General features: G+C 69.2%; 107 protein-coding genes and 15 pseudogenes (2 of these 122 only partly in view). 48 read left to right on the plus strand and 74 right to left on the minus strand.

Going from position 1 to position 112,211, the window contains the following annotated elements; genetic code table 11:
• A pseudogene (gene purL, locus QUE79_RS01745) lies at positions 1 to 1,286 on the plus strand (phosphoribosylformylglycinamidine synthase subunit PurL) (it extends 1,043 nt beyond the left edge of the window).
• A 123-nt stretch (positions 1,287 to 1,409) separates the two neighbouring features.
• On the opposite strand, the gene QUE79_RS01750 reads toward purL, so the two are convergent.
• Together QUE79_RS01750 and QUE79_RS01755 are read right to left on the minus strand one after the other, a co-directional pair.
• Positions 1,410 to 2,426: a lactonase family protein gene (locus QUE79_RS01750; protein WP_286345148.1), complete on the minus strand. Its 1,017-nt coding sequence runs from the start codon at positions 2,424 to 2,426 to the stop codon at positions 1,410 to 1,412.
• Positions 2,423 to 2,740 (minus strand): chorismate mutase, encoded by a 318-nt coding sequence (locus QUE79_RS01755; RefSeq protein WP_286345149.1) that lies wholly within the window; start codon positions 2,738 to 2,740, stop codon positions 2,423 to 2,425. Before QUE79_RS01755 ends, QUE79_RS01750 begins: the two co-directional genes overlap by 4 nt.
• Before the next feature lie 354 nt (positions 2,741 to 3,094).
• Here QUE79_RS01755 and QUE79_RS01760 point away from each other — a divergent pair, with 354 nt between their 5' ends.
• Positions 3,095 to 3,229 carry a hypothetical protein gene (locus tag QUE79_RS01760; RefSeq protein ID WP_286345150.1) on the plus strand — a complete coding sequence of 45 codons (135 nt, stop codon included), beginning with the start codon at positions 3,095 to 3,097 and terminating at the stop codon, positions 3,227 to 3,229.
• Between the two features lie 92 nt (positions 3,230 to 3,321).
• Positions 3,322 to 4,008: a hypothetical protein gene (locus QUE79_RS01765; RefSeq protein WP_286345151.1), complete on the plus strand. Its 687-nt coding sequence runs from the start codon at positions 3,322 to 3,324 to the stop codon at positions 4,006 to 4,008.
• A 224-nt stretch (positions 4,009 to 4,232) separates the two neighbouring features.
• Here the strand turns inward: QUE79_RS01765 and QUE79_RS01770 are convergent, their stop codons facing one another.
• Entirely contained in the window at positions 4,233 to 4,658 is a 426-nt protein-coding gene (locus QUE79_RS01770; protein WP_286345152.1) for an organic hydroperoxide resistance protein, read from the minus strand.
• A 65-nt stretch (positions 4,659 to 4,723) separates the two neighbouring features.
• Between QUE79_RS01770 and QUE79_RS01775 the strand changes: the two genes are divergently transcribed.
• Positions 4,724 to 5,332: a maleylpyruvate isomerase family mycothiol-dependent enzyme gene (locus QUE79_RS01775; RefSeq protein WP_286345153.1), complete on the plus strand. Its 609-nt coding sequence runs from the start codon at positions 4,724 to 4,726 to the stop codon at positions 5,330 to 5,332.
• A 395-nt stretch (positions 5,333 to 5,727) separates the two neighbouring features.
• Here the strand turns inward: QUE79_RS01775 and QUE79_RS01780 are convergent, their stop codons facing one another.
• On the minus strand, positions 5,728 to 7,014 hold the full coding sequence (locus tag QUE79_RS01780; protein ID WP_286345154.1) for an adenylosuccinate synthase: 1,287 nt from the start codon (positions 7,012 to 7,014) through the stop codon (positions 5,728 to 5,730).
• 197 nt (positions 7,015 to 7,211) lie between these two features.
• Between QUE79_RS01780 and QUE79_RS01785 the strand changes: the two genes are divergently transcribed.
• Positions 7,212 to 7,877, plus strand: coding sequence for a GntR family transcriptional regulator (locus tag QUE79_RS01785; RefSeq protein WP_286345155.1), 666 nt, complete (start codon positions 7,212 to 7,214; stop codon positions 7,875 to 7,877).
• A 75-nt stretch (positions 7,878 to 7,952) separates the two neighbouring features.
• Here QUE79_RS01785 and QUE79_RS01790 read toward each other — a convergent pair whose 3' ends face one another.
• From QUE79_RS01790 to QUE79_RS01820, 7 genes are all read right to left on the minus strand, one after another.
• The gene (locus QUE79_RS01790) at positions 7,953 to 9,146 is read right to left on the minus strand and encodes an ROK family protein (RefSeq protein WP_286345156.1); all 1,194 of its coding nucleotides are present in this window, start codon (positions 9,144 to 9,146) and stop codon (positions 7,953 to 7,955) included.
• Positions 9,147 to 9,270: 124 nt separating this feature from the next.
• Positions 9,271 to 10,338 (minus strand): Gfo/Idh/MocA family protein, encoded by a 1,068-nt coding sequence (locus QUE79_RS01795; RefSeq protein WP_286345157.1) that lies wholly within the window; start codon positions 10,336 to 10,338, stop codon positions 9,271 to 9,273.
• Positions 10,339 to 10,402: 64 nt separating this feature from the next.
• Positions 10,403 to 11,239, minus strand: a complete 837-nt coding sequence (locus QUE79_RS01800; RefSeq protein WP_286345158.1) for a ThuA domain-containing protein — start codon at positions 11,237 to 11,239, stop codon at positions 10,403 to 10,405.
• 30 nt (positions 11,240 to 11,269) lie between these two features.
• Entirely contained in the window at positions 11,270 to 12,145 is an 876-nt protein-coding gene (locus tag QUE79_RS01805) for a carbohydrate ABC transporter permease (RefSeq protein ID WP_434011025.1), read from the minus strand.
• Positions 12,138 to 12,986: a carbohydrate ABC transporter permease gene (locus QUE79_RS01810; protein ID WP_286345159.1), complete on the minus strand. Its 849-nt coding sequence runs from the start codon at positions 12,984 to 12,986 to the stop codon at positions 12,138 to 12,140. The genes QUE79_RS01805 and QUE79_RS01810 overlap by 8 nt, the downstream gene beginning before the upstream one ends.
• Positions 12,987 to 13,106: 120 nt before the next feature.
• A complete protein-coding gene (locus QUE79_RS01815; protein WP_286345160.1) occupies positions 13,107 to 13,343 on the minus strand; it encodes a hypothetical protein in 237 nt (78 codons plus the stop codon).
• 23 nt (positions 13,344 to 13,366) lie between these two features.
• Positions 13,367 to 14,347 (minus strand): ABC transporter substrate-binding protein, encoded by a 981-nt coding sequence (locus QUE79_RS01820; RefSeq protein WP_286345161.1) that lies wholly within the window; start codon positions 14,345 to 14,347, stop codon positions 13,367 to 13,369.
• 253 nt (positions 14,348 to 14,600) lie between these two features.
• On the opposite strand from QUE79_RS01820, the gene QUE79_RS01825 reads away from it, so the two are divergent.
• On the plus strand, positions 14,601 to 15,617 hold the full coding sequence (locus QUE79_RS01825; protein ID WP_286346817.1) for a LacI family DNA-binding transcriptional regulator: 1,017 nt from the start codon (positions 14,601 to 14,603) through the stop codon (positions 15,615 to 15,617).
• 102 nt (positions 15,618 to 15,719) lie between these two features.
• Here the strand turns inward: QUE79_RS01825 and QUE79_RS01830 are convergent, their stop codons facing one another.
• Together QUE79_RS01830 and QUE79_RS01835 are read right to left on the minus strand one after the other, a co-directional pair.
• Positions 15,720 to 16,724, minus strand: coding sequence for a sugar phosphate isomerase/epimerase family protein (locus QUE79_RS01830; protein ID WP_286346818.1), 1,005 nt, complete (start codon positions 16,722 to 16,724; stop codon positions 15,720 to 15,722).
• Between the two features lie 2 nt (positions 16,725 to 16,726).
• Positions 16,727 to 17,940: pseudogene (locus QUE79_RS01835) on the minus strand (Gfo/Idh/MocA family protein).
• 95 nt (positions 17,941 to 18,035) lie between these two features.
• On the opposite strand from QUE79_RS01835, the gene xylA reads away from it, so the two are divergent.
• Together xylA and QUE79_RS01845 are read left to right on the plus strand one after the other, a co-directional pair.
• Positions 18,036 to 19,229 carry a xylose isomerase gene (gene xylA, locus QUE79_RS01840; protein WP_286345162.1) on the plus strand — a complete coding sequence of 398 codons (1,194 nt, stop codon included), beginning with the start codon at positions 18,036 to 18,038 and terminating at the stop codon, positions 19,227 to 19,229.
• Positions 19,230 to 19,333: 104 nt separating this feature from the next.
• A pseudogene (locus QUE79_RS01845) lies at positions 19,334 to 20,843 on the plus strand (xylulokinase).
• 154 nt (positions 20,844 to 20,997) lie between these two features.
• On the opposite strand, the gene QUE79_RS01850 reads toward QUE79_RS01845, so the two are convergent.
• The 5 genes from QUE79_RS01850 to QUE79_RS25045 form a co-directional block, all read right to left on the minus strand.
• Positions 20,998 to 21,648: a copper resistance CopC family protein gene (locus QUE79_RS01850; RefSeq protein ID WP_286345163.1), complete on the minus strand. Its 651-nt coding sequence runs from the start codon at positions 21,646 to 21,648 to the stop codon at positions 20,998 to 21,000.
• 88 nt (positions 21,649 to 21,736) lie between these two features.
• Positions 21,737 to 22,444: a YcnI family copper-binding membrane protein gene (locus QUE79_RS01855; RefSeq protein ID WP_286345164.1), complete on the minus strand. Its 708-nt coding sequence runs from the start codon at positions 22,442 to 22,444 to the stop codon at positions 21,737 to 21,739.
• A 115-nt stretch (positions 22,445 to 22,559) separates the two neighbouring features.
• A complete protein-coding gene (locus QUE79_RS01860; protein WP_286345165.1) occupies positions 22,560 to 23,207 on the minus strand; it encodes a hypothetical protein in 648 nt (215 codons plus the stop codon).
• A gap of 7 nt (positions 23,208 to 23,214) precedes the next feature.
• Complete coding sequence (locus QUE79_RS01865; protein WP_286345166.1) at positions 23,215 to 25,290, minus strand: bifunctional copper resistance protein CopD/cytochrome c oxidase assembly protein; 2,076 nt, start codon at positions 25,288 to 25,290, stop codon at positions 23,215 to 23,217.
• Between the two features lie 121 nt (positions 25,291 to 25,411).
• A complete protein-coding gene (locus QUE79_RS25045) occupies positions 25,412 to 25,948 on the minus strand; it encodes a DUF2000 domain-containing protein (RefSeq protein ID WP_350271615.1) in 537 nt (178 codons plus the stop codon).
• Positions 25,949 to 25,982: 34 nt separating this feature from the next.
• Here QUE79_RS25045 and QUE79_RS01875 point away from each other — a divergent pair, with 34 nt between their 5' ends.
• Complete coding sequence (locus tag QUE79_RS01875) at positions 25,983 to 26,453, plus strand: Lrp/AsnC family transcriptional regulator (protein WP_286345168.1); 471 nt, start codon at positions 25,983 to 25,985, stop codon at positions 26,451 to 26,453.
• On the opposite strand, the gene QUE79_RS01880 is transcribed toward QUE79_RS01875, so the two are convergent.
• The 8 genes from QUE79_RS01880 to QUE79_RS01915 form a co-directional block, all read right to left on the minus strand.
• Complete coding sequence (locus QUE79_RS01880) at positions 26,425 to 27,255, minus strand: potassium channel family protein (RefSeq protein ID WP_286345169.1); 831 nt, start codon at positions 27,253 to 27,255, stop codon at positions 26,425 to 26,427. The genes QUE79_RS01875 and QUE79_RS01880 overlap by 29 nt on opposite strands.
• 16 nt (positions 27,256 to 27,271) lie before the next feature.
• The gene (locus QUE79_RS01885; RefSeq protein WP_286345170.1) at positions 27,272 to 27,439 is read right to left on the minus strand and encodes a hypothetical protein; all 168 of its coding nucleotides are present in this window, start codon (positions 27,437 to 27,439) and stop codon (positions 27,272 to 27,274) included.
• Positions 27,440 to 27,447: 8 nt separating this feature from the next.
• Complete coding sequence (locus tag QUE79_RS01890) at positions 27,448 to 27,735, minus strand: hypothetical protein (RefSeq protein ID WP_286345171.1); 288 nt, start codon at positions 27,733 to 27,735, stop codon at positions 27,448 to 27,450.
• 16 nt (positions 27,736 to 27,751) lie between these two features.
• On the minus strand, positions 27,752 to 27,952 hold the full coding sequence (locus QUE79_RS01895) for a helix-turn-helix domain-containing protein (protein WP_286345172.1): 201 nt from the start codon (positions 27,950 to 27,952) through the stop codon (positions 27,752 to 27,754).
• A gap of 101 nt (positions 27,953 to 28,053) precedes the next feature.
• Positions 28,054 to 29,634 carry a cation:proton antiporter gene (locus QUE79_RS01900; protein ID WP_286345173.1) on the minus strand — a complete coding sequence of 527 codons (1,581 nt, stop codon included), beginning with the start codon at positions 29,632 to 29,634 and terminating at the stop codon, positions 28,054 to 28,056.
• Between the two features lie 31 nt (positions 29,635 to 29,665).
• Entirely contained in the window at positions 29,666 to 30,046 is a 381-nt protein-coding gene (gene crcB, locus QUE79_RS01905) for a fluoride efflux transporter CrcB (RefSeq protein WP_286345174.1), read from the minus strand.
• Positions 30,043 to 30,501 carry a fluoride efflux transporter FluC gene (locus QUE79_RS01910; protein WP_286345175.1) on the minus strand — a complete coding sequence of 153 codons (459 nt, stop codon included), beginning with the start codon at positions 30,499 to 30,501 and terminating at the stop codon, positions 30,043 to 30,045. Before QUE79_RS01910 ends, crcB begins: the two co-directional genes overlap by 4 nt.
• Positions 30,498 to 31,004, minus strand: coding sequence for a universal stress protein (locus QUE79_RS01915; RefSeq protein WP_286345176.1), 507 nt, complete (start codon positions 31,002 to 31,004; stop codon positions 30,498 to 30,500). Before QUE79_RS01915 ends, QUE79_RS01910 begins: the two co-directional genes overlap by 4 nt.
• A 123-nt stretch (positions 31,005 to 31,127) precedes the next feature.
• Between QUE79_RS01915 and QUE79_RS01920 the strand changes: the two genes are divergently transcribed.
• Complete coding sequence (locus QUE79_RS01920; protein ID WP_286345177.1) at positions 31,128 to 31,868, plus strand: endonuclease/exonuclease/phosphatase family protein; 741 nt, start codon at positions 31,128 to 31,130, stop codon at positions 31,866 to 31,868.
• 65 nt (positions 31,869 to 31,933) lie between these two features.
• Positions 31,934 to 32,797 (plus strand): LLM class F420-dependent oxidoreductase, encoded by an 864-nt coding sequence (locus QUE79_RS01925; RefSeq protein ID WP_286345178.1) that lies wholly within the window; start codon positions 31,934 to 31,936, stop codon positions 32,795 to 32,797.
• A gap of 130 nt (positions 32,798 to 32,927) precedes the next feature.
• On the opposite strand, the gene QUE79_RS01930 is transcribed toward QUE79_RS01925, so the two are convergent.
• The 8 genes and pseudogenes from QUE79_RS01930 to QUE79_RS01965 all read right to left on the minus strand — a co-directional run bounded on the left by QUE79_RS01930 (position 32,928) and on the right by QUE79_RS01965 (position 41,518).
• A complete protein-coding gene (locus QUE79_RS01930) occupies positions 32,928 to 34,205 on the minus strand; it encodes an alpha/beta hydrolase family protein (RefSeq protein WP_286345179.1) in 1,278 nt (425 codons plus the stop codon).
• The gene (locus tag QUE79_RS01935) at positions 34,202 to 34,867 is read right to left on the minus strand and encodes a hypothetical protein (RefSeq protein WP_286345180.1); all 666 of its coding nucleotides are present in this window, start codon (positions 34,865 to 34,867) and stop codon (positions 34,202 to 34,204) included. The genes QUE79_RS01930 and QUE79_RS01935 overlap by 4 nt, the downstream gene beginning before the upstream one ends.
• 104 nt (positions 34,868 to 34,971) lie before the next feature.
• Entirely contained in the window at positions 34,972 to 35,343 is a 372-nt protein-coding gene (locus QUE79_RS01940) for a hypothetical protein (protein ID WP_286345181.1), read from the minus strand.
• 1,015 nt (positions 35,344 to 36,358) lie between these two features.
• Positions 36,359 to 36,649, minus strand: a complete 291-nt coding sequence (locus QUE79_RS01945) for a hypothetical protein (RefSeq protein WP_286345182.1) — start codon at positions 36,647 to 36,649, stop codon at positions 36,359 to 36,361.
• A 319-nt stretch (positions 36,650 to 36,968) separates the two neighbouring features.
• Positions 36,969 to 37,865, minus strand: a complete 897-nt coding sequence (locus QUE79_RS01950; protein ID WP_286344403.1) for a carbohydrate ABC transporter permease — start codon at positions 37,863 to 37,865, stop codon at positions 36,969 to 36,971.
• Positions 37,862 to 38,830 carry a carbohydrate ABC transporter permease gene (locus QUE79_RS01955; protein ID WP_286344404.1) on the minus strand — a complete coding sequence of 323 codons (969 nt, stop codon included), beginning with the start codon at positions 38,828 to 38,830 and terminating at the stop codon, positions 37,862 to 37,864. The genes QUE79_RS01950 and QUE79_RS01955 overlap by 4 nt, the downstream gene beginning before the upstream one ends.
• Before the next feature lie 3 nt (positions 38,831 to 38,833).
• Positions 38,834 to 40,159 (minus strand): ABC transporter substrate-binding protein, encoded by a 1,326-nt coding sequence (locus QUE79_RS01960; RefSeq protein ID WP_286345184.1) that lies wholly within the window; start codon positions 40,157 to 40,159, stop codon positions 38,834 to 38,836.
• A pseudogene (locus QUE79_RS01965) lies at positions 40,149 to 41,518 on the minus strand (cellulase-like family protein). The gene QUE79_RS01960 and the pseudogene QUE79_RS01965 overlap by 11 nt, the downstream one beginning before the upstream one ends.
• Between QUE79_RS01965 and QUE79_RS01970 the strand changes: the two are divergent.
• Complete coding sequence (locus QUE79_RS01970) at positions 41,436 to 42,692, plus strand: mandelate racemase/muconate lactonizing enzyme family protein (protein WP_286345186.1); 1,257 nt, start codon at positions 41,436 to 41,438, stop codon at positions 42,690 to 42,692. The pseudogene QUE79_RS01965 and the gene QUE79_RS01970 overlap by 83 nt on opposite strands.
• On the opposite strand, the gene QUE79_RS01975 is transcribed toward QUE79_RS01970, so the two are convergent.
• Entirely contained in the window at positions 42,648 to 43,424 is a 777-nt protein-coding gene (locus tag QUE79_RS01975) for a FadR/GntR family transcriptional regulator (protein ID WP_286345187.1), read from the minus strand. The genes QUE79_RS01970 and QUE79_RS01975 overlap by 45 nt on opposite strands.
• The gene (locus QUE79_RS01980) at positions 43,421 to 44,428 is read right to left on the minus strand and encodes a zinc-dependent alcohol dehydrogenase (RefSeq protein ID WP_286345188.1); all 1,008 of its coding nucleotides are present in this window, start codon (positions 44,426 to 44,428) and stop codon (positions 43,421 to 43,423) included. Before QUE79_RS01980 ends, QUE79_RS01975 begins: the two co-directional genes overlap by 4 nt.
• A 454-nt stretch (positions 44,429 to 44,882) precedes the next feature.
• On the opposite strand from QUE79_RS01980, the gene QUE79_RS01985 reads away from it, so the two are divergent.
• From QUE79_RS01985 to QUE79_RS01995, 3 genes are read left to right on the plus strand one after another with little or no spacing between them, the layout of a single operon-like run.
• Complete coding sequence (locus QUE79_RS01985) at positions 44,883 to 45,584, plus strand: TetR/AcrR family transcriptional regulator (RefSeq protein WP_286345189.1); 702 nt, start codon at positions 44,883 to 44,885, stop codon at positions 45,582 to 45,584.
• Positions 45,581 to 46,243, plus strand: a complete 663-nt coding sequence (locus tag QUE79_RS01990) for a hypothetical protein (RefSeq protein WP_286345190.1) — start codon at positions 45,581 to 45,583, stop codon at positions 46,241 to 46,243. The genes QUE79_RS01985 and QUE79_RS01990 overlap by 4 nt, the downstream gene beginning before the upstream one ends.
• Positions 46,240 to 48,243, plus strand: coding sequence for a YhgE/Pip family protein (locus tag QUE79_RS01995; protein ID WP_286345191.1), 2,004 nt, complete (start codon positions 46,240 to 46,242; stop codon positions 48,241 to 48,243). Before QUE79_RS01990 ends, QUE79_RS01995 begins: the two co-directional genes overlap by 4 nt.
• A 1-nt stretch (position 48,244) precedes the next feature.
• On the opposite strand, the gene QUE79_RS02000 is transcribed toward QUE79_RS01995, so the two are convergent.
• From QUE79_RS02000 to QUE79_RS02015, 4 genes are all read right to left on the minus strand, one after another.
• Complete coding sequence (locus QUE79_RS02000) at positions 48,245 to 49,165, minus strand: hypothetical protein (protein ID WP_286345192.1); 921 nt, start codon at positions 49,163 to 49,165, stop codon at positions 48,245 to 48,247.
• A gap of 218 nt (positions 49,166 to 49,383) precedes the next feature.
• The gene (locus QUE79_RS02005; protein WP_286345193.1) at positions 49,384 to 49,884 is read right to left on the minus strand and encodes a glycosyltransferase; all 501 of its coding nucleotides are present in this window, start codon (positions 49,882 to 49,884) and stop codon (positions 49,384 to 49,386) included.
• Positions 49,854 to 50,486: a glycosyltransferase gene (locus tag QUE79_RS02010; RefSeq protein WP_286345194.1), complete on the minus strand. Its 633-nt coding sequence runs from the start codon at positions 50,484 to 50,486 to the stop codon at positions 49,854 to 49,856. Before QUE79_RS02010 ends, QUE79_RS02005 begins: the two co-directional genes overlap by 31 nt.
• A gap of 2 nt (positions 50,487 to 50,488) precedes the next feature.
• A complete protein-coding gene (locus QUE79_RS02015; protein ID WP_286345195.1) occupies positions 50,489 to 50,896 on the minus strand; it encodes a DUF3151 domain-containing protein in 408 nt (135 codons plus the stop codon).
• Between the two features lie 184 nt (positions 50,897 to 51,080).
• Between QUE79_RS02015 and QUE79_RS02020 the strand changes: the two genes are divergently transcribed.
• From QUE79_RS02020 to QUE79_RS02075, 12 genes and pseudogenes are all read left to right on the plus strand, one after another.
• A complete protein-coding gene (locus tag QUE79_RS02020; protein ID WP_286345196.1) occupies positions 51,081 to 51,614 on the plus strand; it encodes a YveK family protein in 534 nt (177 codons plus the stop codon).
• Positions 51,517 to 52,512, plus strand: a complete 996-nt coding sequence (locus QUE79_RS02025; protein ID WP_286345197.1) for a CpsD/CapB family tyrosine-protein kinase — start codon at positions 51,517 to 51,519, stop codon at positions 52,510 to 52,512. Before QUE79_RS02020 ends, QUE79_RS02025 begins: the two co-directional genes overlap by 98 nt.
• The gene (locus tag QUE79_RS02030; protein ID WP_286345198.1) at positions 52,509 to 53,885 is read left to right on the plus strand and encodes a glycosyltransferase; all 1,377 of its coding nucleotides are present in this window, start codon (positions 52,509 to 52,511) and stop codon (positions 53,883 to 53,885) included. The genes QUE79_RS02025 and QUE79_RS02030 overlap by 4 nt, the downstream gene beginning before the upstream one ends.
• Positions 53,801 to 54,745 carry a hypothetical protein gene (locus QUE79_RS02035; protein ID WP_286345199.1) on the plus strand — a complete coding sequence of 315 codons (945 nt, stop codon included), beginning with the start codon at positions 53,801 to 53,803 and terminating at the stop codon, positions 54,743 to 54,745. Before QUE79_RS02030 ends, QUE79_RS02035 begins: the two co-directional genes overlap by 85 nt.
• A gap of 122 nt (positions 54,746 to 54,867) precedes the next feature.
• Positions 54,868 to 55,800 carry a hypothetical protein gene (locus tag QUE79_RS02040; RefSeq protein ID WP_286345200.1) on the plus strand — a complete coding sequence of 311 codons (933 nt, stop codon included), beginning with the start codon at positions 54,868 to 54,870 and terminating at the stop codon, positions 55,798 to 55,800.
• Entirely contained in the window at positions 55,797 to 56,165 is a 369-nt protein-coding gene (locus QUE79_RS02045) for a hypothetical protein (protein WP_286345201.1), read from the plus strand. The genes QUE79_RS02040 and QUE79_RS02045 overlap by 4 nt, the downstream gene beginning before the upstream one ends.
• Positions 56,166 to 56,232: 67 nt before the next feature.
• Positions 56,233 to 57,264: pseudogene (locus QUE79_RS02050) on the plus strand (acyltransferase family protein); the annotation flags it as partial.
• Between the two features lie 380 nt (positions 57,265 to 57,644).
• Positions 57,645 to 58,388, plus strand: a complete 744-nt coding sequence (locus QUE79_RS02055; RefSeq protein WP_286345202.1) for an SGNH hydrolase domain-containing protein — start codon at positions 57,645 to 57,647, stop codon at positions 58,386 to 58,388.
• A 90-nt stretch (positions 58,389 to 58,478) separates the two neighbouring features.
• Positions 58,479 to 58,736, plus strand: coding sequence for a hypothetical protein (locus QUE79_RS02060; protein ID WP_286345203.1), 258 nt, complete (start codon positions 58,479 to 58,481; stop codon positions 58,734 to 58,736).
• Positions 58,703 to 59,611, plus strand: coding sequence for a glycosyltransferase (locus tag QUE79_RS02065; RefSeq protein WP_286345204.1), 909 nt, complete (start codon positions 58,703 to 58,705; stop codon positions 59,609 to 59,611). The genes QUE79_RS02060 and QUE79_RS02065 overlap by 34 nt, the downstream gene beginning before the upstream one ends.
• Complete coding sequence (locus QUE79_RS02070; RefSeq protein ID WP_286345205.1) at positions 59,608 to 59,937, plus strand: arsenate reductase/protein-tyrosine-phosphatase family protein; 330 nt, start codon at positions 59,608 to 59,610, stop codon at positions 59,935 to 59,937. Before QUE79_RS02065 ends, QUE79_RS02070 begins: the two co-directional genes overlap by 4 nt.
• Positions 59,934 to 60,212, plus strand: coding sequence for a hypothetical protein (locus tag QUE79_RS02075; protein ID WP_286345206.1), 279 nt, complete (start codon positions 59,934 to 59,936; stop codon positions 60,210 to 60,212). Before QUE79_RS02070 ends, QUE79_RS02075 begins: the two co-directional genes overlap by 4 nt.
• Before the next feature lie 8 nt (positions 60,213 to 60,220).
• Here QUE79_RS02075 and QUE79_RS02080 read toward each other — a convergent pair.
• Positions 60,221 to 60,870 (minus strand): annotated as a pseudogene (locus tag QUE79_RS02080) (TrmH family RNA methyltransferase).
• A gap of 61 nt (positions 60,871 to 60,931) precedes the next feature.
• Here QUE79_RS02080 and QUE79_RS02085 point away from each other — a divergent pair.
• Entirely contained in the window at positions 60,932 to 61,750 is an 819-nt protein-coding gene (locus QUE79_RS02085) for an HAD-IIA family hydrolase (RefSeq protein WP_286345207.1), read from the plus strand.
• A 92-nt stretch (positions 61,751 to 61,842) separates the two neighbouring features.
• Here the strand turns inward: QUE79_RS02085 and QUE79_RS02090 are convergent, their stop codons facing one another.
• Positions 61,843 to 64,404, minus strand: a complete 2,562-nt coding sequence (locus QUE79_RS02090; RefSeq protein ID WP_286345208.1) for a septum formation family protein — start codon at positions 64,402 to 64,404, stop codon at positions 61,843 to 61,845.
• A gap of 258 nt (positions 64,405 to 64,662) precedes the next feature.
• Between QUE79_RS02090 and QUE79_RS02095 the strand changes: the two genes are divergently transcribed.
• Positions 64,663 to 65,163 carry a hypothetical protein gene (locus QUE79_RS02095; RefSeq protein WP_286345209.1) on the plus strand — a complete coding sequence of 167 codons (501 nt, stop codon included), beginning with the start codon at positions 64,663 to 64,665 and terminating at the stop codon, positions 65,161 to 65,163.
• A gap of 94 nt (positions 65,164 to 65,257) precedes the next feature.
• Here the strand turns inward: QUE79_RS02095 and pyrE are convergent, their stop codons facing one another.
• Positions 65,258 to 65,809, minus strand: a complete 552-nt coding sequence (gene pyrE, locus QUE79_RS02100; RefSeq protein WP_286345210.1) for an orotate phosphoribosyltransferase — start codon at positions 65,807 to 65,809, stop codon at positions 65,258 to 65,260.
• Positions 65,810 to 66,014: 205 nt separating this feature from the next.
• Between pyrE and QUE79_RS02105 the strand changes: the two genes are divergently transcribed.
• Together QUE79_RS02105 and QUE79_RS02110 are read left to right on the plus strand one after the other, a co-directional pair.
• Positions 66,015 to 66,854, plus strand: a complete 840-nt coding sequence (locus QUE79_RS02105; RefSeq protein WP_286345211.1) for an exodeoxyribonuclease III — start codon at positions 66,015 to 66,017, stop codon at positions 66,852 to 66,854.
• Between the two features lie 40 nt (positions 66,855 to 66,894).
• A complete protein-coding gene (locus QUE79_RS02110) occupies positions 66,895 to 67,788 on the plus strand; it encodes a carbonic anhydrase (RefSeq protein WP_286345212.1) in 894 nt (297 codons plus the stop codon).
• Between the two features lie 230 nt (positions 67,789 to 68,018).
• Here the strand turns inward: QUE79_RS02110 and QUE79_RS02115 are convergent, their stop codons facing one another.
• Positions 68,019 to 68,945: an AEC family transporter gene (locus QUE79_RS02115; protein WP_286345213.1), complete on the minus strand. Its 927-nt coding sequence runs from the start codon at positions 68,943 to 68,945 to the stop codon at positions 68,019 to 68,021.
• A gap of 54 nt (positions 68,946 to 68,999) precedes the next feature.
• Between QUE79_RS02115 and QUE79_RS02120 the strand changes: the two genes are divergently transcribed.
• The 4 genes and pseudogenes from QUE79_RS02120 to QUE79_RS02135 all read left to right on the plus strand — a co-directional run bounded on the left by QUE79_RS02120 (position 69,000) and on the right by QUE79_RS02135 (position 72,062).
• Positions 69,000 to 69,815 carry an alpha/beta fold hydrolase gene (locus QUE79_RS02120; protein WP_286345214.1) on the plus strand — a complete coding sequence of 272 codons (816 nt, stop codon included), beginning with the start codon at positions 69,000 to 69,002 and terminating at the stop codon, positions 69,813 to 69,815.
• A gap of 55 nt (positions 69,816 to 69,870) precedes the next feature.
• A pseudogene (locus QUE79_RS02125) lies at positions 69,871 to 70,925 on the plus strand (threonine aldolase family protein).
• Positions 70,922 to 71,356, plus strand: coding sequence for a hypothetical protein (locus QUE79_RS02130; RefSeq protein WP_286345215.1), 435 nt, complete (start codon positions 70,922 to 70,924; stop codon positions 71,354 to 71,356). The pseudogene QUE79_RS02125 and the gene QUE79_RS02130 overlap by 4 nt, the downstream one beginning before the upstream one ends.
• Before the next feature lie 112 nt (positions 71,357 to 71,468).
• Positions 71,469 to 72,062 (plus strand): nitroreductase family protein, encoded by a 594-nt coding sequence (locus QUE79_RS02135; RefSeq protein ID WP_286345216.1) that lies wholly within the window; start codon positions 71,469 to 71,471, stop codon positions 72,060 to 72,062.
• A 301-nt stretch (positions 72,063 to 72,363) separates the two neighbouring features.
• Here QUE79_RS02135 and QUE79_RS02140 read toward each other — a convergent pair whose 3' ends face one another.
• Both QUE79_RS02140 and QUE79_RS02145 read right to left on the minus strand, forming a co-directional pair.
• Entirely contained in the window at positions 72,364 to 72,972 is a 609-nt protein-coding gene (locus QUE79_RS02140) for a phosphoribosylanthranilate isomerase (protein ID WP_286345217.1), read from the minus strand.
• Between the two features lie 630 nt (positions 72,973 to 73,602).
• Positions 73,603 to 75,794 (minus strand): annotated as a pseudogene (locus QUE79_RS02145) (ATP-dependent Clp protease ATP-binding subunit).
• 194 nt (positions 75,795 to 75,988) lie between these two features.
• Between QUE79_RS02145 and QUE79_RS02150 the strand changes: the two are divergent.
• From QUE79_RS02150 to QUE79_RS02170, 5 genes are all read left to right on the plus strand, one after another.
• Entirely contained in the window at positions 75,989 to 77,077 is a 1,089-nt protein-coding gene (locus QUE79_RS02150) for an Ig-like domain-containing protein (protein WP_286345218.1), read from the plus strand.
• A 134-nt stretch (positions 77,078 to 77,211) separates the two neighbouring features.
• Positions 77,212 to 78,480 carry a hypothetical protein gene (locus QUE79_RS02155; RefSeq protein WP_286345219.1) on the plus strand — a complete coding sequence of 423 codons (1,269 nt, stop codon included), beginning with the start codon at positions 77,212 to 77,214 and terminating at the stop codon, positions 78,478 to 78,480.
• Between the two features lie 111 nt (positions 78,481 to 78,591).
• Positions 78,592 to 78,963, plus strand: a complete 372-nt coding sequence (locus QUE79_RS02160) for a hypothetical protein (protein ID WP_286345220.1) — start codon at positions 78,592 to 78,594, stop codon at positions 78,961 to 78,963.
• Positions 78,964 to 79,104: 141 nt separating this feature from the next.
• Positions 79,105 to 79,548, plus strand: a complete 444-nt coding sequence (locus QUE79_RS02165) for a pilus assembly protein CpaE (RefSeq protein WP_286345221.1) — start codon at positions 79,105 to 79,107, stop codon at positions 79,546 to 79,548.
• A 221-nt stretch (positions 79,549 to 79,769) separates the two neighbouring features.
• Entirely contained in the window at positions 79,770 to 79,934 is a 165-nt protein-coding gene (locus QUE79_RS02170) for a hypothetical protein (protein WP_286345222.1), read from the plus strand.
• 10 nt (positions 79,935 to 79,944) lie between these two features.
• Here the strand turns inward: QUE79_RS02170 and QUE79_RS02175 are convergent, their stop codons facing one another.
• From QUE79_RS02175 to dnaK, 9 genes and pseudogenes are all read right to left on the minus strand, one after another.
• Positions 79,945 to 81,075, minus strand: coding sequence for a class I SAM-dependent methyltransferase (locus tag QUE79_RS02175; protein WP_286345223.1), 1,131 nt, complete (start codon positions 81,073 to 81,075; stop codon positions 79,945 to 79,947).
• Between the two features lie 22 nt (positions 81,076 to 81,097).
• Positions 81,098 to 81,511: a hypothetical protein gene (locus QUE79_RS02180; RefSeq protein ID WP_286345224.1), complete on the minus strand. Its 414-nt coding sequence runs from the start codon at positions 81,509 to 81,511 to the stop codon at positions 81,098 to 81,100.
• 51 nt (positions 81,512 to 81,562) lie between these two features.
• A complete protein-coding gene (locus tag QUE79_RS02185; protein ID WP_286345225.1) occupies positions 81,563 to 82,342 on the minus strand; it encodes an SGNH hydrolase domain-containing protein in 780 nt (259 codons plus the stop codon).
• Positions 82,343 to 82,695: 353 nt separating this feature from the next.
• Positions 82,696 to 83,727, minus strand: a pseudogene (locus tag QUE79_RS02190) (acyltransferase family protein); the annotation flags it as partial.
• Positions 83,728 to 83,888: 161 nt separating this feature from the next.
• Complete coding sequence (locus QUE79_RS02195; RefSeq protein WP_286345226.1) at positions 83,889 to 84,638, minus strand: aminoglycoside 3'-phosphotransferase; 750 nt, start codon at positions 84,636 to 84,638, stop codon at positions 83,889 to 83,891.
• Positions 84,639 to 84,643: 5 nt separating this feature from the next.
• Positions 84,644 to 85,054 (minus strand): heat shock protein transcriptional repressor HspR, encoded by a 411-nt coding sequence (locus tag QUE79_RS02200; RefSeq protein ID WP_286345227.1) that lies wholly within the window; start codon positions 85,052 to 85,054, stop codon positions 84,644 to 84,646.
• Positions 85,055 to 85,101: 47 nt separating this feature from the next.
• Complete coding sequence (locus tag QUE79_RS02205; protein WP_286345228.1) at positions 85,102 to 86,100, minus strand: DnaJ C-terminal domain-containing protein; 999 nt, start codon at positions 86,098 to 86,100, stop codon at positions 85,102 to 85,104.
• A gap of 89 nt (positions 86,101 to 86,189) precedes the next feature.
• Positions 86,190 to 86,801 carry a nucleotide exchange factor GrpE gene (locus QUE79_RS02210; protein ID WP_286345229.1) on the minus strand — a complete coding sequence of 204 codons (612 nt, stop codon included), beginning with the start codon at positions 86,799 to 86,801 and terminating at the stop codon, positions 86,190 to 86,192.
• A gap of 3 nt (positions 86,802 to 86,804) precedes the next feature.
• Positions 86,805 to 88,664, minus strand: a complete 1,860-nt coding sequence (gene dnaK / locus QUE79_RS02215; RefSeq protein WP_286345230.1) for a molecular chaperone DnaK — start codon at positions 88,662 to 88,664, stop codon at positions 86,805 to 86,807.
• 457 nt (positions 88,665 to 89,121) lie between these two features.
• On the opposite strand from dnaK, the gene QUE79_RS02220 reads away from it, so the two are divergent.
• The 4 genes and pseudogenes from QUE79_RS02220 (at position 89,122) to QUE79_RS02240 (ending at position 93,428) form a co-directional block, all read left to right on the plus strand.
• Complete coding sequence (locus QUE79_RS02220; protein WP_286345231.1) at positions 89,122 to 89,787, plus strand: response regulator transcription factor; 666 nt, start codon at positions 89,122 to 89,124, stop codon at positions 89,785 to 89,787.
• On the plus strand, positions 89,784 to 90,983 hold the full coding sequence (locus QUE79_RS02225) for a sensor histidine kinase (RefSeq protein ID WP_286345232.1): 1,200 nt from the start codon (positions 89,784 to 89,786) through the stop codon (positions 90,981 to 90,983). The genes QUE79_RS02220 and QUE79_RS02225 overlap by 4 nt, the downstream gene beginning before the upstream one ends.
• A 74-nt stretch (positions 90,984 to 91,057) precedes the next feature.
• Positions 91,058 to 92,022 (plus strand): annotated as a pseudogene (locus tag QUE79_RS02235) (DUF8320 family protein).
• 23 nt (positions 92,023 to 92,045) lie between these two features.
• Positions 92,046 to 93,428 carry an MFS transporter gene (locus QUE79_RS02240; protein ID WP_286345235.1) on the plus strand — a complete coding sequence of 461 codons (1,383 nt, stop codon included), beginning with the start codon at positions 92,046 to 92,048 and terminating at the stop codon, positions 93,426 to 93,428.
• Positions 93,429 to 93,488: 60 nt separating this feature from the next.
• Here QUE79_RS02240 and QUE79_RS25050 read toward each other — a convergent pair whose 3' ends face one another.
• From QUE79_RS25050 to QUE79_RS02275, 10 genes and pseudogenes are all read right to left on the minus strand, one after another.
• Positions 93,489 to 94,154 (minus strand): DUF1648 domain-containing protein, encoded by a 666-nt coding sequence (locus tag QUE79_RS25050; RefSeq protein ID WP_350271733.1) that lies wholly within the window; start codon positions 94,152 to 94,154, stop codon positions 93,489 to 93,491.
• A 198-nt stretch (positions 94,155 to 94,352) separates the two neighbouring features.
• The gene (locus QUE79_RS02245; RefSeq protein ID WP_286345236.1) at positions 94,353 to 95,195 is read right to left on the minus strand and encodes a DsbA family protein; all 843 of its coding nucleotides are present in this window, start codon (positions 95,193 to 95,195) and stop codon (positions 94,353 to 94,355) included.
• Positions 95,196 to 95,281: 86 nt separating this feature from the next.
• Entirely contained in the window at positions 95,282 to 95,905 is a 624-nt protein-coding gene (locus QUE79_RS25055; RefSeq protein ID WP_350271616.1) for a family 1 glycosylhydrolase, read from the minus strand.
• A 187-nt stretch (positions 95,906 to 96,092) separates the two neighbouring features.
• A pseudogene (locus tag QUE79_RS25060) lies at positions 96,093 to 96,455 on the minus strand (family 1 glycosylhydrolase); the annotation flags it as partial.
• Between the two features lie 10 nt (positions 96,456 to 96,465).
• Complete coding sequence (locus QUE79_RS25065) at positions 96,466 to 96,648, minus strand: hypothetical protein (protein ID WP_350271617.1); 183 nt, start codon at positions 96,646 to 96,648, stop codon at positions 96,466 to 96,468.
• The gene (locus tag QUE79_RS02255; RefSeq protein ID WP_350271618.1) at positions 96,645 to 98,204 is read right to left on the minus strand and encodes an ABC transporter ATP-binding protein; all 1,560 of its coding nucleotides are present in this window, start codon (positions 98,202 to 98,204) and stop codon (positions 96,645 to 96,647) included. Before QUE79_RS02255 ends, QUE79_RS25065 begins: the two co-directional genes overlap by 4 nt.
• Complete coding sequence (locus QUE79_RS02260; protein ID WP_286345237.1) at positions 98,201 to 99,043, minus strand: ABC transporter permease; 843 nt, start codon at positions 99,041 to 99,043, stop codon at positions 98,201 to 98,203. The genes QUE79_RS02255 and QUE79_RS02260 overlap by 4 nt, the downstream gene beginning before the upstream one ends.
• A 100-nt stretch (positions 99,044 to 99,143) precedes the next feature.
• Positions 99,144 to 100,124, minus strand: a complete 981-nt coding sequence (locus tag QUE79_RS02265; protein WP_286345238.1) for an ABC transporter permease — start codon at positions 100,122 to 100,124, stop codon at positions 99,144 to 99,146.
• A complete protein-coding gene (locus tag QUE79_RS02270; RefSeq protein WP_286346819.1) occupies positions 100,121 to 101,239 on the minus strand; it encodes an ABC transporter substrate-binding protein in 1,119 nt (372 codons plus the stop codon). The genes QUE79_RS02265 and QUE79_RS02270 overlap by 4 nt, the downstream gene beginning before the upstream one ends.
• Positions 101,140 to 101,787, minus strand: a pseudogene (locus QUE79_RS02275) (ABC transporter substrate-binding protein); the annotation flags it as partial. The pseudogene QUE79_RS02275 and the gene QUE79_RS02270, both read right to left, overlap by 100 nt.
• Before the next feature lie 203 nt (positions 101,788 to 101,990).
• On the opposite strand from QUE79_RS02275, the gene QUE79_RS02280 reads away from it, so the two are divergent.
• Positions 101,991 to 103,283, plus strand: coding sequence for a GNAT family N-acetyltransferase (locus QUE79_RS02280; RefSeq protein ID WP_286345239.1), 1,293 nt, complete (start codon positions 101,991 to 101,993; stop codon positions 103,281 to 103,283).
• A gap of 297 nt (positions 103,284 to 103,580) precedes the next feature.
• Here the strand turns inward: QUE79_RS02280 and QUE79_RS02285 are convergent, their stop codons facing one another.
• Entirely contained in the window at positions 103,581 to 104,687 is a 1,107-nt protein-coding gene (locus tag QUE79_RS02285; protein ID WP_286345240.1) for a LacI family DNA-binding transcriptional regulator, read from the minus strand.
• Between the two features lie 95 nt (positions 104,688 to 104,782).
• On the opposite strand from QUE79_RS02285, the gene QUE79_RS02290 reads away from it, so the two are divergent.
• A complete protein-coding gene (locus QUE79_RS02290) occupies positions 104,783 to 105,580 on the plus strand; it encodes an isocitrate lyase/PEP mutase family protein (protein ID WP_286345241.1) in 798 nt (265 codons plus the stop codon).
• A gap of 94 nt (positions 105,581 to 105,674) precedes the next feature.
• Entirely contained in the window at positions 105,675 to 106,439 is a 765-nt protein-coding gene (locus QUE79_RS02295) for a VOC family protein (RefSeq protein ID WP_286345242.1), read from the plus strand.
• A 72-nt stretch (positions 106,440 to 106,511) separates the two neighbouring features.
• Here the strand turns inward: QUE79_RS02295 and QUE79_RS02300 are convergent, their stop codons facing one another.
• From QUE79_RS02300 to QUE79_RS26075, 6 genes and pseudogenes are all read right to left on the minus strand, one after another.
• The gene (locus tag QUE79_RS02300) at positions 106,512 to 107,792 is read right to left on the minus strand and encodes a YihY/virulence factor BrkB family protein (protein ID WP_286345243.1); all 1,281 of its coding nucleotides are present in this window, start codon (positions 107,790 to 107,792) and stop codon (positions 106,512 to 106,514) included.
• Positions 107,793 to 107,831: 39 nt separating this feature from the next.
• A complete protein-coding gene (locus QUE79_RS02305; protein ID WP_286345244.1) occupies positions 107,832 to 108,128 on the minus strand; it encodes a DUF3618 domain-containing protein in 297 nt (98 codons plus the stop codon).
• The gene (locus QUE79_RS02310; protein WP_286345245.1) at positions 108,103 to 108,561 is read right to left on the minus strand and encodes a phage holin family protein; all 459 of its coding nucleotides are present in this window, start codon (positions 108,559 to 108,561) and stop codon (positions 108,103 to 108,105) included. Before QUE79_RS02310 ends, QUE79_RS02305 begins: the two co-directional genes overlap by 26 nt.
• Positions 108,562 to 108,837: a hypothetical protein gene (locus QUE79_RS02315; RefSeq protein ID WP_286345246.1), complete on the minus strand. Its 276-nt coding sequence runs from the start codon at positions 108,835 to 108,837 to the stop codon at positions 108,562 to 108,564.
• Positions 108,838 to 108,949: 112 nt separating this feature from the next.
• Positions 108,950 to 109,941, minus strand: a pseudogene (locus tag QUE79_RS02320) (prenyltransferase).
• A 106-nt stretch (positions 109,942 to 110,047) separates the two neighbouring features.
• A pseudogene (locus QUE79_RS26075) lies at positions 110,048 to 110,137 on the minus strand (lycopene cyclase); the annotation flags it as partial.
• On the opposite strand from QUE79_RS26075, the gene QUE79_RS25075 reads away from it, so the two are divergent.
• Positions 110,112 to 110,300: a hypothetical protein gene (locus QUE79_RS25075; RefSeq protein WP_350271752.1), complete on the plus strand. Its 189-nt coding sequence runs from the start codon at positions 110,112 to 110,114 to the stop codon at positions 110,298 to 110,300. The pseudogene QUE79_RS26075 and the gene QUE79_RS25075 sit on opposite strands and share 26 nt — an antisense overlap.
• Before the next feature lies 1 nt (position 110,301).
• Here the strand turns inward: QUE79_RS25075 and QUE79_RS02330 are convergent, their stop codons facing one another.
• Together QUE79_RS02330 and crtI are read right to left on the minus strand one after the other, a co-directional pair.
• On the minus strand, positions 110,302 to 110,685 hold the full coding sequence (locus QUE79_RS02330; RefSeq protein WP_286345247.1) for a lycopene cyclase domain-containing protein: 384 nt from the start codon (positions 110,683 to 110,685) through the stop codon (positions 110,302 to 110,304).
• A gap of 9 nt (positions 110,686 to 110,694) precedes the next feature.
• Positions 110,695 to 112,211, minus strand: a pseudogene (crtI, locus tag QUE79_RS02335) (phytoene desaturase family protein); it runs 180 nt beyond the window's last position.

Genomic DNA, 112,211 nt, shown 5'->3' on the forward strand with positions numbered 1-112,211 from the left:
GTCGAAGCTCGACGCCTTCCTGGCCGTCGTCGACAAGTGGGACGTCGAGACCAGCGTGCTCGGCGAGGTCACCGACACCGGCCGCCTCGTCATCAACTGGCACGGCGAAGAGATCGTCAACGTCGAGCCGCGCACGGTCGCCGTCGACGGGCCCGTCTACGAGCGTCCGGTCGCCTACCCGACCTGGATCGACGAGCTCCAGGCCGACACGGCCCGCGGACTCCCCGGCCCGAGACCGGCGACGAGCTCCGGGCGCAGTTCCTCGCGCTGCTCGGCTCACCGAACCTCGCCGACAAGAGCTGGATCACCAACCAGTACGACACGTATGTCCTCGGCAACACGGCCCTGTCGTTCCCCGACGACGGCGGCATGATCCGGGTCGACGAAGAGTCCGGTCTCGGCTTCGCGATCGCGACCGACGCGAACGGACGCTACTGCCAGCTCGATCCTGCTCAGGGTGCCCGCCTGGCCCTCGCCGAGGCCTACCGGAACGTCGCCGTCACCGGCGCGACCCCGGTCGCCATCACCGACTGCCTCAACTTCGGCTCCCCGAGAACCCCGAGGTCATGTGGCAGTTCTCGCAGACCGTGTCGGCTCTGAGCGACGCGTGCCTCGAGATGGAGATCCCGGTCACCGGCGGCAACGTCTCGTTCTACAACCAGACCGGCACGCAGCCGATTCACCCCACGCCCGTCATCGGTGTTCTCGGTGTCATCGACGACGTCGCGCGCAGGATCCCCTCGGGCTGGCAAGACGAGGGAGACAACCTCTACCTGCTCGGCACGACCTCGCTCGAGCTCGACGGGTCGGCCTGGGCCGGTGTCGTCCACGACCACCTCGGTGGCCTCCCGCCCGCGGTCGACCTCCAGGCCGAGCGCGACCTCGCGGCGCTGATCTCCGCCGGCGGCCAGGAGTCGCTCATCGGGTCGGCGCACGACCTCAGCGACGGCGGCCTCGGCCAGGCCCTCGCCGAGGCGGTGCTGCGCTTCGGCGTCGGTGCGCGCGTCTGGCTCGACGAGATCGTCGAGCGCGACGGCGTCGACGCCGCGACCGCCCTCTTCAGCGAGTCGACCGGCCGCGTGATCGTGTCCGTCCCGCGCGAAGACGACGTCAAGTTCCGAGGCCTGTGCGAGGGTCGCGGCTACCCGGTCGCGCGCATCGGCGTCACCGACGCGCTGTCGCGTTCACTCGAAGTGCAGGGGCTGTTCACCGTCGGCCTCGACGAGCTGCGCGCCGCGCACCGCGGCACGCTGCCGGCCCGCTTCGGCGCGACGATCGGCGAGTAGCAGCCCGGCCCTCTCCCCGTCCCTCTTCTCGGGTCGTCGAGAGGGCCGAATTGTCCGCTTGCGTCGCCGCGAGCGGACAATTCGGCCCTCTCGACGAGTACACCGGCCCGGCGGCCGGCCCGGCTACGCGAACACGACGCAGGCGGGGCTGCCGAGCTCGATCTGCAGGACGGGCGCGCCGGGTACGCCCGCGGCGTCGAGCGGCAGCACCGACACGGTGTCGGAGAGCTGGTTCGCGACGTAGAGCAGCCGGTCGTCGAACGCGAAGTGGCGCGGCCAGCTTCCGCCGCAGGGCACCTCGGCGATGACGCCGAGTCGGCCGTCGGCGGCGGACGTCGGGCCGAGAACCGTGATCGTGTCGCGCCCGCGGACCCCGACGTAGACGAGCGTGTCGGAGACGACGACGTGCGACAGCAGCGCCCCTCCTCCGGCGACGGCGGTGTCGTAGGCGGCGACCGAGTAGTCGACGGCGAAGCCCGAGTCGCTGTGCGAGAGCACGTGCAAGCGCCCGTCGAGCTCGCCCGTGAGCAGCAGCTGCGATCCGTACCAGGCGAAGTGCCTCGGGCCGGAGCCGGCCGGCATCGCGTGGACCGCCACGAACGACGGCTCGAGCGTGACCGGGTCGACGCGCACCTCGTAGAAGCGGTCGGTGCCGAGGTCGCTGACCAGCAGCGTGCCCCAGGGGGTCGGCGTGATGTTGTGCGCGTGCGGCTCGCCCTGGCGATCGAGCACGGGGCCGCGGCCCACGGGAAGCGCGAGAACGCGGGCGACGCGGGCAGGATCGGAGGGCTCCGCCGCCAGGACGGCGAAGGTGCCGGCCGTGTAGTTGGCCACGACGAGCGCGCCCGACGCCGGGTCGTGAACGATGTGGCACGGCGCCGCTCCGCCGGATGCGGCCACCGACGACGCGACGAGTTCGCCCGCCGACACCGTGTACGACAGGACTCGGCCCTCGGTCGTCTCCGACACCGCGTGCAGCGCGCCTTCGGTCAGCACGAGAAAGGAGGGGTCGTCCGCCTCGACGACCTGGACCGCACGCCAGGCGGAGTCGGCGGACGCGCGGTCGAACACCGTGATGCCGGACCCCTTGCCTCCGCTCGTCGGCGTGTACCCGCTGACGTAGAGCCGCGTGGAGGTCACGGGACGATCTCGTCGCCCGAGGCGATGCGCTCGTGGTGGTGGATCACTTCGGCGACGATGAAGTTCAGGAACTTCTCCGCGAAGGCGGGATCGAGGTGCGACTCGGCGGCCAGGGCTCTGAGCCGCCGGATCTGAACCTTCTCGCGCTCCGGATCGCTGGGCGGCATCCCCGCGTCGGCCTTCAGGACTCCGACCGACTGGGTGAACTTGAAGCGCTCGGCGAGCAGGTGGACGAGGGCGGCGTCGATGTTGTCGATGCTCTCGCGGATGCTGTTGAGTCGCTCGACGGCGTGCGCGGGGGTCGTGTCAGCCATGCCCACGACTTTATCGGTTCGGGGCCTGGCGGTTTTCCGTGTGACGCCGGATTCGAACGGCCATGCCCAGAACAGGGGAATGGTAGCCCCCGAGCCGAAGCCCTAGGGTTCGGAGGGCACCCGCTCGCGACCGAAAGCCCTCATGGATCTCCCCCGCCCATCCCCGTCTCCGCCCCGGCGACGCCCCTGCCGCTGCGGTTCAATCGGCCGCAGGGCTGGCCGGAGCCGAGCGTCGACTGGCTGGCTGCGAACCAGGGCTGGGATCCGCCCGTCGGCTGGGCACCGGCACCCGGTGTCGCCCCGGCACCGGCCGGCTGGGTCTGGTGGGCGCGAGACGAGGTCGGCTGGAAGGCGATGACCGGCGGTGTCACGTCGCGCTTCCGCAACGGTGCCGTGGTCAGCGCGGTGGTCTTCGCCGTCGGAGGTCTCCTCACGGTCCTGCCGGCGACACTCCACCTCACCGTCAGCTTCTTCTTCTGGGGGCGCTGATCTTCGGCCCGATCAACCTGGCCCGCAACCTGGGAGCCCTCCGGCGCGCACGCGCGTCCTTTACGGCGTTCGTCCGCAATCGGTCCGCCCTGGTGCGGCAGACCCTCGACACGACGACGTACGGAGAGCACCTGGCACGTTCCGGGCCGGCCTCGCTGCCGTTCGATCGCTTCCTGGCCCAGCGCAGCGCGGAGTCCTGGTCGTTTACCGGCCGGTGGCCCGCCGATCAGAACCACCTCGGCGTCACCGAACAGTTCCGCATCCCGGAGAGCCCGACGGAGGCCAGAGGCCGGCGCATCGGCACTGCGATCTTCGCGGCGGTGGCCGGCATCGCCCTCGTCGCGATCGCCGTGAACGCGTTCGGCTCGTCGCAGGCCGGAAGCGGCGCAGGATCGGCGGCGTTCGGCAGCGCGAACAGCACCGGTGGCAGCACCTCCGTCGCCAGCGGGAGCGCCAGTCTGCCGGGGCCGGCCCCTTCCCCGGCCGCCCACACCGGGCCGCCGGTCAGCGCCCTGGTGCTGAACCCCGCCACGCCCTCCGCGGCGAGCTGCGTCGGCACGGGCGACTGCTTCGTCGTCCGCGTCGAAGCGGCACCGTCTTGTTCCTCGGTGACACTGATCGTGCAGTTCTACGCCTCGAGCAGCGCCACGGTGGCCGACCGCTACCAGACGCTCTCCCTGCCGATCACCGGCACGACCTTCACCGACGTCGCCGTCGCCGAGCCGAGCGCGTCCGACGCCTACGCGGACGTGGCCGACTCGTACTGCTCGGTCGGATGAGTCGGGCGCCGTTGCTCGGTCGGATGAGTCGGACGCCGCTGCTCGGTCGGATGAGTCGGGCGCGGCTGCTTGGGCGGCCGGGCGCGGTTACTCGGGCGGCCGGGCGCGCTGCTCGATCGGATGAGTCGGGCGCGAGGGCTCGGGCGGCCGGGTCGGGCGCGCGCTCGAGCACGACGAAGCCCGCCCCCGAAACGGGAGCGGGCTTCGACACGGAGCGCGAGTGGTCAGTCGACGATCGTGATGGTGACCTCGACGTTGCCGCGCGTGGCGTTCGAGTACGGGCACACCTTGTGCGCGGCGTCGGCTGCCTCCTGGCGACGCTCGGCCGGAACGTTGGGCAGGTAGACGTCGAGCTCGACGGCGAGGCCGAACCCTCCGTCGCCGTTCGGGCCGATGCCGACGCTCGCCGACACGGAGGCGTCTTTGGTGTCGACACCGAGGGCCTTTCCGGTGCCGTGGAGGGCGCTGAGGAAGCAGGCGGAATAGCCCGCGGCGAAGAGCTGCTCGGGGTTGGTGCCCTCTCCGGAGCCACCCATCTCCTTGGGCGGGCGGGTGTCGAGGTCGAGGCGACCGTCCTCGCTCACGATGTGGCCGTCGCGGCCCCCACCGGTGGCGTGGGCGATGGCGGTATAGGCGATCTCAAGAGTCATACCCGCAAGCACATACCCTTCGTCTGAACAGTTGCTGAGCCTTCGATCCATGGGACGATGTGTCCATGAGCAGCGTCGCACTCTTCAGCCAGGCCGCCGACTCCTTCGCCGATCTCGTGAGCCGGATCGATCCCGGTCGGTGGGATGATCCTGGTCTCGGATCGTGGACGGTTCGCGACCTGGTCGGCCACACGACGCGCGCCATCCTGACGGTGACGACCTACCTCGCCCACGACGAACCCGGCGACGTCACGGTGCCGACGGCCGAGCACTACTACACCGTCGCCCTGACCCAGTTCGGGGACGACGCCTCGGTGGCGGCCCGCGGCATCGAGGCCGGACGCTGGCTGGGTGACGAACCGGTGCCGAAGATCCGGCAGGCGCTCACCGAGGCCCGCACCGCCCTCGCCGCGCAGCTCTCGAACCGGGTGGTGTCGATCGGCGGGATGGGTATTCCCCTCGCGGAATATCTCCGCACGCGGGTGTTCGAGCTGACCGTCCACACGATCGACCTGGCGCGCGCGACGGGCCTGCCGCACGGCCTGCCCGCGGCAGTCATGTCGGAGGCCGCGAGCCTGAGCGCACGGACCGCCGTCGCCCGGGGCCACGGCGACGAACTGCTGCTCGCCCTCACCGGCCGCCAGCCGTTGCCAGAGGGCTTCAGCATCGTCTAGGCCGCTGCGCCTGCGCCGCGCCTCGCGCCTGCCCCGCTGCCTGCGCGCCTACCCAGGCTGCCGACTCCGCCGTGCTGGCAAGCCGCCGCCCGCCCCCGTCCGCCACCCCGCGCGTTGCGCTGACCGCCCTCCCGCCGACGCCCGCGCGCCGACCGCCAGCCCGCGCCAACGCCTCGCCCTCCAGAAATCGAAGGGGATTCTTCCGACCCGAGCTGCTTCATGCGGCAGAACGGGGCGTCAGCCGAAAATCCCCTTCGATTTCTGGCAGGGACAGGCAGGGCCGGGGCAGGCAGCAGGCTGCAGGCAGCAGCGGGGCAGGCAGCAGCGGGGCAGGCAGGGGCGGGCAGGCAGCAGGCTGCAGGCAGGGGCAGGGGCAGGACAGGCAGCGGGCAGGACTAGCCGAGCAGGTCGTGCCGCTCGACGATGGCGTCACGACCCGGGCCCACGCCGATCGCCGAGATGCGCGCGCCGCTCCTGGCCTCGACGGCGAGCACGTAGTTCTGCGCGTTGACCGGCAGATCGTCGAACGTGCGGGCGCCGGTGATGTCTTCGGTCCAGCCCGGGAACTCTTCGTAGATCGGCTTGGCGTGGTGGAAGTCGCTCTGCGAGACGGGCATCTCGTCGTGGCGGACGCCGTCGACGTCGTAGGCGACGCAGACCGGGATCGTCTCGAGCCCGGTCAGCACGTCGAGCTTGGTGAGCACGAAGTCGGTCACGCCGTTGATGCGGGCCGAGTAGCGGGCGATCGGGGCGTCGTACCAGCCGCAGCGACGCGGGCGACCGGTCGTGGTGCCGAACTCGAAGCCGTTGGAGCGGAGGAATTCACCCGACGCGTCGAACAACTCGGTCGGGAAGGGCCCCGCCCCCACGCGCGTCGTGTACGCCTTCACGATGCCGATGACGCGCTCGATCCTGCCCGGGCCGATTCCGGAGCCGGTGGCGGCGCCGCCCGCCGTCGAGGAGGACGAGGTCACGAACGGATAGGTGCCGTGGTCGACGTCGAGCATCGTCGCCTGGCCGGCCTCGAAGAGCACGGTCTTGCCGTCTTCGAGCGCGTTGTAGAGCTCGAGGGCGGTGTCGGTGACCATCGGGCGCAGGCGTTCGGCGTACGACAGCAGCGTGTCGACGACCTCGTCGGCGCTGATCGCGCGGCGGTTGTAGATCTTGACGAGCAGGTGGTTCTTCTGGTCGAGAGCCGCCTCGACCTTCTGGCGCAGGATGTTCTCGTCGAACAGGTCTTGGACCCGCAGCCCCACGCGGTTGATCTTGTCGGCGTACGCCGGGCCGATGCCCCGACCGGTCGTGCCGATGGAGCGGCTGCCGAGGAAGCGCTCGGTGACCTTGTCGAGGGTGCGGTGGTAGTGCGTGATGAGGTGGGCGTTGGCCGAGACCTTGAGCTTCGAGACGTCGACACCGCGGGCGATCAGGGCGTCGAGCTCGTCGAAGAGCACCTCGATGTCGATGACGACGCCGTTGCCGATGACGGGCGTGACGCCCTCGGTCAGGATGCCGGAGGGAAGCAGGTGCAGGGCGTACTTCTGGTTGCCGATCACGACCGTGTGACCGGCGTTGTTGCCGCCGTTGAACTTGACGACGTAGTCGATGCGGCTGCCGAGCAGGTCGGTCGCCTTGCCTTTACCTTCGTCGCCCCACTGGGCTCCGATGATGACGATTGCGGGCATGGGTCGTCTCCTTTGCAGAAGGGGAGTGGACCCTGGGGGCCGAAGGCCGATGGTCCACCCCATTGTATCGGAGGGGCAGGATCACCGCCCCGCTCGATCGTGAGAACAGAATTGACATTCTGCTGCGATACTTGACAGTCTGCATACCAGGTGCGAGCCTGGAGGGATCCGAACCCCTTCGATCGAGGAGCACCCCGATGCCCATCCCCTCCGAAACCGCTCCCGCCGCATCGCGGGTCCTCCTGCGAGACCGCATCCGAGACCAGATCCGCGAGGCCATCCTCGACGGCGTCCTGCAACCCGGCGAGCGCCTCCTCGACGACGATCTCGTCGCCTGGCTCGGCTGCTCCCGTACCCCGATCCGCGAGGCACTCGCCGACCTCGAGCACGCCGGGTTCATCGAGATCTCGCCCAACCGCTATACCCGCGTCGCAGCTCCCCGCGACGACGAGGCCTTCGAGGTCGTCCAGACACTCGGAGTGCTCTTCGGCGGCGCCGTGCTGCTCGCCACGCCGAGGCTCCCCGAGGCCGCCCGCGACCAGGCCGTCACGATGATCGACGTCTGCCTCGCCGACATCGGGCGCGGGGAGGCCCTCTCGCTCAATCGGCACTACCAAGAGCTCTTCGACCTGTTCGTCGAGCACTGCGGCAACGCCCACCTCACGCGGGTCTGTCGCGAGACGTCGTCCGGCCTCGCCTACAAGCTGCGGCTCCCCGACTCCGCTGCCGTCTTCGACTGGCCGGCCATGCTGCAGCCGCTCGCCGACCTCCGCGCGGCCGTCCTCCGCGGCGACGCCGTGGCGGCCGAGCTCGCCGGCGAGACCCTGCACCGCCTTCACGAGCTGGAGGTGGCTGCCGCCTGAAGCAGGGGCCCAGGCCCAAGTCCAAACCAACACCAACGCCCGGGCTCGGGCTCGAGCCCAGACCCAAGCCCAAGCTCAAGAACGAGCGAGAGCCGCAGGATCAGCGAGCAGCGCGGCGAACGCGAGCTCGGCCGCGCCGATCATCAGGCGGCCACTGCCCAGTTCGGCCCTGCGGAGGCGGACCGTCTCGCGGGGTCCGCGGAGGGCTCCCCGGGTGGCGAGGCTCTCGATCCTGGGCCCTGCCACTCCGAACAGGGCGCCGAGGAATCCGCCCAGCACGATCGTCTCGGGGTTGAACAGGTTGATGACGTTTCGCAGGGCAATCGCGAGGTAGCCCGCCTGACGCTCCACCTCGGCCAGCACCTCGGGGTCGGTCGACGCCGCGAGCAGGGCGTCGAGGTCGTCGTCATCGCCCCGGGCACGGCCGAGCGCGTGCAGCAGTTCGGCCTGGCCCACCTCGGTCTCGAGGCAGCCGACGGCGCCGCAGTGGCAGGTGACGCCGTTCGAGTTGACGAGCGTGTGCCCGAGCTCACCGGCGTACCCCTCGAAGCCTTGCAGCGGGCGCCCGTCGACGATCGCGCCGCCCCCGACGCCGGAGGCGCCACCATTCAGGAAGACGAGGGTGCCGACCCCGCGTCCGGCGCCGAAGAGACTCTCGGCCAAGGCGCCGAGCGAGGCGTCGTTGTCGGCCGTCGTGGGTAGACCGGTGGCTTCGCGGAGCAGCTCGACGAAGGGCTCGTCGACCCAGCCGAGGTGCGGCGCCAGGCGCACCAGCCCGTCGCCGCGGCGCACGAGGCCGGGCACGGCGACTCCGATGCCGACGGCGCGCTGCACCGAGGGGAGTTCGCGCAGCACGTCGCGGATCGAGCTCGCGGCGAGGTCTGCCGCCTCGCGAGCGGTGGGGACGCTGTCGGTCTCGCGGCGGATCCTGCGCTGCACGGTGCCGTCGAGGCCGACGACGCCGACGGTCACGGCGTCGATCTCCGGGTTGACGGCGAACGCCACGACGCCCGGCGCGGCCGCCACGACCGGGCTCGGTCGGCCGACCCGGTTGCTCGCCGCGGGCTCGCTCTCGCGGACCAGGCCGGCGTCGGTCAGCTCGCCGACGAGAGCGGCGATCGTCGAGCGGTTGAGCCCGGTGGCCAGCGTCAACTGGGAGCGGGAGACGCCCTGCGAGCGGTGGACCAGCCCGAGCACGGTCGAGAGGTTGTGCTGCCGCACGCGGTCGGGGTTGCTTCCGCGCGTGCTGCGCTGCTGGACATCCGTCACGGTGCCTCCCTCTGCAGCGAGACTATCGCGGCACCGCCGGTGGGCCGCGGTGTGGGCGGGTGCTCGCCGGTGTCGGCGGGTCCCCGCAGGCGCGCCGACGCCTCCGAGGACCGCCGAACCGGTCTCAGGCCGTGACCGCGGACCCTTGGAGCGCTCCGCGGACGCTCGACCACGACTCGAGCTGAGCCCGGACGTCGTCGCGGCGCTCGGACCGCACCGCGGACTCGTACGCGCGCTCGAGAACGTCGTCGATCGCGATCCTGGTGCCCGTGTCCTTCGACTCGATGGCCGCCTCGACCATCGCGAGACTCATGACGTTGCCGTGAACCTCGCCGTCGGGCGTCTCGCCCGTCCGCAGGGCCGCGACGAACGCCGCGAGAGAGCCGGCGATCTCCGCGCCGACCGAGGGCAGCGCCGCAAGAGCAGCAGGATCGGCGGCGGGCGTCTCGGAGGTCGGGGCGTCGTCACCGTTCCAGAGCGCCGAGCCGTTCGCCCCCGAGACCCGCCAGGCACCGTTCCAACTCGTCTCGGCCCCGGGCGCACACCACGACCCGCTGTACGCGTAGCGGATGCCGCCCTCGAACTCGAACACCGCGCTGGCCGCCGCGTCGCCCCGATACCACGACCAGGACGGGTTGTACGACTCGCAGTACACGGACACCGGGTCACGGTCGAGGAGGTACCGGACCGAGTCGAACGGGTGGATCGCCATGTCGAGCAGGAGGACGTTGTCCATCTCCTCCCGGAAACCTCCGAACCGCGGCGCCCGGAAGAACTCGGTCGTGACCGTGCCGACGTCGCCGAGGAGCCCGGCGTGCTGCTTGAACGCGACGAGGTGGTCGTTGTAGCGGCGCGACTGCGACACCATGAACAGCTCCCCCGTCACCTCCGCCGCGGCCGCGAGAGACAGCGCCTCGGCGACATTCTGCGCGGCCGGCTTCTCGCCGAGCACCGGCAGACCTTCGAAGAGCGCGTCGGTCGTGACCGGGTGGTGCGCGGCGGGGACGGTGATGTCCAGGATCGCGTCGGGCCGGACCTCGTCGATCAGCCGAGCCAGGTCGGTGTGGACCGCGATCGAGTCGTCGCCGTAGACGGCCGCCCCCGCCCGGGCCGCGTCGAGGTCGAGGTCGACGATGCCGACCAGCTCGACGTCGGCGTTCGCCCGGTCGTTCCGGAGCCACGCCTGGCCCATCCCCCTGCCCCCACTTGGATCACCCGCAGCCTCTCGCCGGGGGAACCCGCACGACGGAAGGCGCTCACGCGTCCACGCTCGCCGAAGCCGAAGCCGAAGCCGAAGCCGAAGCCGGAGCCGGAGCCGGAGCCTCGAGCGGGTGGTCGAACGGCCCCGCGTAGTGCTGGCCCTCGAAATACTCGTGGATGTCGTAGCGACGAAGCGTCGGCATCTCGCGCTCACGCTCCGGGCGCGCCCACTCGACGCCGTTCGCGAGCACCCGCCGGACGTCCTTGTGGTGATACACGGGGAAATCCTGATCGCCCGGCGAGAAGAAGAAGATCTTGCCGAGGCCCCGACGATAGGTCATGCCCGAGCGGAACACCTCACCGCCGGTGAAACCGGAGATGAAGATCAGCTCGTCGGGCGTCGGGACGTCGAAGTACTCGCCGTACATCTCCTGCTCGGGGATGACGATCGGGTTCGGGACGCCGCGCGTGATCGGATGCTGCGGGTCGACCGTCCAGACGAGCTCCTGGTCGTGCTCGCTCCGCCAGCGCAGAGTGCAGGTCGTCCCCATCAGCTTGCCGAAGATCTTCGACCAGTGACCCGAGTGCAGCACCAGTAGCCCCATACCGGAGAGGACATGACGGTGGACCCGGTCGACGACCACGTCGTCGACGTCACCATGGGCAGCGTGACCCCACCAGGTGAGGACGTCGGTGTTCGCGAGAACCTCTTCAGTGAGCCCGTGCTCGGGCTGATCCATCGTCGCGATCCTGATCTCGGCGTCCGGGAGGTTCTCCTGGATGCCCTCGGCGATCGCGCCGTGCATCCCCTTCGGATAGCGCTCGGCGACGTGCGCCTCGACCTTCTCGTGGACGTTCTCGCCCCAGACGGTGACGCGGAGTGGGTTAGCCATGGTGTGCCTTTCGGTGTCTTCTGGGAGTGACTACTTGACCGCTCCGCCGGTGGCGCCGGCGGCGATGAACTTCTGAGCGGCGAGAAGCAGGACGATCGCGGGGATCGACGCCATGACGGCCGCCGCCATCACGGTCGACCAGTCGGCGGTGAACGTGCCGATGTACTGGTAGATGCCGAGGGTGATCGGTTGGACGTTCTGCGTCGTGGTGAGGGTGAGAGCGAACAGGAAGTCGCTCCAGGTGAAGAGGAACGTGAACAGCCCGGCCGTGATCAGGGCATTGAAGCTGATCGGCAGCACGATCGAGCGGAACGCCCGGAAATTGCCCGCGCCGTCGACCTTCGCGGCTTCGATGATCGAGGTGGGGATGTTCAGCATGAACGCCCGCATGATCAGGATCGCGAACGGGATGCCGGCCGTCGAGTCCGCGAGGATCAGCCCGGGGATCGAGTTGAGCAGGTGGAGGTCGTTGTACGCCGCGTAGAGCGCGTTGGCGACGACGATGCCGGGGATCATCTGCGAGATCAGGATCCCGAAGAGGACGATCCCGACGCCCTTCACCTTGAACTGCGCCAGGGCGTAGGCGGCCGGCGTCGCGATGACCAGGCTGATGACCACGCTGCCGAGGGCGATCAAGAGGCTCGTGACGAGGTTGCCCGCCTGGTCGTGGAAGGCCTGCACGTAGCCGTTGAGCTGGGCGTGGATCGGGAACCAGGCCGCCTCGATCGCCGGGCCGGCCGGCTGCAGCGAGATGTTGATCATCCAGTAGACGGGGAACAGCATGATGCAGAGCAACAGGATCCCGATGGCCGTGGAGAGCCACTTGGTCCGGTGACGCTTCACGCGGGGCTTCGTGGCGACTTCGCGTTGCGTGGCGACGCGAAGGGGCAGGGCGTTGTCAGTCATCGACGGCCTTCCTGTTCAGTCGGAGGTAGACGATCGCGAAGAGCGCCGAGATCACGATGAGGATGTTGCTGAGGGCCGCGCCCTGTCCGAAGTCGAACTGTTTGAACGACAGCTCGTACGACTGGGTGGCGATGGTCTGCGTCGAGTTCGCCGGGCCTCCGTTGGTGAGGCCCAGGATGATGTCGAGCACCTTGATGGTGTAGACGACGCCGAGGACGAGGGTCACGCTCACGACGGGTCGCAGCAGCGGCCAGGTGACGTTCGTGAACGCCTTCCAGCCGGTCGCGCCGTCGAGGGACGCGGCCTCGTAGAGCTCCGGCGGGATGTCCTGGAGTCCGCCGTAGAGGATCGTCGTGTTGAACGGGATCCCGATCCAGACGTTGACGCCGATCACCGTGATGAGCGCCACGGAGGTGCTGGTGAGCCACGGCACCGACCCGAGGCCGAAGCCGTGCAGGAACTGGTTGAGCACCCCGGAGTCCTGATCGAGGATCCACTTCCAGACGGCGCTGGAGACGATGAGCGGCAGGAGCCACGGAAGCAGGAGCAGCGAGCGGAGCAGACCCGAGAGCGGGAAGTTGCGCCGGAAGAAGAGGGCGAAGGCCAGGCCGAGGACGAACTGGGCCACGATCGACCCGATCGTGAACAGGGCCGTGTTGAGCAGTGCGGTCCCGAAGATCTGGGAGGTGATGACGTGGACGTAGTTCTGGATGCCGACCCAGGGGGCGACACCCGTGTAGAAGGTCGTCGTCGTGTACGCCTGGAAGCTCATGATGATGTTCTTCACGACGGGGTAGCCGAAGAAGAGGATGAGGTACACGGCGGCCGGCACGAGGAACATCAACTGGAAGAAGCGCTCCCACTTGAGTCCGCCGCGCCGCGGCCGGGCCGCCGGGACGAGACGGCGGTCTCGTTCCCGGCGGCCCGCTGCGGCGAGATGCTCTGCGCAGTGGAGGTCATGCTAGTTGCTCGCCTGCGCGTTCTTCAGGGCGTCGGCCGGAGACGACTGCCCGGTCAGGGACGACTGCACGGCCGTGTAGATCTTCGTCGCCGCCTTGGGCCAGTCGGCTCCGAGCTCGCCCGTGCGGGCCCGGGCGTTCGCCACGAGGTCGACGAAGACCTTCTCCGACGGGACCTCGGTGGCGAACTGCTGAGCCGCCGCGGTCTTCGAGGGGATCGTGAAGCGCAGCTTGGCCATCGCGAGCTGGTTCTTCGTCGAGTTCAGGCAGTCGACGACCTTCGCGGCGACCTTCTGCTTCGCCGAGTCGCCCGTGTTGGGGACGGTCCAGACCTCGCCGCCGAGGGCGCCACGGCGGTGTCGCTCGCCGACTGGACGGGGATCTGCGCGACGCCGTACTTGACCTTCGTCTGCGCGTTGAGCGCTGGGATCTGCCACGGGCCGTTGATCATCATCGCCGTCTTGCCGGCCAGGAACTGGTCGTTCACGTCGGCCTGCGTCCAGTTGACGACGCTCTTCGACATGGACCCGTCTTTCACGAGGTCGGTCCAGAGCTGGAGGGCCTGCTCGGTGCCCTTCGTGTCGATGTTCTTCTCGTCGCCGCCGTTCGACCACATGAAGGGCAGGAACTGCCAGGTGCCCTCGTACGTGGCGTTCGCGTCGACCGCGAAGCCGTACTGGCTTCCGCTGGTCAGCTTGGCCGCGTCGGTCTTGAGCTCCGCCCACGTCGTGGGAGGAGTGATCCCGGCCTTGGCGAGCACGTCCTTGTTGTAGAACAGCGCGATCGTGTTGACGGTCGGGGCCAGCCCGTAGACCTTGCCCTTGTAGGTGCCGGCCGAGAGCACGCCCTTGGCGTAGCCGTCGGTCTTGATGCCGTAGTCGGAGAGCGGCGAGAGGGCGCCGGTGGCTGCGATCTGCTGCATGTCGGGGTTGTCGAGCATCAGCACGTCGGGCAGCGTCTTGGAGGAGGCCTGCTGGAGGACCTTCTGGATGAGGGATCCGCCGGGGACCTCGGTGCGGTTGATCTTCACGCCGGCCTGGGCGCCGCACTTGTCGAGGTAGTCGCCGATGACGGTCTTGTCGTTGCCCTGGTTGTAGTAGTCGAGGACGTTGATCGAGGTGACCTTGCCGCCGGCGGACGACGAGGAGCTGCCGGAGCAGCCCGAGAGGACGAGGGGAACGGTGGCCATCATGGCGACCGCACCGATGACGGTGCCGACCTTCTTGGATCGGCGCTGATTCAAAAATCTAGGCTTCATTGCTTAGCTCTTCTCTTGATGGGTGCGGGGTGCTGCACGCGACATCACTGGCTGCCGCGATCGGGTGAGCCCACTGTCGTGGTGCCCGAGCGGAGCCGGAGCGCTTCGCTGCGTTCCCGAGTTCCAGAACGCTAACAGTAAAGCGCTTATCCAGTAAAGCGGTTAACTGACTTTTTCTCGACGATTGCCGGATACGCTGTGGCTAATCGCGCGAAGGGAGGAGTCCGCTGTGGCGACGATGCAAGAAGTGGCCACCCGTGCGGGCGTCTCCATAGCGACCGTGTCCTTCGTCGTCAACGGCACGAAACGCGTCTCTCCGGCCACGCGCGAACGCGTCACCGCGGCGATGGCCGAGCTCGGCTTCCGCAACAACGTCGTCGCCCGCGCGCTCGCCAGCAAGCGCACCAGGATCATCGCGCTGCTGCACCCCGCCCTCGAGCACCGCCTCGGCAGCACCTCCATGAAGTTCTTCATGAGCGCGGCGAACCGCGCGTCCGAGCTCGGATACCACCTCGTCCTGTGGCCGGTCGTCACCGGACCCGACGAACTCCGCGATCTCCTCTCGGGCGGTCTCGTCGACGGCGTCGTCGTGATGGAGGTCAAGATGGAAGACAGCAGGATCGAGAGGCTCACCGATCTCCGAGTCCCGTTCATCTCGATCGGACGCACCGCCGACACGACCCACCTCCCCTTCGTCGACATCGACTTCGAGAAGACGATGGAGGACGGCCTCGACTACCTCACGGGGCTCGGGCATCGGAGGATCGGTCTCGTCATCGAAGACCTCGAGGGCACCTCGATGGCCGGCTACGCGCCGCACATCCGCAGCGAGCGGACGTTCCGCGAGTCCATGACGCGCCGCGGTCTTCTGCCCCACGTCGTCACGTGCGGGCCCGGTGCCGCGGGCGGGCGGCAGGCCGCCGCCGATCTCCTCGCCACGGAGCCCGACATCTCGGCGGTCATCGTCATGAAAGACGACTCCGCCTTCGGCCTCGTGCGCGGCCTCTCGACCGCGGGTCGCCGGGTTCCCGACGACGTCTCGGTTCTGTCGATCGCGTCGTCGGACGAGGCGGGGGCGCAGTCGGAGCCGGTGCTGAGCACCATGAACGCGCCCGGTCACGAACTCGGCAAGCTCGCCGTCGAGGCCCTGATCGAGCAGCTGGACGGCGCCGCCGCGCCCGACGCCGAGCTCCCCCACCTCCTGCTGCCGTGCCTCCTGCACGTCGCCGGTTCGACCGCGCCCGCGCCCGCCTGACCGGAGCGCGGGCGGGCTGCGGCAAGCGTCGGCGGGTAGGCGGAGACCCGCCCGGACCTCCCTCGGCCCGCCCCCACCGCGGCGCAGGGCGGGTGGCCGGGGTCAGCGGTCCTGGGCGAAGGCGGCGTCGAAGGCCGACGACGGCTGCGGGAACGAGAGGCCGCGGACGAACTCCAGAGCCTCGGGCGCCCCGACGAGGCGATCCATGCCGGCATCCTCCCACTCGACCGAGAGCGGGCCCGTGTAGCCGATCGCGTTCAGCATCCGGACGGCGTCCTCCCACGGCACGTCACCGCGACCGGTCGAGATGAAGTCCCAGCCTCGTCGCGGGTCGGCCCAGGGCAGGTGCGACGACAGGCGGCCGTTGCGACCGTTGAGTCGCTTCTTCGTGTCTTTGCAGTGGACGTTGAAAATGTGCTCCTGGAAGTCCCAGAGGAACCCGACAGCGTCGAGATCCTGCCAGACCATGTGGCTGGGATCCCAGTTGATGCCGAACGACTTCCGGTGCCCGATGGCCTCCAGGGTCTTCTTGGTGGTCCAGTAGTCGTAGGCGATCTCGCTCGGGTGCGGCTCGAGCGCGAACCGCACGCCGACCTCCTCGAAGACGTCGAGGATCGGGTTCCAGCGGTCTGCGAAGTCCTGGTAGCCGGCCTCGACGAGCTCGTCGCGCACGGGCGGGAACATCGCGACGTACTTCCAGATCGACGACCCGGTGAACCCGGTGACGGTCGCGGCGCCGAGCCGGGCCGCGGTGCGAGCGGTGTTCTTCAGCTCGGCGGCCGCGCGCTGGCGGACGCCCTCGGGGTCGCCGTCGCCCCAGACGCTGTCGGGCAGCATGTCTCGGTGGCGCTGGTCGATCGGGTCGTCGCAGACCGCCTGCCCCTTGAGGTGGTTCGAGATGGCGAACACCTGCAGGTTGTTCTCGGCCAGGATGGCCTTCCGATCGGCGATGTAGGCGTCGTCGGTGGCGCCGCGATCAGGATCCAGGTGGTCGCCCCAGCAGGCGATCTCCAGCCCGTCGTACCCCCAGTCGCCGGCGAGCTTGCACACCTCTTCGAACGGCAGGTCGGCCCACTGGCCGGTGAACAGGGTGATCGGTCGGGTGATGCTCATGCGTTTCCTCCTTCGGTCGCTGCGGCGGTCGTGATGGTCCAGGCGCTGCCGTCTCCGGCGCTGCGCTCGACGGCGTCGAGCACCCGCTGCACCTGGAGGCCGTCGGCGAACGACGGCGTCGGCTGCTCCCCGCGGCCAGCGCGCCCACGAGGTCGACGAGCTGGTGCGAGAACCCGTGCTCGTAGCCGATGGTGTGGCCGGTCGGCCACCAGTTGGCGTAGTACGGATGCTCCGGTTCGGTGACCAGGATCCGCTTGAAGCCGAGCAGGTCGGCCGGTGCCGTGCCGTCGTAGTACTCGAGCTCGTTCTCCCGTTCGAGATCGAAGGCGAGGGCGCCCTCGGAGCCTGAGATCTCGATCCTGAAGGCGTTCTTCCGGCCCGTCGCGAAGCGGGTGGCCTCGAACGATCCGATCGCCCCACCGGAGAGCTTGGCCGTGAACAGCGCGACGTCGTCGACGGTGACGCGGCCGCGCTCGCTCGACGCCACGCCGCCGAGGCCCGTCTGCGACGCGCTCTCGTCCAGCAGCGGGCGCTCGGTGACGAAGGTGTGCAGCAGGCCGGAGACGGAGTCGAGCGTCTGGCCGGTGATGAACTGGACGGCGTCGATGGCGTGGGCGCCGATGTCGCCGAGCGCCCCCGATCCTGCCTTCGCCTTGTCGAGGCGCCAGGTCATCGGGCCGTCTTCGTCGACCAGCCAGTCTTGGAGGTATTGGGCACGCACCTGCCGGATCTCGCCCAGGGCGCCGCGAGCCACGAGACGCTGCGCGAAGGTGATCGCCGGCACGCGGCGGTAGGTGAAGCCCACCATCGCGAAGACGCCCTTCTTCGCTGCGGCAGCGGCAGCGTCGGCCATGATCTCGGCCTCGGCGACGGTGTTGGCGAGCGGCTTCTCGCAGAGCACGTGCTTGCCGGCGGCGAGCGCCGCGACGGCGATCTCGACGTGGGTCGAGCCGGGCGACGAGATGTCGACGAGGTCGATCGCAGGATCATCCACCACGTCGTGCCAGTCGTTGGCCGTGGACTCCCAGCCCCACTTCTCGGCAGCCGTCGTGGTCGCTGCGGCGTTGCGCCCGACGAGGGTCGACATGACCGGCGTCAGCGGCAGGTCGAAGAATCGCGGAGCCACGCGGAACGCCTGCGAGTGGGCCGCCCCCATGAAGCCGTGTCCGACCAGGGCGACGCGCAGGAGAGGAGGGTGGGGATCGGACATAACGACTCCTTCGTCGGGATGCTGCCCTTGCGCTCTGGCAGGGGAGACAATATGTTTTTCGCAACAACAAATCACCATAGATGCTGAGGATGACCATGGCAACGACGCCCACACCCGCCGACAAGTTCTCGTTCGGACTCTGGACCATCGGCTACAACGGTAACGACCCCTTCGGTGGTCCGACCAGACCCCAGCTCGACGTCGTCGAGGGCGTGCACAAGCTCGCCGAACTCGGCGCTTACGGGCTGACCTTCCACGACGACGACCTCTTCGCGTTCGGATCGACCGACGCCGAGCGCCAGAACCAGATCGATCGCCTCAAGGGCGCGCTCGCCGACACCGGCGTCATCGTGCCGATGATCACCACGAACCTGTTCTCGGCGCCGGTCTTCAAAGACGGCGGCTTCACCTCGAACGACCGCGACGTGCGCCGCTTCGCCCTGCGCAAGGTACTCCGCAACCTCGACCTCGCCGCCGAGCTCGGCGCCAAGACCTTCGTCATGTGGGGTGGCCGCGAAGGCGCCGAGTACGACTCCGCCAAAGACATCCAGCAGGCGCTGCACCGCTACCGCGAGGCCGTCAACCTGCTCGGCGACTACGTCACCGACAAGGGCTACGACATCCGCTTCGCGATCGAGCCCAAGCCGAACGAACCGCGCGGCGACATCCTCCTGCCGACCCTCGGTCACGCTCTCGCGTTCATCAACTCGCTCGAGCGCCCCGAGCTCGTCGGCGTGAACCCCGAGGTCGGCCACGAGCAGATGGCCGGTCTGAACTTCGCCGCCGGCATCGCTCAGGCGCTGTACCACGGCAAGCTCTACCACATCGATCTCAACGGGCAGCGGGGCATCAAATACGACCAAGACCTCGTCTTCGGCCACGGCGACCTGCAGAACGCGTTCGCGCTCGTCGACCTCCTCGAGAACGGCGGCCCGCAGGGAGGACCGGCCTACGACGGCCCCCGCCACTTCGACTACAAGCCGTCGCGCACGGACGGAATCGACGGCGTCTGGTCGTCGGCCGCGGCCAACATGCGCATGTACCTGCTGCTCAAGGAGCGCGCAGCGGCCTTCCGCGCCGACCCGGAGGTGCAGGAGGCGCTCCAGGCGTCGAAGGTCGCCGAACTGTCGGTGCCCACACTGAACGAGGGCGAAAGCTACGACGACCTGCTGGCCGACCGCTCCGCGTACGAAGACTTCGACCCGGCGCCCTACTTCGGCGGCAAGTCGTTCGGCTTCGTGCACCTGCAGCAGCTGGCCGTCGAGCACCTGATCGGCGCTCGCTCCTAGCCTCCCCTCGCCGCCGAACCCTCGCTGCCGACGCCTGGCTCTGGTCCGCGGACCAGGTCGTGGCCGACAGCGAGGGTTCGGTCGTGCACGTCGAAAGGAACCCCGTGACGTTGGTCGCCGGCATCGATTCGTCCACCCAGAGCTGCAAGGTGGTCGTGCGCGACGCGTCCACCGGTCAGCTCGTCCGGTCGGGCTCCGCTCCTCACCCTCCGGAACGGCGGTCGACCCCAACGCCTGGTGGACGGCTCTGCTCGAGGCCGTCGACGCTGCCGGCGGGCTGGAGGGGGTCGCGGCCATCTCCGTCGCGGGACAGCAGCACGGCATGGTGACGGTCTCGTCGTCCGGCGAGATCGTCCGCGACGCGCTCCTCTGGAACGACACCCGGAGCGCGGCTGCCGCCACGGCCCTCCTCGAGGAGTTCGGCGCCGACGAGATCGCTCGACGCACCGGCTCTCTCCCGGTGGCGTCGTTCACCGCCACGAAGGTGCGCTGGTTGCGCGACGCCGAGCCGTCGAATGCGGCTCGCGTCGCCGCCGTCGCGCTGCCGCACGACTGGCTGACCTGGCGCTTGCTGGGCTTCGGCCCCGCCGACGAGTCGCCGCTCGGCGCCGACCTCGACGCTCTCGTCACCGACCGGTCCGACGCCAGCGGCACCTCGTACTGGACGCCTTCGACCGGCGAGTACGACCTCGGCCTGTTCGAGGCGGCGTTCGGGCGCCCGGGGCGGGAAGCCCGTGCGGGCGGAGAAACCCGGGGCGCAGGATCGCGGAGCCCGGCAGACGAGGCCGAGAACGTCGTGATCCTGCCCCGGGTCCTCGGCCCGGCCGAGCCCGCGGGCCGCACGGTCGCCCAGGCGGGCATCCCTTCGGGTCTCGTCGTCGGGCCCGGCATGGGCGACAACGCCGGCGCGGCGCTCGGTCTCGACGCCCGCGAGGGCGACGTGGTCATCTCGATCGGCACGAGCGGCACGGCGTTCGCCGTGACCGAGTCGGCGACCACCGACCCGTCCGGCGTGGTCGCCGGATTCGCCGACGCCACGGGCGCCTTCCTGCCGCTCATCGCGACGTTGAACGCCGCGCGGATCCTCTCCAGCGTCGAAACACTGCTCGGTGTCGACCACGACGAGTTCGCCCGGTTGGCTCTGGCGGCCGACCCGGGGGCCGCCGGCCTCGCTCTCGTGCCCTACTTCGAGGGCGAGCGCACGCCGAACCTGCCCGAGGCCACGGCCACTCTCAGCGGGCTGACCCTCGGGTCGACGACTCGTGAGAACCTCGCCCGCGCCGGAGTCGAGGGGCTCATCTGCTCCTCGCCGAGGGCATGGACGCCGTCCGGTCGCTCGGCGTGACCGCCGTGCGCGTGCTGCTGACGGGTGGTGCGGCGCTCAATCCGGCCGTGCAGACCGTCGCGGGTCAGGTGTTCGACGTCCCGGTGGCCGTGCCGACGCCGGGCGAATACGTCGCCGACGGTGCGGCACGCCAAGCGGCCTGGGTGCTCTCGGGCGAACGCCCGGAGTGGCCGGTCTCGATCGAGGCGACGCTGACGCCCGACCCGCGACCCGCGGTGCGGGCGCGCTATCGCGCGGCGCAGGGACTCGGTTCGCTCGCCCGGCCGTAGGCGGGGATGCCGCGCCCGCGACACGGGCTCGCTCACGGCGCGGCCGGGCTCGCTCACGGCGCGGCCGGTGGCGGCCCGTGGTGCGACCGCAGCCCGGAACGGCCGCCGGACCCCCTTCGGGAGTGCCGGCGGCCGAACCGGGGTGCGGAGCCGCCTACGCCTCGGGAGGCGCCGGCCGGTTGCGCACCAGCACGATCACCACGGCGACGAGAGCCACCACGATGATCCCGCCGCCGACGCCGATGGCGATGCCGAGCCCGCCAGACGAGAACGACGCCGAGTCCGACGAGCCGGGGCCCGCTGCCGACGTGGAACCGCCGCTGCCGGAGTTCTGGTCGCCGCAGGTGGGACGTGAATCACGGCCTGCCGCGGCCTGCGCGGACGCCGGCCGGTCGTAACGGAACCCGATCGAACTCGACACGGTGTGCCCGTCGGCCGAGACGATCTGCCAGGTCACCGTGTACCTGCCCGAATCGCCGAGCTTCACCGGAACGGTCACGTCGGTGTCGCGGATGACCGGACACCCCGACTCGAAGTGCTTGCCGCCGGGGCCGGTGACCTCGACGACGTTCGACGACCCGTCGCCCGACAGGTCGAGGACGCGGTCGTCGAACGTGAGCACGACCTTCGGCAGCGCCGTGGTCTGCGTCGAGTCGGCCTTCGGCGTCGACGCGACGAGGTAGTCGTGCGCGCTGGCTCCGGTCGCCGGGGCGAGAGCGAGCACGGCGGCGGCGAGCACCAGCGAGGTACCCGCGATCGCACCCGACAGGGCGCGGCCCAGGCGACGACGGGTCGACACCGCCATGCGCTACTCCCCGCGCTCTCGGCCGGCGCCGCCGTGCGAGTGCCTCGACGCGTCGAGCCACCGCGCGCGTACGCCGCGAACGCGACGATCAGGGCGATGACACCGAGGCCGAGACCGCCGATCCCCAGCCCCAGCGCCACCGACGACGAGGTCGATGCCGTGGTCCCGGAGCCGTCGGCCGCGGGGGCCGGTGCGGCGGAAGCCGACGACGCGACGATGCCCTGATCGGCGTCGGCCGGGGTGCGTCGTTGATGTAGAGCGTGGGCGCAGGATGCTCCGGCTCATCACCGGAGGCGGGCGTCGCCTCGTTCCACTTCACGACGCTGCCGTCGCTGTAGGTCTGCGTCGCCGGCAGCTCCACCTTGCCGGTGTCGGGCACGGCGCCCGCCGACACGGTGAAGAACTGGAAGGCTCCCGGGGCGATGCCCTGACCGGCGTCAGCGGTCCAGATCACCTTCGTGACCGCCTTCGAGATGGTTCCGTCGGCGGTCGCGACCGGCTTGGGCAGGGTGCCCTGGACCACGTCGACCTTCCAGCCCGCGAGAGGCTGGTACGACACCGAGGTGAACGGCTGCGCGGTCGGGAAGTCGACCTCCAGCTTGACGGTCGACGCGGTGGCCGACTCGGTCGGAACCTTGAACTGCAGCGTGGCGTAGTCGCCGGCGGGCGCCTGCTCCGGCACAACGTGCACGTGGGCGGACGCCGCGAGCGGCGCTGCGAGCGCCAGGGCGCCCGCGAGGGGAAGAACGATCGCGACGCGCGCGACGGTCTTCGTCAGGGTGGCTTTCTGAGCCATGGGGATTCGTCTCTCTGTTGCGGGCGCAGGTCGGCGCGCAGAAGCGGCGCGCCCCAGGGACGGGACACGTCGACGGCGCAGACGCTGCGACCAGGTCTGATGTGGTGATGCGGGGTCAGACGCCGAGAGGCGGGCCGCGGTGAGGCCGAGACACGAGCAGGACTTCGAGCGGCCGGAGGCCGCGGAGATCGCCCACGGCCGTGATGACTCCGTGGCGTGCGACGCCGAGCGAGGCGGGGAGGGCTTCGACGACGACGACCAACCGGGCCAGGCGCGCCCCGCCGAGGCGCACGAGGGTGAGGGCCGCCCGCTCGCCGTGCAGGAGGAGAGCGACGGTCACGAGCGCCGCGCAGGCGTGACCGAGCCACATGCGCGCATCGCTCACCGCGGGGGCCGAGATGCCGCTCGGCGTGCCGAAGTCGGGAAGGACCTGCGTGTGCCCACCCGACATCACCATGCCGAGCATTCCGACCGACCCGTGATCGGCGGCACCGGCCGGGAGATCCGCCCCGAGGCTGAAGAGCACGTGGAAGACGAACTGACTCAGGGCGACCGAGATCGAGAGGCGAACGGGCGACAGAGCCCGCGAGCTGAGGGCGATACAGGCCAGGATCGCGAACGTGAGAGCCAGGGTCGTCCCGAGGGCCCCGGGCGCGACCCCGCCGCCCGCGACGTGCGAGAACGCTGCGACCAGGACCGACAGGCACGCCACCAGGAGCCCGCGGACGACGCGGACCCCTCTCGAGCGAACCGGCACGGCCACGACGCCCCTACTCGAGCGGCTCGCGACGCCTCGGCGTCGCCATCTGCTGGAGGTGTTCGTTGTAGGCGCGAAGCTCGGCGTCTTCGTCGTTGTCGGCCTTGCGGTCGTAGCGCTTGGCGATGCGCTCGTCGGTGCGAACCCACTGTCGCACCACCATGAGAGCGATCAGCACGGTGGGGAACTCGCCCGCGCCCCAGGCGATGGCGCCGCCCGTGTGCTGGTCGTTGAGCAGCTCCTGGTAGTTCGTCTTGCCGAGCGCGTGCCACCAGTCGACGGCGAGGATGTCGGTGCCCGACATCAGTGCCAGGCCGAAGAAGGCGTGGAACGCGAGGGTCGCCATGAGCAGGATGAGCCGCAGCGGATACGGCGGACGCTTGGGCCCGGGGTCGACGCCGATGAGGACGAAGAAGAACACGTAGCCGGCGAGGAGGAAGTGGATCTCCATGATGAGGTGGCCGGGGTGCGTCTGGAGGGACGCCTGGAACCAACCCGTCCAGTAGAAGGCGACCAGGCTGCCGGCGAAGATGACGGCCGCGACGACCGGGTTCGTGATGAACGTCGCGTAGCGCGAGTGGGTGAGGATCAGGAGCCACTCGCGCGGCCCGCGGCTGTTGTCGCGGCGCTTCGGCAGGGTGCGCAGCGCGAGCAGGATCGGTGCGCCCAGCACCAGCAGCGGGGGCACGTACATCATCAGCACCATGTGCTGGATCATGTGCGTCGAGAAGTTGACGGCCCCGTAGACGCTCGGACCGCCGCTGGTCGCGAAGAACAGGCCGAAGCAGCCGAACAGCCACGGCACCGTGCGGCCCCACGACCAGGTGTCACCACGTCGCCGGAGCTTCACGACGCCCACGATGTAGAGCCCCGCCATGATCAGCGCGATCGCGATGAACATGTAGTCGGGGTGGAAGCCGAACAGGAAGCGCTCGAGCGTGACCGGCTTCGGGTACGGGAAGCCGATCAGGCCGGAGCGCGTGTCGGCGTCGGCCGTCTGCGGCACCGGCGGCGCACTCTTCGAGAGCGCCACCGACAGCCCCATCGCGATCGACATGAAGACGACCTCGGACACCGCGAGCCGGACGAAGGCGCGGGATCGGGTGGGTTCGCGGACGAGCCGCGGGATGATGCTGCGACGCTGGAGGTAGCCGGCGACGCCCAGGCCGATCAGGATGAGCGACTTGACCGTGATGAGCAGGCCGTAGTTTGTCGTGAACAGGTCGGCCGGCCCTGTGAGGCGGAGGCTCGCGTTGATCACGCCGGAGAACGCGACGAAGGCGAAGGCCCAGATCGCCAGGGTCGAGTAGCGCGAGACCACGGTCGCGAGGTGCTTGCCCGCTTTCTTGCGGAGCAGGATCACGGCGATCAGCCCGCCCATCCAGACCGTCACGCCGACGAGGTGCATGGCCAGGCTGTTGACCGCGTTGACGTGCTCGTCGGTGCCCGCGGAGTGCCCGGAGAGCGAGAGCGGCAGCAGCGCGAAGAGGGCGAAGACGGCGGCCGTGGCCAGCCAGGAGACGTTCTTGGTGGAGAGCAGGATCACGAGCGCCACGGCGATGCAGCCGATGGTCACCAGCCAGGTCTGCCCGATCTCGAGCTGGAACGCGACGAAGAAGAACTGGCTGCGGAACGTGGTCGTCGTGAAACCGACGCTGAGCGACGTGGCGGCCTGGAACATGAGGGACGCGACGGCCGAGACGAGCCACACGAGACCGGACCAGACGGCCCACTTGGTCGCGTACCACTGGCTGAAGCTGGCCGAGCGCGGGTCTTTCTTCTGGCCGGGGAGCACCACCGCCGAGAGCACGAGGAGGCCGATCGTGACCGCGGCGGAGCCGTCGAACACCGCGCTGACCATCGGGAAGCCTCGCGTGACGACGAGGCCGGGATCGGAGAGCAGCTGAGCGAAGGCGCCCGTGAAGAACATCGCCAGGAGCGCCAGGACGACACCGACCGGGATGCACGCCATCAGGACGATGACCGCGACCGAAGGACCACCGGATGAGCCTTCCGGCCGCGACGGCCGCGGCGACGGCAGCTTCATCTGCTTGGTCTCGAAGTGGAGGTCTTCGATCTGATCGGTCAAGAGGGTCCTTGGAGAGAGAACGGCCGGGTCTGCGGCTACCCCGCAATGATACGGAACTCCCCTGTCCACCGAAGAAGTTGTCCACAGCCCCGAGAGACCGGCGCCCGGCAGACGGACGACCTCAGAGCAGCGGGAGCTTCTTGACCAGCCGGTCCACCTCGCGCCGCGGGCCCACCAGGCTGAGTGCCAGCGGCGCCACCTCGTCCGGGCTCTGACCGGCGAGCACCCCGAGGTACTCGTCGTAGACGCGCGACGTCTGGGCGGCGAGAGGCATGTCGATCAGCAGGACCTCGGTCGAGGTGGCCGCGCGCTGCGCGATCGACGCGAGCTGCGCCTGCTCTGCGGAGAGCACCGTGCATCCGGCCCACGGGAGCCCGGCGTGCGACTCGCCGGCGGCATCCTGCCCGCTCTCCCCAGAAGCCCGTCGACGCGAGGCGCCGTCGCCGCGGCAACGCACACGGCCGCGTTCACCTGGCGGCCGACCGGCAGCCCGGCGTCGACGACGACCACCCACTTCACGGGCGCTGCCCGCGTGGATTCGCCGGGGGTGACCTCCTCGGGGGCGAAGCCGAAGGGGGTGGTGATCTCTCGCATCCTGCTGTCCTTTCGTCCGTCTGACGGGAAGACTGTACGCAGCTCGCACGGGTGGTAGAGACACCTCCCGTACTTAATTCGGAAGACGGGATGATCACGTGCACCTCGACGACATTGATACGGCGCTCCTGCGTGAATTGCAGCGCGACGCACGGCGGACCAACCGCGACCTCGCAGCCGCCGTCGGCATCTCACCGACCACCGCGCTCGACCGCATCCGGGCCCTGCGACGCCGCGGGGTGATCCGCGGCGCGCGACTCGACGTCGATCTGCCCTCGATCGGTCGCGCGGTGCAGGCGCTCGTCGCCGTGCGGATCCGGCCGCCCTCGCGCGAGAACATCGACGCCTTCCGCACCTGGGCGGCCGAGCTCGACGAGACGATCGGGGTGTTCGTCGTAACCGGGACCGAGGACTTCCTCGTGCACGTCGCGGTCAGCGACAACGACGCGCTCTACGCCTTCGTCATCGACCGACTGACCGAGCGGCCCGAGGTGGCCGACGTCCGCACGAGCGTCGTGTACGAGCACGTGCGGCCGCGAGTCATCGAGCCGGCTGGTCCGAGCGACTGAGGCCGGCGGGCGGCGCCGCCCGGGCGTCGAGGGCCGAGGGGAGCGGCGGTGGCTGCCCGCCCGAGGCGGCCGGCGGAGTCCGGTCCTCCAGGGCGGCCGAATGGGCGGCGAGCTGCGCCTTGAGCTCGGTGATCTGCTTCGACAGAGCGAACACGTCGCCCCGGGTCGCCGCCTGCGCGGACTCCTCCGTGAGGGCGACTCGCTCGACGATCCACGAGGCGATGGTCGCGGTGACCACACCGAGGAGGGCGATCCCGCCGAGCATCAGGGCGACCGCGATCATCCTGCCCTCGATCGTCACGGGGGTGTAGTCGCCGTAGCCGACCGTCGTGATCGTGACGAACGCCCACCAGAGGGCGACCGGGAACGTGGTGATCGTGGCGCCGTGGGCCGGGCGCTCGACGTCGAGCACGGCGAGGGCCGCGACGTAGACGAGCAGGAACGCCGATCCGACCACGTAGGTGACCACCCTGCCGCGGAAGGTGCGCCCCGCGGTGCGCTGCAGGACCGCCAGCAGGGTCAGCAGGCGCAGGAGCCGAAGCGGACGCAGGATCGGCAGCGCCACGATCAGCAGCTCGGGGATGTGCCGGACGAACCAGCGCCACCGGTTCGGCACCAGGAGGAAATTGACCAGATAGTCGACGGCGAAGACGACCCAGGTGCCCCAGATGATGTATTCGAACCCGCGTGAGCCCCGAGCGCTCAGGTTGCCGATGACCTCGGCCGAATACGCGGCGAGGAAGATGAACGACACGGCCATGAGCGGCCAGTCCGAGATCTTTCGCCAGCGGGCATGGGTCATGGAGAGATAGTAGGACTCACGCAGCTATCCCTTGGCTGAATGCCAGGCGGGCAGAGACCCGGTCGACCTTCAGAGCGTCGAGGAGAACGGCCGCAGGATCGGGGGCGACGCGGTCGAGAAGCGCCAGGGCGATGTGCCGCGGCGCGATGGCACGGGACGACTCGGCGGTCGCGTGCCGGAGCATCGCGCCCATCACCTCCCGGGAGCCCGAACTGAACGGCGTGCGCTTGAGCTTCGGGATCGGCACCCAGCCGAGCAGGTCGACGTCGAGGCCGACCGCCCGGAGGAGGCGCGGTCGAGCTCGGCCTCGGCCGCTCGCGCCGAGGCGAGGTCGACCCCGAGCGTCGTGCTGACGACGGGATCGTGGAGGGCTCCGAGGAGCAGGTGGGTCGTTCCGACGCGGCGGTCGCCGCGCAGCCGGGACTCTTCGACGGCGTGCACCACGGTGGCGCGCGCGTCGGCGGCGAATCTCTCGAACATGTCTTTTCTCCCTCTGCTATTTGCCGTACTTGGCGTGCACCGACTGGCGTGAGACGCCGAGCGCGTCGCCGATCTGCTCCCACGACCAGCCGGCGGCGCGAGCCGCGGCGACGTGAGTGGCCTCGACCTGTTCGGCGAGGCGGTGCAGGGCCCCCACGGCGCGGAGCCCGGTGGCGGGATCGCTCGTGCGGAGCTGCGTGGTGAGGTCGTCGGTCATGGTGTCAATCTAGACTGACACGAGGGTGCTGTCAACCTGGATTGACAGAAAGCACGCGAACGCGATCGGGCCGGCGGGCAGGCCAGGGCTTCACGGCTGGCCTATTCGCCGATCGCCTTCGGGTGCCGGGCGCGCAGGGCCGTCTCCTCCGCGTCGATGGCCGCGAGCACGGCCTGCACGGCGGCCTCCTGGTAGCGCCCCTCGTGCCTGGCCAGCAGCACCGCCTCGCGCTCGGCCTCGATCATGCCGTTGCGCAGGCGGTTGAACGCGCTGGACGCCGGCTCGTGGTCGGGCGGAGCCGGGTGCTCGAGAGCCTCGGCCAGCCAACTCGACGAGCTGCGCAGCTGGTTCACGATCCGCTCTTCGTCGTCGTCCGTGACGATCTCGTCGAGGCGGGTGACCCCCGCGGTCTTCGCCTCGACGGTGAGCATCTGACGTTCGGTCCACTCCTGCGCGAGGTTCGGGGCGGGCAGGTGGACGCGTCGGATGAGCCGAGGAAGCGGCAGCGCCTGGAGCAGGGTGCCGAGCACCACCACGAACGCGAGGAACTGCAGCAGCTCGCGCTCCGGGGTGCGGTCGGGCAGCAGGAACACGGCGGCGAGCGTGACGACGCCGCGAATGCCGGCCGAGGCGACGACCGTGCTGGCGGCGGAACTCCACGCTCGCTCGCGCACCCGAGCCGGTCCGATCCGGTACAGCAACATCGTGAGGAACACCCAGGCGAAGCGCGACGCGATGACGACGGCGAGCATCGCGACACTGATGCCGATCGTCGGCCAGAGACCCGGACCGGTCTTGACGACCCCCTCCAGCACACCCGCGAGGTTCAGCCCGATGAAGAGGAACACGGCGTTCTCGAGAAGAAATTGCACCGTCTTCCAGTTGAGCCGCTCGGCGACCCGCGCCTCGGCCGACAGGATCACCGGCGACCGGTAGCCGAGGTAGAGCCCCGCGATCACCACGGCGAGCGCCCCCGACCCGTGCAGGATCTGGGCGGGCAGGAACGCGATGAACGGCGTCACCAGCGACAGGCTCGTGTCGAGCACGGCCGAGTGGAGGCGTCGGCGGATCTCGGTGAGCACGAACGCGACCGCGAGACCGACGGCGGCTCCGACGAGCACGGCGAGCGCGAAGTCACCCGCCACCTCGATCGGCGTGACGAACGACATGATCGCGGCGATCGCGGCGTTCAGGGCGACCAGGGCGGTCGCGTCGTTGAGAAGGCTCTCGCCCTCCAGGATCGTGACGACTCGACGCGGGAGAGGCACCCGGCCGGTCACCGCCGTGACCGCCACCGCGTCGGTGGGTGCGACCACCGCTCCGAACGCGAGCCCCGCCGCGATGGTCACGCCGGGAATGATCCAGGCGGCCGCGAACCCGACCACGAACACCGTGAACGCCACCAGGGCGACCGACATGAGCAGGATGCTGTCGTTGCGCGCTCGCACGTCGATCAGCGAGGTGCGGATGGCCGCGGCGAACAGCAGCGGCGGCAGGAGGCCGTAGAGGATGAGGTCGGGCTCGAGGGTGATGCGGGGAACCCCGGGCACGAAGGAGGCGACCGCGCCGACCAGCACGAGCGCGACGGGAGCGGACCAGCCGATGCGGCCGGTCAGCCCGGTGACCGCCACCGTCACGACGACGAAGGCGACGATCCAGGCGATGGCTGTCACGGGATCCATAGGCATGAGGATGCCACAGCCCGGGCCTCCGCTACAGGGCTCCGGTCACCGCCAGCCCGAGGGCCGCCGCCGCGACCGACAGGACGAGCATGCCGATGCCGTTGAGCAGGGCCGAGCCCCACCGCCGCTGCTCGATCAGGCGCACGGTCTCGACGCTCGCCGTGCTGAACGTCGTGTACCCGCCCATGAGGCCCCCGCCGAGCACGAGCACCCACTCGTGCGGGAGTCCGGCGTTCGACCCGAGGCCGGTCAGCAGCCCGAGGCCGAACGAGCCGGTGACGTTGATCAGCCCGGTGGCGAGCGGGAAGGCGACGCTGACCCGCGACCGGACAAGGCCGTCGAGCACGAAGCGCAGCGAGGCGCCGACCCCGCCGGCGACGCAGATCAGAAGGAACAGCCAGGGCGAGATCATCCTGCGCCCTCCTCTTCGGCGACGGGAGCCGCAGCGGCCGCGCGCCACCGACGCCCGTGGAGCGCCGCGGCCAGCGCGATGCCCGCGAACGCGGCAAGCGAGCCGAGCAGGATCGACGCGGCCGCGTACCCGAGGGCGACCCCGGTCGACGGCCCCAGCCTCGAGGCGACGTCGGTGGCGAAGGAGCTGTACGTGGTGAATCCGCCCAGGACTCCCGTGCCGAGGGCGAGCCGCAGGATCCTGCGTCGCCCGCCGTCTGCCCCGCGACGCGACAGCGACTCGAGCAGGAGCCCCAGGGTGAACGCCCCGACGACGTTGATCAGGAAGATGGTGAGGGGGAATCCGGTCGGAGGAGCCGGCCACGCGAGGGCCAGGGCCTCGCGGATCCCGGTGCCGACGGCACCACCGAGGGCGACGAGCAGGATGAGCCGGCCGGACAGGTGCGGCGGCCTCACCGCGTGGCGTCCCAGGGCAGAGGCGTCTCGGGCGACACCGGGTCGAGCGGCACGACCACGACCGGCCGATGCTGGCGGTGGGTCAGGCCCGCCGACACCGATCCCGCGAAGAACTGCCGGACGGTGGCGCCCAGGGTCGGACGCCGCGTCCCGACGACGATCAGGATCGCACCGACCTCGTCGGCCACCTGCGCCAGCATGCGAGCGGGGTCGCCGGCCGTCGCCACGAAGCTGCACGCGATCCCGGCGCTGTCCGCGAGCGGTGCGGCCCACGAGACGATGTCGGGGTCGATGCCCTCGTCGACGACGTCGCCGCCGTCGGGATCGAACGGGGCGGCGACTATCGTCCCGTCGTCTTTCGTGTCGACGACGAACCGGGAGGGATCCACCTGCACGCAGACGAGCGACGCATCGAACCGACGCGCGAACACCAGCGCCTGCTCGATGACGGTGCGCGGCTGATGGGACGTGACGCCGACCACTAGGGTTGCTGACTGACCCACCGTCTTCGTCCTTTCTGGGAAGCCTTCGACAAGCATGCCCCCTGGCGCCCGACGATGTCGGCCCACCGTGCCGCGCGTCCGCTCCGAACACTCCTCGGCACGGCACCGGAAGGAACCCCTCTCGTGACACACACAGCACCCGCTCCGCACGCCTCTTCGGAAGACGCGTCGGCCGGATCGACGACGGCGCCGTTCACGGTCGTCAGCTACAACCTCTGGAAGAACCACGCCGTCCACGAGCTCGACGCGCTCGCCCGGTCGACGGGCGCCGATCTGCTCTGCCTCCAAGAGGTCTTCACCGACTCCATGCCCGACGTGATCGGCGGCCTCCGCAGGATCGCGTCCACCGGCAACAATCGTCTGGGCCTGGCGATCTACGGGCGGCAGGAGCGCTTCGACGTGCACGAGACCCGGTCGTTCAGCCTCGGCCGCTCGATGCACGACCGCGTTCTCTCCCCGACGCCGGAGCGCCTGGTCGCCGGGCGGCTGGTCGACCGTCTGACCGGGCTGCAGTTCGTCGTCGCGTCGTTCCACGCGGCACCGCTGACCGCGCGCAACGCCGTGCGCCGCGCGCAGATCCGGTCGGCCCACGCCGGCCTCGAGGCGCTCGGCGCCGGCCTGCCCGCGCTCATGATCGGCGACTTCAACTACCCGATCTTCACCGGTCGCCTTCGTCGCGCGCTGGCCAAGACCGGCCACACCCTCGCGCGTGCGGCGGCAGGCACCTACCGCGGCTACGCGATCGTCCGCGGCCGCTTCGACCTCGTGACGACCACCGGTTTCGACCTCGGCCCCGTGCGGGTCCTGCCCCAGGGCGCCTCCGACCACCTCCCGATCGTCGTCCGGGCCACCGCCACGGCCTGAGCTCCGCCGGGCCGCCCGGCCACGCACCACCCCCGCCGTTCACGCGCCAGGCATATGGTGAGGCCATGCAGCTCGGAATCCACTTCCCGAATTTCACTCTGTCCGGCGACAACACCACCCTCGCGAAGCACCTCGGCGATACCGCCAGGGCCGCCGAAGCCGGTGGCGTGGCCCAGTTCACGCTGATGGACCACTACTTCCAGATGGAGCAGCGCGCGCCCGCCACCGATCCCATGCTCGAGGGTTACACCGCCCTCGGCTACGTCGCGGCTCTGACCGAGAGGATGCGCCTCGGACTCCTGGTCACCGGCGTGACCTACCGCTACCCCGGACTCCTCGCCAAGATCGTCACCACCCTCGACGTCCTCTCGGGCGGCCGCGCGATGCTCGGCCTCGGCGCGGCCTGGTACGAGCGGGAGCACCTCGCCCTCGGCGTGAACTACCCGCCGATCTCGGAGCGCTTCGAGCGACTCGAGGAGGCTCTCCGGATCGTGAAGCAGATGTGGAGCGACGACGAGGGGCCGTTCGACGGCAAGCACTACCAGCTGGCCGAGACGATCAACCATCCGGCGCCGATCCAGAAGGATCCGCCGATCATGATCGGCGGAGGCGGCGAGAAGAAGACGCTCCGCCTGGTCGCCCAGTACGGTGACGCGTGCAATCTGTTCGGCCTGCCGGTCGACGAGATCCAGCGCAAGCTCGACATCCTGCGCGGGCACTGCGACACCGTCGGACGCGACTACGACGAGATCGAGAAGACGATGATCTACGGCGGCGATCCACTCGCCTCCGACTTCCTGCCGGCGATGGCCGAGTACGCGAAGCTCGGCATCAGCATGGTCGTCGTCTCGCCACCGACGCCCGACCCTGCGCAGTGGGTTTCCCAGGTGACCGCCGCGACCGTGTCCGGACTGACCGACCTGGGCTGAGCTCCGGCCGGGTGGGCGGGTCGGTGCGGGTGTCGGCGGGTGCCCGCGCACCCGCCCACAGCCGCACGCACCCGCCGACGCCTGCGCGAGCGCGCGAGCGCGCGAGCGGGAGCGAGCGCCGGCGGCTAGCTCAGCGGCAACACGGGCACCCCCGGCGGCACGAAGCCCAGGATCTGCCCGTAGAACGACAGCTCCGACTCGGTCGAGTGGACGATCGTGGTGGCGCGGCGGAAGCCGTGCGACTCCCCTCGTACGCGACGTAGGCGTGCCGTAGTCCGCGCTCGACCAGCACGTCGCGGAACATCTCGGCCTGGGACGGCGGCACGATCGGGTCGTCCAGCCCTTGCAGGAGCAGCACCGGCGTCGAGAGCTCGGCGGCGTGCGTGAGCGGAGCCCGCGAGGTGTACAGCTCCAGCGCCTCCGGCAGCGGCCCGATCAGCCCGTCGAGGTACCGCGACTCGAAGTCGTGCGTGTCTTCCGCGAAGGTGATCAACTCCGCGACACCGAAGTACGAGGCTCCGGCGGCGAAGACGTCCGACGTGGTCAGCGCCGCGAGCACCGTCCAGCCGCCGGCGGAACCGCCGCGGATCGCCAGCCGCGAGCCGTCCGCCAACCCCGCCGAAGCGAGACCGCGCACCGCGGCGACCGTGTCCTCGACGTCGACGACGCCCCACTGCCCCCGGAGCGCCTCCCGGTAGGCCCGCCCGTACCCGCTCGACCCGCCGTAGTTGATGTCGACGACGCCGATGCCGCGGCTGGTGAAGTACGCCTTCGTGACGTCGAGCATCCCGGTCGTCCGTCCCGTCGGCCCGCCGTGCACGAAGGCGACGTACGGAGGCAGCTCCCCCTCGGGCGCCTCGAAGTCGGCGTTGCGCGGTGGGAAGACGAAGGCGTGCACGTCCCGCACGCCGGTGAACGTGTGCTCTTCGGCGAGAGGCAGGTATCCCTCGGCCGGGAGCTCGTCGACGCCCAGCCGCACCTCGGTCAGCTCGCCGGTGCCGAGGTCGAGGATCCGCAGCCCGGACGCCAGGGTCGAACTCCCTCCGCTGAGGAGCAGGCGATCGCCGTTGATCCCGCCGATGGCAAGAGCGGAGAGCGGCACGTCGATGTCCCGGGAGTCGCCGGTCGACAGGTCGATCGAGACGAGCCGGTCCGAGCCGAGAGTCCGGACGGCGAGCACGGTCCCGTCGCCCCTCAGGGTGAACCAGCCGGCACCCAGCATCCAGAGCGGGCCGCCGTACTCCGCCTGGTCGGTGTGCAGCGGGACGCGGGAACCGTCGAGGCGAACCGTCTCGAGGTTCCACCAGCCCGACGGGTCGGCGCTGATGAGGAGGGACTCGTCGTCGAGCCAGGTCGGCTGCAGGACGGACTCGCTCGTGGATCCTGCGATCACCGTCCAGGTGTTCACGAGCCGTCCGGGCCCACATCCCCGACGCGCAGCTCGGTCCCGTCCCACGGCATCTGCGGGTGCTCCCAGGCGATCCAGGCCAGCTTCGACCCGTCGGGCGAGAAGCGCGGGAACGCGACGAAGTGCGATCCGCCGACGACAGATCGAAGAGCCGCAGGATCATCCCGGGCCGAGCCGTCGAGAGGAACGGCGACGATGTCGCGGTCGAGGCCTGCGTCGGAGTGGATCTCGCGCACCGCGATGACCTCGTGGCCGCGCACTCTCAGCTCGGCGAACCGGAATCCACCCGCCTGCGGGGTCAGTGGCTCGGGTTCGGTCTCGCCACCGCGCAGGACGTAGAGACGCTGATCTGTGAACTCGGCGAACACGAGGTCGCCGTCGTCCGTCACGGCCCAGGAGCCGCCGCCGTACTCGTGGACCCGCGTCCGCGCGTTCCACGGGGCCGGGAGCACGTCGACCGGCTCTGCCCGGCTGCTCCCGCGGTCGCCACCGTCGTCGCCCGCCCTCCGCACAGCCAGCCGCCCGCCCTCGGCCGGCCGCTGCTCGAGCCACCAGACGTCGTCGCCGACCCAGATGCCACCCTGCACGGGGTGGGCGGACTCGGCCAGGGCGGCGGCCGAGATCGGGGAGGTCCAGGTGCCGTAGGGAGCAGTCGTCGTCATGCATCGAGGCTAGGCCTCGCGCCCGAGCCACGATCGCGACAGCGGCGAACCCCTCGCCCGACTCCGGACGACGACGTGTCGTTGGGCACGATGCTCTCGACCTCTCAGCTCGCCTGACCGTCTCGTCGCCTTTCTGCTGCCACGTGACGCGACGCGCGTGCGGCTCGGATACGAATCGTGAGCCTGGCCCGCATGCTCACGATGCGGGCTCGGAAGAAGAAGACTCCGGCGAGGACGAGGAGGACGACGGGAAGGAGCTCGGGAACGAGAAGGAAACTGCTGAAGACGATCTCGAGCATCTCGAACCCGATCAACGAGCCGGCGGCGATCCACGTCCACCCGCTGAACAGCGTGAGTCGGGCGGACACCGCGCCGAGCGCGCGACTCGTTCGCCTGAGGACGAGTCGTGCGACGCGCACGGCTCTCGACTGCTGATTCTTGGGGAGGACGGATCCGCGGCGTGCGCGTTGTGACATCGGAAAGTTCGAGGGCATGACGATTCCAGACGGGGTCGACGGACGTGGTGAGGGGTCAGCCGTCCTGACCGCCGTCGCAATGGCCGCTTCTCGGTGAGAAGCGGGAGCCGGGTCATCCATCGAGAAGGTCCGGCGCCATCCCTCGAGCGTCGTCAGAGACGGGATGAGAGCGCCGGCGCGCGCGGACCCGCCCCACCCACGGGCGGGGCACTTCGACGCGCTCCACGCCGTTCTCGCCCGCGTCCGCGTGGGCCGCCTTCGAGCCCGCGGACGCCCGCGGACGGCACGCGGCTCGACGACGTCGATGCAGCGACCGTCACGATGGCGAGGGCCAGGGCGCCGATCGCCGCGACACACAGGATCCAGAGCAACGTGTGAGGTAGAGCGTGCAGATCGGTTCGCAGCCAGATGTCGAGCGGAAGCAGCACCTCCAACAGCGACCAGCCGAGCGATGTCATGGCGACCCCTCCCGTGTGGCGACGGTACGCGATGTTCCGTATCCGTCGGTCACGGCTGCCCCGCGGAGCGACGGTTCAGCACGAGTTGCCTGATTCCGACGACCACTCCCGCGACCCAGAGGGGGATCGACGCCAGCAACACCCAGAGGGGGCCCGTTTCACTCCAGCCCCGATGGTCGCATCCCACTGCCAGTCGACCCCGGCTGCCAGGACGACGATGCAGAGGAGGAAGACGGCCGAACCGATGATGACGAACCACGGGCGTTCGATGGGCGCGCTCGGTCGGCGTAGACGCCGCTTTCCTCTGCTAGCCATGGTTCACCCAGTGTGCCAGGTCGGCTCCGTTGCCGACGGTGACGTCGGCCGGTCCGATGACGGGTGCGGTCGTTCCGGTCTCAGCGACGGAGGCGGCCACCGTGCCGGAAGGACGCGGGCCTCCTGGTTCGGATTCGTCAGGTTACTGATGACCGCCTTGCCGGCACCGGAGAGGGCGAGAAGCATGACGACGATCGGGAGTCGTGACTCCGAGGCTCGCGAGGTTGCCGACGTGACGGACTTCAGGCTTCACTACTGATCATGGAAAAGCTCCTGAATGCCTGCCTCGTCGCTGCGTGCGTCGTCGTGTGCTCGGCGTGCACCGCGAACGTGCCGGGCCCGACACCTCCACGGCCACCCAGGAGCACCGCAACCGTCTCGACCGAGATCGTGCCGACCCGATCCCCACGGCCGGCAGGCGCGTCCGCGCGGGTCTCCTTGAAGACTCTGCGCGACGTCAAACCCACTGCCGCGGGAGGACCACCCTTCAGCGTCGAGCCGTACAGGCCAGGCGACCACAGCGTCACGATCATCTGGTCCGATGCAGTGTCAGTCGCGTGTGGGCGGACCGTGGACCTTCGTATCGACGAAACGTCGACTCAGGTGAGGATGGACCTTGTGCCCGGCGTTCAGACGGCCGACTCGTGCGTCGCTGCCGCGCAGACGTATACGGCGAGGGCCACACTCGAAACGAACATTGGCACGCGACCGATCGTGACCACCGAGTAGGCCCTCGCCGGCGTGGCTCGACCACCCGCTCGTGTGTCGAAATGGTTCGTCACGATGTCGGAGTCGACTGAGTCCATAACGGCGCCGGTCCGCATTTCACCGACGGCACTGTCCGCAACGCTTTCACCGTCCGGCAAGCGAGCCGCCGATTCCGCCGACCGAGAAGTACCGGTTCAGGAACGAGAACAGGATGATCGGGGGCAGCATCATCACGACCGCGACGGCCATGACGAGACCCCAGTTCGTCGCGTTCTGCTGGAAGAACGTCTCGAGCCCGACCGGCAGCGTGTAATTCGGGTCGGAACGCAAGAACACCAAAGCGATCAAGTAATCATTCCACGCGAGCAGGAACGCGAAGATCGCCGTCGACAAAATACCCGGGAGAGAGTTGCGCAGCACGATACGGGTGAAGGACCCGAACAAGGAAGCACCATCCATCCAGGCCGCCTCCTCGAGAGCGATCGGGATCGAGTCGTAATACGCCGCCATCATCCAGATCGCGACCGACATCGTCGAACCGACATAGATGATCGTGACACCGACGAGGTTGTCGACGAGATTGAACTTCGCGAACAGGATGAACAACGGAATCACCGCGGACACGACCGGCAACGACTGGACCACGAACAACACCAGCGAATACCCCGACACGAGCTTGTTCCGTGCCCGCGACAACACATACCCGGCCGGAGCGGCGACAGCGACCGCGATGACGACCGTGACCACCGTGACCGTGAGACTGTTCGTCAACCAGGTCACCACCGCGGTCTGCGTGAAGATCGACGAGTAATTCTCCAGCGTGAAGTTCCCCTTCACCGTCGACCCCAGCGAGGGCTGGAACGACAACCCCACGACGGCGATGATCGGAACCAACACCAACGCCGTGATGACGACGATCAGCGCGAAACGCCACCACCCGCCGCGCTTGCGCTGCTCGGTCTGAGTACGGCGACGAGTCGCCGTGACCGAACCAGCGGCCTGGTCTTTGACGCGAGCGCGTCGGACACTGAGCGTGCTCATTCGACGTTCACCTTTCGGATCTGGCGGTACAAAACCACCGAGATGATGACCAACACGAGCGTCATGACGAACGCGATCGCGATGCCAGGGCCGGTCTGGAAGTTCTGGAACACGGTCAGATACGCCAACACGACCAACGACTGAGTCGCGTTCACCGGACCACCACCGGTCAGCAAGAAGATCGTCGGGAAATCATTCACGCAGAAAATCGTCATCAAGATCCACGACACGAACGTGGTCCGGGCGATCATCGGCATCGTGATGAACCGGAAACCCTGCCAATTACTGGCACCATCGACCTTCGCCGCCTCGTACACATTGGTATCCACCGACGCCAACGCCGACGACATCATCATCATCATGAACGGGAACGAGATCCACACCTTGAAAACGCACACGACGATCTTCGCCAGCGTCGGATCCGCGAGGAACAACACGTTCCCGAAACCGAGATGCGCGAACAGGATCGGCAACGGCGACTGCGGCGTCGCGACCAACCAGTTCCACGACGTCGCCGACACCACCACCGGAACGATCCACGGCAACAACAACAACACCTTGAACAAACCATTCGCCGGAATATGCGTGCGCAACAACAACGACAACGCCAGGCCCACGATCCACGACCCGAACACACCCACGATCGTGAAGACCAACGTGAACAACGCCGCGTTCCAGAACGACGCCTGAGTCAAAATGTCCGTGTAGTTCTTCAACCCCACGAACGGCCCCGAGTCCAACAAGGTCCCGTTATGCAGAGACTGAATGAACGCGTAGATCACCGGATACAAATTGATCAACAACAACAAGACCAACGACGGCAACGCGAACGCCAACAACGTCCACGTCCGCGGCGTGAACCGCTTCGACTTACGCACCGGACGAGGCGCGCCCGACCCAGAGCCGGAAACACCGACCCCACGCCGGGCACGCCTCAAATTCTCAGCGACGCTAGAGACCGACATGGATCAGTACGTCTTCGATGTCGACTTGATGCCGGCCTGGAGGGCACTGAGGATCGACTTCGCGTCGTCTTTACCAGCCAAGATGGTTTGCGCGAAGTTCGACATGATTGTCGTGCCGTCTACCGTGGCGACGTTGGGGAACAGCACCTGACTCCCGGGAGCAGCCCACGTCTTCCCGATGGGTTGCCATTCGTCGATGATCTTGACCGCATTGGGGTCGGATCGGAACTCCTTCGTTGCGGTGATCGACTTCAACGGGGGAAGGCCGATGCCGGTCTGCTTCGTCCAGAGCGGCGCCATGTTCTTGTAGTAATAGGTCAGGAACGCTTCGCTGTCACTCTGGGAGGGGGTGTTGGTGTACATCATGATGTTGCTGGGCAGGAGCAAGGTTCCCTTGCCGCCGTTAGGGCTCGTGAGCGGCGAGTGGACGGCGACCTCAGAGCGGACGGACTGGTTGACGCCCGCCGCGAGTCCGGGGATGTCGAAGCCCATGCCGAATTTGTGGGCGTTCCACTGGCTATAGATATTGGCGCTCGTGTAACTGGTGCTGGCAGGATCGGTGTAGCCCTTGCGGGCCAGTTCGACCAAAAAATCGATGGCTTGGATGTTGGCGTCGGTCAGAAGGTTCGGCTGCTGGTTCTCGTCGAAGATGCCGCCGCCGTTGTTGATCATCCACGCCGTCATGATTTGTCCGGCGACGTTGGAACCGGGCCCTGCGCCGGTGCCGAACCCGTAGACGCCGTCTTTTTTCAATGCTTTGCAGGCATCGAGGTAGGACTGCCAGTCGGTCGGGACGGTGGCGCCGGCGCGTTCGAGAAGCGTCTTGTTGTACCAGCCGACACGGATGTCGAGCCCGTACGGCACGGCGACCGTTCCCTTCTTGGTCTTCATGATGTCAGTGAGGCCGGGGAGGAAGTCGTCGTAGAGACCGTTCTTCTTCCAACTGTCGAGCAGGTCGTCGGCGTAGGCGATCTTGTTCTGCGCGGCGAACTGGAACGCCTGGATACCGCCGCCCGAGCTGACGGCCGGGCCGGTGTTGGAAGCCACGGCGGACGCGAATGTTTGGATGAACGCATCCCACTGGATGACCTGGTACGTCGCCGCAGAAAGGCCTTTGGCCGGTTTGTAGGCCAGGGTGATCTTCTTGTCCAGCGGGTTGAAGGTCGTACCGCCCCAGGGCATGTTCCAGAACTTCAGGGGTTTGCCGGCTGCGGCACCGCCACCTCCACCTGTCGTACAGGCGGCGAGAAGAGCTACGGCTGCGGCACCACCGCCGAGAGCGAGGAAACCTCGGCGGCTGAACGACAGCCCAGCGTGTTCAGATGTCATGACGAAGATCCTTTCCAAGGGTCGGCACCGTTGCCGACGGGGTGGGGTTGACGGGTTCGGAGCCGCGGAAAGTCCGGGTCCTGGAAAGATCGGAGTCGACGGGAGCCGACTTGATCAGAGTGGTCAGCCGCTGGTGCCATTCGACTTCGCGCCACATCCCGGCGAACTGCGGTCCACAGAAGTTGCTGGTCGCGATTCCGACCCAACGACCCTTCGAAGCTGCGTATTCGACAGCTCGAGCATTGAGGTCGAGCACCCAGTCCCAGTCGAGACCTGGCCAGTCCTTGTAGTCGACGATCGACCAGCATTCGGTCGTGTAGAGACCCAATCCCGTCGCGCGCGACCAGTCGGCCACACGGTCGATCTGCTCGAACAGGAGACGGTCGTACTCGGCACGATTGTTCTCGTACTCGGCACGGCCGTTTTTCACGAGATGGTCGAAACCGATCGGGTCGAATTTCTCGAAGTGGTACCCCACTCGCTCGTTGAAGCGGTCGTTGTCGGTGGTTGCCATCCAGACGTGCGGCTCGAGGACGTCGAGCATGCTGACGTCGAGGTCCGGCCATCTCTCGAACTCGGAATTGAAGGAGAACGTGTAGTCCAGGTGGGGATAGTGCGACCGCAGGATCGCGATGGAGTCCCGCATCCATTCGATCAGGCGCGGCTCGGTCTTGCTGGGTTCCGGGCCCAGGTCTTCTGCCCGGAGGTAGGGCGCCCAGAACGGCAACGGGTACTCGTTGCACAGGTCGACGTAGATGATCGTGTCGAGAAGGCCGGCGTCGTCGATGACCCTCAGCGTGTCGAGCCAGATTCGCGCTTGGTCCTCCGGCGTGTGGATATTCATTCGCACGTCATCGCTGTCCTGCCGGTACCAGGTGGAAAGAGCGACTCCGACACCGTGGCGGCGAGCGGTCTCGAGGAATTCGAGGAGAGCCGGCATGACGTGAACCGTGACGGGCGACTGAGCCCCCAGCTGGTCTGATTCCACGCTGGGAGAAGTTCCCACGCTTTCGTGGGGTCCGCGGAAAGCAGGTGCGGATAGGCGTCGATTCGAACGGCGTCGTATCCGCGCTCGACCAGTTCGCTGAGGGCGGTGTCCCAGTTCTCGTAGCCGGCACCGGGCCAACGGCGTTCCAGCCAGGAGAAGTCCCACATGCTGATGGCGTAGGGACGGTGGAATTCTGGGCGCATCCTTGGGGCTCCTTGGTCAATCGGCGGTGATCGTTGCCCCACTGTACAGCTGGTCAAACTGGTAAGTCCAGTGTAGGTTGCGAGTATGAGAATCTCCGCGATAGAGACCGTCAGAGTCGACGCTTTCCCCAACCTGACATTCGTCCAGGTACACACCGACGAGGGCATCACAGGGCTGGGCGAGACCTTCTATGGCGCGGAGGCGGTGGAGGCGCACCTGCACGCGATCGCCGCGCCGGCACTCATAGGCGAAGACCCCCTGCAGATCGAGCGTCATGCGCAGCGACTTGCGGGATACGTCGGCTACACCGGCAGCGGAGTCGAGACCCGTGCGCGGTCGGCGATCGACCTTGCCCTGTGGGACATCCTGGGCAAGGTAAGCGGGCAGCCCGTCTACAACCTTCTGGGTGGCCGCACGCGCGATTCGATCGACATCTACAACACCTGTGCAGGGTCGGCCTACGTCAACAGCGCCACGGGACAGGCCGTATCGAATTGGGGCCTGAAGACGGGTCGCTACGAGGATCTCGAAGCCGCTATCAACAGGCCCGGAGAATTGGCGACCGAGCTGCTTTCCCAGGGCATCACCGGCATGAAGATCTGGCCCTTCGACCGGTTCGCCGAGGCGTCCGGGGGGACCTCCATCTCAGCCAGGGATATGGGCGCGGCCCTTGCGCCCATCCGTCACATTCGCGACTCCGTCGGCGACTCGATGGCGGTCATGGTGGAGATGCACTCGCTCTGGGACGTTCCCACGGCGCGCCGGATCGCGTCTGCACTGGAAGAATACGACCCGTTCTGGATCGAAGATCCGGTGCGCAGCGATCTCCGCAGTGGCCTTGCACGAGTAGCGGAACGCACCTCGATCCGTGTCGCCGCCGGAGAGACGGTGGCTGGCCTTGCTGGATTCGAGGCTCTCCTGCACGAGGGTGGCATCGGCGCCGCTACCGTCGACACGACCTGGTCGGGCGGACTCACCACCGCGAAGCACGTAGCTGCCCTCAGCGCTGCGCACGGCGTACCCGTCGCCCCACACGATTGCACCGGACCGGTGGCTCTGAGCGCCTGCACACACCTCGCGGTGGCCGCCCCGAATGCGCTCCTGCAGGAGACCGTCCGGGCGGGATACCTCGGCTGGTATTCCTCGCTCACCCTCGGAGGGCCCATCATCGACGGGGGCAGCATCCGTCCGAGCGATGACCCGGGCCTCGGCATAGAACTGGCGCCCGGCCTCCGGAACCGCGACGGCACACACGTTCGGGTGACCGGAATGGTTGGCACTACCGACCGGTCCGGCTCAGCCGACCACGTTCGCGATGACCTCTTCCAAGCCCACTCCTGATCCGAAAAGCACATGATCTGACCGCCCGGCCAGTGTGTTGAGTTGCGCATCGAAGTCCGTGCCGAACAGGGTGGACGCCAAGGTGATGTGCTCATCCATCGCCGCCGAAGCCGCACCCGGATCACCAGCCCGGATCGCCCCGAGGATGAGGGCGTGGAACGGCTCCCCGCGCTCGGTGACTTTCGAATCACTCAGGCTGCGCAGCATCACCTCGAAGACCAAAGGCGCGATGGCGCCGAACATCATCTCGATGACCGGGTTGTGCGACGAGCGGGCGATCAGCGAGTGGAAAGCGATGTCACACCGGGCACGCTCGAAGAGATCCGTCGTCCCGGCGAACGCCGCCAACGCGCGCTGCAGGTTTTCCAGGTCTTCCGGGGTGGCTCGCTCGGCCGCGAGAGACGCTGCTCGAACTTCAAGCATCACTCGCGCTTCGACCAACTGCCGTGTCGTCGCCGCCCTATGGCTACCCAGGGCGTCCAGAGGGCGCGCCCAATCCAAGGGGGTCGATTCTCGGAGGAATGCTCCACTGCCGGGAGCGATGTGCAAAATGCCGCGCTCCTTCAAACGTTGCATGACCTCACGAATGACGGGCCGGGAGACGTTGTACGTCTCGGCTAGCTGCCGCTCCGACGGCAGTTTGTCACCGGGGTTGAAGTCGCCTCCGACGAGGGATTGCATGAGACGCTCAAGAAGCTGATCCCGGCCGAGCGGAATTCCATGGGATGTCATGCGTTTTCGTCCTCGTCTTCTGGACCCGGTGCCGACGAACAGTCCACGAGGAGCTTGATGGCGGCCTCTCCCGATTCCTGCAGGAGCCGAAAGGCGTGCCCGATGTCTTCCAGCGGCACCCGGTGCGTGATCATCGAGTCGACGTCGAGGGCTCCGGAACTGAGAAGGTCGACGGCGACGGCGACATCATCGTCCCACATGTGTGCGGCACTTCCGAAGACGGACTTCTCCGCGAGCATGAGATCGAGCAGATCCATGTTTTCCTCACCGACGGGAACGCCCAGGAGCAGCATCGACCCACCGCGGCGGGTTACGCGCGCCGCCTCGCGAGCCACCCCCGACCTGCCCGAGCACTCGACCACGACATCCGCGCCCCTCACCGGAAGAAGGCCCTGCAGAAGCGTCTTTCGTTCCTCTTCGGCGTCCGCCCACATCGTGACGACACCCCACCGTTGGATCACCGATCTGCGAAGCGCTCCCGGTTCGACCACGACGACGGTTGATGCGCCACCCCGCTGTGCGAGCTGGGCGCAGAGCATTCCGATGGTTCCGCCTCCATAGATCACCACCGACCGGCCTAGAAGGGAACCGATTTTCCGCAGGGCTCTCACGGCCACGGATACCGGCTCGGCAAGAGCGGCGCGATCCGCGGGCACGCCGGATGGAACCACCACCAATCGAGAGGCGTCCGCCGTCAGATACTGCGCGAGCCCGCCGTCGCGCGTCTGTCCACGGACCTCGAGAGTCGGACAGAGTCCCTCCTCGTGCCGCTGGCACCAGTAGCACCGACCACACCCGATCACGACGTCAACGATGACGGCCTGACCTTTCCGAGGGCCGGTTCCATCTGCGGCCGGCTCCAGCACTTCGCCCACGATCTCATGACCGAGGATCACACCGGGACGCGCCACGATCGGACCCGAATCGAACTCTTCGAGGTCACTGCCACACAGCCCGACCCACAGCACCCGGATGAGAGCCTCGCCCGAGTCGGGAACGGGCATGGATTCATCTTCGAGCCGAATGTCGCCCTGCCCGTACCATCGTGCGACCTTCACAACTCGACACCCCTTAGCGCTTTAGAGGAAACCTATCGGATAGACCGGTCTAACCAGTGTAGGGCTCGGGATCCGAGGCCGATTCGTGGCTGTGGTGCCGAGTTCGTCGTCGACGATCTCCGACTCTGCCGGCGGGGAATGATCACCCGGCTTCCCGATGTCGGCCTGGACCTGGTCATCGGCACCGTACAACCCGACACGAGCCGCGGCGAGAACAATGCCACGGAGCAAAGCTGCTGACAGTGAATGACTGTGATCAGGGTGCCGACTGCGGGGCGTGCAGACCGTTCCCCGACCGCGCGCATGCTGCCACAGCTTCCAAGGAAGGCCGAGCCGCACTCACCCCGCGTACTTTCTCTAAAGTGCACACAAGAGTGCAACTTAGGCGTACCCTGGAGTCATGACCGAGCCCAGCTCCACCCGCACCCGCGCGCCGCGCAGAGACGCGGCCGAAAACCGCGAGGCGCTCATTCTCGCCGCCGCAACCCTCCTCAATCGCGACCCGAACGCCTCGCTCGAGGCCATCGCCGCTGAGGCCGGGCTGTCGCGACGGGCGATCTACGGCCACTTCGCCACCCGCGACGCTCTCCTCCGCGAGATCGCGGTGCACGGCGCCGCCCGCATCAACGCCGCCATGCTGAGCGCCGAGACCGAGACCGAGCCGCGCGATCCTGCTCTCGAGCTGGCCGCCGTCGGCGCGCGCATCTGGCACGAGGTCGACCACATCCGCGTCATGGCCCTGCTCACCGTCCGCGGGCCACAGGTCCAGCTCGTCGGCGACGCGCTCAAGCCGCTGCGCGACCACGTCCACGACATCGTCGCCCGGGGCGTCGAGGCCGGCGCCTTCCGCGCCGACATCGCGGTCGACCGGCTCTCCCGCCTGGTCGAGAGCGCCGCCATCTCGGTGCTCGACGAGGCCGCGCGTCACGGGCTGACCTCGGCGGAGGGTCGGCGCCTGGTCGTCCTGTCCGTGCTCTCGATCGCCGGTTTCTCGGCTCGCGAAGCCGGTGCGATCCTGCTCGCTCTCGATTTGCCCGGTCTCGACGACGCGACCTTCACAGACGTCCCGACCGACCCCAGCACTCCGGAGGCAACCCGATGAAACTCACGCTCGACCGAATCGGCATCGGAGAGGGGCCGGGCGCAGCGCTCCCCGCCACCTCGGCCGTCGCGACGACCCGCATCCCCGGCATCGCCGCGGTCGAGACCGAAGGCGCCCCCACACTGGCGTCCCTGATCGCCGGGGGCAGGATGACGCCCGAGACCGGTCGCGTCCTCCTCGACGGCGCCTCCGACCCGGCCCGCATCCGCGAGCTGTTCGCCCTGGTCGACACCCCGACGATCGCCGAGCCGTTCGCCGATCTCAGGGTGCTGACCGTGGTCCAAGAAGACCTCGTCCTCGCCGACCAGCGCGGCAATCGGGCCAACGCCCAGCTCTTCCTCGAGGCGATCGGCCTCGGCGACCACGAGCACACGCGGCTCCGAGCGCTCCCGACCGAGGCCCGCGTCCGGCTGCTCACCGAGCTGGCCGTGCTGCGACCGGGCGTCGAGGGCATCGTCCTGACCTCGCCCGAACGCCACGGCGGCGACACCGAAGCCTGGTTTCGCGTCGTCGAAGACCTCTCCGCGCGCGGTTTCACGGTGCTCGTCGTGACGGGCGTAGCCGCATCGCTCCACCTCCGACAGCTCCTCCCGGTCGACGACGGCGTCGACGAACCCTCCTCCACTCCCGCCGTCTCTCCCGAAGGCCTCCCCGAATGAAAATCGTCGCCCTCATCCGTTCCGAGCTGAAGCGGCTCACCGCCACCTCGCTCGCCCGCCTCGCGCTCGTGGCGCTCATGGTCGTCCCGCTCCTCTACGGCGGCATGTACCTCTGGGCCAACCAGAACCCCTACGCGAAGCTCGACCACATCCCCGCCGCGATCGTCAACACCGACTCCGGCGCGAAAGACGCCGACGGCAACGCCGTCAACTACGGCGACAAGGTCACCAAGCAGCTCGTCGACGGAAAAGACTTCGACTGGCACGTCGTCTCCGCCGCCACGGCATCGAAGGGTCTGAAAGACGAGACCTACAACTTCGTGTTCTCGATCCCGTCGTCGTTCTCGCGCGACCTGACGTCCGCGTCGACGACCGACCCGACGGCCGCGAAGATCCACCTCACGACGAACGACACGACGAGCTACCTCTCGTCGACGATCGCCGACCAGGCGGGCAAGACCATCCGCGCGACCGTCACCCAGGAGGTCGGGAAGACCGCCGCCAAGACGCTGCTCGTGGGTCTCGACGACATCCGCGGCAACCTCACGACAGCGGCATCAGGATCCCGAGACCTCGGCTCGGGCGCGACCACCCTCAAATCCGGTCTCGACTCCGCCAAGGCGGGCGCGGCATCGCTCGCGTCCGGTACGTCCCAGCTCTCCACCGGAGCCGCCTCCCTGAACTCCGGCCTCCAGACCCTGAAGTCGTCGACCACGGCTCTCCCGTCCGCGACGAGTCAGCTCGCCACCGGCTCGCAGCGGGTCGCCGACGGGAACTCGCAGCTCGCCGACCAGATCGCCCCGGCCGCCGCGGCGAGCGCCTCCGCGGCAGCCGCCCTCCCGGCCCAGGAGAAGGCCGCCGAGGTCGCCCAGACGAAAGCCCTCACCGACCTCTTCACGAAGGCTGCCGAAGACGGGGCGCCCTTCACCGAGGCTCAGCAGAAAGCCGTCATCGACTACGCCACCGCGACCGGCAAGACCACGGCGGCCACGGTGAACAAGCAGGTGACCTCCGTGAACGACCAGCTCCAGACGCTCAATTCCGCAGCCCAACAGCTCAAGAGCGGAAGCGCGCAGGTGGCCTCCGGCGCCGCGGCGCTGAACGCGAAGACGCCGGCGCTGACGAACGGCATCGCGAGCGCGGCAGCAGGATCCGCGTCGCTCGCGTCCGGAGCCGCCACGGCGTCGTCCGGTGCCGGCAGCCTCTCGACGGGCATCACGAAGCTCGACTCGGGAGCCGCCTCGCTCGTCACCGGCACCGCGAAGCTCACCAAGGGTCTCGACGACGGCGTGAAGCAGATCCCCGCGACGACCGCCTCGAGCCGCGACAAGCAGGCGTCGGCGATCGCCGACCCGGTCAGCATCAAGGACTCCTCGATCGCCAGCGCCGGCACCTACGGAGCGGGCCTCGCCCCGTTCTTCATCAGTCTCGCGGCCTGGATCGGCATGTACGCGCTGTTCCTCATCATCAAGCCGATCTCGAAGCGTGCCATCACGGCGGTCAGAGCGCCGGGCAGGATCACGCTCGCCGGCTGGCTGACACCGGCCGTCCTCGGTCTCGTCCAGATGCTCGCCCTGTTCGCCATCGTGAAGTTCGCCCTCGGCTTCGACGTCGTCAACCCGGTGCCGATGATCGGCATCATGGTCCTGGCATCCGTCACGTTCGCCGCGATCATCATGACCCTGAACGTGTGGCTCGGCAGCGTCGGCCAGTTCTTGGGCCTGGTGCTCATGCTGATCCAGCTGGTGACCGCCGGCGGAACGTTCCCCTGGCAGACGCTGCCCGGGCCGTTGGCTGCGATCCACTTCGCCCTGCCGATGAGCTATGCGGTCGACGGGATCCGGCAGCTCATGTACGGCGGCAACATCGCCGCCGCCTGGAGCGACGCCGGGGTGCTCGCCCTCTGGCTGGTCGGAGCGCTACTCCTGTCGTTCCTCGCCGCGTTCCGCATGACGAGGCGCCGCACGATGCGCGACCTGAGGCCCTCCCTGATCGGCTGAGTCAGGCGGTCGCCACCTGACGGGTCAGCCAGTCGGCCCAGACGCGGTGGCTGCGACGCACGGCACCCTGCGTCAGAGGCCGAAGCTCAGCGGCGTCGGACGAGCAGGCGACACCGACCGCCTCGACCCACAGTCGAGCCGCCGCGGCACCTCGCCGCGGCGTCGCGGGGACGAGGAGCGGCGATTCGCTGGGCACCAGGTCGGCGAGCGTGCTGTCGCGCGGCCCGATGAACGGAACACCCAGCTCGACGCACCGATTCGCGATACCGCTCTGATAAAAGCGTCGGTAGGGGATGAGCACGGCGACGCTGGTCGACATGAGCGAGTCGAGTTCGGCCTCCGAGACGAATCGCCGGTCGACCAACCACCCCGGCACCTCGGGCCACCCTCGACCGTGGATCTCGAGCGTCATCCGATCGCCGACGAGGTCGGCTATCTCTGCCAGCAGTTCGAGGTCGCGGTCGGCCTTGTACTGCCCGAGGACACGAACCACCGGCCGCGAATCGACGCACGGCCAGCTGGTGCGCGGTCGCTCGCACAGCGGATGGGGCAGGATCTCGGTCGCTGTCGCGAGGCTGCCGGCGTCGAGCTCGGCGTGTGCGGCGGACGAGTGGACGATCATGCGGTGCCGACGGAGCAGCGGCGTGACCGCCCGGCGGACGACCGGCGAGTAACCCACGGCGGAGACGAGCGGCGTGGGGTCGTGCAAAACGATTCGCCCCGTGGCGCGGCGACCGAGAGTGAGGCGCAGGATCGCGAGATCGAGGTAGCCCAAGACGGGCCACGTCACGAGCACGATGCCCGTACGACTCTCGCGGGCGAAACTGCGGCGAGCGGCGAGAAGGGCCCCGACATAGCGCAGGATCCAGAGAACCCGGGGCGAGCCGGCGACCGAAGGCTCGTCGATCTCGCGCAGCGACACGGCAGCACCCCCGACCGCAACGTCTCGACCAGGGTCGAGCTGTAGTGCTTGAGGGCGCCCCCGAGGGGATTGATGACGATAGTGGGCACGCTGACGGGCATGGCGCTCCTCGCAGAGACGACGACGCCCAGCCCGGTACCGACTGGACGGCCGCGGGCGATCAGCGCCCGCAGCACCCCAAGACTACCAACGAAATACTACACTTTCAATCTTTCACTTCACGGGAAGAGTCGCCGGAGTTCGCTCTCGTACCGCTGGCAGATGTCGTCCCACAGGTAGTGGGCTCGCGCACGAGCCTCGACGGCGCGGGACAACTCCTCTTGACGCTCCGGGTCGTCGAGCAGAGCCATGAGGGCTGACGCGATCGCCTCCGGATCGGGCGGCACGAACACACCGGCGTCATCGAGGACCTCGCGGTTGTAGACGGTGTCTCGAGCCACGGTCGGAGCACCGCACAGCATGGCCTGGACCAGCGCCGGATTCGTACCGCCGACGCTGTGCCCGTGGAAATAGGCCCCGGCGTGCTGCCAGAGGGCGAACAGGCGGCGATCGTCACTGAGGTGCCCCAGCCAGGTGACGCGAGGGTTGGCCTCGGCGAGCGCCGAGACACGCTCGTCGAGTTCGCCTCCGTACCCGGTCGACCCCACGATGACGACATCGTGAGTGCGACCCACGATCTCGGCCGCCTTCACGAACTCGTCGATGGTGTTCTCCGGCACGAATCGGGCGACGACGAGCACGTAGCCGCGATGGATCGACTCCTCCGGCACCGGCAGCTCGCCGGGTTCTTCACCCCGTACGGGATGAACACGCCATCGACACCGAACCGCTCCTTCCAGTAGTCGGCGATGGCCACAGCGTCGTAGACCAGCCGGCTTCCCCACCAGGCGGTGGTCCGCGCGCCCGCACGGAACACGAGCTTGGCGAGGGTTCCCCACTTCGCCCGCTCCCACTCGATGCCGTCGACATTGACGAGGGTCGGCACACCCCGCAGCTTCAAGAGAGGCAGCCAGAAACCGTGGGCGACGTTCATGACGAGCGCGACGTCGGGTTTGCGGCGGGCGGCATCGAAGACGGCGGTGAGTCCGTACGAGAGCGTGCTGAGCGACTTCGTCTCGACACCGCGAGTGATCCTGGTCTTCACACGGGGATCCCGACCGGGGTCGTCGTCGCGGATCGCTCCGTCGCGCCCGTACACCGTGACGTCCCAGCCCGATTCCGCGAGGAAGGGTGCGATCTTGCGCACCGCCGTCTCGAACCCGCCGTAATAGCTCGGGTACCCGCGCGTACCGAGAAGAGCCACCGACCGCTTGCGAGGCACGCCTAGGCTTCGATCGCCGCGACCGCGGTCGGGTCGGCATCGTCGAGGAACGTCGAGAGCCGTTCCACCTCGGCGGCCTCACCGATCGCGGCGGCACCGCGACGTAGGGCGTACAGCGAGCGCAGAACGCCTCGGTTCGGTTCGTGAGACCAGGGCACGGGCCCCTGCCCGCGCCAGCCCGCTTTGCGCAGAGCGTCGAGACCGCGGTGATAGCCGACTCGCGCGTACGCGTAGGCCTCCAGCTCTCGCCCATCGGCGCTGGCCTCGTCGGAGAGCAGCGCCCACGCGAGAGACGAACCGGGATGCGCCCTCGCAGCGTCGGCCGCGGAACCGCCGGTCAGGGCTTCGCGGACTTCTGGCTCATCGGGCAGGAGCGTCTCGGGGACGCCGAGGAGGTTGGTGGAGGCCATGAACACACGGTAGTGCCACGACCGCACGGAGAGCGAGAGTTCGACCTTCCCCATTCCAATGTGACATGCTACATTGTTTGCGGGTCACACTCGATGACCAGCGCAGCGCCCCAACCCCACTCGTGCTCTTCTGCGCCCACCTGTCGCGTCGACGATGCTGCGGCCAGATCCAGTCAGGTTTCTCATGCAACTCAGCGACTACATCCGCATCATCCGCCGGCGATGGCTGACCATCGTGGTCTTCACCCTGGTCGGCCTCCTCGCCGCCGGCACCTATGCACTCCTCGCTCCCAAGTCGTACGTGTCGTCGACGCGGCTCTTCGTGAACGTCCAGTCGTCCGAATCGAACAGCGCGGTCGACATCGTCCAGGGCAGCAGCGCGGCCCAGCAGAAAGTCCGCTCCTACGCCGACGTCGTCACGAGCGCGGGCGTGCTCGAGCCGGTCATCAAAGACCTCCACCTCGACACCAGCGTTCAGCAACTCGCCTCGCGGGTCACGGCCACGGCCCAGGTCAACAGCGTGATCATCACGATCGCGGTTTCGGGTGAGAGTGCGGCAGAGACGGCGACCATCGCCAACGCAATCGGAAAGAGCTTCAGCACGATCGTCGTCGACTCCCTTGAATCTCCCGCGTCGGGCGGTCCGAGCCTGGTCAAGATCGTCACCGTCGAACCGGCGATCCCGGCCACGATGCCGGCATCTCCGCGAACGGGGTGAGCCTCGGGCTCGGCCTCCTGGCCGGTCTCGCAGCCGGATTCACCGCTGCGCTGCTCCGATCCACCCTCGACACGCGAATCCACGGCACGGCAGATGTCGAGGCGATCTCCTCTGTGCCGGTCATCGGCGGCATCAGCTTCGACGCCTCGATCAGGCAGCGCCCCCTCATCGTCCGGAGCGACCCCGGAGCCCCCGCGCCGAGGCCTTCCGCGCTCTCCGCACCAACCTCCAGTTCATCAACCTCGGCTCGACGAACCGCTGCTTCGTCACGACCTCCGCGCTCCCCTCCGAGGGCAAGTCGACGACCACCGCGAACCTCGCCATCGCCCTCGCTGAGAGCGGCGCTCGAGTCGCGCTCGTCGACGGCGACCTCCGTCGGCCGCGCCTGGCCGAACTCATGGGGCTGGAGGGAGCGATCGGGCTGTCGGACGTCCTCATCGGGCGCGTCGAGCTGTCCGACGCCCTCCAGCCGTGGGGCCGAGGCAAGCTCAGTGTCCTGCCCGCCGGAAGCATTCCGCCCAACCCGAGCGAACTGCTCGGGTCGATGGGCATGCACGCGCTGATCGCCGAACTGACCGCCGGCCACGACTACGTGCTCATCGACGCTCCCCCGGTCCTGCCGGTCACCGACGCGGCCGTCCTGAGCACTCTCGCGAGCGGGGCCATCGTGGTGACGGCCGTCGGGCGGACCACCAAGAATCAACTGCGCAGCGCTCTGGACAACCTCGAGAAGACCGGCAGTCGCGCCGTGGGCTCGATCCTCACGATGATGCCCGTCAAGGGCCCGAACTCTTACGGCTACGGCTCGTACGACGCCTACTACGGGCGCGATGCGGCCGAACCGGAAGCCGCGAGCACCGCTCTCGGACGCGGCTCCGCAGAACGCTCGCACGCATGACGGCCGCACCGATCCGAGTCGCGTACTACCGCGTCCACGATCTCGACTATCCGCGAAACAGCCGAATCCGAGCCCACCTCGACCGATCCAGTGCGTTCGACGTGCGCGTCGTTCCCCTGAGCTCGCACCCGCGACGCAGCGTCCGGATCCTCCGCGATCTCCGCACGCTGATCTCCTGGGCCCGGCGCTCCGACGTCCTGGTTCTCTCCGAGCTCCGCCTCGCGCACGCGGCCATCGTCTGGTTCGCCGGTCTTGTCACCGGCAGCGCCGTCGTCGTCGACGGCTTCGTGGGTCTGCACGAGACCGCCGTCGGCGACTGGCAGTCGACCTCGCCCCGGTCCCTGAGGGCCCGCAGCCTGGCCTACCTCGATCGCATCGCCTTCTGCGCCGCCGACCTCTATCTCATCGACACCGCCGCCCGGGCGACGCTTCTCGCGACGCGCTACGGGAGAGCCGAGAAGATCGTCGTGCTCCCCGTCGGAGCACCGGCCTGGGCTGTACCGCAGGCACCCCGCGAGGCTCAAGACCGCCTCCGGCTTCTCTACTACGGCAACTACATCCCCCTGCACGGCCTCGATCTCGTCGTCGACGCCCTGCACGAGCTGGTCGCCGAGCACGACTTCGAGGTCACCTTCATCGGCAACGGCGCGCTGCGCGCCGGCATCGAGAGCAAAATCACTGGCGCGGGCCTCGCAGACCGCAGCACCTTCGTCGACGAGATCCGCGAATCGCAGCTGCTGGGCCGGATCGCCGCAGCCGACGTGATCCTGGGGGTCTTCGGCTCGTCGGCCAAGGCCACGTCGGTCGTCGCCAACAAGGTCTGGCAGGGGCTCGCCTCCGGCAGGATCGTCGTCACGGCCGACTCGGAAGCGACCCGCGAGCTCGCCCCTTGGCGGGCGCCCTCCTGGTGCGGACGCACCCGGGCGATCCCTCGAGCCTCGCGCGCGCGCTCGGAGCCGTACGGAGCGAAGCGCTCCCCTCGCCGACCGCGACGTCACGGCGCGCCTCGAGAGCTGGGTGACCGAGCACTTCGATGCCTTCACCCTGCGGCTGACCGAGCTGGCGGTGACGAAGTGACGACGGGCCTCCAAGTTCGACGACTCGACGCCGCCGGCCTGCGGCGCCACCTGCTGCCCGTGCTGCTCTACTTCGGTGCGCCCACCCTCAGCGCGCTGGCACCGCTCGCCGTCATCCCCGCGATCACGTCCAGCCTGGGCGCCCGCGGCTGGGCGTCCACCGCCATCGCTCTGGCAGTCGGCAACGCGGGTCTCGTCATCGCCGAGGTCGGATGGGGGTCGTCGGCCCGCAACGGGTCGCGAAGTCGCCACGCGGCCGACTGGGCATCTACCGCCGCGCTCAGGCGTGCAAGCTGATCGCCACAGCAGTCCTGGCGCCCGCAGCAGCCCTCCTGACTGCCGCCCTCGTCCAGACGGAGACGGCCAGTGCGGCGCTTCTCGCCGGCGCGACGGTCCTGACCGCACTCAGCCCGGCGTGGTTCTTCGTCGGCACCCACCGACCCGGCCTGACCCTCGCCTGCGACACGATCCCTCGGGTCGGGCTCTCCGTGGCCGCTGCCGCCGCGATCGCCCTCGGCGGCGGCCTCGCGTTCTACGGCGCCGCCCTGGTCGCCGCCGCTGCGATCGGCGTGATCCTCGCCGGGCGGCTCGGCGGCCTCCCCGTGATGCCCCGACGCCGCGACTTCACCCGCGCCCCCTCGACGATCCGCGAACACTCCGCGCTGGTCGCCGGTCGAGCCGTCAGCACGGTCTACACGTCCCTGCCGTCCGCCTTCCTCGGCGTCGTCGCACCGGCCGGCGTGGCCGCCTACACCGCGCTCGACCGGCCTCTCCGCATGGGGTTCGGCATCCTCGGAGCCGTCCCCGCCCGCCTGCAGAGCTTCGTCGGAGTCGCAGACGAGGCGGTCGCGCGCCGACGCAGTATCGTCGCGATCGGCGTCAACGCTGCTGTCGGCATCGCGGCGGCGACGATCTTCGTGCTCGTCATGCCCCTCGTCGTACCGGTCCTGTTCAGCGGCGCGGTCGACGTCGACTTCACTCTGGTGGCACTCGGAGCAGCGCTCCTCGTCGTCATGTCGACCTCACGAGGCCTGGGCCTGTCCCTGGTGGCCGCCGGAGCCGCGCCGAGCATCTCGGTCGCCATCGTCGCCGCTGCAAGCACCGCCGTCGTGACGCTCCCCTCTTCGGCGCGGCCGGCGGTGCCGCCGGAGCAGTGACCGCGGTCATCGCGGCCGAAGCCGTCGGCGTCCTGACCCAAGCCTTCCTCCTTCGACGAGCGTGGCTCCTGTCGATGGCCACCGCACCCCGCTGAGTCTCCTTCCTCCGAGAGAACCCCCGAATGCTCATCGCCGCCGCCTCCGTCCTGTCACTGGTCGGATTCTTCCTCCTGTCCGCCGTCCTCCCTCGGGAGCGACTCCGCGGCGTCGTCGCCTCGATCGTCGTCTGCGCGCAGTTCGTCGGCTGGTCGCTCGTCGTACCGCTGCCGATTCGGAATGCCGTGATCGTCGCGTCGCTCCTGCTGCTCGTCCTGAGCGCCCTGTCACCGCGCACGCAGCCGGCGAGACGGACTCCGATCCTGCCGCTCTGCGTGGCCTTCTTCGCCTGCACCCTGGTGACGACGGCCATCACGAATCCCGACGGCGCCGGCCTGATCGGTCGCGTCGGCAGCTTCTCGTGCCTCCTGGTCGTCGTCGTGACGCAGTTCTCGTCGAAAGACGCGCAGGCGTTCCGCGACGGCATCGTCGCTACGGCGGGTCTCCAAGCGGTCTTCGGCCTCATCGAGTTCTTCGTCACCCACGCGCCCGTCCTCTGGGGGTACAAGGTCTACGCGAACGGACGAGCGAGCTACAACGAGAACCCCTCCTCGGCGACACCGTCCTCCGCATCCAAGGCACCACGAGCCACTGGATCCCGTTCGCCGCGCTTCTCACCGTCGGACTGCTGGTCCTGCTCACGGAGTGGAGCCGCTATCGACCGGCGCTTCGCGTCGCGATCATCGCCGCCTTCACCCTCTGCCTCGTGCTGGCGGGAGCGCGCAGCGTGTTCTTGGCCGCCGCCGTGGCCGTCGTCTACCTCTCGTTCACGTCGAGCTCACTGTCGGCTCGAGGCCGCAACCTTCTCCTGCTCGCGGGAGGCGCGGTCGCCGCCGTCGCCTACAGCTCATCCATCGTGTCGTACGTCGACGACCTCCTCGGCTCCGGATCCTTCAGCAACCGATCCGGCAACCTCGAATACGTGCCGCGGCTTCTTCTCCGATCGGCGAGCGAAGTGATCTGGGGCAGCGGGGGCGACACCGAGCCGCAGCTGTTCGCCCAGGGACTGCTCTTCCAGAACGGCTTCGACGTCGTCGACAACCAGCTCGTGACCACCCTCGCGACCCAGGGCGTCATCGGACTCGTGCTCCTGGTGTCTCTCTTCATCGTCGGATTTCGAACCACCGGTCGTCTCTCGCGCTCCGTTCTCCTGGTCATGGTCGTGATGCTCTTCTCCTTCGACTACCTCCGATTCACGTCGATGCTGGGGCTCCTCTTCGGATTCCTGGCCCTCGCTCCGGCCACGGCAGGCGCCCGCGAGAACAGACCGAGCGACATCGTCGAGACGGGCCCGGAGCCGCGGGTGCCGAGCCCCTGTGGATGACCGATCCTCGAGTTCCGATTCCCTGCTTCACTGGCACGACAAGTGGAGTTAAAGGTATAAATACCTCATGCACAAAGGCACGACGAATCGATCGACAGCACGATCCCGTCCCCGGGCACGACGAACCGACGTCGAGGCCCTGCGCGGCTGGGCCGTCGGGGGCGTCCTCGCGTATCACCTCGTCGGCGTCCCCCTGGGCGGCGTCACCGGCGTCGACATGTTCTTCGCCATCTCCGGCTTCCTGATCACCGACCTCCTCTTTCGAGAGGCGCGCACGACGGGGCGGGTCGACCTGGTGGCCTTCATCCTCCGGCGCGCTCGTCGACTCGTTCCGATGGCTGTGGTCGTCCTGGCCGCGACGATCATCGCCGCCTCCGTCGTCTGGTACCGCCCGCGCCTGCTGACGACGCTGCTCGATGCCTTGGCGGCCGCGACCTCCACAGAGAACTGGCACCTGATCGCAGCGCAGACCTCCTACCTCCAGGCCGATGCGGCCGTGTCACCGCTGCAGCACTTCTGGTCGCTCTCGGTCGAAGAGCAGTTCTACGCCGCCTGGCCGGTGGCCGTCGCCGTCACCGTCGCGATCCTGGTCCGCCTTCGCCGAGCGCCTCGGCTCCGACTCGTCCTCCTCGGGGTGGCGATCGCCGCCACGGCCGCCTCTCTCGCCCGCTCGCTCTACCTCACCCACGAAAACATCGACGCCGCGTACTTCGACACCGGAGCGCGCGCTTGGCAACTCGGACTAGGAGCCGTCACCGCCCTCGCCGGCCCGCTCCTCGCGCGCATCAGCCCGAGCATCCGGCCGTGGATCGTCGGGGCGGGAGCGCTGCTGGCCCTCTGGTCACTCCTCGCCGTCGACCCCTCTCGCGCCTTCCCGATGCCCGGCGCGATCCCCGCGGTGGTCGGCACCTGTCTGATCCTGGGTTGCGGTACAGGAACCGAGCGCGGGCTCCTCCGAGTCCTCTCCCCGAGGCCCGCGCTCTGGCTGGGCCGACACTCCTATTCGATCTACCTCTGGCACTTCCCCCTGGTCGTCTTCCTACCCGACATCCTGGGCCAGACCGCTGCAACGCCCGTCCTCGCACTCGCAGCGACACTCCTCCTGTCGGCAGCGTCGTTCCGCTTCATCGAGCAACCGTTCCTCAGCCGCCGGTGGCCGATCACCCGCAGGAGGAGGCCGGATCCCGCGGCCCCGCCGCCGCCGCTCCGCCGCGTACGCTCGTGCATCGCACCGGGCCTCGTCCTCTGTCTGGTGGGCGTCAGCTCGTTCGCCCAGCTCCGCTCCCCGCTCGGCTCGGCGACCCCAGCCCTCTGGCCATCGCAGCCGGCTGGTCCGCCGATCCGTCACGCGAGTCCGGGGCGGCCTTCACGACCACCAGCCTCGAATCCGCACTGTCGGCGGCGGTCGTCGCGACGACCTGGCCCGAGCCGGTTCGCGGCGAACTCGACACGGTCTTCGGCGACCGGTTGCCCGACGCCATGGACGCCCGTGCGGGCTGTCGCCACGACCCCACGCTCCGACCCGAAGGCCTGCGATCCTGCGCCTGGGGGCCCGGCGATGCTCAGAAGAGAGCCGTCGTCATCGGCGACTCGGTCGCCGCCAGCTGGACCAGCTCCGTCGTCGCGGCCCTGGCACCCGACGACTGGCGAGTCGAAGCCCTCACCTTCTCCGGCTGCCCGTCAATCGACGTCGAGGCGACGCCGCGCGGCGAGGCCGACTTCGCGCCCCGCTGCGCGGCCAGCCGCGACGCCATGATCCAGTTCGCACTCGACCGTTCCCCCGACCTCATCGTCTTGTCCGACGCCGTCAACCTGGTCGACGTTCTCGACAGCGGCTCCTCCGGCCCCGCGGCGACGACCGAGTGGGCAGACGGCACGCTGCGAACGCTCGAGCGCCTGGCATCGACGCACGCTCGGCTCGTCGTTCTCTCGAACCCACCGGCCGGCCCCTCTCTGGCGACGTGCCCGACGCGGTTCCTCGAACCCGCCTCCTGCGCGACGACCCCGGACGAGCGCTACCTGATCAAGCGAACGGCGGAGTCTCGGGCGGTGACCGCTGCCCGCCGCACCGACATCGACGCTCACTTCGTCGACGTCGAAGTGTGGTTCTGCCTCGACGGAACGTGCCCCGCCTTCCTCGGGCCGCACCTCGTCCGCGCCGACCGAACGCACTTGACGGACGACCTGGGACGCGCGCTGGCCCCCTCCTTCGCGGGCGATTGATCCCCGAGATCGACTGAACGAGGGTTGCTCGACGGAACACTTCTCAAATAGAATATGTTGCATATGTCATTATCAACGGAAGGGAGACCCGTGCCGCCGACTCACGCGCGGTCCATCCGGCTGCTTCCCGAGCTCCGAGCCGTGCACCTCGAGCGTCTTCCCGTGACGGCACCGGCCGACGTGCTCTTCTTCCAGACCAAATACGACCTGGGCGATGCTCCGCTCCCTGCGGGCGTTCGCCGAGTCACGCTCGCCGGCGCAGTCCGAGCCTTCTGGCGCTCCCCGGCCGAACGGCTCGAAATGCCGGAGCCGCTGTGGATGAGGTTCCTCCCCGCGCAGCCGTTCTGATCGCGGCGTTCCGGGTCACCGGGCTCGTTCGCGGGCGACGCCGGTCGGTCTGCTCGTACGCCATGGAGAACAACGACCTCGATCATCTCGTGGCGGGCGCCGCCGGGCCGCTTCCCGCCCCCGCTCGAACGGTGTCGAAGGTCGCTCTCGGCCTCTATACGCGCTTCGCCGTCGATCGCCTGGCGTTCGCCACTCCAGCGGCCGGTTCGACGTACCGCGCTCTTCCGTTCGTGCGCGGAATTCCGCAGCGGGTCTTCACCGAGCTGCCCGCCGCCGCCCTCGACGGAGCCCCCGCCACGGGCCAGAAGGACGACGACGAGGCCGAGGTCGCACCGGGCCGCACACGAGCGACCTTCGTCGGAGTTCTCGAAGGCCGAAAGGGAGTCCACGAGCTCCTTCGCGCGTGGGAACAGATCGAAGGGGGCGACGCGGACGCCAGACTGACCGTCATCGGCCCCGGGCCCCTGGCCGGAGCCGTCGCCGACTGGGCGGCGCGCCGGCCGGCGTCGCGCCGCTACCTCGGTCCGCTGCCCCGGTCGAAGGTCCTCGAGCAGCTGGCGAGCTCGTCGATCCTGCTGGCCCCGTCCCTGCCCGAGGGGCGCTGGCGCGAACAGGTCGGCCTCCCGATCAAAGAGGCCCTGTCGGTCGGAACGACCGTCGTCACCACGTGCCAGACCGGCCTCGCCTCCTGGCTCGAACAGCGCGGCCATTTCATCGTCTCGGTCGACGGAGCCGATTTCGTCGATCGCTTCGCAGCCGCCGCCCAGGTCGCTCTCCGGGAGCCGTTGCGCCGACGCGACGTTCTGGCGAGCCTTCCTGAGCGCGACGCGCGAATCGACGCCGATGCCTGGCTCCACGAAAGGGTTCCGCAATGACCTCCTCGTCCGACAACTTCAGCATCCTCACCGTCTGCACCGGCAACATCTGCCGATCACCGCTCGCAGAAGCGGCGCTGCGGGAGGCTTTCGCCGACCTCGACGAAATCACCGTCGAGAGCGCCGGCACGTCGGCCCCCGTCGGAGCCCCCGTGCCGTCCGACTTCGTCGCCCTGGCCCACGGTCTCCAGCTGTCGACGGAGTCGCATCGCGCGCGCGCACTGACACCCGAGATGGTCCGGCAGGCCGACCTCGTCCTGGCCCTCGATCGCAGCCACCGCCGCGCGATCGTCTCCTCGTCCCTCGCGCCAACCGGACCACGGTGACGCTCCGCGAATTCGCGAGGCTCGCGTCAGCCGTTACCGACGACGAGGCCGATGCCGACCGTGAGTCGGCGGGCAGTCGGCTCGGCGACCGGCTCCGATCGTTCGTGAACACCGCGATGTCGTACCGGGGTCTCGTCGATCCGCCGGCGGAGCCGAGCGACGACGACATCGTCGACCCGTATCGGCGCGGCCGTGCAGCGGCAGAGTACGCCGGCCGCGAGATCACGGAGGCCGTCGACGACCTCCGCAGATCGCTGCGGCGAGCGGCCTGCTGAGTCGGCCGTCAGGTCGACGGAGCGAAGGCGTGCTGCATGACCCACGCGTGCATCACCACGGCGGCCGCGGCCGAGGCGTTGATGCTCCGGGTCGAACCGAACTGCACGATCTCAAGGACGGCGTCCGCTGCTGCGACGGCCTCCGCCGAGAGGCCGGGCCCTCCTGGCCGAAGAGGAAGACGCACTCCTCGGGCAGCGCGAACGTCTCGATCGGAACCGACCCGTCGACGTTGTCGATGGCGAGCACCGGGATCCTGCGCTCCTTCGCCCAAGCGACGAACGTCGCGACGTCGGGGTGGTTGACGACGTGCTGGTAGCGGTCGGTGACCATGGCGCCGCGCTTGTTCCAGCGGCGACGACCGATGATGTGGACGGTGTCGGCGGCGAAGGCGTTGGCGCTCCGCACGATCGACCCGATGTTCATGTCGTGCTGCCAGTTCTCGATGGCCACGTGGAACGGGTGCCTGTGCTCGTCGAGGTCGGCGACGATCGCCTCCATCGTCCAGTACCGGTAGCGGTCGATGACGTTGCGGGTGTCGCCGTGGCGGAGGAGCTCGGGATCGAAGCGCGGCTCGGTGGGCCAGGCCGCCTCGCCACCGGGCCACGGACCGACCCCGTGGGTGGTCCACTCGGCGCTCGGTGTGGGTTCGTCAGGCATCCCACCAGTCTGACAGGAGCGGGCGGGTTCGCCGTCGTCGGTGGCCACTACGCTGGGCGCCATGGCAACACGCGAAGAAGTCGAATGCTGGCTGACCGACATGGACGGCGTCCTCGTCCACGAGAACCAGGCCCTCCCGGGAGCCGCCGAGCTGATCGCGCAGTGGCAGAACGAGGGCACCCCGTACCTGGTGCTGACGAACAACTCGATCTTCACTCCGCGTGACCTGTCGGCCCGACTCCGCGCGTCCGGCCTCGAGGTGCCGGAGGAACGCATCTGGACCTCTGCTCTGGCGACCGCCGACTTCTGCCGCTCGCAGATGCCCGGCGGCTCGGCCTTCGTCATCGGCGAGGCCGGAATGACCACGGCGCTGCACGAGGCCGGCTTCATCATGACCGAGACGGCCCCCGACTACGTCGTCGTCGGCGAGACTCGCAACTACTCGTTCGAGGCGATCACCAAGGCGGCTCGGCTCATCATGGGCGGCGCACGCTTCATCGTGACGAACCCCGACGCGACCGGGCCGTCGTCCGAAGGCATCCTTCCTGCGACCGGCGCGATCGCGGCCATGATCACGAAGGTGACCGGCAAAGAGCCCTACGTGGTCGGCAAGCCCAACCCCATGATGTTCCGATCGGCGATGAACAGGATCGGCGCGCACTCCGAGAACACCGCCATGATCGGCGACCGCATGGACACCGACATCATCGCCGGCATCGAGGCCGGGCTGCACACGATCCTGGTGCTCACCGGCATCAGCGACCAGGCCGAGATCGACCGCTACCCGTTCCGCCCCACCGAAGTGCTGGCCGGGGTGCACGAGCTGGTGCGCACCGAGCCGGTGGCCGCCGACCTCGGGGATGCCGACGGGCGGTTCTAGGCGGTCTTTGTGGCTGGGCGCGTCGGGCCGGGCGCGTCTGGCCGGGCGGCGTCGCGGTTCCGGTGCGGGGAGCGGCGACGTGAGAGACCGCTCTAGCTCGCCGCGAGGCTGCTGGTGAACGTCTGGCCGCCCGTGCGGCTCACGAAGCAGTAGTAGGTGCGCGATCCTGCAGTCCACTGCTCGGCGCTCGCGGGGTAGCTCGCTGAGATCTGCACGCCCGTGTAGGCCTGCGCGGCGCTGACGTTGATCACGTCGCCCGACTGGCATTTGGGCGAGATCTGCGCCTCGAGCGCCGGCAGGCCCGGGTACGCGGAGCCTGCTGCCCCCGCCACCGTCCCCGTCGCGACGAGCTGGGCGGCGTGGGCGTCGTTGCAGCTGACGACGGTGTAGGTCTGCTGCCAGGCGTTCGTGAACGACGAGAGGCATTCGCCGCCGCGGAGATCGCTCCACTGGTGGACTCCCGCGGACGCCGGGCCGTTCGCGGCGGTCGGGCTCGGTGCCGGCGCCGCCTGGGTCGGCGTGGCCTTGGGCGACGGCGCGGTCTCGTGGGTCGCCGTCGCCACCGGCGCCTGAGCCGCGGGCGCCGACGCGCTGGACGCAATGGATCGGCCGAAGAAGAAGAGCACGGCGAGGACGATCAGGAACACCACGACCACTCCCACCGCGAGCAGGATCTGGCGCTCGCGAGGCCAGGAGGCGAAGCCCCCACCGCCGCCTCCGCGGGTCTTGGCGGGTGCCGCTTCGGCAGGGGCGGCCGACGACCACGACGCGGGCACCTTGGAAGGATCGATCGGGGTCACCGGGCGACGACTCGGGCCGAGGTCGCTGGCGGCGGACCCCGAGCCTGCGCCCGGCTGCAGGATCTCGGTCGGGTCGGCCGCCGTCGGCTGGCTGAAGGCTCGGGTCGGCGGCTCGACAGGCGGCACCGGGAACGCCTGCGTGGCGTCGACGGACTGTGCGGCGCGGTCCGCCTCGGGCTCGTCTCGGGCGTCCGCCGGCAGGGAAGGCATGGCGAGCGCCTCGGTCGGCGGCAGGTCGTCGACCGCGGGGCGCGACGAGGGCGCAGGATCCCGAGGCGCATCCGCCCACGCGCTGTCCACCTCGACCGCGGGTTCCCCGTTCTCGGTCGCTGGCCCGACAGTCATCGTCTCGTCGGGGTCGATGGGCTCGACGATGTCGCCGAAGAGGGCTGAAACCGGGTCGAGGTCGGGGTCGGGCGTGCTCGGGTCGGACGTGGTTGCGTCGGATGTGGTTGCGTCGGACGTGGTTGCCGGGTCGGGCTCGTCCGCCGGGTCGAGAACAGGTCCGGGTTCGGGGGCCGGCTCCGGGGCCGAGGCGGGCTCGGGCGCTGGGGCGGACTCCGGGTGCGGCGTCGCAGTGGGCGGCGTTGCGGCGGCAGCCGTCGTCGCGGCGGGCGGTGTCGCGGCGGGCGGTGTCGCGGCGGGCGGCGTTGCGGCGGGCGGTGTCGTGGCGGGCGGCGTTGCGGCGGCAGCCGTCGTCGCGGCGGGCGGCGTCGCAGCGGCGGGCGGCGTCGCAGCAGCCGACGTCGCAGCGGGCGGCGTCGCAGCAGCCGGCGGCTCGGGGTCGACGGCTCCGGTGAGCGACCACGGCGCTCCGGGGGCCGGGGAATCCTGGTCGGGAGTCTCAGATCCTGCGGGCGAAGCTGTCGACGGGTCGGCAGCCGGCGACTCGGGCGAGACGACGCCGAGAAGCTCCGTGAACGTCGGCGGCTCGTCGGGGCTCGACGGTTGGGCTCCGGCGGGCGACTCAGGATCCGCAGCGTCGGCTTCGGCCTGACGTTCGGCGGCGGCCTCCGCCAGGCGCTGGGTCAGCCACCACGGCGCCGGCGTCGCGGGGGCGTCGGCGTGCAGTCCATTCGGGGCTACGTCGCCGGTGGGCTGCGTGCCGGGGTCGATCTCGGTGGCTCGGGGCTGCTCGTCCGACGAGGGTTCTCCGACCGGCAGCAGGGCGGTGGCCGGTTCCGGTGAGGCGGGGTCCTGCTCGTCGTCTGCATGGTGCGACTCGTCGACCGGCGCGGCTTCGACCGGCGCGGCCTCCACCGGCGCGGCCTCCACCGGCGCCGCCTCGACCGGCGCGACGCCCGACGGCACCGGCTCGTCCCGCGGCACGTCGGCCCAGGCCGACGCTGCGTCGACGGGTTCGGGCTCGTCGGGCTCGTCCGGCTGCAGCAGCTCGGCGAACGGATCGAACGGCGCCTCTTCGGAAACCTCGGCCAGGGGCTCGGGCGCGATCGCCCCCACGGCCGGAGTCGCCGCAGCGGGCGTGGCCGGCGCGTCACCGGACGCCTCGGCGAAGCTGATGGCCTGCGTCTCGGGCAGGTCCGCTGCGGGCGCAGGGAGATCGGCCCAGTTGAAGCTCGCGGGCTCCGACGTGTCGGGGACGGCGTCGGCAGGAACGGAGATGATTTCGGTGAACGACGACTCCGGGTGCACGTGCGGAATCGGCGCCGTCGGAACCGCCCCGAACACGGCGCCGAATGCAGCCGTCGGCGTCTCGCCGTCGCCGTCGTGCGACGGAAGGGCCGCGGCGTCGAGGGCCGGCTGCTCGGCGGTGAGGCTCCACGGGGTGAGCGGCTCGACGGGCTCGTCCGAGTCGTCGCGCTGCCCGCGCAGCGCCGAGAGATCGAGGGCCATCGGGTGCGGCGCCGCCGACTCGCTCGCGACCGGTCGGGCGGCCTCGGGGGTTGCGGTGTCGCGCCGGCGGGCGGAGGAGACTGCTGCGACTCAGGGGTTGCGGGCGCGGCGAGGGTTGCTGGGGTTGCGGGCGCGGCGGGGGTAGCAGGCGCGTCAGGGGTCGCAGGCACGGCAGGGGTTGCAGGCGCGGGACGTGCTGCCGTCTCAGGCGCGAGCTCCGCCGCGGGCGATGGCGCTGCAGGCGATGGCGCCGCAGGCGTGACGGGCGCAAGCGGTGTCGCGGACGCGGGAGTGGCGGAGGAGGACGCCGCCGGGCCGGAGCCCGGCGCGGCTGCCCCCGCGACGGCGACGGTGGCAGCGGCGTCTCTCGCAGGAGCGCCCGGGGCGGCACCACCCGCGCCGCCGTCCGGGGCAGCAGGACCCGACGCTGGCGGGCCCGGCTCGACGTGCGCGGAGTGCCGAGGAGCCCGGGGCTCCCCGAAGAACGAGGCCGCGGTCGGGAGCTGCCGCGGGACGATCGGCACCGTCGCCCCCGGGCCGGCCTCGAACTCGGCCGGCGAGGGGGTGGCCGGAGAGCGCTCGGCCGAATCAGGCCCGGCAGAAGCAGGCTCGGCCGAGGACGACTCAGCCGGGACGACCTCGCCCGAAGAGACCTCGCCCACGGACGAAGCAGGCGCCGAGTCGCGCGCGTCCGAGTCGCGCGCGTCCGAGTCGGGCACTTCGGGAGCGGGGCCGGCGTCGGGTCCGGCCGCGTCGTGATCCTGCTCGCTCTCGGCCCGGGAGTGCGCGTCGGCCATCCGGCCCGCGTTCTCCTCCTCGGGGACCGCCGGCTCGTCGGGACGACGCTCGTCGCTCACGGTTCCAGCCCGAGGTCTTCCAGGCTGATCGCCGCGAAGTAGGGGTAGCCGGCCGCCTCGATGACCTCGCGAGCGCCCGTCGAGCGATCGACGACGACGGCGACGCCGACGACCTCGGCCCCGACCTTCTTCAGCGCCTCGATGGCTTTGAGGGGCGATCCGCCGGTCGTGGAGGTGTCCTCGACCACGATCACGCGCTTGCCCTCGAGTTCGGGGCCCTCGACCTGGCGGCCGCGGCCGTGGTCTTTGGGCTCCTTGCGGACGACGAACGCGTCGATCGATCTTCCGAGAGCAGCACCCTGGTGCAGGATCGACGTCGCGATGGGGTCGGCGCCCATCGTGAGGCCTCCGACGGCGAACACGTCGGGCACGTCGTCGATGAGGTCGACCATCACCTGCCCGATCAGCGGCGCGACCCGGTGGTCGAGGCTGACCTTGCGGAGGTCTACGTAGTACGTCGCCTTCTTGCCGCTGGTCAGGGTGAAGTCGCCGTGGAAAACGGCGAGCTCGCTGATGTAGTCGATGAGCTGCTGGCGTGCGTCGGTCACGCCGACATGCTACCCGTACCACCCAGATCGGCCACCCGCGCAGGCCTCTGCCCGGCCGCGGCACGACGTCGGCGGGTCTGAGCGCGCTTGGGCGGGTGCGCGCGCACCCGCCCACTGCCGCACCAGCCCGCCCACTCGCACCCGCCCACTCGCACCAGCCCACTCGCACCAGCCCACCACGGCACCAAACCGCTACCGTTGAGGCATGCGTGTCGCCACCTGGAACGTCAACTCCATCCGAGCCCGGGCAGGGCGAGTCGTCGACTGGCTGGTCCGCGAAGACGTCGACGTCCTCGGCATGCAAGAGATCAAGTGCAAGCCCGAGCAGTTCCCGTACGACCTGTTCCACGACGCGGGGTACGAGATCGAGCTCCACGGCCTGAGCCAGTGGAACGGCGTCGCCTTCGCCAGCCGGCTCCCGATGGAGGACGTCGAGATCACGTTCCCGAGCCAGCCCGGCTTCGCCAAAGGCGTCGAAGCGCAGGATGCCCCGAAAGAGGCCAGGGCCATCGGCGTCACGGTCGACGGGGTGCGGCTCTGGAGCCTCTACGTTCCGAACGGGCGCGAACTCGACGACCCGCACTACACGTACAAGCTCGACTGGCTGGAGAAGCTGCAGGCCGAGACGGCCGCGTGGCTGAAGGCAGACCCGAAGCAGCCGCTGGCGCTGATGGGTGACTGGAACGTGGCTCCTCTCGACACCGACGTGTGGGATCCTGCCGTCTTCGAAGGGCACACCCACACCAGCCCGCCCGAGCGCGCCGCGTTCGCCGCCTTCCAGGAGCCCGGCCTGCTGACCGACGTCGTGCGACCGCGGCTTCCCGAGGGCTACACCTACTGGGACTACAAGCAGCTCCGCTTTCCCCGCAACGAGGGCATGCGCATCGACTTCATCCTGGGCAGCGAAGCGTTCGCGGGTCTCGTCACGAGCGCCAGGATCGACCGCAACGAGCGCAAGGGCGATGCCCCGAGCGACCACGTGCCGGTCGTCGTCGACCTCGATGTCGACCCGGGCGACGACGACGATCGGCCCATGATCTTCTAGCGAGTTCTTAACATTTCACGTTCAGACATGTGAAATACTCTTGGGGCATGCCAAAAGCACGCCTCCTCCCCTGACCGTCCTTCCGCTCCTTCTCGTCGGCACTCTCGCCGGCTGCTCGACCTCCGACCGCGACGACGCCGGCTCCACGACGACGCCGAGCGCCTCCGAGCCGCACTTCACCTACTCCGGAGCCGACGGCCCCTCCCACTGGGGCGACCTCAGCCCCGAGTGGAAGGCCTGCTCCGCGGGCACCGAGCAGTCGCCGATCCGGCTCGCGGGCACGACCACGAAGAGCGCGCAGGATCTCGACGTCCACTACCCGGGCAAAGTCGCATTCGAGGCCGACAACAACGGTCACACCGTGCAGGTCGCCCCCACCGGTGACGCGACGGTCACCTCCGCCGGCGAGCGCTTCGAGCTCGTCCAGGTGCACTTCCACGCCCCGTCCGAGCACGAGGTCGACGGCAAGAAGGCCGACGCCGAGTTCCACTTCGTCCACGCGAACGCCGACGACGACCTTCTCGTCGTCGGTGTGCTCGCGCACGAGGGCGCCCGGTCCGCTGCGTGGGCACCGTTCGTCGAAGCAGCGATCCACGCCGAGACCGACACCGACCACGACGGCGACGACGACGTCGAGCCCGACGATCACGACCCCGACGGCCACGGGTTCGAGCACGAGCACGACGGTGACGGCGAGAACGACTCCGACGACGGCACGATCGACCTCGCCGCGCTCCTGCCGAAGTCGCTCGACCACTACTCGTACGAGGGCAGCCTCACGACGCCGCCGTGCACCGAGGGCGTGCAGTGGCGAGTGCTCGAGACGGCCGTCGAGCTCAGCGCCGACCAGCTCGCCGGCCTCCGCAGCGCGCACGACGACAACGCTCGGCCCCTCCAGCCCCTCCACGACCGCTCGGTGCTCAGCGTCGACTGAGGCCCGCGCTCCCGGTGAACCGACTCCGACCGGACGACCTGACGCCGCCGCGGCGCGTCAGGTCGTCCGATCGCCGTCAGGTCGGCCCCCGCGCGGCGCACGCACCCGCGCGGCGCACGCACCCGGGCAGGGCACGCGCCCGCGCACGCGCAGCGCACGCACCCGCGCAGCGCAAGGCAGCGCACGCCCGCGCATCCGCGCAGCACGCACCCGCACCCGCACCCGCACCCCTACTTCAACAGCGCCGCCACCAGCACCAGCGCCGGCACCGCGGCGATCGTCGTGAGCAGCACGGTGTCGCGGGCGACTGCCACCCCGACCTGGTATCGCTGGGCGTAGTTGAACGCGTTCTGCGCAGACGGCAGCCCGGCGAGCACCACCGTCACGAAGAGCTCCTCGTGCGAGAACCCGAAGACGAACGCCCCGAACAGCCAGGCCACGACCGGCATCAGCACGATCTTGAGCGAGCTCTCCAGGAGCACGTCGGCGCGTGCCGTCCCCGCCTGCAGCGGCTTCTGCCCGTGCAGCGACATCCCGAACGAGATCAACACGACGGGCACCGCTGCGGCTCCGATGAGCGAGAACGGCTCGAGCACGTCGGTGGGGATTCGCACGCCGAACACCGAGCACAGCACGCCGAGCAGCGACGCGATGAGCAGCGGGTTCGTGAACGGCCGCGAGATCGTGCGCCCGAGCGACGCCCCGGAGCCCCGATTCGTCGAGATGTCCATGATCGTCAGCACGACCGGGGTCAGGATCAGCAGCTGGAACAGCAGCACGGGAGCGACATAGGTCGCGCTCCCGAGCACGTAGACGGCGACCGGCAGTCCGATGTTGTTGGCGTTGACGTACGCGCCGGCCATCGTCCCCATGGTCGTCTCGGCGACCGAGCGGCCGAGGACGAAGCGGAGCACGATCACCGAGACCAGCGCGGCACTCAGGGCGGCGATCGTCGACACCACCAGGATCGGCGAGAACAGCACGTGCACGTCGGCCTTCGAGATGTTCACGAAGAGCAGGCACGGCGTCAGGACGAAGAACACCAGCTGGCTGAGAACGCGGTGTCCGTGCGGGCCGAGCAGGTCGATCCGGCCGACGACGTACCCGATCAGGATCACGACGCCGATGATGCCGAACCCGATCAGAACTCCACCCATGCCCCCAGTCTGGTGGGTCTCGGTGAATCAGGAGACATGCCCTAGCCTCGGACCATGGCTGAGACGGACTACAACGGCGGCTCCTTCTACTACGAGGTCGACGGCGACCCCGCGCACCCGGCGATCGTGCTGATCCACGCGGGGGTCGCGAACCTCCGCATGTGGGATCGCATCGTTCCCGAGCTCGCCACCGACCACCGGATCCTGCGCTACGACACCCGCGGCTTCGGCCGCACCGAGACCGGCGACGTCCACTTCTCCGAGGTCGACGACCTGCTCGCCGTGATGGACCAGGCCGGCGTGGAGCGCGCGACCCTGATCGGGGCGTCGAGAGGCGGCAGGATCGCGATCGACGCGACCGTCGAGCACCCCGAGCGGGTCGCGGGGCTGGTCACGATCGGCTCGAACCCCAGCGGCTTCCCGGAGGTCGAGCTGACCGAGCGGGAGAACGACCTCTTCGACGAGCTCGACGCCCTGCTGGCCGCGGGCGAGCACGAGAAGCTCAATCGGCTCGAGACCGAGCTCTGGGCGGCGGGCCCGACGCGCGACGTGATCGAGCTCGATCCTGCGTTCCTGTCTCTCGCCTACGAGCTCAACGCCGCGAACGTGCGCCACATCGACGACGCGGCGACCCCCGTTCCGCTCGAGTCGCCCGCCTACTACCGCACCGTCGACATCGAGGTGCCGGCGCTCTTCGCGGTCGGCGAGCACGACCTGTCGAGCGAACTGGCGGCCACCGAGTACCTGCTGTCGACGGTTCCCGACTCGGACGGCGCCCGGTTCCCCGACTCGGCGCACCTGCCGAGCGTCGAGCGTCCGGAGGAGTTCGTGCGCGTGCTGACCGGGTGGCTGACGGCGCACTCCCTCTGACCGGTCGAGCTCGCGCCGGGACGCCCGCCTCGCCGGCATGAGCGAGAATTGAGGCGTGACGACACTTCACGACCCCTCCCTCCACTCTTTCGCCTCCGACAACTACTCGGGCGTCCACCCCGAGGTGATGCAGGCCATCGCCGAGGCGAACCTCGGGCACGTCGGCTCGTACGGGGCAGACCCCTACACGGCCAGGTTCCAGGAGCTGGTCGTCCAGCACTTCGGCGAAGGATCGACGGTCCACCCGGTTCTGACCGGAACCGGCTCGAACGTCGGCTCGCTCCAGGCGCTCGTGCCGCGCTGGGGCGCCGTCATCTGTGCCGCGACGGCCCACATCTACACCGACGAGGGCGGTGCGCCCGAGCGCCTCGGCGGGCTGAAGCTGCTCAGCGTCCCGACGCCCGACGGAAAGCTCACGCCCGAGCTCATCGACCGCCAGGCCTACGGCTGGGGCGACCAGCAGCGTCCCCAGCCGCTCGCCGTCTCGATCACGCAGACGACCGAGTTGGGCACCGCCTACTCGACGCAGGAGATCCGCGCCATCACGCAGCACGCACACTCCCTCGGCATGAAGGTCCACCTCGACGGGGCCAGGATCGCGAACGCCGCGGCGACCACGGGAGCCTCCTCCGCGAGCTCACCCGCGACGCCGGCGTCGACGTCGTCTCGTTCGGCGGAACGAAGAACGGGCTCCTTCTCGGCGAGTCGATCGTCGTCCTCACCGAGGACGAACTGCCCGGCGTCACCTACATCCGCAAGATGGACGCCCAGCTCGCGTCGAAGATGCGCTTCATCTCGGCGCAGTTCATCCCGCTGCTCGAGGGCGACCTCTGGCTGCGCTCGGCGACGCACGCGAACGCGATGGCGACGCGCCTCGCCGGTGCCCTGTCGGAGCTGCCCGGGGTGACGGTGACGCAAGAGGTCCAGGCCAACGCGGTGTTCGCGATCCTGCCCCGGCACCTCATCGAGGCGGTCCGGGCCCAGCACCGCTTCTACGACTGGAACCGCGACACCGGCGAGGTACGCCTGATGTGCTCGTTCGACACGCAGCCGGAGCACGTCGACGCGCTCGTGGCCTCGGTGCGCCGCGAACTCGAGGCCGCCGCGTGAGCGGCGCGCCCGACCAGGCACCGATCCCGACGCCGCAGGCCCCGCGGGGCCCGCTGCCGGCCGATGTCTTCTCGACGGCCAAGCCGGTGGGCCGGTACCCGGGGCGGCATCACCCGCGCACGGGCGACCTCGTCGTGACGATCCTGTTCTCCGTGATCCTGCTCGTCATCGCCGTCATCTACGTCCGCTCGGCCGTCGACCGGGCCCACACCGACGCGCGCCTCGTCGACGGCACGCAGCTGGCGAACATCCTGGCGTTCCTCGCGCCGATCGTGCTGACGGTGTTCTCGCTGGTCTTCTCGGCGCTGTTCGTCCTGCGCCGGATCTACGCGCTGTGGTTGCCGATCGTGGCGGGGATCCTGATCGTCGCGCTCTACTCGGTGACGCAGGACATGCTCGACCACGCGATCGTGTCGACCTTCCTCGGCTGAGCCTTTTGTATGCGTTCGTATCGGGAATGAGCGAGCGGCGTAGGCTGTTTCGGTACTCGACTCCCCAGCGACGCGGAGATCCACGCCTTTGTCCACGTCTATAGGAGACACCATGACCATCACGGATCAGAACACCACCCGCACCTCCGACACCGCCGTGCCGATCGTCGACCTGCTCGACGAGCGCTGGAGCCCCCGCTCGTACGACGTCACCGCCACCCTCTCGGACGAGCAGCTCACCGCGCTCCTCGAGGCCGCCCGCTGGGCGCCGTCCGCCGCCAACCTGCAGCCGCGCCGCTTCATCGTCGGCCGGCGCGGAACCCCGACGTTCGCCACCATCCTCGCCAATCTGATGGGCTTCAACACCGTCTGGGCCGGCAACGCCGCGGCGCTCGTCGTCGCCGTCGCCGAGACCACGACCGAGGAGGGCGACGTCCGCCGCTGGGCCGAGTACGACCTCGGCGCCGCCATGTCGGCCCTCTCCGTCCAGGCGCACGCCGAGGGCCTCCACACGCACCAGATGGGCGGCATCGAAGTCGACGGCCTGCGCGCCGCGTTCGACCTGCCGGAGCGCCTCGTGCCGGTCACCGTCACCGCGATCGGCGTCGTCGACTCCGCCGACAAGCTGCCCGAGAAGCTGGCCGAGCGCGAGACGCTCCCCCGCACGCGCCTCCCGATCGACGAGCTGGTTATCGCGCGCGACTGAGCTGCGGCTTGGATTGCGCGGCTGCGGCGGCGGCTGCGGCCGCGGCCGCTGAGCGGCGGGGCCTGCTGGCGGCGCGGGTCGCGCCTCCGGCGCAGCCGAGTCGGGGCGGCACGCGACGACGGGCGGGCGACCCGCAGCGCCTAGAGTGTGTCTCCCACGTGGTCGGAGGTCGTGTGTGGTCTGGTCTCGTGAGCTGCAGGGCGGGTGACGCAGGAGGCCGCCCGCGGCCTTCACGGAATCCGCCGCCGCAGATCGCTCCATCGAGGGTACACACGACCCGCGGCGAAGTGAGAGACACGCCCTAGGAGCGGGCGGCCGACACGAAGGCGCGGATCGCGTCGGGGCTCTTCACCCCGCGAGACGATTCGACGCCGCTCGACACATCGACGCCCGACGGCGCGAGGGTCTTCGTGAGGCGGACGACGTTCTCGGGCGTGAGCCCGCCCGCAAGGATCCACCCCAATGGCAGCGGCGACCCCGCCAACGTGCTCTCGGCAAACGTCGCGCCGGCCCCGGGGTCTGGGGCGTCGAGAAGCAGGCGCGCCTCGCCGAAGGAGCCGGCGTGATCCTGCGATTCCCTGACGAAGGTGTCGGCCGAGATCGCGCGAATCACGGGGAACCCGGCCCGGCGCACCGCCTCGAAGTACGCGGGGTCTTCGTGGCCGTGGAGTTGCACCGTTCTGACACCGGCCGCTCGGGCCAGGCGCAGGACGTCGTCGAGCGGCTGGTCGCGGAACACCCCGACGGTCTCGACGCCCTCCGGCACGCGGGCCACCAACTCGCGGGCGTGCGCCGCGTCGACGAGCCGCGGGCTGCCCGGCGCGAACACGAACCCGGTCGCGTCGGCCCCTGCCGTGACCGCCGCGTCGAGGGTTTCCGGCGTCGAGAGGCCGCAGATCTTGATCCACATGGGTCTAGTCTCGCGTGCTGCGCGTGCGCGCGCGGTGCGGGCGGGCGCTCGCAGGTGCGGGCGGGTCGACGCCCACCCGCCCACGCCTCCCGCAACCCGCCCACGCGGGGCCAGCGCACGGCTCGACGGGCCACCGGCCGCGCCTGAGCGGAGGGGGCGTGCGCGGCGTGCGGCGTACGCGTGCGTGTGCGCGGCGTGTGCGCGCGTGCGTGTGCGCGCGTGCACTGCGGGCGGGCCCCCGCAGGCGCGGGCGCCCTGGCGCCCACGCCGCCCACGCCGCCCGCAACCCGCCCACACGAGGCCAGCGCACGGCTCGACGGGCCACCGGCCGCGCCTGAGCGGAGGGGGCGTGCGCGGCGTGCGGCGTGCGTGCGTGTGCGCGCGTGCACTGCGGGCGGGCCCCCGCAGGCGCGGGCGCCCCGGCGCCCACCCGCCCGCGCCTCCCGCAACCCGCCCACGCGGGCCAGCACACGGCTCGACGGGCCACCGGCAGCCTCCGCGCGGTGCGGGCGGGCCCCCGCAGGCGCGGGCGCCCCGGCGCCCACCCGCCCCCGCCTCCCGCAACCCGCCCACGAGGGCGGGGCAGGGCGGCGCCGGCGCCGGCGCCCCGACAGCAGACCGCCCGGCCGCCTACGCGGGCAGGTCGTCGAGGTCGGCCGGGTCGGGCTCGGCGAGCGCCGACTGCGAGACCACGAGCGACTGCCCGTCGGGGGCGACGTCGACGAGCACGGTGTCTCCGTCGGAGATCGCGCCGCCGAGCAGGGCCCGGGCGAGGTTGTCGTCGATCTGGCGCTGCATCAGGCGGCGCAGCGGGCGCGCGCCGTAGACCGGGTCGTAGCCGCGATCGGCCAGCCAGGCGCGGGCGTCGGGCGTGACGGCGAGTTCGAGCCGCCGGTCGGACAGCCGCCGAGCGAGACGATCGACGTAGAGCGAGACGATCTGGCCGAGGTCGTCTTGCGAGAGCGTCGAGAAGAGCACGATGTCGTCGAGCCGGTTGATGAACTCGGGCTTGAAGGCCTGGCGCACCATGGCGTCGACGGCTTCTTCTTTCTGGGCCTGCGTGAGCGACTGGTCGCTGAGGAACTGCGAGCCGAGGTTGGACGTCAGGATCAGGATCGTGTTGCGGAAGTCGACCGTTCGGCCCTGACCGTCGGTCAGACGCCCGTCGTCGAGCACCTGCAGCAGGATGTCGAAGACCTCGGGGTGCGCCTTCTCCACCTCGTCCATCAGCACGACGCTGTAGGGGCGACGGCGCACGGCCTCGGTGAGCTGACCGCCGGCCTCGTAGCCGATGTAGCCGGGAGGGGCGCCGACGAGCCGCGAGACGGTGTGCTTCTCGCTGTACTCCGACATGTCGATGCGGATCATCGCCTTCTCGTCGTCGAAGAGGAACGACGCCAGCGCCTTGGCGAGCTCGGTCTTGCCGACGCCGGTCGGCCCGAGGAAGAGGAACGAGCCGGTGGGGCGATCAGGATCGCTGATGCCCGCTCGGGTGCGCCGCACGGCTTCGCTCACGGCCTTGACCGCGTCGCGCTGCCCGATGATTCTCTGCCCCAGCTCCGACTCGAGGTGCAGCAGCTTCTCGGTCTCGCCGGCCATCAGGCGCCCGACGGGGATGCCCGTCCAGGCTGCGACGACCTCGGCGATGTCGGCGTCGGTGACCTGGTCGTTCACCATCCGCTCGCCGCCGGCCTCGAGGTTCTCGGCGTCGGCCAGCGACTTCTCGATCGCGGGGATCGTCTCGTAGTTGATCTTGGAGGCGTCTTGGTAGCGGCCCTCGCGCATGGCGCGGTCGAGGTCGATGCGGGCGTCGTTCAGCTTGCCCTTGAGGTCGCCGACGCCCTGGAGCGCCGCCTTCTCGGCCTGCCAGCGGGCGTTGAGCTGGTCGTATTCGGCCTGGCGCTGCGTGATCTCGGTGCGGAGCGCTTCGAGGCGCTGCTTGGAGGCGTCGTCCTTCTCCTTCTGGAGCGCGAGCTCTTCGACCTGCAGCCGCACGAGGCCGCGGTAGAGCTGGTCGAGCTCGACGGGAGACGAGTCGATCTCCATCTTGAGGCGGGAGCCGGCCTCGTCGACGAGGTCGATGGCCTTGTCGGGGAGCTGCCGACCCGAGATGTAACGATTGCTCAGGCTGGCGGCGGCGACGAGCGCGGAGTCGGCGATCGTGATGCCGTGGTGCGCCTCGTACCGCTCTTTGAGACCGCGCAGGATCGCGACGGTGTCTTCGACGGACGGCTCGCCCACGTAGACCTGCTGGAACCGACGCTCGAGCGCGGCGTCTTTCTCGATGAACTGGCGGTACTCGTCGAGCGTGGTCGCCCCGATGAGTCGCAGCTCGCCGCGCGCCAGCATGGGCTTGAGCATGTTGGCTGCCGCGACGGAGCCTTCGCCACCGCCCGCGCCCATCAGGGTGTGGAGCTCGTCGATGAAGGTGATGACCTGGCCGTCGGAGGCGGTGATCTCTTTCAGCACGTCTTTGAGCCGCTCTTCGAACTGCCCGCGGTACATCGCCCCCGCGACGAGCGCGGAGATGTCGAGCGAGATCAGCCGCTTGCCCTTGAGCGAGTCGGCGACGTCGCCGGCCACGATGCGCTGCGCGAGCCCTCGACGACGGCCGTCTTGCCGACGCCGGGCTCACCGATCAAGACGGGGTTGTTCTTCGTGCGGCGGGTGAGGACCTGACTCACCCGCCGGATCTCGGTGTCGCGACCGATCACGGGATCGAGCTTGCCGCTCGCCGCGATCGCGGTGAGGTCGACGCCGTACTGCTCGAGGGCGCTCTTCTGCTTCTCGTCGGAAGCCGGTGCGCCCTGCATGTTCGCCATTCGGTGGTGCCTTTCGTGCTACGTGCCTCGAAGAAACTTGAGTTGACCAGACTCAAGTTTACGCGTCTGCGCCCGTCAATGCCAGACCCTCGGGTGACAGGGTTGCTCATTTCTTGTCTAACGTGTAATATTTTTGTATCCATTACCTAGCCCAGCCACACGCTGCGCTCCGTACAAGAAAGCACCTCACACTCATGCGAAAAATCCTCAAGGGCGCTGGCGCGTCGGCTCTGGCCGCCGCCACCGTCGTGACCGGGCTCAGCTTCGGTCCTGCGGCCACTGCCGCACCATCATCGTCTCTCGCAACGTCTCCTGCGTCCGTTCCTGTAAACGGCACGAAGTTCAAGCTCGTTGTCCCGTCAGCCGCAAAATTCGTCGGCTACACGAAAACCTCAGAATCGGCACGGTGGAACACGTACAACACGCGGGCCGAAGCGGAAGCGGCGTCGATGACCGCCCGAATCGTGACCGAGGGTGACCATTTCCGAGCGAAGATCGACGATTATTCAGGGAGCGAAGTCTGCCTTACTGCATACACCGGTATGTACGACAAGACCCGTCTCCTCGGTGCCGGCGGGGCGTCGTGTTCTAACGAAAGCGGTCTCTTCCGACTCGACTCGCAGGCGCGCATGGTGTCGAAACTTTACGGGCAGTACGTCACCTCCACTGTCTTCGGCGAAACGAAGAGCCTGGTCATCAGCGCCAGCGGCACGGCTGCCCAATTCACCGGCGTGAATGCAGGAGTGATGGCCTCCGTCGACAGCGTCGATGTCGTCAACCGAACGGCTCAGATCTCGGGCACGGGGAAGCCGAACTCGTCCGTGGTCATCGGCGACGACCGAGACACGCCGGTCGGCAGCGACGGCAAATGGAGTGCCAAGCTCGAGAACCTGAACTTCGGCGTCAACACGATCCACCTCGAGAACTGGCTCCCCGGTAGCACCAAGGCCGACTCCGAGCTGGATCTCAAGGTCGAGCTGAAGGTCACTGACCTGTCGGCCGTCGCCAGCGCCACGAACAACAACGCCGACAACGTCACCATCAGCGGCGCCGGCCAGGCCGGTGCCGACGTCACGATCAAGGACGAGTCGGGCAAACCCGTCGCCACGACGACGATCAATGCGTCGACCGGCCGCTACAGCGCGACCGTCGCAGCCCCGAACGCCGGCGGCGAGCACAAGTTCCAGGTGACGCAGTCCATCAAGGAGTCGATGCCGGCACCAAGCAGGCGCCGTTCCACTACGGCACCGCCGTCACCGTCACCAAGCCGATCGACGACCTGATCCACCCTGGTGGTCCGATCGACTTCGGCGGCACGGGCGAGGGTGGCGGTTCCATCAAGATCACCGAGGACGGCAAGCAGGGCGTCGTCGCCACCGGCACCGTCATCGCCAACGGCAACTGGTCGATCAACGGCGTGACCCTCGACGACAAGGAGCACAAGCTCGTCGTCACGCAGGTCTCCAAGGGCAACAACACCACGACCGCCAAGGTCACCCTGAACGCGGGCGAGACCGGCGTCACCCAGCCGTTCCAGCTGACGACCCCGAAGGACGGCGCGACGATCGTCTCGCCTGACAACTCCGTCGAGTTCACCGGTCTCGGTACGACGGGCTCCACCGTCGAGATCATGAACACCTACAACAGCCGCGTCGTCGCCTCGAGCACCGTCGGCTCCGACGGCACCTGGAAGTCCTCCGGCGTCCTCGGCTTCGGCGAGCAGAAGCTCCGCGCCAAGGTCACCCTGCCCGGCAACGGAATCGAGAACACCTACTTCGCCGTCACCGTGAAGGCTGCAGAGGGTGTCACCCAGCCGTTCGAGGTGAGCAGCCCCAGCCACAACTCGACCGTGGTCGCCCCGACCAACCTCGTCGACTTCGCCGGCAAGGGCACCACCGACTCGACTGTCGAGATCATCAACACGTACAACGGGCGAGTCGTCGCCACGACCAAGGTCGCCGACAACGGCACCTGGAAGGTCACCGGCGGCGTCGGCTTCGGCGTGCAGAACCTCAAGGCCGTCACGACCCTCCCGAGCGGAAGCCAGAGCGAACTGCCGCTGACGATCACCGTCAACGCGACCCAGGGCGTCAGCAAGCCGTTCGCCCTGACCACGCCGAAGAACGGCGACACCGTCATCGCCCCGAACAACGAGGTCACGTTCTCCGGCGAGGGCACCACCGGTGCGAAGGTCGAGATCTGGACCGTGAACGGCGGCGCCTCCCGCGTCGTCGCCGCCGCGACCGTCGGCGAGAACGGCACCTGGACCACGGGCAAGGGCTTCCTCAGCCACCAGGGCTACAACCTCCAGGCGCGCTACAGCATCAACGGCGGCCAGCCGACGCTGACTCCGTTCAGCATCACCGTGAAGGCCAGCGCGAACGTCATCCAGCCGTTCGCCCTCACCAACCCGAGGGATGGCGACACCGTCGTCACCCCGAACGGCATGGTCACCTTCAAGGGCGTCGGCGCAGCCGGCGCCAAGGTCGAGATCATCAACGACCTCGGCGGCGCATTCGAGCGAGTCGTCGCATCCGGCACCGTCCAGACCGACGGCACCTGGAGCGCGACCGGCGGCCTCAACCCGAACCAGACCTACCCGCTCTGGTACTCGCACACCCCGGGCGCGAACGGTGGCGCGCAAGCCGACGGCACGTTCACCATCACCACCACCCCCACCAAGTAACACCAAGCACCACCAAGCACCACCAAGCACCACCGGCGGGGCCCCCGCGAGGGGCCCCGCCACCCCACCCACTTCCCCGCCAGAACCACGACTCCTGGAAAGACACAACCCATGAAGAAGACCCCGCTCCTCGCCGCCGTCCTCGGCGCGACCGTCATCGCCGCTCTCGCCGGCTGCACCAGCTCCGCCACGACGACCGCCGACAAGACCCCCAAGCCGACTCCCACGAGCAGCGCCACCACCGACGCCGCCGCTCCCGTCGTCAACAAGTGCGTCGACGGCCAGGCCCTCCTCACGGGCACCGCCACGTCGAACGATCTCGCCAGCGGTTGCGACACCGTCTACGTCCTGATGAACGACGCCACGATCGACCTCGGCCCGACCAAGAAGCTCGTCTTCGAGGGCACGGGCAACAAAGTCACGCACACCGGCGAGAAGCCCGAGATCGTCGGCGGCGAGAAGAACACCGTCACCGCGAAGTAGCGCTCACCACCTCAGACGGGTGGCCAGACGACAGCCGAAGGGCGCCTCCACGCGAGGCGCCCTTCGTGCTCGGGCGAGATGATACTGCGCGAACCGACGACGATGAGAGCGCTCACAGCAATCCTCGCCGATACTGGTCGGATGATCGACGTCGCTCTCGCCCGAAACCTCCACGACGCAGGACTCCGGTGGCGTCCGGCCACGGGAGACCGGTTCCTCATCGACAGTGCGGCCTTCGAAGACGACGACGGCGACGCCCAGATCTTCACGATCAGCGAGATGACGATCGAGGCGCACACCTACCCGACCGGAACCGAGCTCGGCTTCAACGGCACCACCGAGTGGGCGCTCGACTCGGTCTCGACCGACGACTCGCTGTGGCTCCCCCGCGAAGACCAACTGCGCGACCTGCTCGGCCCGACGTTCCACGCGCTGACCCGAACCGAATCCGGCGACTACGAGGTCAGCACCACCATCGGCGGCGAGATCCAGCTGTTCACGGCACCGGACGCCGAGAACGCCTACGCCAGCGCGCTCCTCGCCTACATCGACGCGTCGCTCCGCATCGAAGAGCGGCTCGAGTGAGCGCGGTGGAGGGGGCGTCGAGCGACGGCGCAGGCCTCGCGTTCACCCTCGCAACGGTTCGCAACGGCGGCTCCAGCAAGCTGAGACGAATCTCGCTCTGTGAGAACGCCCCGTGAACATTCACGGGAAAGCTTGCACTCTGCGAAAAGCAGGAGAAAACTAACGGAACCTCGGATCAGGGGCCGTGCGTGACGAAGACGTAACGCTATCGGGAGGCGACCATGTCGGAATCGACCACAGACGACGCAACGCGCCACGAGCGCGAAGAAGAAGAGGTCCGCGAGGCCCTTCTCGGGGATGCGAGCGAGCGCAACACCGCCTGGCTGTTCGAGCAACTCGGCGAGCCGGGCATCGCGCTGCTGCACGACCGCGACCCGCGCGACTGAATCGAGCGCGCTACGCCTTGACCGACACGGTCACGGTGAACTTCGGGTTGCGCGTCACCTGCCGCGTCTCGCCCACGACCGCCGCGAGCGTGTCGCGGTGCTTCAGGTGCGAGTTGTAGACAGTCCAGAGTTCGCCGCCCGGTCGGAGCACGCGCGAAGCGGCCTCGAACAACTTCAGGGCGACACCCGGCTCGACCGCGGCATCGACGTGGAACGGCGGGTTCAAGAGCACCAGATCGCAGGATCCCGGCGCCTGCGACGACAGCGCGTCGTCGCGAACCACGGTCACCCGGTCGGCGACCCCGTTCAGCTCGGCCGTGGCAGCGGTGGAGGCGACCGCGGAAGCGGACTGGTCGGACGCGATGACGCGCGCCGCCGGGCGAGCGAGTGCCGCGCTGACGGCGAGCACGCCCGACCCGCAGCCGAGGTCGACGATGACCTCGGCGGCCGGCGAAGCCTGCGGCAGTACCTCGAGGAGGGCGCGCGTGCCGATGTCGATCTTCGATCCGGCGAACGTTCCGCCGAAGGCCGCGACGGCGAGGCCGACACCGAGCTCGTCGTGCCGCTGCGTGCGGGGCCACGGAGACTCGACGGGCGGGTCGACCGGCTCGGACGCCGTGAGCACCCGCGACTTCTGGCGGGCCAGCCCCGCGTACACCACGGAGAAGTGCTCCCGCAGCACGTCGTTCATGCCGATCGTCATGTGCTTGAGGCGGCCCCCGGCGTAGACGACGACCTCGGGGTGCGCGTGCGTGGCGATCAGCCCGACGATCTCGTCGAGGGCGGCCAGCGACCTCGGCAGCTGCAGGAGGACGACCCGCGCGCCCGCGAAGAGCTCCGGGGAGAGCGGCAGCGACCTGGAGACGTCGGACAGTCCTGCTTCGGCGGCATTGGCGGCCAGGGCCAGCTCGCCGACGAGAGGATCTTGGAAGACTCGGATACCCGTCAGGCCGTGCAGGTGGGCGGCGCCGAGGGTCAGCGCCCCGTAGTGGTCGCCGACGGTGACGAGCTCGCCGGGCGCCAGACCCGCGAGCGACGTCGCGGCCTCATCGAGGAGGAGGCGGTCGGTGGCGTCGACGGCGACGAGGTTCGGAGCCTCGAAATCGGGCCGGCGGCGGAGGTCGGCGAAGTCGAAAGGCATGCGACAACCCTACGGGCACGCGTCAGGTGACGATGTCGAGCAGCTCGCCGGTGCCGGTGAGGCGGAAGCGCGGCGATTCGGTGACGACCGTCGTCTCCGGCGACGGTGGGACGAAGAACCCGGCCGAGCTGAGCGCCCTGCCGTGGATCACGGATCCTGCCATGGCCCAGATCTCTCCGTCGTTCGTCGACACCGACCCGTCGAGCGTGCCGGCGATCTCGAGCAGGCCACCCTCGTGCACGGAGATTCTGGCCGTGCAGGTGCCACTCAGCAGCACGTACCCGCCGGGTTCGATGGTGAGGCGGTCGGCCACGACCCCGCGAAGGTCGAGCGACCCGCCCTCGCAGACGACGACGCCGCGCTGGGCGGTGCCGGTGAGAACGGTTGGCTCCTCGACGACCAGAGGATGAGAGAGAGCCCCTGACAGCTTCTTCATGGCTCGACCATAGGCCCAGGGCAGCCCCGTGTCGACGACGAGGTGCGCGCATCACCCGACACCGACCGAGAACCGGCCGGTGGCCGCCAACAGCTCGCCGAGGGAGGGAGCGATCTTGCGCGCGTACTCGAGCGTGAGGTGGCTGCGATCCGTTCGGACCGGCGTCGTGCCGACGAACGCCGGACAGGCTCCGCTGGCGCAGACGAGCGAGCGCGAGTCGACGAGGGCGAGGTCGAGCTTCTGCGCCACGGAGCGCTCGGCGGCCAGTCGCGTCGTCCACGAGCCGGGCAGCCGGAACGCGCACGATGTCGGGGTGCTGCGGGGCGTGTAGCACTCGGTGACGTCGGTGCCGGAGGGAGGGGCGGCGAGCAGGATCACCTCTCCCACCGATCCCGAGAAGCGCGAGACGAGTGCAGAGAGGCCCTCGGCCCACGCGTCGGAAATGACGCTCGATGCTTCGCCGACCGCGGTCACCGGCCGGTACGTGTTGGCGATCACGACGACGTCGGGCTTGGACGCCGTCAGATCGGCGATGGTCGCCGTGCGGTTGGCCGCGCACGCCCGTCGCTCGGACTCGTCCGGGGCGAAGTCGATGTCGACGAACGGGCAGCCGAAGACGCCGCGCGATTGAACCCTCCAGGGCGATCCCGGCCTGTCGGCGAGCGTCCGGAAGGCCTCCAGGTAGGTGACGGCCATCGAGTCTCCGACGAGCGCCACGGTCTTCGTCGCAGAGCCCCGGCCGAAGGTGCAGGACGCCGCGGAGTAGCCCGTCGGCGACGCACACGCCCCCACCGCGGCCGTCGCCTGCGGAGAGCCGATCGCGTCGTCCATCGTCGGTGTCGTCGCCGGCCACGCGGCCGCCGCGAGAGCCGCTCGGATCTCGCCGGAGAGGGCATCCCCTCCGGCGTCGTCGACGGACCTCCCGGGGTCGGCCCCGTTCCTCGGGTCGGCCCGGCCTCGAGGGACAGGGGCGCGGGCGTCGGATGCGCGCGCGAATCGATCACGGCCGCGGCGGTCACGACCGTCGTCACGCCGACCAGCGAGCCGACTCCCCACCGCCGAAGAGAGCGACCGTAGTCGGTCCACCAGGTCTGCCACGCGGTCGACCTGTCCTTCTGACTCTGCTTGGCCAGAAGAGGCGAAGCGATGACCGGCTTCTCGACCAGGTGGTACGTGACGGCCGCCAGCAGCACCGAGACGACGACGATGACGACTCCGAGAACGGGTGCTCGAACCGTGCCGCCGGCGAGCAGGATCAGGACCGGGAAGTGCCAGAGGTACAGCGAGTACGACACGCTCCCCAGCGCGACGCTGAACCGGTTCGTCAGGGGCGGGAGGGTGATCCGCGTGCTCCCGCAACCGGCCGCGATCACCAACGCTGCACCGAGCACGGGAGCGAGCGCCATGGGCGCCGGCACGCCCGACGACTCGTCGACGACGACGAAGGAGGACACGACGACCGCGAGCCCCACCCAGGCCGCGACGAGCCGAACGGCGCGCGGCAGGCGCCGGCAGAGCGGCTCGCACGCGGCGAGCAGCGCGCCGACCCCCAGCTCCCAGGCGCGCGTGAACGTCGAGAAGTAGCTGGCGGTGGGATTTGACGCCGTGTCAACCGTCGCCCACACGTACGACGCCGTGATGAGGACGCCGACGACGGCCACGACGAGCCGACGAGACGCCGCCTCTCGCCCCGCCCCCATCGCGGCGATCGTGACGAGAAGCAGGAGCGGCCACGCGAGGTAGAACTGCTCCTCGACCGACAGCGACCAGAAGTGCTGGAGCGGAGACTCGGGGCCGTTCGCCGTGAAGTAGTCGGTCCCCGTCGCGGCGAAGTGCCAGTTCGACGCGAACACGCCCGACCAGAGCGCGTCCCCGACCACGTCGGCGAAGCGAGCGGGGTTGAACACCAAGCGCGCTGCGACGAGCGTGACCCCCACGACCAGGACTGCCGCGGGAAGGATCCGCTTCACTCGGCGACGGTAGAAGTCGGCGAGGGAGACGCGGCCCGTGCGCTCGTACTCGCGGAGCAGGAGTCCCGTGATGAGAAAGCCCGAGATGACGAAGAACACGTCGACGCCGAGGAAGCCGCCCCGAGGCCAGCCGAAGACGTGGCCGATGAGCACGCCGACCACGGCCAGGGCTCGAAGGCCCTGGATGTCGGCGCGCCTCGGCGAGAGACCGCTCGAGGGGGATGTCGGTCTGGTGGGGAGGCGCACGGGATCGCTGCTTCCTGGTCGGAGCGGATCTCGGCGGTACGGCGCCGACGGACAGTGACCCCGCCGTCAGGACGACCCGACGGCACGGGTCAGCACCCTGGGGATTTATGTACAGTACATCAGGAGCGTGCCGGACGCAGCGGCGGCACGGGCCGCGTCGATCAGGTGGCGTCCCAGAGACGACGGTAGAAGGCGATGCGGGCGGGGTCGGGGGCGATGCCGTAGGCCTCGAAGAAGACGCCCTCCCAGCCGTCGCCGTAGTTCCAGCCGAGGCTCATCGAGGCGACGGCGAGGTCGGCCCAGCGGTCGGCGACGCCGAGGGCGTCGAAGTCGACGTGGCCCGACCAGGTGCCGTCGTCGAGGAGGAGGGTGTTGGGCACGCAGGGGTCGCCGTGGCAGACCACCAGGCGGTCGATCGGGGGCTCGGGGCCGAGAGCAGGATCGGGGGTCGACGACCAGCGAGACGAGCGCGCCTTCCGCGACGCGACCGACCAGTCGAAGGGGCACTCGTCGACCGGCAGAGCCTCGTGCAGGCGGCGCAGCCCCGAGCCGGCGGCCTGCACGGCCAGGCGCGGCGACGACCGCCAGCGACGGGCGACGGCGCTTCGCCCGGGGAGGCCGGCCGTGACGAGCCAGCGCCCTTCCGCGTCGGCGCCCTCGGCCAGGACGCGTGGGACGGGCGAGTAGGCGGCGGCCCACCGCAGGCGCTCGGCCTCACCGGTGAGGTCGAGTTCGACGTCGGGAGGCGCCCACTTGGCGAACCGCCGGACGTCTCCCTCGCCGAGCTCGAACGTGATCCCGCCCAGTTCGTTGAGCCAGACCGGACGGATCGCGTCGCCCGCGGCGATGGCCGTCACCGCAGCCGGGACCGGGATGACGTCGTCCTCGTCGGGGATCTGAACGGTCTCCATCGGAGCTAGCGGGACGGCTTCCAGAGCACGATCGAGGTCTCGCGACGCGGCCTCGTCCCGTGCCGCAGCGGGACGACGGCGCCGGTCGCGCCGGCCGCGAAGACGCGAGAGCCCGGGCGGTTGAGCAGCTCGTCGGCGAGCGCCGACTCGAGCTCGCGGACGCGTGACTGCAGCGCCGCCACGTGGTTCTCGAGCTCGAGGATGCGCTTGATGCCCTCGAGGCTCACGCCCTCGCCCGACAGCCGGCCGATCTCGCGGAGCTGGTTGACGTCGCGCATCGAGTAGCGGCGCGACTTGCCCGCCGTGCGAGTCGGCACGACGAGCCCGAGGCGGTCGTACTGGCGGAGCGTCTGGGGGTGCATGTCGGCCAGCTCGGAGGCGACCGCGATCGCGAAGATCGGTGAGAACTCGTCCATGGTCGGCCTCCTAACCGGCAGGATCACGCGATGCGCGTGATGCGAATCTAGTTGCGACGCGCCCGATCGATGAGATCGGCACGGGGGTTCTCGGCGGGAAGCGCCGCGGCGAGCGCCTCGACGGCCTCCTTCGCCTTGTCGCTGAGGTGCGACGGGACGGCCACCTGGACGGTGGCGAGCAGGTCGCCCTTGCCCTCCTTCGTCTCGACGCCGCGCCCCTTGACGCGCAGCACGCGACCGGAGGGCGTGCCGGGGGCGACGCGGAGTCGCACGGGGTCGCCACCGAGCGTGGGAACCTCGATGGTCGCGCCGAGCGCCGCCTCGGTGAAGGTCACCGGCACGTCGAGGCGGAGGTTCAGGCCGTCGCGCTCGAAGACGGGGTGCGGTCGGACCGCGATCGTGAGCACGATGTCGCCGGCCTCGCCACCGTCGAGGCTCGACTCGCCGCGCCCGCGCAGGCGGATCTTCTGGCCGTCGTGGACCCCCTGCGGGATCCTGACCTTGATGGGTTTGCCCTGCGACTGGGTGAGCGTGATCGTGTCGCCGACGATCGCCGTGTGGAAGTCGAGCGTGGTCGAGGCGATGATGTCGCGCCCCTTCGTCGGGCCGCCGTTGCCACGGAAGCCGCCGGAGGTCTGGCCGAAGCCGCCGCCACCGAACATGCCGCTGAAGATGTCTTCGAAGCCGCCGCCCGACGAGAACCCGCCGCTGCGGCGACCACCGGGCTGCTGCCCGAACATGCCGCCGAAGACGTCTTCGAAGCCGCCCCCGCCGCCCTGACCGCCGGCACCCGCCGTGAACCGGGCACCGTTGCCCATGGCGCGGATCTGGTCGTACTCTTTGCGCTGCTCCGGGTCGGAGAGCACCGAGTTGGCCTCGCTGATCTCTTTGAACTTCGACTCGGCCGCGGCATCGCCGGGGTTGGAATCGGGGTGGTACTTACGCGCGAGCTTGCGATAGACCTTCTTGAGCTCGGCCGGCGTGACGTCTTTCGAGACGCCGAGGACGGCGTAGAAGTCCTTGTCGAACCAGTCCTGGCTTGCCAAGTGGCGCCTCATTCCTTGTGTTTCTGAAGCTTAGTAAGTAAGGGGCGGCGGGCCCCGGAAGGAGCCCGCCGCCGATGACGCTGGTGTTTCTAGGCCGGGACCGAGACCGCGACCTTGGCCGCGCGGAGAACCCGCTCGCCGAGGACGTAGCCGGGCTCGATCACGTCGGCCACCGTGTTGACGGTGACGTCGGGCGAAGGCAGCTGCACGATCGCCTCGTGGAACTTCGGGTCGAACACGTCGCCCTTGGCCCCGATCTGCGTCAGCCCGAAGCGGTCGAAACCGCTGCGGAGCTTCTGCGCGATGACGACCATCGGCCCCTCCTGGAGGTCGCCGTGCTGCTCGGCGCGACTCAGGTCGTCGAGGGCCGGCAGGATCGCGCGGATCACCTCGGCCACGACGACCTCGCGGTTGGCCTCCCGGTCGCGTTCGACACGCTTGCGGAAGTTGACCAGCTCGGCCTGCGCCCGGAGCATGTCCTGGCGCATGTCGGCGACGAGGTCGACGGAGGCCTGGTCGAGGATGGCCTCGTCTTCTGGGCTCAACTCGACATCGGGGCCTTCGGCCTCGACGAGCTCCTCCGCTCCGTCGACGTCGGCGGTGCCGCCGTCTTCGGAGGGAGTGGCCGCAGGGGATTCGTCACCAGCACCGCGAGGTTCGATCGGCTCTTCTTCGGGGGTGCCGTTCGTTTCGTCAGCCATCGACTACTTCTTGTCGTCTTCGTCGTCCACGACCTCGGCGTCGACGATGTCTTCGTCGTCCGCCGCGGGCGCGCCCTCGGGAGCCTCCTCGGTAGGAGCGGAAGCGGAAGCCTGGTCGGCCGCGTAGAGCGCCTGACCGATCTTCTGCTGGCTCTCGGTGAGCTTGTCGACGGCCGGCTTGATGGCCGCCTCGTCGTCGCCGGCGAGCGCGGACTTCAGCGAGTCGACGTCGCCCTGCACCTCGCTCTTGACGTCGGCGGGGAGCTTCTCGTCGTTCTCCTTGAGGAGCTTCTCGATCGAGTAGACCAGCTGCTCGCCGGTGTTGCGGAGCTCGTTTGCCTCGCGGCGTGCCTTGTCTTCTGCGGCGTGCTCCTCGGCCTCGCGGACCATGCGCTCGATGTCGTCCTTCGAGAGCGACGAGCCGCCCGAGATGACCATCGACTGCTCTTTGCCGGTGCCCTTGTCTTTCGCGGACACGTGGACGATGCCGTTGGCGTCGATGTCGAAGGTGACCTCGATCTGCGGGATCCCGCGCGGAGCCGGGGCGATACCGGTCAGCTCGAAGGTACCGAGGTTCTTGTTGTCGCGGGTGAACTCGCGCTCGCCCTGGAAGACCTGGATTGCGACCGACGGCTGGTTGTCGTCGGCGGTCGTGAAGGTCTCGCTGCGCTTGGTCGGGATGGCCGTGTTGCGCTCGATGAGCTTGGTCATCGCGCCACCCTTGGTCTCGATACCGAGCGAGAGCGGCGTGACGTCGATGAGCAGGACGTCCTTGCGCTCGCCCTTGAGGACACCGGCCTGGAGAGCGGCGCCGACGGCGACGACCTCATCGGGGTTGACACCCTTGTTGGCCTCCTGGCCGCCGGTCAGCTGCTTGACGACCTCGGAGACGGCGGGCATACGCGTCGATCCGCCGACGAGCACGACGTGCGCGATGTCGGCGACCTTGACGCCGGCCTCCTTGATGACATCGTTGAACGGCTTCTTGGTGCGGTCGAGCAGGTCGGAGGTCCACTGCTCGAACTGCGAGCGCGAGATGGTCTCGTCGAGGTTGAGCGGGCCGTCGGCGGTCAGCGTGAGGTACGGGAGCTGGATGCTGGTGCTCGTCGAGGACGACAGCTCTTTCTTGGCCTGCTCGGCGGCCTCCTTGAGGCGCTGCTTGGCGATCTTGTCGTTCGAGAGGTCGACGCCGTTGGCGTCTTTGAACTTCTTGATGAGGTGCTCGACGATGCGGTTGTCCCAGTCGTCGCCACCGAGGCGGTTGTCACCGGAGGTGGCGCGCACCTGGATCGTGGAGAAGTCTTCGTCTTTGCCCACTTCGAGCAGGGAGACGTCGAAGGTACCGCCACCGAGGTCGAAGACCAGGATGAGCTCGTCTTCTTTGCCCTTGTCGAGGCCGTAGGCGAGCGCCGCAGCGGTCGGCTCGTTGATGATGCGCAGGACGTTGAGGCCCGAGATCTCGCCGGCCTCCTTCGTCGCCTGACGCTCGGCGTCGCCGAAGTAGGCGGGGACCGTGATGACCGCGTCGGTCACCTCTTCACCGAGGTACTGCTCGGCGTCGCGCTTGAGCTTGCCCAGGATGCGGGCCGAGATCTCTTGCGGGGTGTACTTCTTGTCGTCGACGGCGACGGTCCAGTCGGTGCCGATGTGGCGCTTGACGCTCGCGATGGTGCGATCGACGTTGGTGACGGCCTGGCGCTTCGCGGTCTCACCGACGAGCACCTCGCCGTCTTTCGTGAATGCGACGACCGACGGGGTGGTGCGAAGACCCTCGGCGTTGGCGATGACGGTCGGCTCGCCGCCCTCGAGGACGGCGACCACCGAGTTGGTGGTACCGAGGTCGATTCCTACTGCACGTGCCATGTGGCTGTTCTCCTTTGTCGTGCTCGATGTAGCTAAAGTCTGAGTGCCGGGGTTGAGTCCGACAGGCTCAAGTTTACTGGCGCACGACACGGAGTCAAGTTCTGAAGCTGAAAGTTGAGCCTGAACGACTCAAGTTTTTGCGAAGTCGTGCGGGCGCACGAAAAAGCCGCCCGGAGGCGGCTCGAAGAAGAAGGGGAGGGCTGCCGCGACCCCGGACACAGCACGACCGTGGCCCCCACCGGTTGTGTCGTCCCCGCAGATGTCGCGGCAGCCCCTCTATGGCGCTCTCGATGATTCGGGCATCGAGGTCGGCGTCTCTTCCGACAGAAACAGAATCCCACCGTCCGAAACAGTTCGACAGAATCACAAGTGATGGCACCCGAACGGGGGTACGCATCCGAGGACACGGTACCGTGGCGTAAATCGAGGAACCATAGACTTTTGCCAGGAGGCTCCGATGAGCGATGCGACCGCCCTGCCGGTTCTGCGAGTGGCCCTGGTCGAAGACCACGAGATCGTCGCCGTCGGGTTCGCCGAACTCCTGCGAGAGTATCCCGACATCCGCGTCGTGGCCGTCACCCCCACCGTGCGAGAACTCGATCTGACCGCCACCCCGGTCGACCTGGTCGTGCTCGACCTGCGGTTGGGCGACGGCTCCAGTGCCACGGACAACATCCGGTCGCTGCTCGACGCCGAGGTCGACGTGCTGATCCTGACGGCCGCCGAAGATCCGCACGCGATCCGGGCCGCCGCCAAGGCCGGGGCGCTCGGCATCGTGCGCAAGTCGCAGCCCGTCGAAGAGCTCGTCGAAGCGATCCGCGACGCAGCGAGCGGTGCGACCGTCGCCGGCCTCGACTGGGCGGCCGCGATCGACGGCGACGCGGGGCTCGCCGACGCCGGCCTCAGCGCCCGGGAGCGCGAGATCCTGGCCCTCTACGCCTCCGGCGAGAAGGCGCAGTCGGTCGCCTACCTGACGAACCTCTCGAAGTCGACGGTCGCCAACTACGTGAGCAGGATCCGCGCCAAGTACGCCAACGCCGGGCGCCCCGCGCACACCAAGGTCGACCTGCACCGCCGCGCGGCGGAGGACGGCCTGATCAACGAGGACGGACCGCGGGGGTGATCCTCGGGGGCGGTCGGCACCTGGGTGACGCCGAGCTGCGGGTCACCAGGATCCTCTACCTGTCGATCGGAATCGGGGCCCTGGTCTACGGCGTCGTCGGCAATGCGAAGGCGACGGAGCAGTTCGCGGCGCTGAACCCGTGGTGGGCGCACGTGACCTGGTACGGGGCGGCGGTCGCGCCGATCCTGCTCGGTGTCCTGGCCATGTGGGCGCCGATCCGCGTTCTCGACACGCTCGCCTCCGCCTACGGGCTCTTCTTCGTCGGTGTCATGGCGACCTGGAAACTGGCGATGGTGGCGCCGATGCTGCCCGGCAGCAACTCGCCCTGGACGAACGACTTCATGACGGTGGCCGCCATCTCCATCGCGATCTCGTGGCGGATGCGCTCGGTCTGGGCGTACGTGCTCGTCACGGCGCTCCTCTCGGGCACCATGCGCTATCTGGCCGACCCCGAGATCGGCTGGAAGCTGCCCATCCTCGACTTCTCGTACAACCTGCTGTTCGACTGCGTCTTCGTGGCCATCACCCTGGTGACGCGAGCGAGCGCCAAGCGCCTCGACCGGGCTGCGACCGCGGCGCGGCGGAAGACCTCGCTCGAGGCGGAGGCGTCGGCTCGCGTGCAGCAGCGCATCCGGATCGACGCCCTGGTGCACGACCACGTCCTGTCGGCGCTCCTCATCGCCTCCCGCGCCGACGGCGTGCCGACTCCGGCGCTCCGCGAGCTCGCCTCGGCGACCCTCGGCATGCTGCGCGACGACACCCTCCTGCCGCCGGTCCCGCTGGCGCTGGACGACTTCGTGAATCGGCTGCGCTCGTCGGTCACCAGCCAGAGCGACGGCATCGGCTTCGAGGCGACGGTCGACGGCTCGGGCACGATCCCGGCCGACATCGCGCAGGCGCTCCTCGAGGCCACCGCCGAGGCCGTCCGGAACTCGCTGCGGCACGCCGACCGCGACGAGCGACCCGCGTGGCGTCAGGTGACCGTGGTCTCGACCGTCGACGGCATCGAGATCCGCGTCAGCGACAACGGACGAGGCTTCAACAGCCGCAGGATCCCGCCCGAGCGGCTCGGGGTGCGCGTCTCGATCCTCAACCGGATGGCGACCCTGCCGGGTGGCCGCGCCGGAATCGAGAGCGCCCGCGGGGTCGGCACGCGCGTCGCCCTCGGCTGGTCGGCGACGGAGGCGGCGGCGTGAGCACGAACGAGACGCCGAGCTTCCTGCAGCTGACCGGGCGCGGCACGACAGCGCTCTTCGTCCTCTTCGCCGTGGTGCACACCGCGGTCGGCATCTACGGGCTGCGATCGGACAAGGTGCCGGTGCTCTCGCTGGTCGCGCTGGCGCTGATCCTGGCCGCCGGCTACTTGATGACTCTGCCGCGAGACGATCCCTTCCCCGGAACCTCACGATCCTGGTCGTGGTCCTGACCAGCCTGGGGTCACTGAACGTCTGGAACCTGCCCGACACGGGCTGGCCGGGCTGGGCGACCTGGGGCTGGGGCGCCGTCACCTTCGTGCTGTTCCTGCTGACCCTCCGCGGGCGCCCGGCCTGGGCGTGGATCGGCTTCGGCATCATGACGCTGCTGACCCTCGTCTGGAGCGTGCAGGTGGGCCGCGGCGTCGGAGGCGGAATCGGCTTCGTGCTGCGCTCGGCGGTGCTCGTCCTCGTCGTCTGGCTGTTCTCGATCCTGCTCTCGCGGACCAGGGTGTCGATCCGCCGCCTGCAGCGCGCCGAGCTCGGGCGGGTGCGCGCCGAGGCGGCGTCCTCCGCGGCACTCGAGGAGCAGAACTCGCGCCTCGACCAGCTGCGGGCGGTGTCGATCCCGGCGCTGCAGCGGATCCTGTCGGCCGAGGTGCTGACCGAGGAGGACCGCCGGTCGTTCACCCTCGTGGAGGCCGCCCTGCGGGACCAGCTTCGCGCGAGCAATCTCGCGACGGCCTCGGTGGCCGAGGCGGCGACCCGGGCGCGGTCGCGGGGCGTCGACGTCTCGCTGCTCGACGACCGCGCGGGAGCCGACGTGCCGCCCGTGGTCCGCGAACGGATCGAGGCGGCGCTGCTCGAGCATCTCGACGCCGCGACCAGCGGCAGGATCGTCGCGCGGCTGCTCCCGGACGGCCGCGACTCGATCGCGACCGTGCTGGCCTCGGACGGCGAGGAGACGACGCGCGTCGTCATCAGCGAGGACGCCTCCGACGCCGGCGACGCGCCGCCGCAGGGCGCTGCTACCGCTCGTTAACCGGTTCGCGGTAGCGTCCAGCCATGACCGAGGCGACGCTTGCCGACACCAGCCCGATCCCCCGTCGCCGCATCGTCTCCTGGGCGCTCTGGGACTGGGGCTCCGCGGCGTTCAACGCGGTCGTGACCACCTTCGTCTTCAGCACGTACCTGGCCTCGTCGTCGTTCGTCTCGCCGGCGATCGTCGCGGCCGCCGGCGACGACGCGTCGAACCCCGCCCTCGTCGCCGCGAAATCGCACAACGCCACGGTCATCTCGACCGCGCTGACCATCGCGGGGATCCTGGTCGCGCTGCTGGCGCCGATCCTGGGGCAGCGCTCCGACGGGTCCGGGCGGCGCAAGCGCTGGCTCGGGATCAACTCCGCCGTGCTGGTGCTCGTGATGGCGGCCATGGTGTTCGTGGTGCCCGCGCCGCCCTACCTGCTGCTGGGCGCCACACTGCTCGCCGTCGGCAACCTCGTCTTCGAGTTCGCGGCCGTCAACTACAACGCGATGCTCGTGCAGGTGTCGACCCCGAAGACCATCGGCCGGGTGTCGAGCTGGGGCTGGGGCGCCGGCTATCTCGGCGGGATCGTCCTGCTCCTCCTGCTGCTGGTGCTCTTCCTGCAGAGCTTCGGGGTCGACGGGCAGACGGGTCTTCTGGGGCTCGCGTCGACTCCGGCGGGCGGCGTGTGGAGCGTCCGGATCGCGATCCTGGTCTCCGCGGTCTGGTTCGGGGCGTTCGCGATCCCGCTGCTGCTGGCCGTGCCCGAGATCCCCGCGCACGATAACCGCGAGGGCAGGATCGGGATCGTCGCGTCGTACCGGAAGCTCGGCCACACGATCGCTCAGCTCTACCGCAAGAACCCGCAGGTGCTCCTCTTCCTCGTGGCGTCGGCCGTGTTCCGGGACGGCATCGCGGCCGTCTTCACGTTCGGGGCGATCATCGCGTCGCAGGTGTTCGGCTTCACGTCGAGCGAGGTCATCTACTTCGCGGTCGCGGCGAACGTGATGGCGGGCATCGGCGCCTTCGCGGCCGGCAACCTCGACGATCGTCTCGGCGCCAAGGCGATCATCGTGTTCTCGCTCGTCGGCCTCGTCGTCGCGGCCGTCGCGATCCTGTTCGTCGGCGACGGGAAGCTCGGTTTCTGGATCTGCGGGCTGTTCCTGTCGATCTTCGTCGGGCCGGCGCAGTCGGCCTCCCGGTCGTTCCTGGCGCGGGTGACGCCGAGCGGTCGCGAGGGCGAGGTGTTCGGCCTCTACGCGACGACCGGGCGCGCCGTGAGCTTCCTGGCTCCCGCGCTGTTCACCCTCTTCGTGACGCTCACCGGCAACACCCGCTACGGCGCGATCGGAATCGCGATCGTCCTCGCCGCAGGGCTCGCCCTCCTCGTACGGGTGCACCCGGTGCAGCGCGAGATCGACTGACCTCGTCGCCGGGCGAGGGCGGGCGTCAGTCGTGGGTGAGATCTCGCCAGCTGCTTGTCGTCAGCGAGTCTCGTTCATGAGCTCACGGAGGAGAGTGACGCCGCGCTCGGGCGACTTGACCGTGACTGCGAAAAGTCGTCCGTCGAGTCTCGTTATGACCAGACCTGGTCCACTGTGAAGGATGATGCCACGCTTCCCGGGCAGGATGCGGTAGCCCCATCCTCCCCAGTGCGACGGACAGTCACGATGGCCAACGCGGGTCGTTGACTGGTTTGGCGCTTTCTGGGGGTGGGCTCTTCCAACGGCCGCCCAAACAGGCAAGCCATAGAATATGCCGACCACAGAAAGAGGGGCGGAGGCACCACTGAGAATCATGCCCGAGGGGAGCGAAGCTCCCGCAATGACGATCCATGCGCTGCAAGCCATCCCGGAGAATGTGCCTGCCAAGATCACCGGAAGAGCTGCGTCAGCGGGGAGCCGCGCGTCGTTCAAGAAAACCATGGCGAGCACGACGGCAAGAATGGGGACGATGAGGCACCCAGCGAGGAGTTCCCACGTCGCCGTGTACCCGTCGACTCGGCCCTGACTGTTCCAGTGGGACGCCGTGCGGTGTGGCAGGCGGCCCCACCAGTGCACTGCCGTCACAACGATCACGGCAACGGGCGCTGCGAGCAGGACAGCGATCACGCCACCTCGAGCTGAAGCCAAGGCGCTTCCTCGCAACATCACGAGATCCTTTCGATGACGGGTTGTGCATCGGGCCGGGTCAGGCAGCGCGCTTTGTCGACGAACTGACCAAGACGGTTCAGGATGTTGCCCTCGGCCATTTCATTAATGTCTCTAATGTCTTAGTTAGCCGTAGGAATGTAAGATACTGACAGCTAGGTATCCAGCAAGTTTGTCGGCGGCAAGCGAGGGCAGGCGTCAGTCGTGGGTGGTCGACTCGCCGATCGCGGTGGTGACGAACTCGGTGAACGGCTGCTCGCCCCTCCACTCCTTGCCGTCGACGACCACCGTGGGGGTACCGCGGAAGGCCGTGACGTCGGTGCCGGGGAAGTGGCCCTTGACGGCCCGCTTCGTCGCAGCGGTGACCCAGGGCGCGAAGCGCTGGTCGTCGAGGCAGGCGAGGACGCGATCGCGGGCCGTCAGACCCGCCACGCCACCGACGACGTCGGCCAGCTCGGAGTCGCTGAGGCCCGGTGAGTGCTCGGCCGGCTGGGCGGCGAAAAGCGCCCGGTTGACCGCGAAGAAGGAGTCGGGCGCGAGGTCGGCGACGCAGACCGCGGCGGCCGCGGCCCGGGTGGCGTACTTCGTGCCCTGCGAGACGCGGTCCATGATGGCGATCGGGTGGAACTCGACCGTGGCGGCCCCCGACTCGACCACCTTCGACAGGTAGTCGCCGTTCTCCTCTTCGAAGGCCCGGCAGTTGGGGCAGAGGTAGTCGGCGTAGAGCTGGATCGAGACCGTCTTGCCGTCGGTGGCGGTCTCGGTCGGGATCGGGTCGGAGCCTACCTCGACCGCGGGCGCACGCTCGGCCCGGAAGCCCTCGCCGACGACGATGCCGTCGCTGGCGAGGTTGCGCGGAGCCACCGCGCCCGGCGACGGACTCGTGACGAGCACCAGCACGACCGCCGTCAACGCCGCGACGACGGCGACGAGCACGCCGGAGCAGACGAGGACCTTCGTGCGACGTTCGCTCCGGCGCCGAGCGGTCATGGCCTGCTGGGCGCGCCTCTTCGCGGCGATGCGTCTCCTGCTCGCGGCCATAGATGTGCCTCCTGATCGTCGGGTCGAAAAAGTCGACGATCAGGATATGTATTTCACATGCAAAAACGCTGAGAAGGGTGGGCCCGTCAGACCAGGGCGTTGGCCTTCGCGACCTCGCCGTACCAGTGGGCGCTCGGCTTCGGGGTGCGCTCGAAGGTCTCGTCGTCCCAGGCGATCAGACCGAAGGTCGGCTTGAACCCGGAGGCCCACTCGTAGTTGTCGAGGGCGCTCCAGTGCTGATAGCCCAGCACCTCGATCCCCTCCTCGATCGCCTGGTGCAGGCCTTCCAGCGCTCCGCGCGTGTACGCGATCCTGCGCTCGTCGTCGCCCGTGGCGATACCGTTCTCGGTGACCATGACCGGGACGTGGGAGCTGAGCTCCCAGGCGCTGCGGACACCCTCGGCGGCGGCGGGCGGGTAGAACTCCCAGCCGGTGAGGGTGGTCTCGAGCCCCTCGGCGACGGGGCGCGGTCCCTCCGGGCCGATGAACGTCTGCGTGTAGGCCTGCACCCCGACGAAGTCGTTGCCGGCCGCACGTTCGAGGTACCAGTCGTCGCGGGGGTAGCCGTAGGTCTTCAGCATCTCGGCGGCGCCCGGCTCGTCGACGGCTTTGAACGCCTGCGTGGCGACGGTCCAGCCGGTCTTCAGACCGGACACCTGCGAGAGCACCTCGCGGGAGCGATCGTGCGACGCCAGGAGCGCATCGGCCACCTGGAGGTCGGGGTTGGGGAGGCCGTACGCGACGAGGTTCGCGGCGTCCTCTCCCCGGCGAGCATCGCGGCGATGTTCGGCTCGTTGATGGTGCAGACGTAGCGGACCCCTCGGCGACGACCGGCAGGGCGGTCTCGGTGTAGCGGGCGAACAGGTCGGCCGCGTCGGGGGCACGCCAGAAGCCGTCGCGCTCGAACCAGCGGGGCACGGTGAAGTGCATCAGGGTGACCACGGGCTCGATGCCGAACTCGTGACAGGTGTCGACCATGCGGCGGTAGTGATCGAGCTCGGCGCGCGAGACGTAGCCGCGCTCGGGCTCGATCCTGGCCCACTCGATGCTGAAGCGGTACGAGTTGAGGCCCAGGTCGGCCAGCGTCTTGATGTCGTCGCGAAAGCGGTGGTAGCTGTCGGCGGCGTCTCCGGAGGGTTCGACGATGCTCGTGCCGGGCGTGTGCTCGTGCACCCACCAGTTGCTGTTCACGTTGTTGCCCTCGATCTGGTGTGCGGCGGTGGCCGCGCCCCAGAGGAAGCCGTCGGGGAAGGTGAGCAAAGGAGTTCTCCTAGAAGGTTCGCTTGGGGTTGGGGACGGCGTCGAGGAGGGCGACCGTGTAGGCGTCGACGGGGCGCTGCAGGACCTCCGCCGTCTCCCCTCGCTCCACGACCTCTCCGTCGTGCAGCACCATGATGTTGTCGGTGATGAGCCGCGCCGAGAGCAGGTCATGCGTGATGTAGAGCAGGCTCACCCCCACTTCTCGCGCAGGTCTTCCAGCAGGGCGAGCACACCAGCGCGCAGCGACACGTCGAGCATCGACACGGGCTCGTCGGCGATGATCACCTGCGGGTCGCAGGCCAGGGCGCGCGCGATGACGACGCGCTGGCCCTGACCACCGGAGAGCTGGTGCGGCAGCTTGGCCGCGAACTGCTCGACCGGCGTGAGCCCCACCGTCTCGAGGAGCTCGAGCACCCGGCGCCTGGCATCCTGCCCTTTCAGGCCCGTGAAGTTCACGACCGGGCGCATGAGCGTGTACTCGACCGTGTGCAGCGGGTTGAGCGCGGCGTACGGATCCTGGAAGACCATCTGGACGTTCCGGTGCAGATCGCGGAGCTTGCCGCGGCCCAGCTTGGCGACGTCGAGGCCGCCGAACGTGATCGAGCCCTCGCTGGGCTTCTCGACGCCGGTGATCATCTTGGCGATCGTCGACTTGCCTGACCCGGACTGGCCGACGAGCGCCAGTGACTGACCGGGCTCGAGCGTGAACGACACGTCGCGGACGGCGCGCACCGGCTGTTCGCCGCGGCGAGGCGGCGGGTACGTCTTGGAGACGTGCGACACGACGATGCTCTCCTGGGCCACGCTGACCGACCGGGTGACGACGGTCGGGGCGTGCTCCGGCGCAGCGGCTGCGCTGCGAGCCTCGCCGGCGGCCTGCCGGAGCCTGCGGTCCTCGAAACCGGGCAGCGAGACCACCTCTGCCCGGGGGTCGGCGTAGTGACTGAGCAGCATCTTCGTATACTCGGCCGTCGGGGCGTTCAGGATCTCGGACGACGGGCCGTCCTCGACGATGACGCCCTCGTGCATGACGAGCACGCGCTCGGTGGCCTCCAGCACGATGCCGAGATCGTGGCTGATCAGGACCGCCGTGAAGTTCTCGGCCTTCTGCAGCTCGCGGATCGTGTTCATCACGGCGTGCTGCACGAGCACGTCGAGGGCGGTGGTCGGCTCGTCGAACACCATCAACTGGGGTTCGAGCGAGAGGGCGAGGGCGATCGAGACGCGCTGCCGCATCCCGCCGGAGAGTTCGCCAGGGAAGCGGTCGAGCGTCGCCGCGGGCAGCTCGACCTTGCCGATGAGCTCGCGCGCCCTCTCCTCCCGGCGATCGTGCGGCACGTGGCCGTGCGCCTTGAACACGTCGAAGAAGTGGTGGCGGATGCTTCGCACCGGGTTGAGCGCGTTCATGCCGGACTGCAGCACCATGGCGAACCCGCCCTGCCGCTGCTCGCGGAGCGCTTCGGCGTCGATCGACGCGATGTCCTTGCCGTCGAACAGGATGCGGCCGTTGCTGATCCGGGCCGGCGGCTTGGCCAGGCGGGTCAGCGCGAAGCCCAGCGTCGACTTGCCCGAGCCCGACTCGCCGACCAGGCCGACGAACTCGCCGCGGCGGAGGTCGAACGAGACGTTCTCGACCGCAGAGGTGGGCTCGGCGCCCCGGGGCTCGTAGACGACGCTCAGGTCGCGGACCGACAGGAGGATGTCGGGCGACGTGGCCGGAGCATCCTGCGTGGTTTCGGTGATGGTCATCGTCCACTCTTCCCTTCGCGGAGACGCGGGTTCGACAGACCGTCGACACCGAAGTTGATGAGCGTGAGGCTCGTGGCGAGCAGGGCGATGCAGAGGCCGGGGGCGAACAGCAGCGACCACTGGCCGGTGAGCAGCGCGTTGGAGTTCTGCGCCCAGAAGAGCATCGTTCCCCAGCTCACCGTCGACGGGTCGCCGAGACCGAGGAACTCCAGGCCGGCCTCGGCCAGGATCGCGGACGTCGCGGCACCGAAGAAGTTGCCGACGATCAGCGAGGTCATGTTCGGCAGGATCTCGCGGAACACGATCCGGAACGGACGCTCGCCACTGAAGACCGCCGCGGTCACGAAGTCGCGGCCGCGCAGCGACTGCGTCTGGCTGCGCAGGACGCGCGCTCCCCAGGCCCAGCCGGTGATGACGACGACCAGGATGATCATCCCGATACCGCCGTTCTGCAGGTAGGCCGCGATCACGATCATCAGCGGCAGGCCCGGGACCACCAGGAACAGGTTGACGAAGAAGTTGATCACGTCGGCCCACCAGCCGCGGACGTAGCCCCAGCTGAGGCCGATCAGCACCGCGACGACGGTCGACAGGAGTCCGGCGACGAAGCCGACGAAGACGCTGATCCTGGCGCCCTGGATCAGCTGGCTGAGCACGTCCTCTCCGGCGGCGGTGGTGCCGAGCCAGTGGGAGGCGGAGGCGTCCGCGCTGCGAGCGAAGGTCGTCGCGCTCGGGTCGTACGGGGTGAGCAGCGGCGCGAAGATCGCCACGAGGACGAACACGAGCAGGATGATCACGCCGATGCGCGCCTTCGTGTTCGACCAGACCGTCGCGGTCACGCGCCCCACGACCTGGAGGGGCTGGCTCCGGCCGCGATGGGCGGCGGAACCGGCATCGAGGTCGTGGGCGGGGCAGTAGGGGTCGTCGTCATCGCCGTCTCTACTTTCTGGTTCGCGGGTCGAGGACGCCGTACAGGATGTCGACGAGGAAGTTGGCCAGCAGCACGCTGACCGTGATCATCAGGAACAGCGCCTGCATCAGCGGGTAGTCCTGGTTGGTGACGGCCTTGAGCAGCAGGTAGCCGATGCCGGGGTACCCGAACACCGTCTCGACCAGCACCGAGCCGCCGACGACACCGCCGAGAGCCAGACCGAAGCTGGTCAGGTTCGGCAGGATCGCGTTGCGGGCGGCGTACCGGATCGCCACGGTGCGCGGCTTGAGGCCGTTCGCCTCGGCGAAGGTGACGTAGTCGTCGCCGAGGGTCGAGATCATCGTGTTGCGCATGCCGAGGATCCAGCCGCCGAGCGAGGTGATCAGGATCGTGATGGCCGGCAGGATCGCGTGATTGACCGCCGACCCGAGGAAGTCGCCGTTGAACCCGGGCACGTTGGTGACGCCGTAGGCGCCCGAAGTTGGGAAGATCTTGAACACGTAGCCCAGGAAGAACAGCAGGAGGAGAGCCGTCCAGAAGTAGGGGAACGCGCTCGCAAACGATCCGCCGAGGGTCGGCAGCGAGTCGAGCCAGGTGCCGCGCTTCCAGGCCGCGAGCACGCCGAGGAGCGTGCCGCAGACGAACGCGATGATCGTCACGAGGCCGACGAGGATCAGCGTGTAGGGCAGCGCCTGCCCGACGAGCTCGGCCACCGGTTGCGGATAGAAGGTGTAGCTCACGCCGAAGTGCAGCGTCACGACCTGCTTGAGGTACTGGCCGTACTGCTCGATCAGGTTGCCGTTGGGAACGCCGAGCTGGATCTCGATCGCCTTGCGGGTGGCCGCCGTGACGGGACCGTTCTGCGATAGCTTCGCGACCGCGGCGTCGGCGGGCGACCCCGGCATGAGCCTCGGCAGCACGAAGTTGAGGGTGATCGCCGCCCAGAGGGTCAGGATCAGCAGGCCGACCTTGCGGAGTGCGTACGTCACTTGGCGGCCTCCTTCTTCTTCAGGTGCGTGAGGATGAGCAGCGAGGTCGAGACGTAGGTCTTCGGACTCGTGTACGGGTCTTTCGCGCTCGGCCAGCCGGTGAACTTCTGGGTACTGAACAGGCCCCAGGAGCCGCCGTAGTAGAGGCCGATCGACGGGAGCTCGTCGTAGTAGATCTGCTGGAGCTGATAGCCGAGCTCCATCTGATCCTGCGGGTTCGTCGTGGTCTTGAACCTGTCGAGGATGGCGTCGACCTTGGCGCTCTTGTAGCGGCCGAAGTTGTTCGCGGCCTGCTTTCCGATCGGCGTGTAGAACTCGCTCGAGAGGTTGTTGGCGAAGTCCTGGTAGACCGACCCGGTGCCACCGACGCTGCCCATGGCGAGCTGGAAGTCGCCGTTTCGAAGGGCGAGCTGGTAGGCGGCGGGTTGCGGTTGCTTGGTCTTGACGGTGATGCCGACCTTGGCCCACTCCTTGGTGATGGCCTGCACCGCACGGAGCCAGTCGGAGTAGCCGTTGGCCGTCGTGATGCTGACCGTGAGCGGAGCGCCCGTCTTGTCGACGAGCTTGCCGTTCTTCATCGTGTAGCCCGCCTTGGCGAAGTACGACAGCGCCGTCTTGTCGTTCTGCGTGATCAGGCCCTTGTCGGGGATCGCGGGGTTGAGCAGCGACTCCTGGTTCGGCAGCAGCATGCCGGTCTGGCCGGCCTGCTGCATGTAGCCCTCGGCTGCCGCGTCGCCGACGCCCTTCCGATCGAGCGCGTAGCTGAGGCCCTTGCGGAAGTTGACGTCGTTGAACGGCTTCTCGGTGAGGTTCGGGAACAGGCTGATCGTGCCCCCGGCGGGAACCAGTAGGTGTTCGTCGGGTTGGCGGCGTTCCAGGTGCCCTTGACGTCGCTGATGAAGGAGAACGCCCAGTCGTAGCCCTTGGTCACGACGTCGAGCTGCGTGTTGCTGGCCGGGAGCACGAGGTGCTGGACCTTGACCTTGTCGGCCTGCCAGTAGAGCGGGTTCTTGTTCATCGAGTACTCCTGCGGCGTGAAGTTGCCGAGGGAGTACGGCCCGGTCGCGACGGGGTTCGGGTTCGTGAAGGTCGAGGGGTCTTTCACCTTCGACCAGATGTGCTTCGGCACGATCTGGGTCTGCTCGATGATCTGTGCCGCGGGCACGTCGTCGCCCTTGAGGTGCACGACCACGTCGTCGCCCTTCACCTCGACGCTCTTCATGTACTGCCAGGCGCCCTTGAGGTCGAGGCTCGGGTTCTTCTTCAGCATGTCGAAGGTGAACTCGACGTCGGCCGGCGTGAAGGCCTTGCCGTCGCTCCACTTGACGCCCTTGCGAATCGTGAACACGACCGTCTGAGGGTCGGGGATGCTGGTCTTCGTCGCGAGCCAGGGCACCTCCTTGCCGTTGAGGTCGTTCAGGATCGCCAGCGGCTCGAACATGTACCAGGACGCGATGCGCGTGTTCGGCAGGAAGGGGTTGAACACCCGCTGCAGGGAGGGGCTGCCGGTGTCGGCGGCGATGAGCATCGTGTCGGAGCCGAGGCTCGGATCGGGCGCGCTCTTGATGTCGATGCTGCAGCCGGTGAGCACCAGCGCGGTGGCGACGATCGCGACCAGTGCGGACGCGGCTCTTCTCGCTCTTCTCGGTGGGGTCGTGTGCATCGTTGCCACGGGCTTCCTCTGTCTTCGTCGTCTTCGTCAAAGGCTTCGTCGTAGGGGTGATCGTCGAAGGTCTGGCCGGGGACGCCGGCGGGACTCTCTGAGTGTAAGCGCATACATTGCGTGTGTGCAAGGGCGTGGCGGTGTTCGCCCGCCGGCCTCCATCTGATCCTGCTCGCTTTTGGGCCGTGCCCTACGCTGGTCCGATGGCCTCCTTCGATGACGACTACGTCGTGCGCACCTTCTCCCCGAGCCTCGTCGACGGCAAGCCCGACCCCGCCACCGCCGCCTGGCTGGCTGCGACGCGGATCGGCTTCCATGAAGACGACGACCCGGACAAGATCCGCGAGTCGGCCCTCGGCGCGATCGACGACGGACGCGTCTTCAGCGGGGTCTACGCGCGCACGCCGGTCGCCGGCTCGCTCGGCGACGACTGGCCGGTCGGCACCTACGCCGGCTACACCAAGTCGATCAACGTCGGCGGCGGAGCCCTCGTCGACTCGTACCTCATCTCGGACGTCACCGTGCGCGCGACGCATCGCCGCCGCGGGATGCTCCGCCACCTGATGACCGATCGGCTCGCCGCTGCGGCCTCGTCCGGCCACAGCATCGCCGCACTGACGGCCAGCGAGTCGACCATCTACCGGCGCTTCGGCTTCGGCCCCGCGACCCGCAAGCGCAGCATCGCCATCGAGCGCGCCGCTCCGTTCAGCCTCCTCTCGGCACCCTCCGGCCGGGTCGAGATGGCCACCCCGTCGTCGCTGGCCTCCGTCGCCCCGCGTGTCTTCGCGGCGTTCCACTCGGTGACACCGGGGTCCGTCGACCGCCAAGGGCAGTACGGCAACCTCTACAACGGCCTCGACTACGAGACGGCGAAGCCCGCCCGCGCACTCCGGGCGGCGATCCACGTCCCCGCCGACGGAGGGCCGGCCGACGGCTACGTCATCTACTCGATGGTCGCCGAGGGGTCGCTGTCGGTGCTCAAGATCGACGACCTGGTCGCGCCGACCCGCGACGGGTTCCTCGGGCTGTGGGACTTCCTCGGCTCGGTCGACCTCGTCGACGAGATCCGCTGGAGCAAGGCGCCCGTCGAGAACCCGCTGCTCCACGCGCTGACCGGCAGCCGCACCCTCGAGACGAAGGGCGAGTCGGACCACGTGTGGCTGCGCCTCCTCGACGCGCCCGCCGCCCTCTCGGCCCGGCCCTACTCGACCGACGGGTCGCTCACCCTGCGGGTGCACGACAAGCTGGGCTACGCGGAGGGCACCTTCCTCCTCGACGCCGCGGACGGCACGGGGCACGCGACACGCATCGGCGACAACGCCCCCGCCGCCCTCGAACTCGACGCCGCCACGCTCGCGACGCTCTACCTCGGCGGGGTGCCGGCGACGCTGCTCGGCTCGGCCGGGCTCGTCGCGGAGCACCGCGCCGGCGCGCTGCTGCTGGCCGCGCGCCTGTTCGCGCAGGAGCGGCCGGTGTACGGGGTGACCGACTTCTAGGGTTGGCGCTCGCTGCCCGCCCGCCCGCGTGGGCCCCGCCGGAGGCCGGGCCTCCGCGAGGCCGGGCCTCCCCGAGGTTGGGCCTCCTCCGAGGTTGGGCCTCCTCCGAGGTTGGGCCTCCTCCGAGGTCGCACCTTCCCGAGGTCGAACCCCTCCAGAAATCGAAGGGGATTTTCGCCGCCGGTGCGAGTTCATGCGGATCGGAGGGCCTTCCGGCGAAAATCCCCTTCGATTTCGGGCAGGCAGGCGGGCACGGCAGGCAAGCAAGCAGGCAAGCAGGCAGCAGGCAGGGCCGCGCTAAGGGGTCGGCGGCGCGCTCTCGCGGAGCAGGATCTGCACGGGGAGGGTCACGCGCTGGGGCGGCAGCGATGCATCGGCCAGGCGCGCGACGATGGTGCGAACGGCAGCACGACCGAGCTCGGCCATCGGCTGGCGGACGGTGGTCAGGCGCGGGATCGAGAAACGGCCGGCCTCGATGCCGTCGAACCCGGTGACGAGGACGCGGCCCGGCACGTCGACGCCGCGCGACGCGAACACGTCGAGCACGCCGAGTGCGGTCTGGTCGTTCGCACAGATCACGGCGTCGGGCACGGTGTTCGTGTCGACCAGGTGCTCGCCCACCTCGCGGCCGCGTTCGCGACCGAAGGTCCCCGTGATGATCCTGCGTGATCCTGCGAAGCGACCGTCGAGGAGCCCGGCCTCGAGCCCGGCGTGACGATCGGCCTCGTCGGGCGAGTCGGCGGGACCGGAGACGTACACGAGCGACCCGACGTCGTGCGCGGTGACGATCTGCCGGGTGAGGGCGCGCATGCCTCCTGCGTTGTCGACGCCGACGTGGTCGACGGAGTCGTCGGGCCGCGAGTCGGCCAGGACCACGACGGGGATGCGGCGCGAGACGTGAGCCAGCATGTCGGCGGGTACGGTCTGCGCGATCACCGCCAGCCCGTCGACGCGACCGGCGATGTCGTTGATCATGGCGTCGCGGCTCGGCCCCCGGCCCGCCGCGACCATCAGGGCGAACCCGTGCCGCCAGGCCTCCACCTCGGCCCCGCGGAGTACCTCGTCGAAGTAGAAGCCGGTGGAGGGCGGCGACGCGAGGGTCTCGCGGTCGTCGATCAGCGGGATGGCGGACGTCAGGATCGGCAGCGACCCCGACGCGTCGGTGACGTCGGGGACCTCGAGGCTGTCGTGGCCGGGCAGGAAGAGCCCGAGCACTCCGGTGCGACGCCCCGCGAGCCCCCGCGCCGAACCGCTCGGCACGTAGCCGAGGTCGCGCACCGACTCGAGCACGCGCGCACGGGTCTCGGGACGGACCGCGTCGGGCTGCCGAAGCACGCGCGAGACGGTCGCGATCGAGACGCCGGCGTGATCGGCGACGTCGTAGACCGTGGGAGCCTTGGCCATTGCGCCAGTTTAGGCGCGCGGGTCTGGCAGCTTCCGCGCCACCGCTGGCAGGGCGGGTCTGGCGAGGAGGCTCCCGGGCTGGTTGGCTTGGGTCCATGTCGATCCAGTCCACGGCCGAGAAGGCCGAACTCCTCCGTTCCTTCCACGTTCCCGGCGACCCGCTGATCGTCACGAACGTCTGGGACAGCATCACCGCCCGCATCGTCGCGGCCGCTCCGGGCGTCAAGGCTCTCGCCACCGCCAGCCACTCGATCTCCGAGGCCCACGGCGTCGAAGACGGCGAAGGCCTCGACGTCGACGAGGCCCTCGCCGCGGCGCAGCTCATCATCCGCTCGGTCGAGCTGCCCGTGTCGGTCGACTTCGAGAAGGCCTACGCGCAGGATCCCGCCGGCACCCGTGACAACGTCTGGCGCCTCATCGAGGCGGGCGCGGCCGGCCTCAACATCGAAGACTCCCGCGGGCGCGACAAGGGCGAGCTCTACGCCGTCGACGCCCAGGTGGCGAAGATCACCGCGGCCAGGGCCGCCGGAGACCGCGCCGGAGTGCCGATCGTGATCAACGCCCGGGTCGACGCGCTGGCGGGCGATCCTGCCGCCTGGGACGACACGATCCTGCGCGCCAACGCGTATCTCGACGCCGGGGCCGACGTCGCGTTCGTCCTCGGGCTGTCGACCGAGCAGCAGGTGGCCGACGCCGTCGCGCAGATCCACGGCAAGGTGTCGGTCATCTCCGGGGCCGGTTCGGTTCCGCTCGCGCGCCTGGCCGAGCTGGGGGTCTCGCGCGTCAGTTTCGGGCCCAGGATCATGGGACTCACACTGGCCCACCTGCAGAGCGCCGCCGCGACGCTCACCGCTCGCGGCGACTACCCCGCCGAGCTCGGCTTCGACTTCTGATCCGCGGGCGGGAAGGCCTGTGGACGACCTTCCCGCCGGCCACCGGGATGCTCTAGTGTCGGCGGCAGCAACCCGCTGACGAACGGAGCTCCCCATGCCAACGCCCACCGATTTCCCCACCGGCGCGCCCCTCTGGATCGACCTCAACAGCACCGACGTGGAGGCGTCGAAGGCCTTCTACGGGGGCCTCTTCGGCTGGACCTCCTTCACTGCGGGGCCCGATTTCGGCGACTACGTCACGTTCTCGCTCGACGGGCGTCAGGTCGCGGGCATGGTCGAGAACTCCGAGCCCGACACGATTCGCGACTTCTGGACGGTGTACCTCGAGACCGACGACGCCGAGACGACGGCCCAGGCCGTCACCGGCGCCGGCGGGTTCGTCATCATGGGCCCGCACCAGGTCGGCCCGATGGGCACGATGCTTCTCGCCAACGACGCCGACCGCGCAGTGGTCGGGGCGTGGCAGCGCGACGAGATGCGCGGCTTCCAGGCGGTCGCCGAACCGGGTGCTCCGGCCTGGTTCGAGCTGCACACCACCGCATTCCACGACTCCGTGCAGTTCTACCAGCAGGCTTTCGGCTGGGAGACGGCGACGATGTCCGACACTCCGGAGTTCCGCTATGCGCAGCTCAAGGTGGGCGACGACTTCTACGCCGGCATCATGGACGCCTCCGCGTACTGGCCCGCGGGCGACCCCGCCCAGTGGATGGTGTACGTCAACGTCGCCGACACCGACAAAGCCATCGCGCGGGCCGTCGAGCTCGGCGGCGCCATCGTCGACGAGCCCGCCGACACGCCCTTCGGCCGCCTGGCGACGATCTCCGACGCGACCGGTGCGCTCGTCAAGGTGATCTCGTAGGGCGCGGGGCGGTTCGGGGCCAGGGGCGGCGCGCGGGGCGGTTCGGCGCTGGGCCGCTGCGCCCGGCCGGCCTCAGACGAAGTCGGCCGGGTTGTCCACGGGGTTCTTGTCGCGTTCCTGCTCGCGCCGGGCACGGCGGCTGAGCCCCGTTCCGTCGGGCTCGGCGTGCTCGTGCTCCGCTTTCTTCCGCGCGGCGGCGTCGCGCTCGGCTGCTTCCTCGTCCGCTCCGGTCGACTTCTCGGCTCGCTCGCTCTCCCGTGCGGCGCGCTCCCGCTCGGCTTCGGCTTCCTCCTCGGCACGGATCTCCTCCGCCGAGGCCTGCCGAAGGCGCATGCCGTCGAGCACGTCCTGGGCGTGCTTGGCCGCCTTCTTGTCGCTCTGCTTCGTGTCGCGGGGAGGCAGCTGGATGTCCTCCTCGGCGCGGATCCCGGCTTGCAGCTCCCGGCCGCGCTCGGTCTCCGCATCGAATTCGGCGCCGAACAGGAGGGCGTTGTTCGTGATCCATAGCCAGAGCAGGAAGGCGATGACACCACCGAGGGCACCGTAGGTCTTGTTGTAGTGGGAGAAGTTCGCGACGTAGAAGGCGAAGCCCACCGACGCGACCAGCCAGATCGCGATGGCGAGCAGGGCGCCCATGCTCATCCATCGGAACCTCGGCTGCTTGACGTTCGGGGCGAAGTAGTAGAGCACGGCCACGACGAGCACCACGATGAACGCCAGGACGGGCCACTTCACGACCAGCCACACGTCGACGGTCGCGTCGCCGAGACCGATGAAGTCGCCGATGGTGCGCGCGATGTCGCCGCTCAGCACCAGTATCAGCCCGGCGAGAACGACGAGGACAACCGCGATCACGGTGACGAGCAGGTTGGTCGGGCGGAGCTTCCAGACCGGCCGACCCTCGCTGCGGTCGTAGATCCGGTTCAGCGCCCGCCCGAAGGCACCGACGTAACCGGACGCCGACCAGATGGCACCGAGCACACCCACGACGAAGGTGACGCCGGCGGCCGGGGAGCCGGTGAGTGATTCGACGGGGCCGCGAATCGCGGTCACGACGTCGTCCGAGGCGAACTGACCGACCAGGTCGAGCACCTGCTGCGTGGTGTTCTTGGCCTGGCCGAAGAGACCGAGCAACGAGACGACGGCGAGCAGACCGGGGAAGAGCGCCTGCACGGCGAAGTACGTCAGCGCGGCCGCGAGGTCGGTGCAGCCGTCGCTCGAGAATTCACGGAGCGTCTTCTTGAACGTGTAGAGCCAGGTCCGCTTCGTGAGGTCGGCGGGGCTGCTCGGCTTGCCGGCGTCGGGATCCTGCGTCGGATCGTCTGCGATCGCGGTCTTCGACGAGGGGGCCATGGGGATCTCCGGGAGGGTCGACTGCGTGGGGCTTGGGAGTCAGCGCCGGGAGCCGCGAGACGCGAGGCGGGCGACGCCTGCCACGGCCGCGGCGAGACCCGCAGCCCCGGCGGCCGCAGCCGCCAGAACTTTGGGATCGTCCGACACGCGCTTCGTGACAGCCGTTCGAGCTCTCCTGAACTGGTTCTTCGGGTTCAGGCGGTTTTCGAGTTCGTCGAGCGTGGCCGCGAACTCCTCGCGGGCCCGCGCAACGTCGAGCTCGCGCTCGGGGATGCTGCCGCCGGCGGCCTTCTGGGCCTCGGCGGACGAGTCAGGGTCGTTCTTCGGCGGAGTCATTCCGCTCCCCTTTCAGCGCGTGGACGTCGCTCTTGACGTTCTTGATGGTTTCGGTCGGCACCGGAGGGACACCGCGCTTGAGCGAGCGGACCCCGACGAGCGCCAGGACGGCGACGATCACGAGCAGGGCCGCGGCGACCAGGAGAGCGGCCAGCCAGGGCGGCAGAGCCGTCGAGACGGCGAGCACCGCCGCCGCGATCAGCACCTCGAGCAGCACGAACGCGAAGACGGCGGCACCGACGAGAAGGCCGATGCCCACTCCGGCGGCCTTGAGCTTCGCGACGAGCTCCGCCTTCGCCAACTCGATCTCGCCGCGGATGATCCGCTTGACGAGGTCGGGCAGCGACGAGAGCAGGCTCCCGATCGACTGCCGCTGCGGCTGGTCGTCCGAGTCCGAGTCCGAGTCCGAGAAGAGACCTCCGAACAGAGCCATTTACGGAGTGATCGGATCGGTCTTGGAGGTCGCCGACTTGACCTTCTCGGTCGCGGCGTGGGCGGCATCCTGCGCGCCCTCCTGGACCTTCTTCGCCACGATCGGCGCCTTCTCGGCGACGAAGTCTTCGGCCTTGGTCACTCCGCGCTGCACGTTCGGGTCGTGCCAGACCTTGTCGGCGCGGTTCTTGATCTTCTCGTACGACTGACGACCAGCGCGGGCCCCGACGACGTATCCGGCCGCGAGCCCTGCAACGAACAGGATCTTGCCTTTCATGGGGTTCTCCTTGGGTAATCGGTGGTTCGTAAGCTTCTACGCTGGCACCGCGGGCGCGCCAGCGCCCAGATCCGGGGCTTCCTGTCGGGTTCGGGGGTACAGCGTGGCGCGCTCAGCGTCCCAGCGCGACCCACCAGATCAGTAGCAGCGTGGTGAGAAAACCACTGATGAAATTGAGGAGCAGGAAGCGCTTCCAGCCGCGGTTGGCTCCTCGGCATCCGCGTCGGGGACGTTCCACCAGGGGGCGACCGTCACGGCGTAGGGGATCACGAGGATGGCCGCCAACGGGCCCGGCCACGCCGTCAGCAGCATCAGCACGCCGGCCAGAACGTACGCGGCGAACGCGAAGCGGACGGTCGCCTTCGCGCCGAACACCGTCGCGATGGAGGCGATCCCGCCCTCCCGGTCGGCGACGACATCCTGCACGGCTCCGAAGGCGTGGCTCGCCATGCCCCAGAGGAAGAAGGCTCCGAGCAGGGCGAACAGCTGCGGCGTGAAGACGACGCCGGCGAGCACCAGGCCGTAGACGGCGGGGCTGGTGAAGTGCGTGCTCGACGTCAGGGAGTCGAGGGCGGGGCGCTCCTTGAAGCGGAGGCCGCCGAGCGAGTAGGCGACGACCGCGAAGACGCTCACCGCCAGGACGAGCCAGCTCAGCGGAGACCCGACGAGGACGAAGAACACGAGGAACGGAACATTGGTGATGACGACGGCACGCAGGATGCTCGCGTGGAAACGTCTGTCGAGCATCGCCCCCTCGACGCCGCCCTTGCGCGGATTACGGAGGTCGCTCTCGTAGTCGTAGACGTCGTTGATGCCGTACATCGCGAGGTTGTACGGGACGAGGAAGTAGACGATCCCCACGACGGCGATCAGCCAGTCGACCTGGCCGAAATCGAACCGGCTGTACGAGAGGTGCAGGATCGACGCCATCGCCGGGCTGGGATGCCCCTGATCGAGAGGAGCGTAGGCCGTGTAGCCCGCGGCGCGGCTGATCGCGGTCGTGCCCGCAGTGCCCAGGATGTACGCCGCCGCGAACGGGAACGCCGTGTTCACCCAGCTCAGCGGTCGTGACACCGCGAACAACGCCTTCAGAGTGTCTCTCACCGTTCCCCTCCCGGCGGGCGTCGGACCGTGCGCGGGTGCCGAGCAGCACCCAGAGCGACGGAAGCAGGACCAGCGCCGCGACCGCGTACGAGAAGTCTTCCAGGGGTGCGATGCCGATGAAGACCCCGCTGATCTTCGACGCGTCGTAGCCGACCAGCCCGATGCCGATCATGACGTTGTCGAAGACGGCGGTCATCACCAGGAGAATCCCGACGGCGATGACGCAGGAGGCGAGCCTCCGGCGCCGCTGCGGCGTCGTCGCGCGCGGGCGGCCGCGGCTCCGCCGCGCGGACACGGCGAGGGCCGCGATGCCCGTCGCCGCGACGATCGCGAGGAACACGGCGTCGAGCGCCCAGTAGGTCATGAGGCGTCCTCGCGGCGAGGGCCGCGGCTTCGTTCACGTCGACCACTCCGACCGTGACCTGCCGACGCGACGGCGTCGACCACGAGCGGCACGCCCGCCACCAGGTTCATCGTGAGGTAGCAGAGCAGGGCCAGGAAGAACGGCTCCTCGAGGGGAAGCTCGGGCGCCACCTGAAGACCGGTCATGAAGAAGGTCTCGCCCCGAAAGAAGATGCCGAGACCGATCCCGAAGAGGTCCCAGACGAGGAAGAACGCGATTCCCACGGGCAGGATCACCGCCGCTCGGACCCGGTCGCGCCAGAAGAACAACCGGAACCGCCGGTCGAGGACCACCATGGCGGCGAGCGCGATCAGGAGCCCGAGAAGGTAGAGAATGCCCACGGCGGCGCCTCAGGAGCGTGCCGCGTCGCGAGCGGCCTGGCGCTCGGCGGCGTCCGGCCGCGGCTCGGGCAGCGGCTCGGTGCTGGTGTCGCCGCGAAGGTTCTTGAGCAGCACCTCGGCACTGATCAGGCACATCGGCAGGCCGATGCCGGGCCGCACCGATCCGCCGACATAGTAGAGGCCGCGCACCTTCTTCGAGACGTTGCCGGCCCGGAACATGGCGCTCTGCGCGAGGGTGTGCGCCGGGCCGAGCATGCTGCCCGACCAGGAGTTGTAGTCGTCGACGAAGTCTTGCGGGCCGCGCGTGCGGCGGAGGACGAGTCGGGAACTCAGGTCCGAGACGCCGGTCCAGTCGGCGATCTGCTGGATCACGGCGTCGCCGAGGGCTTCGAGCTGCGTGGAACCTGAGTTATCGACCGCGACGGCGGCGCCGGGGAGTGCCCCGGAGCCTCCCGGGCCGTCGCCAGCGGCGGCGGCCCCGGGAGCGACCCGGAGCCGAGCGCGGGCTCGGCGGGCAGCGGCACCAGCACGAAGAGGTTGGTGTGCCCGGCCGGCGCGGTCGACGGGTCGACGACGGACGGCTTGCAGACGTAGAGCGACGGCGGCGACGGGATCGACTTCGGCTCGTGGAAGATGCGCCGGAAGTTGTCGTGCCAGTCGCGCGAGAAGAGGAGCGTGTGGTGCTCGAGCTCGGGCAGCTCGCCCGAGACGCCGAGGTACATCAGCAGGGCGCTGGGCCCGGGGTTCTTCGACGCCCAGTACTGCTCGCCGTAGGTCTGCAGCGCGATGGGCAGGAGCGCGGTCTCGGTGTGGTGCAGGTCGGCGGCCGACACGACGACATCGGCCCACGCCGTGTGGAGCTCGCCCGACGCGTCGACCCAGTCGACACCGGACGCGGCGGGACGCACGCCGCCGGAGGTCCGGATGCGCGTGGCGGTCGCCTCGGTCACGATGCTGACACCGGCCTCCCGGGCGAGCGCGGCGATGCGCTGGATGACGGTGGTCAGTCCACCCTGCGGGTAGAGCACGCCGTCGTCGAGGTCGAGGGTCGACATGAGGTGGTACATGCTCGGCGTCTCGTAGGGCGACGACCCCAGAAACACGGCCGGATAGCCCAGGATCTGCCGCAGCCGCGGGTCGGACACGGTGCGCGCGACGAACGAGTCGAGGCTCTGCAGGAGGAGCCGGCCGAGGGTGGGGAGGCGGGTGACGACGTCGCGTCGCAGGAGCGGGGCCCAGCTGCGGAACGACGTGTAGAGGAACCGCCTCTTGGCGACGTCGTAGGTGTCGCGCGACGAGGCGAGGTACTCGCGGATCCTGCGCCCTGCCCCCGGCTCGATGCTCTCGAAGAGGGCGACGTTCTCGTCGAGGCCGTGCGGGATGTCGATCGGCTCGGGGGTCCCCTCGAAGAAGACCCGGTACCCGGGATCGAGCGACACCAGGTCGAGCTGCTCGGCCGAGGAGGTTCCCATCAGCCGGAAGAAGTGGTCGAAGACCTCGGGCATGAGATACCAGCTGGGGCCCAG

It is taken from the genome of Frondihabitans sucicola, from assembly GCF_030296615.1.
GTDB classification, from domain to species: Bacteria; Actinomycetota; Actinomycetes; order Actinomycetales; family Microbacteriaceae; genus Frondihabitans; species Frondihabitans sucicola.

Excerpts from the sequence above, each read along its gene's own strand:
- QUE79_RS01755 (WP_286345149.1), bottom strand. The coding sequence starts at position 2,740 with ATGGCTGACACGACCCCCGCGCACGCCGTCGAGCGACTCAACAGCATC.
- QUE79_RS01760 (WP_286345150.1), top strand. The coding sequence starts at position 3,095 with ATGACCGGCGGTGTCACGTCGCGCTTCCGCAACGGTGCCGTGGTCAGC.
- QUE79_RS01770 (WP_286345152.1), bottom strand. The coding sequence starts at position 4,658 with ATGACTCTTGAGATCGCCTATACCGCCATCGCCCACGCCACCGGTGGG.
- QUE79_RS01775 (WP_286345153.1), top strand. The coding sequence starts at position 4,724 with ATGAGCAGCGTCGCACTCTTCAGCCAGGCCGCCGACTCCTTCGCCGAT.
- QUE79_RS01780 (WP_286345154.1), bottom strand. The coding sequence starts at position 7,014 with ATGCCCGCAATCGTCATCATCGGAGCCCAGTGGGGCGACGAAGGTAAA.
- QUE79_RS01785 (WP_286345155.1), top strand. The coding sequence starts at position 7,212 with ATGCCCATCCCCTCCGAAACCGCTCCCGCCGCATCGCGGGTCCTCCTG.
- QUE79_RS01795 (WP_286345157.1), bottom strand. The coding sequence starts at position 10,338 with ATGGGCCAGGCGTGGCTCCGGAACGACCGGGCGAACGCCGACGTCGAG.
- QUE79_RS01800 (WP_286345158.1), bottom strand. The coding sequence starts at position 11,239 with ATGGCTAACCCACTCCGCGTCACCGTCTGGGGCGAGAACGTCCACGAG.
- QUE79_RS01805 (WP_434011025.1), bottom strand. The coding sequence starts at position 12,145 with ATGACTGACAACGCCCTGCCCCTTCGCGTCGCCACGCAACGCGAAGTC.
- QUE79_RS01810 (WP_286345159.1), bottom strand. The coding sequence starts at position 12,986 with ATGTTCCTCGTGCCGGCCGCCGTGTACCTCATCCTCTTCTTCGGCTAC.
- QUE79_RS01815 (WP_286345160.1), bottom strand. The coding sequence starts at position 13,343 with ATGGCCAAGCTGCGCTTCACGATCCCCTCGAAGACCGCGGCGGCTCAG.
- QUE79_RS01825 (WP_286346817.1), top strand. The coding sequence starts at position 14,601 with ATGCAAGAAGTGGCCACCCGTGCGGGCGTCTCCATAGCGACCGTGTCC.
- xylA (WP_286345162.1), top strand. The coding sequence starts at position 18,036 with ATGGCAACGACGCCCACACCCGCCGACAAGTTCTCGTTCGGACTCTGG.
- QUE79_RS01850 (WP_286345163.1), bottom strand. The coding sequence starts at position 21,648 with ATGGCGGTGTCGACCCGTCGTCGCCTGGGCCGCGCCCTGTCGGGTGCG.
- QUE79_RS01855 (WP_286345164.1), bottom strand. The coding sequence starts at position 22,444 with ATGGCTCAGAAAGCCACCCTGACGAAGACCGTCGCGCGCGTCGCGATC.
- QUE79_RS01880 (WP_286345169.1), bottom strand. The coding sequence starts at position 27,255 with ATGACCCATGCCCGCTGGCGAAAGATCTCGGACTGGCCGCTCATGGCC.
- QUE79_RS01885 (WP_286345170.1), bottom strand. The coding sequence starts at position 27,439 with ATGCTCCGGCACGCGACCGCCGAGTCGTCCCGTGCCATCGCGCCGCGG.
- QUE79_RS01890 (WP_286345171.1), bottom strand. The coding sequence starts at position 27,735 with ATGTTCGAGAGATTCGCCGCCGACGCGCGCGCCACCGTGGTGCACGCC.
- QUE79_RS01895 (WP_286345172.1), bottom strand. The coding sequence starts at position 27,952 with ATGACCGACGACCTCACCACGCAGCTCCGCACGAGCGATCCCGCCACC.
- QUE79_RS01900 (WP_286345173.1), bottom strand. The coding sequence starts at position 29,634 with ATGGATCCCGTGACAGCCATCGCCTGGATCGTCGCCTTCGTCGTCGTG.
- crcB (WP_286345174.1), bottom strand. The coding sequence starts at position 30,046 with ATGATCTCGCCCTGGCTGTTCCTTCTGATCTGCGTCGCCGGCGGGGTC.
- QUE79_RS01925 (WP_286345178.1), top strand. The coding sequence starts at position 31,934 with ATGCAGCTCGGAATCCACTTCCCGAATTTCACTCTGTCCGGCGACAAC.
- QUE79_RS01935 (WP_286345180.1), bottom strand. The coding sequence starts at position 34,867 with ATGACGACGACTGCTCCCTACGGCACCTGGACCTCCCCGATCTCGGCC.
- QUE79_RS01940 (WP_286345181.1), bottom strand. The coding sequence starts at position 35,343 with ATGTCACAACGCGCACGCCGCGGATCCGTCCTCCCCAAGAATCAGCAG.
- QUE79_RS01945 (WP_286345182.1), bottom strand. The coding sequence starts at position 36,649 with ATGATCGTGACGCTGTGGTCGCCTGGCCTGTACGGCTCGACGCTGAAG.
- QUE79_RS01950 (WP_286344403.1), bottom strand. The coding sequence starts at position 37,865 with ATGAGCACGCTCAGTGTCCGACGCGCTCGCGTCAAAGACCAGGCCGCT.
- QUE79_RS01955 (WP_286344404.1), bottom strand. The coding sequence starts at position 38,830 with ATGTCGGTCTCTAGCGTCGCTGAGAATTTGAGGCGTGCCCGGCGTGGG.
- QUE79_RS01960 (WP_286345184.1), bottom strand. The coding sequence starts at position 40,159 with ATGACATCTGAACACGCTGGGCTGTCGTTCAGCCGCCGAGGTTTCCTC.
- QUE79_RS01970 (WP_286345186.1), top strand. The coding sequence starts at position 41,436 with ATGAGAATCTCCGCGATAGAGACCGTCAGAGTCGACGCTTTCCCCAAC.
- QUE79_RS01975 (WP_286345187.1), bottom strand. The coding sequence starts at position 43,424 with ATGACATCCCATGGAATTCCGCTCGGCCGGGATCAGCTTCTTGAGCGT.
- QUE79_RS01980 (WP_286345188.1), bottom strand. The coding sequence starts at position 44,428 with ATGCCCGTTCCCGACTCGGGCGAGGCTCTCATCCGGGTGCTGTGGGTC.
- QUE79_RS01985 (WP_286345189.1), top strand. The coding sequence starts at position 44,883 with ATGACCGAGCCCAGCTCCACCCGCACCCGCGCGCCGCGCAGAGACGCG.
- QUE79_RS01990 (WP_286345190.1), top strand. The coding sequence starts at position 45,581 with ATGAAACTCACGCTCGACCGAATCGGCATCGGAGAGGGGCCGGGCGCA.
- QUE79_RS01995 (WP_286345191.1), top strand. The coding sequence starts at position 46,240 with ATGAAAATCGTCGCCCTCATCCGTTCCGAGCTGAAGCGGCTCACCGCC.
- QUE79_RS02015 (WP_286345195.1), bottom strand. The coding sequence starts at position 50,896 with ATGGCCTCCACCAACCTCCTCGGCGTCCCCGAGACGCTCCTGCCCGAT.
- QUE79_RS02020 (WP_286345196.1), top strand. The coding sequence starts at position 51,081 with ATGCAACTCAGCGACTACATCCGCATCATCCGCCGGCGATGGCTGACC.
- QUE79_RS02030 (WP_286345198.1), top strand. The coding sequence starts at position 52,509 with ATGACGGCCGCACCGATCCGAGTCGCGTACTACCGCGTCCACGATCTC.
- QUE79_RS02035 (WP_286345199.1), top strand. The coding sequence starts at position 53,801 with ATGGGGGTCGTCGGCCCGCAACGGGTCGCGAAGTCGCCACGCGGCCGA.
- QUE79_RS02040 (WP_286345200.1), top strand. The coding sequence starts at position 54,868 with ATGCTCATCGCCGCCGCCTCCGTCCTGTCACTGGTCGGATTCTTCCTC.
- QUE79_RS02055 (WP_286345202.1), top strand. The coding sequence starts at position 57,645 with ATGGACGCCCGTGCGGGCTGTCGCCACGACCCCACGCTCCGACCCGAA.
- QUE79_RS02070 (WP_286345205.1), top strand. The coding sequence starts at position 59,608 with ATGACCTCCTCGTCCGACAACTTCAGCATCCTCACCGTCTGCACCGGC.
- QUE79_RS02085 (WP_286345207.1), top strand. The coding sequence starts at position 60,932 with ATGGCAACACGCGAAGAAGTCGAATGCTGGCTGACCGACATGGACGGC.
- QUE79_RS02090 (WP_286345208.1), bottom strand. The coding sequence starts at position 64,404 with ATGGCCCTCGATCTCTCGGCGCTGCGCGGGCAGCGCGACGACTCGGAC.
- QUE79_RS02105 (WP_286345211.1), top strand. The coding sequence starts at position 66,015 with ATGCGTGTCGCCACCTGGAACGTCAACTCCATCCGAGCCCGGGCAGGG.
- QUE79_RS02115 (WP_286345213.1), bottom strand. The coding sequence starts at position 68,945 with ATGGGTGGAGTTCTGATCGGGTTCGGCATCATCGGCGTCGTGATCCTG.
- QUE79_RS02120 (WP_286345214.1), top strand. The coding sequence starts at position 69,000 with ATGGCTGAGACGGACTACAACGGCGGCTCCTTCTACTACGAGGTCGAC.
- QUE79_RS02135 (WP_286345216.1), top strand. The coding sequence starts at position 71,469 with ATGACCATCACGGATCAGAACACCACCCGCACCTCCGACACCGCCGTG.
- QUE79_RS02140 (WP_286345217.1), bottom strand. The coding sequence starts at position 72,972 with ATGTGGATCAAGATCTGCGGCCTCTCGACGCCGGAAACCCTCGACGCG.
- QUE79_RS02150 (WP_286345218.1), top strand. The coding sequence starts at position 75,989 with ATGCGAAAAATCCTCAAGGGCGCTGGCGCGTCGGCTCTGGCCGCCGCC.
- QUE79_RS02160 (WP_286345220.1), top strand. The coding sequence starts at position 78,592 with ATGAAGAAGACCCCGCTCCTCGCCGCCGTCCTCGGCGCGACCGTCATC.
- QUE79_RS02165 (WP_286345221.1), top strand. The coding sequence starts at position 79,105 with ATGATCGACGTCGCTCTCGCCCGAAACCTCCACGACGCAGGACTCCGG.
- QUE79_RS02170 (WP_286345222.1), top strand. The coding sequence starts at position 79,770 with ATGTCGGAATCGACCACAGACGACGCAACGCGCCACGAGCGCGAAGAA.
- QUE79_RS02175 (WP_286345223.1), bottom strand. The coding sequence starts at position 81,075 with ATGCCTTTCGACTTCGCCGACCTCCGCCGCCGGCCCGATTTCGAGGCT.
- QUE79_RS02180 (WP_286345224.1), bottom strand. The coding sequence starts at position 81,511 with ATGAAGAAGCTGTCAGGGGCTCTCTCTCATCCTCTGGTCGTCGAGGAG.
- QUE79_RS02185 (WP_286345225.1), bottom strand. The coding sequence starts at position 82,342 with ATGGACGACGCGATCGGCTCTCCGCAGGCGACGGCCGCGGTGGGGGCG.
- QUE79_RS02195 (WP_286345226.1), bottom strand. The coding sequence starts at position 84,638 with ATGGAGACCGTTCAGATCCCCGACGAGGACGACGTCATCCCGGTCCCG.
- QUE79_RS02200 (WP_286345227.1), bottom strand. The coding sequence starts at position 85,054 with ATGGACGAGTTCTCACCGATCTTCGCGATCGCGGTCGCCTCCGAGCTG.
- QUE79_RS02210 (WP_286345229.1), bottom strand. The coding sequence starts at position 86,801 with ATGGCTGACGAAACGAACGGCACCCCCGAAGAAGAGCCGATCGAACCT.
- dnaK (WP_286345230.1), bottom strand. The coding sequence starts at position 88,664 with ATGGCACGTGCAGTAGGAATCGACCTCGGTACCACCAACTCGGTGGTC.
- QUE79_RS02220 (WP_286345231.1), top strand. The coding sequence starts at position 89,122 with ATGAGCGATGCGACCGCCCTGCCGGTTCTGCGAGTGGCCCTGGTCGAA.
- QUE79_RS02240 (WP_286345235.1), top strand. The coding sequence starts at position 92,046 with ATGACCGAGGCGACGCTTGCCGACACCAGCCCGATCCCCCGTCGCCGC.
- QUE79_RS25050 (WP_350271733.1), bottom strand. The coding sequence starts at position 94,154 with ATGTTGCGAGGAAGCGCCTTGGCTTCAGCTCGAGGTGGCGTGATCGCT.
- QUE79_RS02245 (WP_286345236.1), bottom strand. The coding sequence starts at position 95,195 with ATGGCCGCGAGCAGGAGACGCATCGCCGCGAAGAGGCGCGCCCAGCAG.
- QUE79_RS02255 (WP_350271618.1), bottom strand. The coding sequence starts at position 98,204 with ATGACCATCACCGAAACCACGCAGGATGCTCCGGCCACGTCGCCCGAC.
- QUE79_RS02280 (WP_286345239.1), top strand. The coding sequence starts at position 101,991 with ATGGCCTCCTTCGATGACGACTACGTCGTGCGCACCTTCTCCCCGAGC.
- QUE79_RS02285 (WP_286345240.1), bottom strand. The coding sequence starts at position 104,687 with ATGGCCAAGGCTCCCACGGTCTACGACGTCGCCGATCACGCCGGCGTC.
- QUE79_RS02290 (WP_286345241.1), top strand. The coding sequence starts at position 104,783 with ATGTCGATCCAGTCCACGGCCGAGAAGGCCGAACTCCTCCGTTCCTTC.
- QUE79_RS02295 (WP_286345242.1), top strand. The coding sequence starts at position 105,675 with ATGCCAACGCCCACCGATTTCCCCACCGGCGCGCCCCTCTGGATCGAC.
- QUE79_RS02300 (WP_286345243.1), bottom strand. The coding sequence starts at position 107,792 with ATGGCCCCCTCGTCGAAGACCGCGATCGCAGACGATCCGACGCAGGAT.
- QUE79_RS02305 (WP_286345244.1), bottom strand. The coding sequence starts at position 108,128 with ATGACTCCGCCGAAGAACGACCCTGACTCGTCCGCCGAGGCCCAGAAG.
- QUE79_RS02310 (WP_286345245.1), bottom strand. The coding sequence starts at position 108,561 with ATGGCTCTGTTCGGAGGTCTCTTCTCGGACTCGGACTCGGACTCGGAC.
- QUE79_RS02315 (WP_286345246.1), bottom strand. The coding sequence starts at position 108,837 with ATGAAAGGCAAGATCCTGTTCGTTGCAGGGCTCGCGGCCGGATACGTC.
- QUE79_RS25075 (WP_350271752.1), top strand. The coding sequence starts at position 110,112 with ATGACGTTGTCGAAGACGGCGGTCATCACCAGGAGAATCCCGACGGCG.